Source organism: Arthrobacter sp. NPDC058130, assembly GCF_042884475.1.
In the GTDB taxonomy this organism is placed as follows: Bacteria; Actinomycetota; Actinomycetes; order Actinomycetales; family Micrococcaceae; genus Arthrobacter.
In genome coordinates this window covers 65934-177593 of record NZ_JBHVTV010000002.1, presented here as the reverse complement: position 1 = coordinate 177593, position 111660 = coordinate 65934, and the positions used below count along the sequence as shown (strand labels likewise).

The window sequence follows — 111660 nt, the reverse complement described above, 5'->3', positions numbered from 1 at the left end:
TCGGCCGGACACCTTTTCGATGAGTTCGATCGACCGGTCCAGGATGGCTGTCTCCTGCTCGCGGGTCATGGCGATGGGGTTTTCATGCGAGTACCCGTGCACGCCGATTTCGTGCCCGGCGTCCACGATCATCCGCGTCAGGTCGGGGAAGGTCTCGATCGAGTGGCCGGGCACGAACCAGGTAGCCGGAAGGCCGTACTTCTCGAAGAGCCGGATGATGCGCGGGCCGCCGACCTCGCCGCTGAACAGGCCGCGGGAGATATCACAGGGCGAGTCCTCGCCCCCGTAGGAGCCGAGCATTCCGGCAACTGCGTCCACGTCGACGCCGAACGCGACTTGGATGTCCTTAGTCATGAGATCAACCTTTCACTGCGCTTTTTTGTTGAGATTTTGGTTTGTTGGTCAGGTTTGGATTTGGGGCGGGACTAATCAGGGAGCGTGCCCCGGACGGCGAACGCTTCCGCAATTCGGGCCGTGGGAGTGTCCAGCCTGAGCAGAAGACTCAGCAGGACCAGCGACTGGGATGGCTTGAGCAGCCCGGAGCCGATGGCACCGGCAGCGCGCAGATCCTCGCCGCCGCCGTCGCCGTACAGGGGCACTACGGCACCGGCTTCCACGCGGGTGCTCGTCACCACGACGACGCCGGCCGCGGTGGCGTCGGCGACTTCCTGGCACAACACGCGGTTGGCGTTGCCCGTTCCCGTCCCCTGGAGCACGATCCCTGCCGCCCCGGCCTGGAGAGCGGCCCGCAGGAGGGTGGAGTCTGCTCCGGGGTAGGCAGCAACGAGGTCCACGCGCGGCGAACCGTCGTCCGCGCCCGGCAGCGGCAACGGGGAAGGGCCGCGCCGTACGGCCCGGATCTCGACCTCGCCGGAGTCGGACACTGATCCCACGGTTCCGAAGTCCGGGTTGGCAAAGGCGTCGAGGCCGGTTGTGTGGCGCTTGCGGACACCGGCCGCAGGAAAAATGGTCCCGGCAAACGCCAGCAGCACGCCGGTTCCCCGCGCCCGCGGAGAACCGGCGACGGCGATGGCGCGGAACAGATTGCCAGGACCGTCCGGAGAGTCGGCGTCGGCGGCCTGCTGCGCTCCGGTGAACACGACGGGGCGGAGATCATCGTGGGTGAGGTCAACGAGATACGCCGTTTCCTCCATCGTGTCCGTTCCGTGGGTGACCACGACACCCAGAACCTGAGGGTCGGTCAAAACCTGCCGGATCGTGGCGCAAATGGCGATCATGTCATCGACTGTCAGCAGGTACGAGCCTTTCCGGAAAACGTCGACCACGCGGACCGGATGGGCCGCCGGCACCCCCATGCTGGCGAACACCTGCTCCCCCGTGTCGGACGCCACGGCGGCTCCCCCGACCTCCGACGCGCGGGAGGAGATGGTTCCACCCGTGGCCAGCAGCACCACGTGGGGACCAACCAAACCTGTGACTGTCATTTCCACTCCGTTTGTTCCGCATCCGTTGCCGGATGCTTACCCAATCGATTGGGTTGTTGGCTAAAAGTTATCCATGCCATGTTTCCCGCAGGTGCTCCCGGAAGTTTCAAGGGGGTAAATACTTCGCCGCCGAATCCCGGGATTCCGTCTACCCAATCGATTGGGTACGCCGTTTGATTGACTATAGAATGTGATGTGCGACACGTCAAGGGTGCTTGGGCCAGGGATCCAGGCATCATCAGGCACTCTTGGTGATGACGACCTTTTGAACTGAGGCAGGGGAATGAATGGAAGAGAGCACGGCAGGCGGCCGCACTGTGACGCTGAAGGATCTCGCAAGCGAGCTCGGCATCCACCCCTCGACTGTGTCCAGGATCCTGCATTCGGGCTCCGACGTGGCACGAGGGGCCGCTTCCGTGGCGACGGCCGAGCGCGTGCGCGAGCTGGCGCGTAAGCGCGGCTACTCCCCCGATCCGCAGGCGGCCGGGCTGCGGACGCGGCGCACCCACCTCATGGGCGTGATCGTTCCCCGGCTTTCGGACCTCGTTCTGGCGATCATGTACGAGGGCATTGACGAGGCGGCGGCGGAACTCGGCTACTCCACTTTTGTCATGAACTCCCGCGACGACCCGGAGGAACAGCGCCGCAAGACGGACTCCATGCTGGCCCGACGGGTGGACGGGCTGATCATCGGCGACGCACACCTGGACAGTGGACTGCTGCGGGAGCTGGCCGCCCGGAAGGTGCCGTTTGTGCTCATGAACCGCCGCGTCCCGGGCTTCCCGTCGGCGACATGCGACGACGTCCTTGGCGGCGAGCTTGTGGCAGAGCACCTGTGGGGCAAGGGCCACCGGAACGTCGCCGTGATCGCCGGCGAGCCCTATGCCAGCACGGCCGTCGACCGGACGGCCGGCTTCGTGGACCGCTGGCGTGCCCTGGGCGGGAAGATTCCACGGAACGCCGTGGTGTGGTCCCGTTTTGATACCGCCGGTGGACGGGAAGCGGCCGAGAGTATTCTGGCTCACCGCAGCCCCCACCCGACTGCACTGTTCGCCGTTAACGACTTCGCGGCCATCGGCGCCATGGGAACCCTGCGGTCCCATGGACTCGGCGTCGGCCGCGACGTAGCGGTGGTTGGGTTCAATGACACTTCGCTGGCCGCGGAACTTCCCATCCCGCTCTCTTCGGTCCGCTCGCCCATGCTGGATATCGGGCGCAGTGCGGTGCAGCTCCTCAAGGGCGTCCTGGACGGCCGGAACGTTGAATCGGTCAGGCTGAAGCCGGTCCTGTGCGTGCGGGAAAGCAGCGCCTTCGGCAACGCGGTGTGACACGGCAAGGGGGTCCTCTAGTCAGTCGAATGAGTCAAACCGGAGGCCATTCGGGTCCGTCCGGTCCGTCAATCAATGACACGACCAGGCAGGCTCTAAGCCCCATGAGTTGAGATTAGTGATCCGGCTCACAGCGTCATATCGGAAGTTCGCCCAAAGTTGAGGCTACTTTTCGTGCAAACTGCACAGTCCCCCTAACGGGAGGCCGCAACGATGCCAAGGGCAAGCATGCACGTGGCGCGGACTTCGCCATCGGACAGGTCGAGTTTCAGCAGCTCCTCGATTTTCCGCAGCCGGTAGCTGAGCGTATTCCGATGGATGAAGAGCTCATCGCAGATCTTCGCGGAGTTCCCGCTGTGGCGCAGGTACGCGTCGAAGGTCTCCCCCAGCGAGCTGCCACCGTCGGTGGCCAGGGGAGCCAGCAGCCGCTGGCACATTGCCACCAGACCTGGGCTGGGCAGTCCCTGCACAATGCCGGCGAGATCGGCCAGCGGCGCCTGGTGCACCCCGGGCCGTCCCAGATGACGGCGGGCAAGCTGAAGTGCCAGCGGCAGTTCGCTGAGCCCCGCGGATTCCGAGACGATGACGGAGAGTTCCGGGGCGTCCGTAAAGAACCCCCGGGTGGCATCCAGCAAGTCGGCCGCCGAGTGCCGGTGCTGCAGCAGGAGAGTCGTGAGTCCGGCCTCTTCCATGAACCGCACCGTGCCGAACCCGGCCTGCAGACCCACCCGGGCGCGCCATGCGATAGCGCGCAGCTTTGCGGGGACCACCTCTTGTGAGCTGCCGATGAGCACGGCACCCCAGTCGCCGTCAGGATCGAACCCGCATTCGAGGGCGTAGCGGCGCAGCGGCGCGGACGGCTCGCCGCGGTCCTGATAGAGGGCCTCCATGAAGCGTGCGGCTTCCCGGGAATGGAGGGGAGAATGCGACCCGAGCGTATAGCTCAGTTGCATGGCGATGACGGCAGCCACGGGGCCCAGAATGGGCTGCAGCACAATGTTGCTCCCGATCCCCTCGATGGCGAGCCTGAACTGCTCGGACTCGCCGCTGGGCAGGCGCAGCGCGGTCCGCGCCGTCCCGCGGTGGGCCGCGCCCGCCGAAACAAGCTCGAAGGCGTTCTGGTCGATCACGGCAACCCTTGCATCGATGGCATCCGCCACCCTCTCCAACACCTCCGCCAGGGAATGCCCGTCGGCCGCCAACCGGGTGCATTGGTCCGCCAGTTCCCAACCCTTCCGCAACTCCTCATAACGCTCGGCGGCGATGACCCGCTCCACGTGCCTCATGACCAGCACAAAGGGCACCTGCGGCGCGAGCTCCAACAGCGGCAGGCCGTGCACCTCGCAGGCACGGAGCAGGCCGGCCGGCAGCTCGCTGTGCGCCGCGCCCAAGCCGAACGCCAGCCCGGAGACGGGGACGGCAACCAGCCGTTCCACGTACGCATCCCAAGTCCTGAAGTCCTTGACGTTCAGACCCATGCCGTTGGTCAGCACCAGGGCGTTTACGCTGAGGAAGGGCGTGGGGTCCATGTGTTCGGTGGGAGCGCACCAGGTGATAGGTCGGGCCAGTCGGCCCTCACCGCCCGCAACCCGGAGCCGGATGTTGAGATCGGCATCGCCTGCTAAATCTGAAATGCGCACGGGACCCTCCCACTACGGCGGAACTCCCCGCCGGACAGTGCAATAACCATAATTGATGCCCGCAGATTCAGCGACCTGCACAATATCGGGCGCGTGAATTGCTGAGTAGCGTTGCACCCATGCAAACCAATGTGACCCCCGACACCTCTGCTGACACCTCTCCCTACCCTCCCGGGCGGGTGCTCTTGAACTCCGATATGGGTGAAGGCCTCGGCCTCCACGAGTTCGGCAACGACGAAGAACTTATGCGCATCATCGACGTCGCCAACGTGGCCTGTGGGTACCACGCCGGCGATCCCGACGTCATGGAACGGACCGTGGCCATGGCCGCAGAGCACGGCGTGGCCGTCGGAGCGCACCCCGGACTGCCGGACTTTGTGGGGTTCGGACGCCGCCGAATGGTGCTCACCCCGGCCGAGGTCGAGTCGATCATCCTGTATCAGACCGGAGCCCTGACGGCGTTCCTCGCAAAGCACGGGCTGGAACTGAACCACATCAAGCCGCACGGTGCCCTCTACGGCATGCTGGCCGGCGACGAGGAACTGATGCAGGCCGCCGCCGGCACAGCCTTGCAGTTCGGCGTTCCGTTTTTCGGGCTCGCGGGGACAGCCCACGAAAGCGTGTGCCGGGCCATGGGAGTGGACTTCGTGCCCGAACTCTATGTTGACCTCAACTACGGCCCGGCCGGTGAGCTGCTGATCCAGCGCCGCCCGGCGCCCACCGATCCCGACGCCGCCGCCGAGAGAGTCAGCAGGGCGCTGGCCGGCAAGCCCGTCCTCGCTGTTGACGGCACAGAGCTGGACATCCAGTTCCAAAGCATCTGCGTCCACTCAGACGCACCCAATTCTGTCGCAGTGGCCACCGCAGTGCGTGCGGTCCTGGGCTGAACCGATCTATCCAACCATCTGAAAGCGAGCATCCCGTGGCAACCATCGTGTCCCCGCTCCCCGGCGTCTTCTACCGCAAGCCCGGCCCTGGCAAGCCGCCTTTCGCCAACGAAGGCGACGCCATCGAGGTCGGACAGACCCTCGGCATCATCGAAATCATGAAGCAGTTCACCGAAATCCAGTCCGATGTGGCCGGCACCCTGGAGTCGTTTGAGGTCAACGAGGGCGACATGGTCAACCCAGGCGACGCAATCGTCATCGTCCGGGAAGGGTAGCCATGAAGAAACTGCTCATCGCCAACCGCGGCGAGATCGCCGTTCGCATTGCCCGGACCGCCCGTGAAATGGGCATCGAGACATTAGTGGTGGCCAGCGAAGCCGACGTCGAGTCCTTGGCTGCCCGGTCCGCTGACCACGTCGTCGTGGTGGGTCCGGCGCCTGCCACCGCCAGCTACCTGAACCAGGACGCCATCGTCGCCGCGGCCGTGGACAACGGCTGCGATGCCGTCCATCCTGGCTACGGGTTCCTCTCCGAGAATGCGGACTTCGCCCGGAAGGTCGCTGATGCGGGCCTGATCTGGGTGGGGCCGCGTGCGGACGCCATCGCGATGATGGGCAACAAGTCCTTGGCGAGGGAATCGGCCCGGAAGGCTGGCGTCCCCGTGCTCCGCGGCTCGGACGGCCCCCTCGATCCGGCGGCCGACGCCGTAGAAGTCGCCCGCGGCATCGGCTACCCGCTCGTGATCAAAGCCTCCGCCGGTGGCGGCGGCCGGGGCATCCGCTTTGTGCACAGCGAAGACAAGCTTCTGGAATCCATCGAGCAGACGCGCGGCGAAGCGGCCGCCGTCTTCGGTGATCCCACCGTTTACCTGGAACGCTTTGTGCAGCATGCCCGTCATGTGGAAGTACAGGTCCTCGGCGACGGAACAAACTTTATCCATCTCGGCGACCGCGACTGCTCCATGCAGCGGCGCTCCCAGAAGGTCATTGAAGAAGCACCGGCGCCGGACCTTCCGGACCACGTCCGCCAGAGGATCTGGGAATCCTCCGTGGAACTCGCCCGCGAGTGCGGCTACAGCGGCGCCGGAACGGTCGAATTCCTCTATGACCCGGTCAACCATGAAGCGGCGTTCATCGAAATGAACACCCGTATCCAGGTCGAGCACCCGATCACCGAGGAAATCACGGGCGTCGATCTGATCCGCGAACAGCTGCAGATCGCGTTCACCGGGGCAATGTCCCTCCGCCAGGACGACATCGCATTCAACGGCCACGCCATTGAATGCCGTATCAATGCCGAGGACCCCGAACACCGCTTTTTCCCCAGCCCGGGCCTGATCACGGCCATGGACTGGCCCGCCGGCGCCGGCATCAGGGTGGACACCGGGGTGGAGGCCGGTTCCACGGTCACTCCGTACTACGACTCCCTGCTGGCAAAGCTGATTGTGCATGCGGACACGCGCGAAGAGGCCACTGAGGCGATGCTGACGGCCCTGGATGAGACCCACATCGAAGGGGTCAAGACCACCATCCCGGTGCACAAGAAGCTGCTGCGCCGGCCCGAATTTGCGGCCGTCACCCACCACTCGAAATTCCTTGAAACCGTCCCCGAACTGATGGAGGCACAATGAGCAGCAGCCCGGAACCAGCCGTGTTGGAGGCCCGCTACACCTGGGGTGGGGACGAATTCCTGTTCGTTGAGGTCGCCGAGTCCATGAGCTTGGCGGCGAACTTCAGGGTAATGTCCATCGCCGCGAAGCTTTCGGCCATGCAGCTGCCCGGTATCGTGGACGTCTGTCCCGCCAACGCCTCGCTGCTGGTGAGGTTCGATCCCGACGTCCTGCCGCCGTCGACCCTTGAAGAGACCGTCCGGACCATTGAAGGGGATCTGACGCACCATCACGACCATTCGCTGGAAACCCGAATCATCGAGGTCCCGGTCTGGTACGAGGACCCGTTCACGGCGGAAGTGGCCGAACGATTCCGCGAAGGATTCCATCAGGAGCCTGGCGGCACGGACATTGACTACGCAGCCAAGGTCAACAACCTCAAGGATGCCGCCGAATTCATCCAGCGCCACCAAGAGCAACCCTGGCTTGTCTCCATGGTTGGCTTCGTCGCCGGCCTGCCGTTCCTCTTCCAGCTGGTGGAGCAGGAAAAACAACTCGAAGTACCCAAGTATCTGAGTCCACGCACCGATACCCCCAAACTGACCGTGGGCCACGGCGGCTGCTTCGGCTGCATCTATTCCGTGCGGGGTGCCGGCGGCTATCAGATGTTCGGGGTCGCTGCCGCGCCGATCTTCGATCCTGCCCAATCCCTGGCCGATTTCAAGGACTTCATGGTGTTCTTCAAGCCGGGCGACATCGTGAAGTTCAAGCCGGTTACCGAGGCCGAATACAACAACATCCAGGCTGAGATCTCCGCCGGGACGTTCCGATACCGGCAGGTACCCGTGACATTTGATCTGTCCAAGGCGCTGGCGGATCCCGAAGGCTACAACCAGGAACTCATGGAGGCCCTCAATGGCGTTTGACATCAAGAACCCCGGCCTGGCCACCACGGTCCAGGACCAGGGACGCACAGGCCACTACAACGTGGGCATCCCGCAGAGCGGTTCCATGGACCAGTACTCGGCCGAACTCGGCAATGCCCTGGTGGGCAACACTGCCAAGGAAGCCGTCCTCGAATGCACCTATCTGGGGCCGGTGCTGACCACCGACCAGGATGCCGTCGTCGCCGTCACCGGGGCACCGGTTGAGGTCAAGGTCAACGGCGAAGTACGGCCCCAGTGGACCCGGGTGCAGCTGAAGGCCGGCGACGAACTCAGCTTCGGGGTCATCCGGGGCGGCACGCGCTACTACATCGCCGTCCAGGGCGGCATCGATGTTCCCGAGGTGCTCGGCAGCCGGTCCACCTACAGCCTGGGCGCGATCGGCGGGTTCCAGGGCCGCAAGCTGGAGGCCGGTGACCAGGTTCCGGTGGGTGCCCCGCTCAACGGCGGAGCGCTGCCCGACGCCGATACAGTTCCGGAGGAATTCCGTCCCCTGTTCGCCAAGGAACAGGCCGTCCGTATTGTCCTGGGCCTGTACGACCATCGGCTCACTGACGAGGGACTGGACAACCTCCTCCACAGCGAGTGGAAGGTAACCCCAGTGGCTGACCGGATGGGGCTGAGGTACTCAGGACCCGGGGTGCAGTGGAAGGAACGGGAGCAGCCATTCGGCGCCGGCTCCGATCCGTCCAACATCGTGGATGCCGGCTATGCCGTCGGGTCCATCCAGATTCCCGGCGGCACCCAGCCGATCATCCTGCACCGCGATGCCGTCTCCGGCGGCGGTTACGCCATGGTGGGCACGGTCATCAGCGCCGACATGGATCTGGTGGCCCGCGCCGCCCCCGGCACATCCACCAAGTTCGTGGCAGTCAGCCTGGACGAGGCCCTGGTGGCCCGCAAAGAACTCGCCGAGCTCAAGAAGAACGCCCGGGCGGCCATCGGCTCAGGCAGCTGAACAGCGGAGCGGCGGACAGGCAGACTACGGACGATGGCCCCGAAACAAGGAGCCTTGTGCTTCTGCGCCGACGGGTCCTTACTGGTGTGAGGAGACGTGGCCGCCCGCCACCAGGACGCGATATCCCAAGGATCCAGCTCCCGGTTCAACGGCTTGGGCGGCAGGTGCTCCAACCGTCGGACCCGGACCTAGGAGGACAGTCATGTTCGCTCGCGTCAGCACCTACCAGCCCGGCCCGGACAGCTCCGGGGCACCCTCAGATGACACCGTCAACCGGGTGCTCGCGCTGCCGGGATGCCTAGGCATCTATTACTTGCTTGGGAAGGACAACAAGTCACTGTCCATCACGCTGTGGGAGGACGCGGACGCCCTTGCCGGCAGCGAGCAGGCTGCCGGCAAGATCCGCACCGAGACCAGCGCGGAACAGCACATGCAGGTCCTGAGCGTCGAGGAATTCGAAGTGCTGACCCGGCACCTCAAGGGCTGAACGTCAGGAATCTTCCCTCGCCAGGGACGATCGGCGGAAGTCGGTGCGCCAGACGTCCAGGTCGACTCCGTCCCGGTCGGTGAGCACGTATTCAGGCCAGCGGTCGAAGGCGGAGCAGGGATGGGACAGCCCGAAATCCACCGTATCGGTGACCTCCAGGCCGGTCGTTCCGGTAAGGACTGCGTGGTGGTCGTAGAGATTGCGCACCGCCGCGGCGGCGCCGTTCTTTGTGGCGCCGTCCGCCGTCCGCGCCGACAGGACCGTTGGCAGTCCGGCGTCGTAGGGAAGATCCCGTTTGCCGGCCCCGACGACGGCCATCCCCGGTTCAGGGGTGGACAGGACGACGGCGCGAACGGAAATCGCCGGAATGAGTTCCGGAACGGGGCTGACGGCGGCGTAGGTTCCGTGATCGTGCGTGACGTAGCACCCGGACCGGAGAATAATCCTCGTTCCGGGCACCTGGCCGGCGTCGGGAAGGAATTCAACCACCCGGTCCGGGAACGCGGACCCGCCCATTGAATAGATGGGAGTGTTGGTCTCGAAGAACGCCGCCGCGGCCAAATAGATGTCCCGCACCAGCCGGCAATGCCGGTCCACCGCCGCGACCGTCTCCTCAGACCTGCTGTTAGGCACGACGCCTTCGTAGCCAGCGACCCCCACCAGCCTTAGGCCCGGCGTGGCGCGGACCAGCTCAGCCAGCCGCACCCCCTCATCCAGGCTGCGTACTCCCGTGCGGCCGCCGGGGGTGCCGACGTCGATCAGCACCTCAAGGGCGACGGTCCCGCCGTCGAAGACTTCCCCGGCCGCCCTGATCCCGGCTGCAGAATCAACGAAACAACGAATCTCCCGTCCAGGATCTTCCTCTAGCCACGTACGGACACGCGTCAGTCCGAACCTGTCGACGATCTCATTGGCCACGAGAACGCGGCCATGTCCCCAAGCCAGTGCCGAGGCGACTTGATCCACGGTGGCGACGGTTACACCCACAGCGCCAGCAGCCAGCTGCCGCTCGATGATCGGTGCCGACATCGTTGTCTTGACATGCGGGGCGAGTTCCACGCCCCGCTCCCGGCACCACACGGACATGACCCGGATATTGTTGTCAAGGGCATCGCCGTCGAGCCGCAGCTGCGGATACCCCGGACCCTTGACGATCTTTGGCGCGAAGTCTCCATCGGCTCTGCCCTGGCTCTCGATCAGCTGGCTCACGCCACTCCCCTGTTCCTCGGTCCCGACATGCCTGTTTTCGACACTCGGCCCAATCTACTGGAGAGCCGTGGGCCAGGCCGAATGGCGAGCTGCCGGAGAAGGTGTCACACTCGGGCCATGAGTCCGTGGTTTCAGGGGACACTGCACGAGTGACATGAGCTCCGCACCAGCAGATTTGCTTCACTTCAGCGAGCGCGGCTCGGGCAAGCCCTTGCTGCTCGTGCACGGGTTGATGGTCACCGGCGAGATGTTCGACCCCGTGGTCGAGGCTCTCGCCGCCCGTCATCGGGTGATCATTCCGGACCTACGCGGCCACGGGCGGAGCCGGGGACTTCCGCCGCCGTACACGGCCCCGCAACTGGCAGCGGACCTGGCGCGCCTGCTGGACTATCTCGCGATCGACTCCACGGCCGTGCTTGGCTACTCGCACGGGGGTGCGGTCGCCCAACAACTGGTCCTGGACTATCCCAGGCGTTGCGAGCGCCTCGTGCTCGTTTGCAGCTACGCCTACAACATGGCCACCCGGCGCGAGTGGGTCGAGGGCCACGTGATGCCGCCGGCGCTCCACGTCCTGGGGATGCGGCGGCTGGCAAAGCTAGTAGTCGGCCGGGCGGCTCCGCAGCTGGGCAGCGAACGTACCGACTGGCTCGCCGTGCTCATGGCGGACCAGGACGCCCAGACGATGGCATCCGCCTGGAAAGCTGCGATGGCGTTCGACAGCAAGCCCCGGCTGGCCGAGATCGCCTGCCCGACGCTCATCATCGCCGCCGCCAACGACCAGGCGGTGCCGTTCCATCACGCCAAAATGCTCCACGACGGCATCCCCGGTTCGCGCCTAGTGGTGATCGACTCGGCTGACCACGCGCTCATCTGGACGCATCCGGACGTGCTCGGGCGGCTGGTCGGGGAATTCCTCGGCGCGTGAGAGGTCCGGGCCCTGGCGCGGGTCCCTAGTCCCCTTGCTCCCTCATGTGCCAGGGGGAACCATACCCTTCGGGCTCGGGGGCGGCCATCAAATCCAGGAATGGTTTGGACGGGAAGGCTTCGGGTCCGAGGACGCCTGTTCCTGTCCAGATCCCCGCGGAAAGCAGCTCGAGGGCAATGATGGGATTGATGGCCGTTTGCCACACAACGCATTGGCTGGCGTAGTTTTCCATCGTCCACGCGTTGTCAGCCACGTGGTAAAGGTAGGTAGTCCTTGGGTTGCCTTCCTTGTCTATGCCCCGCACCAGGACCCCCGCACATGTTTTGCCCGTGATTTTGGGGCCGAGCGTGGCCGGGTCCGGGAGGCACGCTGCCACAACGTCCCTCGGACTGACCAAGGATCCCTTGACGTTCACCGGTTTGGTGGAGTCGAGACCGAGTTTGTGAAGAACCCGGAGAACGTCGATGAATTCATTGCCAAGGCCGTACTTGAAATTCACGGTTTTGGCATCGATCCAGCGCGGCATGAGAAGCACTTCTTCGTGCTCCACATTGACGCATTCGACGGGCCCAATGCCTTCAGGGAAATCGAAGACTTCGGGCTCGCTGAATGGCTCCGTGGTCCTCCAGCCACGTTCGGATGAGTAGACGACCGGCGGGTTCAGGCACTCCTCGATCGTGGTCCAAATCGAGAATGAAGGGGCAAAGTCATATCCTTCAACCACCAGGTTGGCCCCGTCCCGGACGGCCAATTCGTCGATCTGGGAGAACAGGAATTCCTGGGCATAGGCGGCAAACACATCCGACAGGCCGGGTTCAACGCCCATTCCGACCAAAGCGAGGCGGCCGGCGGCTTCCCATTCGCCCGACTGTTCAAATTGCAGGTCACCCAGCTTCAGGCCGGGGAGCTGGTAGGGCACCTCGGGATGCGGAGTCGAGAGCGACATGGCCATGTCCAGGTACGTTGCCCCGGCCTCCGCCGCCCCTTCAAAGATCGGCATCACAAAGCGGGGATCAACGGCATTGAAGACGTGCGTGATGCCGTGCCGGCGTACGGCTTCCGCAACGGCCCCCCTACTCGATGCGTCCAGGGCCACCGCCTCAAAGCGCTGCCTTAGGTCTGAAGGAATGGATTGCACGACAGATTGGGCACGCGCCACATCGTAGTCCGCGACAATAAATGCTTCGAAGAAGCTCCGGCGCGCCGCAGCTTCGAAGAAGCTCCGGCGCGCCGCGATGCCGGCGGCTGCTCCGCCCACGCCGCCGGCGCCTATGCAGAGGATTCTCATCGGTGCCCTTCAGGTGCGATCAACGGCGTCGGCGGTGAAATCATTGGCGGCGGGCCTCATTCTCGTCCACACTTCGGGGCAGTGTGTGACCGCGGAAGAATTCCGGATTCCGGATCCACCAGATACCCATCAGCACGGCCCCGATCAGCAGTCCGCCGACGCCCACCACTGCCTCGGCACCGATGCCGAAGATCGTCACGTTGTTGCCCTCTGCGTCTTGCAACCAATCGGGCTGGGCGAAGTTGGCCAGGCCGTAGACGAATACGGCTGCCAGCATGAGGCTCCCGGCCAAGGGGAACAGTCCGCGCATGACGAGGTTCCGGAACGACGACGTGAGTGTCTTGCGATAGAACCAGGCGCAGGCGAGGCCGGTCAGTCCGTAGTAGAACGCGATCATCAGCCCGATCGACCCGATCAGGGCGAGAAGCAGGGCCGGGCTGATGAGCGTGAAAACGAGGTAGAAGAACGCGGAGGCGAGGCCCATGCCGATGGTGGACCAGGTGGGCGTGAGGAACTTCGGGTGAATTCGGGCGAACTTGTCCGGGATCGCCTTGTAGACCGCCATCGAGAGCGTAGTGCGTGCTGTCGGAAGGATGGTGGTTTGCGTCGAGGCCGACGCCGACGTCAGGATGGAGAATCCGAGCAGCGTCATGAGGATCGATCCAACCGGGCCCTCGCCGAACAGTGTGGGTCCGATGGCGGAGAATACGTCGGCGGAGTTTTCCGGGTTTGCCAGTCCGATTCCCGATTCGCCGACGCCGGCAAAGGCCACCGCGGCGACGGTCACGATCGCGTAGGTGGCCAGCAGGAGAACCGTGCTGATGATGGCCGCCCGCCCTGGGGTCTTGTCAGGGTTCTTCGTCTCCTCATTCACCGAGACGGCGGTGTCCCAGCCCCAGTAAATGAAGATCGCAGTCAGCATTGCCGGGGCAATTGTCTCGCCAAAGTCGAGTGTGAACGGATTGAACCAGTCCAACTGCGGGATGAGGGAGTACGGCTCGGCGGTTCCCGAATACACCTTGACGAGTGCGAACCCCGCAAAGAAAATCAGGATTGCGATTTCAAACGAGAGCAAAACGTACTGCACGTGAGCTGTGAGCTCGATGCCCCGGTAGCAGATCCAGGTCATTATCGCGATCCACGCCAGGCCGGCAATCGTTGTCGCGACGACGTTGCCCGCCAGCGCCGCGACTTCGGGGAGCCCGAATCCGCCGACAAAAATGAACGAATACGCGCCAGCGATCTGGGCCAGGTTGGCCATGACGACAATGTCGGCGATGACAATCCCCCAGCCACCCATCCACCCGGTGACCGGACCAAACGCTCGGGACGCCCACGTAAACGTTGTTCCGCAGTCAGGCTCCGCCTTGTTCAGCTCCTGGTAGGCGACGGCGATGAGGTACATCGGGATGAAGGCGAGAAGGACGATTCCGGGTGCCTTGACACCTGCGAAGATGGTGCCGCCGACGACGATGAATCCCAAGCTCGCCGCAAGGCTGTAGGCCGGGGCCGTCGATGCGACACCCACGACGACACTCGATACGAGACCGAGCGCACTGCCTTTCAGTCCCTTGCTTCCGACATCTTTGGTTCCGGAATGAACAGTGCTTGCCATCTTGTCTCCCAACCGAGGAACCGGCAGCGCCGGTAAAGCGGTATCCCTTTGCCCAACGAAAAGCGGGAGACCCGATGGGTAACTAATGCAAATAATCCAGCGTCTGCAGATTTACCGCAAGGGCGTGGATTGATCGGTTTAGGAGAGTGTGGTCGGGCGGAGCCCTATGCTTCTTTTTCCTTGGCGGTCACTGTCTTTTCTTCAGTGGTCTCGTCCTTGGTGGTCTCCGTGAAGAGGGCTCCCTGCGCCGCGCCGGAACCCGACCTTCCGCCGCCCGCGCCGCGCAAGACAAAGGCGATACCGACGGCGACCACTGCGCCGGTGAGTGGACCGGCCACATACACCCAGTAGTCGCTGAAGTTGCCGCCAGCCAGATCAGGCCCGAACGTCCGGGCGGGATTCATCGACGTACCGGAGATGGGGCTGCCCCACAGGCCCGCCAGGGCAATGTACGCGCCTACCCCGAACGCCCCGAACAGCCCGACATTCTGGGCTCCGGAGGCGGTGCCCAGGATCACGCTGACCAGCACCAGTGTCAGCAACGCCTCCATCAGGTACGCGGCGCCGGCCGAATAGTCCGCCGCCGGATAGTTTGAACCGTAGGTGGCGGAAACACCGATCACTGCTTGCAGCAACAGGCAGGCAAGCGTCGCCCCGGTGAGCTGGACAACGATGTAGCCCGGCACCCGGCGCCACGGGAAGTCGCCACGGAGGGCGAACGCGATGCTGACCGCAGGGTTCAGATGGGCGCCCGAGATCTTGCCCATGAACAGGATGATCCCCATCACCATGAGGCCCGGGGCCACCACGGCCGCCGTGCGGCTGATAACCCCCGGGAAGGCCTGGCTCATCATCCCGCCGCCGGCCGCGACAATGACGAGCAGAAATGTGCCGTACAACTCCGAGAACAGCCGCCGCCATTCCTGGCGGGGATCATCAAAATCCTGGATCCGCTGCAGGATGTTCTGCTCGAGGACCCCCAGTTCGCTGGCGAGATTGTGGTCTTGCGCCCGGTTCTCACGCGCACCCACGCGTCCGATTCCGTCTTGTCCCTGATTTTCCGCCATGGCTCGTCACCTCCGCCGACGCTGGCATCGTGATCGTGCCGCGCCCAGAGCAGGCCGGCACCTGAGATCCTCAATGTACCGCTGCCAGAGATGGTTGTCAGCGCTGGGCGGATGGCGCAGGCGGTGGCGCCGATGAAGATTCGTGGGGACATCCGCAGGGCAAAGTCCTAGCATTCAGCCATGAGGCAAGAAACCTGGCAAAAGTACTCCGAGTGGCCCCTCGTCGCTGCGGCTTTTATCTTTCTGGCCGCCTATTCCGTCCTGGTCATTGCCGAACCACCGGAACCCTATGCCGCCGCTCTGGCATTCGTCATGGGGTCGACGTGGATTGCCTTCGGCATCGACTACATCGTGAAGTTGCTCCTGGCTCCCCATCGGGGCCGATGGTTCGTCCGCCATCCTTTGGATCTGCTCATGGTGGTGCTCCCGGTGGCGCGGCCGCTGCGGCTCCTTCGCCCATTCACCTTGCGTCGGGTCATGGAACGGGCCCCGGGCACTGCCATCCGGACCCGCGTCATGGCCTACGTCATGGTCTCCGCCATCCTGCTGATCTACACAGTGGCCGTGAGCGTCCTCCATTTCGAAAAGAGCGCTCCTAACGCGAATATCACCACCATGGGCGACTCATTGTGGTGGGCGATCGTCACCATCACGACGATCGGTTATGGCGACTACTACCCCGTTACCGCTCCTGGCCGGTGGGCTGCGGCCGCGCTGATGATCAGCGGGTTTGCAGTGCTGAGCATGGTCACGGCGGCCGTGTCCTCCTGGCTTGTTGAAAGCGTGACCGCCGCAACCCTTGCCCGGAAGAAGCCCGACGATCAGATCGGCAGCGAGGAACTTGCCCGCCTCACGGCCCAGATCAACAGGCTCCATGAGCAGCTGGCACGAGGCCTGGGTGAATCCGACCGTGGCCCTGCCGAAGAAGAACGCAAGGAGCCACGATAGATGGCCGCTTCCCGCGGGAACGGGTACAACTGAGTCATGGCCACCTCTCCCTTGGTGCTCGGCCCCATGGTGCGGTACGTGGATGAATCATCGGCCAGTGTCTGGGTGGAGACCCGATCCGCTGCCCGGGTTTCTATCCGTGCCGGCGCCAGGGACTGGGCCGCCCGCACCTTCGCAGTCCACGGTCACCACTACGCACTGGTGGAATTGGACGGGCTGGAGGCTGGAACGGTCACGCCTTACGCCGTCGATATCGACGGATCACAGGTCTGGCCAGACCCTTCGTCCGGGTTCCCTCCGTCCATGATCGCCACTCTGGCCACCGGCAAGCCGCTACGGATGGCATATGGCTCCTGCAGGACCAGCGTCCCGCACGACGCGTCCGGTAACCGGACCCACGGCGTCGACTCCCTGCGTGCCTACGCATTGAGGATGGCTGCCGGCGGTGACGTGCGGTGGCCGGATCTGGTGGCGTTCGTCGGGGACCAGGTGTACGCAGACTTGACCAGCGAGCAGATGCAGGAGTTCATCCGCGCCCGACGCGACATCGAGGAACCCCCCGGCGAGGAGCTCAAGGACTACGAGGAGTACGCCCAGCTTTACTATCTGGCCTGGTCAGACCCCGCGAACAGATGGCTGCTGTCCACCCTGCCCAGCGCCATGATCTTCGATGACCATGACATCCGCGATGACTGGAACACCTCGCTGAGCTGGAAGAAGAAGATGGAAGCAACCACGTGGTGGCATGAGCGGATTGTCGCGGGGCTGGCCTCCTACTGGGTCTACCAGCATCTGGGAAACCTGTCGCCGCGGGAACGGGCGGAGGATGCTGTGTGGCAGCGGATCGTCCGCCATGAAGGCGGGGATGAGATCGACGTCGGCACGGAGCTTGACAGCTTCGCGGAGCGGGCTGATCAGGACCCGAAATCCTACCGGTGGAGCTACTGCCGGGATTTCGGGGACACCCGGCTGATCGTGGTGGACTCCCGTGCAGCCCGGGACCTGGCGCCGGAGCGCCGGGCCTTGGTTGACGCGGACGAAATGGCCTGGCTTGATGGCCAAATGCGCGGCGGGTTCCGCCACCTGCTGGTGGCGACGTCGCTGCCTTTCCTGCTGCCGATGGGCCTGCACTATGTCGAATCGTGGGATGAGGCGGTCTCCGAAGGTGCGTGGGGAAAGCGTGCCGCCCGGGCCGGCGAGAAGCTGCGCCAGATGCTGGATCTTGAACACTGGGGCGCATTCCAGGCCAGCTTCCGGGAAATGGCGGCCATGGCAAGCGAGGTCGCCGACGGCAAACGCGGCCCGGCGCCGGAAACAATCACTTTCCTCTCCGGCGACGTCCACTACTCCTACGTTGCGGAAGTGGAGCGCGCCACGGGCAGCCGGATCGTGCAGGCGGTCTGCTCCCCCGTCCGCAACCCGCTGCCCCGGTTCATGCGGTCCTTCGCCGCCATCATGTCCTACGGGCTGGCCGCGCCGGTAGGGGCCTTGGTGGCCCGCTCGGCAAAGGTCCAGGACCCGCCGTTTCACTGGTCCGGCGTCAAAGGGCCGTGGTTCCAGAACAACCTGGCCTGCCTGGAAGTGGTGCCGGACGGGCTGAATCTATGGTGGCAGACCGGCGTCGTGAATGGCGGCGACCACCTGCATCCCCGGCTGGAACTGGTCGCTTCCCTGACGCTGGCTCCGCGGGGTACCGAGGACCCCAGCCAAGGGCATCGCAGACCCAAATGACAGCGGCCTCTACTTCTGGCCGGTCAGCAGTGTGCCCTGGACCAGGGTGCCTTGGATAGCCGTCAACGGCACTGCTCCGAAGTCCCTGGAATCTATTGACACGCCGCGGTTGTCCCCCAGGACGAAGACGCTGCCGGCCGGCACCGTCTCGGGCCCGAAGTAGGTCCCGTCTATCCGGCTGTGGTCGATGAATGGCTCGGCGACGGCAACGTCGTCGACGAACAGCTCCGAGTCCCGGATGGCCACCCTTTGACCGGCTCCCGCAATGACGCGCTTGATCGCCGTCCGGCCATCGGCCGGGCTGGCGAACGCGACCACGACGCCATTGCGGATCCACCCGGCAGCTACTGCCGGCTTGAACAGGAACACGACGGCGCCGGGGGGAATCGTTGGAGCCATGCTGTCCGAGGAAACGGTCACAGGTTCAACGAGCAAGGTGCGGATGGCGAGCACCGCCACGACCGGGATTAAGGCCGCGACAAGGAGCCGGCGCCGCGACCGGCCGACACGGCCGGCCTGGTCCACCACGTTCATGACGGATCATCGTCCCAGGCAGCCTTGGCCGCCGTCATGGGGTCATCCGCGTCCCAGTCGGTTTCCTTCAGGCCCACCCGGAACTGCGCCATCATGTCGTGGTCCTCGTGCGGCAGGTTGTGGCAGTGCATCATGTACAGGCCCGTGTTCGGGGTGAACTTCATGAGTAGCCGGACGGTCTCGCCCTCGCCGACGTACACAACGTCCTTGGGGCCGCGCTCGTGAGCCAGGGGCGGCGCCCCGTTGCGGCTGAGGATCTGGAAGTCCACAAGGTGGATGTGGAGGGGATGGAACCAGCCGCTGGACTTGTTCTCGATCTCCCAGATTTCCACGGAGTTGAGGTCGGGGTCGGCGATGACTTTCTTGTATCCGCTGGCGATCACGTCCTGCCAGCTGTCGTCATTGATGGTCCACATGTTGGTGGAATCGTTCCGTTTGACCCGGAATTTGCGCGTCTTCACGGATTGCCCCGGCAGCAGCGACATGGCCTCGCTGTTGGCGAGCGTGGTGGGGATCCGGTTCCAGGTGGGGTCCGAGGTGTCCACCGGCTCGTCCGTGACGTCGAAGGCCATGATCTTGTTGGTGAAGTCGTAGTCCACGTTGTTCTTATTGGACAGGTTGCGCAGTTCAATCCGTTGGCCGGCCTTGTATTTCCGGAAGTCGACGAGGACCTCGTATCGCTCGGCTCCACCATGGCGCCAGCTGACCACGGACTGCGTCACAGGGACCAGGCCGCCGTCGGTACCCACCACCACCACTGGGTCACCGGTACTGAGCGTGGGCCGCAAGGAACGGGAGATGGAACAGTTCAGGATCCGGAAACGGTAGACACGTTTCTGCACCTTCATGACCGGCCAGGGCCTCCCGTTGACCAGGATCACGTCCCCCCACAATCCGGAGTGGCTGTTGTCGTCATAGCCCAGGGACCCGTCCGCGGCGAACATGGCATCACTGATCGTCAAGGCCACGTCGAAGTTGCCCTGCGGGAGGAGCTGCCGTTCCACGGGATCGTGCAGGTGGTACTGGGCGGCGAGCCCTGAATAGGCGTTCAGGGCCGTGAAGTGGACGCCGTGGTCGTGGTACCAGAGCGTGCGGGCCGGCTGGAAATTGGGGTAGTGGTAGTCCTTGTAGAACCCCGGATGCGTGATGTCGCTGGCGTACCCATCGAATTGCGGTTTCGAAGCAGAACCGTGCAGGTGGGTGGACGTGGACAGGGCGTGACCGTCCAGCGCATGCTCAGGCGGGAGCTGGTTTCGAATCCTCAATACGGCTTTCGTGCCCTGCTCCAGGCTGATGGTCGGTCCGGGGAACAAGCCGTTGTATCCCAGGATGGGAGTGCCCAGCCGGGGAAGGATGTTGGCCATGGCGGCCCTCTCTGTCAGCTTGTAATAATTCACGGGCCGGCCGTCCGCGGCGTCGGTTCCGGTGGCGTAGGGCTGAAGAACCGGCGCCTGGACAAAGGCCGCCTGGAAGGGCTTCGGCATCTCGTTGGAACTGATGCGGCTGGCCGACTTGGCTTCGACCGAACCCGTGGGCAGCATGGCGCCCCCGGCTCCGAGAACACCCAGGCCCCCGATCAACAAAACCTGACGTCGTGACATGGACATAGCCGGTCTCCTTTTTGTTCGGATACCAGACCTTGCCGGACCGGGCTTGGAGATAGCCTGCGGCAGATTCCCAAACCTTGGGAGAAGCCTGAGCTACCGCCTGCGACTCAGCGGGCCGCCGCAAGACGCGATTGCAACCGCGCCGTCACTGTGGTGCCCGCGCCCGGGACGCTGAGAATTTCCAATGCGCCGCCCGCCTCACGGATGGTGTCCTGGAGTATCCGAAGGCCAAGATGGCCGTCGGCGGCCCCTAGGGATTTGTCGAAGCCCTGACCGTTGTCCGAGATGCTTATTTCCGAACCGTGTTGATCTGTCCGCAGTGAGAGCACCACCGCGGTGGCACCGGAGTGCTTTGCACAGTTTGAGAGTGCTTCCCGGGCCACGCGGTACAACAGCGCGGACGAACCCCGGCCGAGCGGGACATCGTGAGGGATCAGCAGGTGCACAGTGATGCCGCGTTCCTGGTGCGGCTCGGCGAGGCGTTCCAGGGACGTCCTGAGCCCCAGTTGTTCAAGATCGGGCGGATACAGCTCTTGCGTCATGGCCCGCAGGGCGCGGACGCTCTGCTGCAGTATGGTCCGGGCCCCGCCCAGCACCGGCCGCTGCTCCGGTGGTCCGTGGAGCTCTTCTGATTCAAGGGCATAGCCCAGCCCCGAGAGGTCCTGGATCACCTCATCGTGCAGGTCCCGGGCGATCCTGCGCCGCTCCAGGTCGGAGGCCTCAACAGCGCGCCTCAGCAGACGGTTCCGGCTCACCTGATGGTCCTGGATTCCGCGGGCCAGCCGGATGGCGGGAGGCAGCTGCGCGAGCTGCAGTGCCGCCAGGGCGAGCAGAAGAGGCGGGATCATGCTGTACAGGACTTCCTGCTGCTCGGCCCGGACCGGGTCGTCGTCGTAATAGGCCTCAAAGATCAGTGGCGTACCGTCGGTGGCCGCGGAGCTGACGTAGACCTCCACAAGTTCCCCCGCGGCCAGCTCGTACTCGTTCTCCAGTTCCTGCTGGCTTTCCAGGGAAGCAGTCCCCGGCCCCCCGGCCAAGAGATCGCGGCCCCAGTCCGGCAAGTCGAAGTGTTGTCCAACCAGCGAGCGAACGTCCGAATAGACCACGCGGCCACTGCTGTCCCACACTTTGATGCGCAGCACCGCGGCGTCCTTGCGCCATGGCTCCAGGGCCTTGTCCAGTGCGTCCAGCGCTGCCGCGTCCCCGGCGAGCAACGCCTCGTTCACCAGTGGTTTGATGGCCAGGTCCGCCACGCGTTGAGTGAGGAGGAGGGCGTTGTCCAGGGCGTGCCGCTCTGCCTCGGCCCGGATCCAGAACGCCACGGGGGTCGCCACGATCAGCAGGGCGAGAAATCCCATCAGGAGGAATTTCGCGACGGCGGTCCGGACAGGGAACCGTTCAGCCCCGCCCGGAAAGTCCTCCGGCGGTGGGCCATCCTCAGCCTCAGAAGGCCTGGACATCGGACTTCTCGCGCAGGATGCCCCGGACTTCGGCCTCGGCCATGGCTTCGCTTTGGGAGTGCGAGCCCAGCTTGGAAAAGATGGTTTTGACGTAGCCGCGGCAGGTGTGGATCGAGATGCCCAGGTTGGTGGCGACCACACGCACCTCATGGCCCTCAGACATCAGCCGCAGCACGTCCAGCTCGCGGGGGCTTAGGGGTGGCCCAGGGGGGACCGCGGCGGCAGCGGAGTGAGTGGCCCCGATCCGCGCCACCAACGAGGGGTGGACCACCATGTTTCCGGCCCGGGCGTGGCGGAGAGTGTCGAGCATGGTGGCCAGCGAGCCGTCCTTGGGGAGGAACCCGCAGATTCCTATCGCCGCCGCCCGTCGCAGGACGTCCTGGGACGGGTCGCCTGTCAGCATGATGATCCGGGCGTCCGGGTTGTGTTCCAGAATTCTGGCCGCCGCGGAAAGCCCGTCGCCGTCGGGCAAGTGGTAGTCCATGACAACGACGTCGGGTTCCAGGTCGCGACACAACTGCACGCCGCTATCGACCGAAGCCGCCGAGCCAATACTGCAAAGGTCCGGCTCCCGGTCCAGGGCGCCCGTCAGCAGTTCGGCGAAAGTCCGGTGGTCATCGATGGTCAGGACCCGCAGGGTGGCCGCGGCGCCTGCTTCGCCGACTGGGATGCTGTCCGGGACGACGGAAGCGGGGGCCCGGCCCGCAGAAGCTGCGGGCGCGGGTGAGGCGGCGTCAATTTTCGGGGTTACGGCTCCGCCGGTCAGCCGTAAGAGACGGGCGTGGGCGGCACGCAGGGCATCGCCCGGGGCGCACCCCATTTCCCGGTGCAGGGTGCGCCTGCATTGCTCGAAGGCCCGCAGCGCTTCGAGCGGTTGCCCTGATTCCTCCAGTCCCAGGACGAGGGACTGCCATGCACTCTCGTTGAGCGGATCGCCGGCCAGGGCCTCCCTGGCCCAGTGGACCGCGCGCTTGGGCTGGTGCAGCGACAGCGCCAATTCGGCGGCCTGCGCCCGGGCCCTACCGACCCGGTGCTCATGGTTGTCCCGCTCTTCCTCGGCCCAGGATGCCTTCAGCTCGTCCCCGAGCAAGGGCGCGGCTGCCAGGTCCAACGCTTCCTGCAAATGCTCCAAGGCCTCGACGGGCTCGCACCTCGATGCCCGGTGCAGCAAGTCATCAAAGCGGCGCACGTCGAGATCCACGAGGGCCGAATCCATCACATACCCGCCCGTGACGGTCCGCAACGGACCGGATTTGCCCTGGCCGGGCTGCAGGTGGCGCCGCAGGACGCTGATGTAGCTTTCCAGCGTCGGCAATGCCTCTGCCGGTGGCTGCCCGGCCCACAGCACGTCGATGAGGCGGTCCTTTGATACGGCGGTGCCGAGATTGAGCAAGAGAATCTCAAGGATTTGGCGCGGTTTGGGACCGCCAAGCTCACCGGCTTCGATGACTTCGCCACCGCGCCGGATCAACAGTGGACCGAGTATTCGGACATCGAGGACAGGCTGGGGCAGCAAGTCCCCCGTCGCTGCTGATGGACCGGCACTCTCATACATCGGGGTGGGGAGCATCTGAGACCTGCATTTCAAACGGAAGTAGTGCTCCCAAGTTTTTCCATGGAGGGCGAGTCGAACACGAGTATCCGCTACTCGTTTTCCGGGGCGTGCCGCGGGTCTTCGACAGGTAGTCAGCTGCGCCCCTGGTGGTGCGCCGCCCCCAGCGACAGGCCCGGGCCGCCCGGCAACTCCAGCGTCAGGTCGACGGCCCGGTCCGGAAGCTCGAACACGAGGGTGGCGTTGATGCTTTGCCCTCGCGGGACGTCCGTGGGACCGGGAGAAAACCACAGCGCCCGCCACGTCCCTGTTCCGAGGCCTGACACGGTGTATTCAGCGGGATCATATGCTAGACCGCCCTTTTCCAGCGCCGTCAGCTCGACGAGCAGGCGCACCCGGTGAAGCCCGTCTGCGGGCGGACTGGCGAGCGCGGCAGCGGCGGCGGCCGGCATCCCGCCGTCGTTCTCTACCGGCACGACGCCGTTAATGCGCGCCACTCCCCCGGTAATGCCGGCTGAGGCGCCCAACGGGGCGGGAGGTTTTCGCGGTGCAGCCATGACGACGCTGGCGACGAGGGCCGCAACGAGACCCAGCAGGAGTGCCGGAACGAGGATTTTCGCGCGCCGAAGCGTAGCTGACCTTGACATGTGGGCCAGCTTTCCCGGAACGCCCTAGGGAAACCCTTGGAAATCCTCGCGTGCTGGCACGGCCCCGCGGTTGCAGGTCCGCCTGATCACAGGCTTGTTACAAGTCCCCGTCCATACCGTGACGCTCACAAGTGCGCCTCCCGGCGCACCGTGTTCCTCCCGCCACGGTGGAGGGGCGAGAAAAACACAGGATGGATATCGTGATGAAACGAATACTTGGTTTCCTGCTCACAGTTTTCGCGGTGGTCTCGCTGGCCGGCCTAGCCTCGGCCGCCGTCGGCCCTCCGGGAGTCAACGGTCCCGGACTCGCGGAAGTCGGCCCGGTCGATCCGACGGACGGCTACCCGGTCTGGTACCGCGACCACACCGGGCTCAGGCTGGAGAAGTGCATCGCGCAGGCCGATCCGATGTGTCCGGCCCGCGGGCCGCTGCCCGATGAAGCCGCACCCGTTTCGTTCCCCGACAACTACCCGGATGAGGGCTTCTACTCCCTGACCAGCACAACGATGAACACGGCCGGCGGTGGAAAGGCGCTCGCTGCGATCGCCCTGGAGCAGGCGTTCGGCAGCGGACCGGTTGCCGACGGCGATCAGGTCACTTTTGCCCGTCTTCGCCTGAAAATCACGAATGTCAGGGACGGCGTGGACTACAAATTCACCACGCCGGCAGGCACCAAGACCCTCCGGACGTCGAAGCCGGGCCTCGTCTTTGACACGGAAGACATCGGCATCGGCGGAAAGGGAGACTTCTCGGGCGCCTTGGGAGGAAGGGTGGGGCCGTTCCTGACCTGGGATACCTACCCCACCGATCCCGCCCTCAAGCCCGACGCCAGCGGCAAGAACACGTACGTCGGCGATGGCACCACCCCCCACAAGATCACCGGCAGCCCGTACGGGACCAATATCTTCCGCATCGAGGGTCCGGGCATCAATCCGGGCGCCACGGATGCATGCCCTTCCGTTCCGGGACCGGTGGCGGACTGCGTGGAAACCGATCTCTTCACGGTGCAGGGCAAACTGGCGACCAACAGCGGTGTTGCCGCAGAGCGGGCGACGTATTCCAGGTCATCGCTCAGCTCCGGGACGGTGGACGTCTTCGCGTCGAGCGAATCCGGTCCTCAATCAATTCAGATCTCCGACTCTTCTGCCGGCAGCGCGGCCTTCAGCACCACGGCGTTGGATGGATCCGGCGGCAGGTACTTCGCCAGGATCGCTTTTGACGGACCCCAGCCGCCGGCCACGGTCACTGTCACGAACTCGAGCGACGTACCGGCGTCGGCCAAGAAGATCGACGTCGTTGACAGGGTCAGCGGCAAGGCCACCTTCAACACCGACAGCGGTGTCCTGTCGATCGAAGCGGTGTCCAGTGACACCGCAGGTGCGCGGATCCTGACTGCCGTCGGTTTCGGCCAGCTGGCCACGGGCTCCCTGACGTCCGGCCCCCTCGCGGCTCCTCCTGCTTCCGTCACCGTAAAGTCAGACGCCAAGGGCGAAGTGGTGTTGCCGGTTGAGGTGACTGGCAGCGCCCGCGCTCCGATTCCGGTGACGGCCCAGGCCGGAGCGGACCAAACGGTCCACGAAGGCCAGAAGGTGGACCTGGACGGGTCCGCCTCCAGCGGTCCGGTGTCCACCTACTCGTGGAGCAGCCCTGCCGGAGTTGTCCTCAGCGATCCCAACGCGGCCCGGCCAAGCTTCACCGCACCCGCGCCGGGAGACTACGTCTTCTCCCTCACGGTCAACGGACCGGGCGGCCCAAGCACCGCCACTGTCACTGTCACGGTCCTGGCCTCCGCTCAGGCGGCCGCAAACGCCGGACCAAACCAACTCGGCGTGCAGCGCGGAGCCAAGGTCACTTTGGATGGCAGCGGTTCGGCCGGCGCGGCCACCTATTCGTGGACGCAGATTGTGGGCGCGGGTGATCCCATAGTCACCCTCACCGGCGCCAGTTCCGCCCGTCCCGCGTTTACGTTCCCGCTTTACAAGTACCCTGCGGGTTCAGGTGCGCTGACGTTCAAGCTCACGGTGGGGAGCGCTGACGGGTCCTCAAGCGAGGCCCAGGTGACGGTCACACCGCGGGCGGACACCGTGGCGGTTACCTCCGCCCGGTACACGGCCAGCAAGCGCGAATGGCGGGTGGACGGCACCAGCTCCATCCCGGCCGGCCAGGCGGTAACAGTGCACCTCGGTGGTTTGGATGGAACCGTCCTGGGTACGGCCGTAGTGGACGCCACGGGGGCGTTTGCCATCCGGGTTACATCGACTGTTGTGGGCCGGGCGGGCCAGAGCGTGAGCGTTGAGTCACCTCTAGGCGGCACCACAACCGGATTTGCCGTCCGTGTCCAGTAACCATCCGGCAGCCGGAGCTCGGGGGGCGGCCGTCAGGCCGGCCGCTTCCCGGGCCCTCGGCCAGCAATCCGCTCACGCTCACGGACAACGTGTGGCGCCGCAGGCACCGTGCCCCAACACCGCAGCCGACGCCGCGGCCGACACCGCGTCGGATCCTGCCTCCGACGAATATGCCGGCACGTCCCTGCGGCTGCAGGTCCTCGAAATCATCGACGGCCTCCTCAACAGCACGGGACCGGAACTGGAAGAGCACCGGGCCCGCCTGCGGGGTCACGTCACTGAGCATCCCTGGGATCCGGAAACCGCCCTGCTGCAGTACCTTTGGGATCGCGAAGAGCACGTTGCGGCGCCGCCAGAGCTGCCCGGGCCCGGCAAGTGACGGCCCAGTCGAATCAGACCTTCAACCGAAGGCATGCGTCAGGGGGCGGCCACGTTCTCGATGGAGACCGTTTCGATGATTCGGGTCGACGGCTCGCCGACCAGCGCCGGCGCCGTCACACCCGTTTTCCACGTATCGTTCTGCAGCCGTCCCAGGAAGTCCACGGCAGCCGCCTGCGTATCGAAATCCATCTCCAGCATCACATAGTCCTGCTGGTCAAGCGGACGGGAGATCCGGTATGACCGGACTCCCGACGCCGCGCGGTTCAGCGGATCACTGTCAAAGGCCCTCCGCCACATGGCGAAGTCCCGGACCTGGTGTTCGATCTGCAGGGTAATCACTGAGGCGCTCCTGTCGACGGTCTACACGCCCAACTGTAGGCCCGGAAGGCCCCGACAAGTAAGGCACGTGGCAGAAGTGTTATCCGGTTGGCGCCTTACGCCGGCTGGGACCCGGTGTTGGTCGTGCTGGTCGGGGCGTTGGCCTGATCGGCAGGGTGCCGTTGCCGGCGGCTCGCCAGCAGGAACGGCACCGCGATCAGCTCGATCACGCCGCCGATCGCCAGCGACGCCGCGTAGCCGTAGATATCGGCTGCCCGGCCCAGCAGCGGCTGCACCACCACGCCACCGCTGGAGCCCATGAGCGAATCGAAGCTGAGCACCGTTGCCCGTTGCTTCGAGGCGATCATGTCGTTCAAGTACGCCTGCCGCACAGGGATGCCCGCCGAGGCAACAAGGGCCCAGAGCGCCAGCAGCACCAGTGCCACCCAGAACACTTGGATGAACCCGAGCACCACCAGGATCACTGTGCCCACAATGCTTGCCAGAATCATCACGGTGGTGCGCTTGCGGAAGAGGTTCCGGACGCGGGGCGCCAGCCAGCCGCCGAGCACCTGCGCTCCGGCCACGATCGCCGCCGCGAGGCCCGCAACGGAATATGCGTGGGGGTCCCCAAACAGCTCGAGCAGGTACGGTTGCAGGGCGTAAAACACATAGATCCCGACGCCGGCGCTGAACGGCGCTGCCAGCATCACGTAACGCACAGGTGGATTTTTCAAGCCGTTCTCGATCGAGGCGGACAGTACGGCACGGGTCGCCTGCAGAGGATGAGTCGAGCGTTGGGGCGTGAATCCGACGTCGCGCATGAGCCCAAAAGCCACGGCGAACATGCCCAACAGCACGCCCACGCGCATCAGAAACGGCACACCCAGAGTCGTGGCCTGGGCGATCACGCCGCCGGCCACCGAGCCGGCCAGCATCGCGACGCCGGAGACCATCTGGCCGCGGCCGAGGACCGTCTCCATCCCGCCTTCATACCCGGAGAACCGCAACGCGTCCACCAGCCAGGCCTCCACCGCGCCAGAGAAAAACGTGAATCCCAGTCCAAGCAGGACCGACACTACCGCCCACATCCAGAACGGGGCGGAAAACTGCCAGAGCAGGTAGTAAAGGTAAGTCGCTCCGGCCAGGGTCAGGGTGCCAAGCAGGAACGAGACTCGGCGGCCCCAAGAGTCGGCAACCACTCCTGTGGGCACCTCGAAGAGCACCATACCGGCTGTGAAGAAGGCGTTCGCGGCAAACGCCTCGAGGTTGCTGAGGCCGGCATCGAGCAGGAAGAGGGTGTTGATCCCCCAGATGAACGAGGCCGCAAGGGTATTGCCCAGCGTCAACGTGAGATAGATGCGCTGGATCTTCCGGGCGGCGGCGTTCATCACGTCGCCGCCCCCGCCAAGGCGAGGGGGAACCACGAGCCCATTCTCGTCTCCGGCGCCGGCGCGCGCCAGTACGCGCCAGTACGCGCCACTACGCGCCAGGCAAACGTCAGGCTTTATGCCTCATGCGAAGAACCACGCCACACGACCTCGGCGGCTCAGCTGTCCCGGTCCGTGTAGAACCCCCGCCGGCGCGCATACTCGTGGATCTGATCCAGGGTGGCGAGCTGTTCGCGGGCCTTCGTGGCCAGTGTGTCGAACCTGGATTTGTCCAGTCCCAGATCGCCGGCGAGGTCTTGCAGCGTCTGCCACAGGCCCAGTTTTCCAATGATCGCCGAGCGCATGAACTCTGTTTCCAGGACCAGGGTCATGGGCGAACGGCTCACCACCCGTCGATTGAGTTTGAGCCGTCCGGCCCGCTCCGCGAGCCATGCCGCGGCCCGTCGCGGGGTTCGCCGCGGTACGCCCAAGTCCTGCACGAGTGCGCGCACGTAGTCCCGCTCTTCCCGGATCTGGGTGGCAAGTGCGCCAAGTTCAGCGTGGAAGGGAGTGTCCGTGAAGGCGCCTGCCATGCGCTCGATGCGGCCTTGCCCTGCCGTGGCTCCCGCGAGATGATCCGAGAGGTAAAGTCCGAACAATTTCTTGTCGACTACGCCGGCCGGTGGCTGCAGCGGCGCCGCATCGGGATTCATGGCCACCAGCCCCGTGTCGCCCACCGGCTCCGTCTGCTCCTTCTCGACTGCAGGCTTGCGCCAGGACGCCACCACGCTCACCCCGCCGCCGTCGTCGTGATCAATTACGACGTCGATCTCCGCGGCGGCCGCCCCCATATGCGACAGCTTCTCGCGATACGACACGACCAGCGCCCCCAGGCTTTCCTCGGTCCACTCCCCTGGCCGCATCCTCGTTGAGATTTCGACCGGTTCAGGCTGATACAACGTCATGGAAGTCCTTCCTTCGGGGCGCGACCGGGGCGGGCACGAGCCCATTCTCGTCGCCTGTGCCGGCTCGCGCTAGAGATGGTGGGGCGCAGCGCAGTTGCTGCCGGGCGTTCCGGAGCGAGCGTCCCGGTGGCAGACTTTGGTCACCGGAGTTAGGACCAAGCAGGAAGAGGATCCCGGTGGCTGACATGGCTGAGGCCGTTTTGCACGACGGCACGGCAATACCAATCCTTGTGAGCGGTAATGGCCGGGCGCTTCTCATCCCTGCGAATTTGACGCCTCACTCCGAGTCGGAAGCCCAGACAATGCGCGACTGGGGCGCGGACCCTGACCTTGGGCCCAACCTGGTGTCGGCCCTCTCCCGGTCCTGTCGGGTGGTCGCCGCCGACTATGAGGGGCACCGGATGGCGCACCCGGCGCCGCATACCCTCACCCCGGAAAACGTCGCCGCCGATTTCCTGGCCATCGCTGACGCGGCACACGCCGAAACGTTTGGGTACTACGGGTATTCCTGGCTCGCCCTGTGCGGTTTACAGCTGGCGATCCGAACCAATCGGCTCTGGGCGCTCATCATGGGTGGATTCCCGCCGCTCGAGGGCCCGTACAAAAGCATGCTGGCGGTGACGCAGGCGGCCCACGCGGCGGCTGCGCAGGCCCGGCATCAGCAGTCCTCGGAAGCGCCGGCGGCGGACCTCCCCGTCGAGCCAGGCGACTGGGATTCCGCCGCAATACGAACCAGCGAAGCGCAGACCCGCCAGTTCGTCACGCTGTACGAAGCGCTCCAGGATTTCGACGATTCAGCTGTTGGTGTGGCCCCGGATCTGCCCCGGCTGGCGTTCGCCGGCTCGGCCGATCACATCGTTTACGGACCCCGCTGGGGAGACGTGACGGTGCGAATCGGCGAGCCGCTGGCTGCCCACGAGCGCGAACTCATCGATGCCGGTTGGGACGTGGAAGTACTCCCGGCGCTCGATCACCTGGGCGCGATGCGCAGCGACGTCGTCGTTCCTCTCCTGACGGCCTGGCTCGGAAAGGTGAGCAGGGAATAAAAGTAAACCGGCGCAATAGGCGACCGCTCCGATACGAAACGGGAGCTACTTGCCCAGTTGGAAGACGTCGGCCTTGATCCCGTGCCGTCCTGCCTTGCGCCTGCCGGCCGGAGTCCCGTACAGGACCAAGGCGGACCGGCCGTCGTCGAGCACGGTGATCCCCTCGGCATGATCGTCACCCTTGCCGAACGGTGCATCAAATTCGCAATGCAGGTGGTCTTTTTCAAGGACGGCCTCCGCTTGCGACGTCAGCGCGCCCCGCCAGCGGAACACGGCCGCACGCCCGTCGAGCTCCATGGTGGGCCCCGCCAGGACGAGCAGGTCGTCCCCGTGCCGGCAGAGGTCCCGCACGCCCAAGCCGTCCAGGCGGAGAAAGTGCTTGCGGTAGCGACGATTCCCGGGACCGATCGGCTGAGGCTCAATGCCCGGCCCGCCACCGACCTGGAGCTCAATGATCACCGCCCACCCGCGCAGCACCGGCCCGCGCAGACCGACAAAAACGCGGCCGCCGGCAACGGCGAGGCCTTCGCAGTCAATACCGTTTTCCTTGCCCGGGATCGGGTGCGAGCCGGCCGCCGAGGCCTGTATGAAACCGCCAAGGTGAGGGTCATTGGCGAGGAGGTCCACGAGGTCCTCGGTTCGGCCGAGGCCGAGTACACCGGCGCGCTGCCGCTGGCCCGGCGGGCTGCCGCCCGGGTCGAGGGTCCCACCGGCATCGACCAGGGTCATGGTCGAGAGCCGGGCCAACACCCGCCGGCGCTGGCTGACCTCTACAGTGGCCAGGGATTTCTGCGCCTCGGCGGGGGCGGCTTTGCCCTTGACCTGCTTCCGGGCCGAGCTGTGCGATCCCACCAGCCACAGCGTGTTGTTCTCGACGTCCAGGCCCTCGATGTCGATCTCGCCCCTGGGCCCTGGCAGCTCCAGGAGTTGGGTGAGGTCGAAGCTGCGATGCGCGCGCGCCTGGTTGCCGTTCTCAAGCGTGAGCCGCTCGACACTGGTGGTCTCGTCATTGGCGACCCAGAGGTGGTTGCCCTCGCGGGCGATCGCGGACAATCCATCGCGGAGTTCGGCCTTCTTGCCGAGCGTGCTGCGCTGATCGAGTACCAGGGTGATTTCGCCGGAAGGCTCGTCCGGCCGCGGCCATCCATTCACCGCCGATCACCCCCGCGCTCTGCGTTCGCGCAGCCACGGGATGAGGCCACCTGCCAGGAGCATTTCCACCTGACGGCCGGAGAGGCTGTGCCGCACAGGGTAGACCTCGTCGCGGGTCTCGTTCTGCACCAGGATCTCCTTGCCTGAGACGAGGGCGTCGTGTGTTCCGGTCAGCAGGAGCACATCGCCTTGTTCGATCCGGTCGTGATCGGCCGCATCCGTGAACTCGAGGGCGAGGACGCCGAAATTGGCCAGGTTCTGCCAATGGATCCGCGCGAACGAGACGGCCACCACTGCGCGCAGCCCCAGGAAGCGCGGGGTGATAGCCGCGTGCTCCCGCGAGGATCCCTGCCCGTAGTTGGTGCCGCCGACCAGGATGTGGCCCGTCGAGTCGCGGGTGCGTGCGGCACGGGCGGGGTAGGTGGGATCCACCTGGTCGAAGGTGAATTCGGCCAGTTTGGGGATGTTGCTGCGGTAGGGCAGGACGCGCGCACCGGCTGGCAGGATCTCATCCGTCGAGACATCATTCCCCACGACCAGCGCGACTGGTGCCTCGATGCGGTCCGCGAGGGGACCGAATTCCGGGAGCGAGGAGATGTTTTCACCCTTGACCAGTGCCACGTTGCCAGCTTCCTCCGGCGCCAGCGGCTCCTCCAGCATGGCCAGGTTCACGCTCGACACCGCGGGAAGTTCGATCTCGGGGTACTCCAGGCCCAACAGCTCTGTCAGGTCCCGAGGATCGGTGATCGTTCCGGTGAGTGCTGCAGCGGCGGCCGTCTCCGGTGAGCACAGGTAGACCGAGTCCTCCTTCGTCCCCGACCGGCCGGGAAAGTTGCGGGGCATCGTGCGCAGGCTGTTGCTTCCGTTCGCGGGGGCCTGGCCCATCCCGATGCAGCCCATGCATCCGGTCTGATGCAGCCGGGCTCCGGCGCTGATCAGATCAAGCGTGGCCCCCATCTTGGTGAGGTCCTGGAGGATTTGTCGGGAACTCGGATTGACGTCGAAAGACAGGCCCGGGTGGCACTGCCGCCCCTTCGTGATGGCGGCGACAATTGCGAAGTCGCGCAGGCCCGGGTTCGCTGAGGACCCAATCACCACCTGCGCCACCGTCCTGCCGGCAACCTCGCGCACCGGGACGACGTTGCCGGGCGAGCTGGGCAAGGCGATGAGCGGCTCGATCGTGGCGAGATCGATCTCGTCGGTCACGTCGTAGGTGGCGTCGGGATCGGCGAGGAGTTCGGCGAAGTCGCCCTCGCGCTGTTCGGAACGCAGAAAGGCCCGGACCTGGTCGTCGGCCGGGAAAACCGTGCTCGTCGCACCAAGTTCGGCGCCCATGTTGGCAATCACGTGCCGGTCCATCGCGCTCAGGGTGGCGAGGCCGGGACCGTAGTACTCGATGATCCGGTCGCGGCCGCCCTTCACGCCGTGCCGGCGCAGCATTTCGAGGATGACGTCCTTGGCGCTGGTCCACGGCGGCAGCTTGCCGGTAAGCCTGACGCCCCAGATCTCCGGCATTTTCAGATAGAGCGGCTCGCCCGCGATCGCCAGGGCTACCTCCGTGCCGCCAACCCCGATTGCCAGCATCCCCAGTGAACCCGCGGCCGGGGTATGGCTGTCAGAGCCGACCATGGTTTTGCCGGGAATGCCAAACCGCTGCATGTGCGTCGGATGGGACACCCCGTTTCCGGCCTTCGAGAACCACAGGCCAAACCGGCGGCAGGCCGAGCGGAGGAAATCATGGTCCTCCGCGTTCCTGCTGTCAGCCTGCAGAAGGTTGTGGTCCACGTACTGCACGGATACCTCAGTCTGTGCCCGGTCGAGCCCGAGGGCCTCCAGTTCGAGCATGACCAGTGTCCCGGTCGCGTCCTGGGTGAGTGTCTGATCGATATGCAAAGCAATCTCGCGACCGGGAATCATCTCTCCGGCGACCAGATGGGATGCTATGAGCTTCTGGGCCACGTTGTAGGCCATGGCGGGCTTCCTTACTCGATGGCGAGGCCGGACGCCTCCGTCGGTAACGAACCCCGCCGGGCACTCCCCTTATCCCCCAAAATAGCCCTCTCCCGGCGTCGGGAACAGTGGAGATCAGATGCCAGGACCTCCCGGCACTCAGACGTTCCTGGTGTTCCACGAGCTGAGGAAGGCCAGGGCCGCAGCAACTCCGGCACTGAGCACAACGGCTCCCAGCCACATCGACACGGGCCATTCGATCCCTGACGCCAGGCCGATGCCGGTCAGCTGGCCCGTCCAGACAAGTGCCGCGAGGACTGCGGTGATTGCCGGCAGCCGGCGCCGCAGCCACGGCTCCGCCCGTCGGGCGAGCAGCACATCCGCGACGACGGCGGCTGCCGTGGCTCCTATGGCCCCGGCCACCGCTGCCGGGCGCAGCCCCGACATGGCCAGCGGCAGCCACGCCACCACGGCGACCAGGACGGTGGCGATCCCATAAGGCGGCCGTCGTGCCCCGGATAGCGTATAGAGGAAGGGGCCGATGATCAGCGCCGTGGTCACCAGGTAGCTGGCCAGGCCGAGCGCCGGCGGCAGCTCCGCCTGGGCGTGCCCGGGGCTCCCGATCGGCGCCGGAAGATAGGGGACAGCCGGCGGGACGCGGACGAAGGCCGAGCAGTAGATGAGGAAGAAGGCGCCCAGGCCGGCCAACAGGGCGAGAGACAGTACGGCTGGCGGCGTCCATTGGAAGGCCTCTGAGCCGCTGGCGGCCCGGGCACGGCGGACGCCGGTGCCGAGGATAAGGAAGAGGCTGAACCCGAGGAGCAAGTGTGTGGGGCTCACCAGCGCATCGAGGGAGACTTCGATGCCCAGGATCTCATGCCAGGCCAGATCCAGTACGCCCGCGACGGCGAACAGGGTGAGTCCGATGACCGTGCCCTGGTAGCCGGCTGGTATCGCCCGGGTCAGCGGCTGCCCTGGCTGGCGGTTGGTCCAGATCACGTAGGCCGTCCACGCGGCAGTGGCCACGAGGCCCGAATAGAGGGCCGCGTGCCAGGGAGTGAAGAAGGTTTCGAGTCCGGGAACGTGCAGATGGGCCCAGCCGTCAAGGAAGACCGCCAGGAGGAGCCAGATGCCCAACAGCTGCGTTACAAGGTCCTTCCGCTCCCCTGCCCGAAGAGTCCGTGCTGCTGTGTCAACCATGGTCGCTCTCCTCGCACTCGACATGCCACCCCCGCCGGCCGGAGCCGCCCGCATCTGGCCCCGCGCCGAATGGTTAAAGCTTGGACCTCGCGGTGCCCAACCGCCAGTGGCGGGTATGCTCGACGCCCTTGATGGGCATGAGTGGCAACTGGACCGGCGGCTAGGATGTACCCGTGCACCTCCGAGCCAATATCCGAGCCAATAAAAAGCACTCCTCGCCCATCGTTTCCGAGCAGGCTCCCGGCGTCTTTTTCGTTGAGGGACCAGCCTCTAACTGGATCGTGGTCCGCGACGAAACCGGCTTCATGCTCATTGACAGCGGTTATCCTGGCGACCGCGCCCTCGTCCTTGAGTCCATCCGCCAGATGGGCTTGCATCCAGCCGACGCCCAGGCCGTGCTCATCACCCACGGCCACGTCGACCACACCGGCTCTGCGGCCTACTTCTCCTCGACATATGGAACGCCGATCCTGTGCTCCCCGGAAGAACTGGCCCATGTCCAGGGGAGGGAAAAGCACCAAGTCACGTTCGGCCAGGTCATCGTCAGGGTGTGGCGCCCCCGCGTCTTCCGGTGGATGATCCACGCCATCAAGGCAGGATCCCTGGCGGCGAAGCCTGCGACGCGGGCCGAGGCTTGGGACACCGAGAGGCTCCGGAGCCTGCCCGGCTGTCCGGAGGTGATCCTGCTTCCGGGTCACACCCCCGGCAACGTCTCGATCTTCCTTCCCGACGCAGGGGCGATCGCTGTGGGTGACTCGTTTGTCAGCGGCCATCCGCTGAGCCCTAGGACCGGACCCCAGATGCTCCACCGGGTGTACCACACAGACCCCGCCGCGGCACTGGCGGCAACTCACCGGCTGGACGGGATCAAGGCCTCAGTCATACTTCCCGGCCATGGCCCGGCGTTGCACATGCCCCTGGCCAAAGCCCTGGCGGCGTTGCGAAGCCAGGCTGCCCCGTAGGCGGCATGGTCGCTCCGGGGTGAGCACTGGCCTCATGGAGGCGCACCCTTACCCTGCGCCGGGGAGGGACACCTCAACCAGACCGTTCTCAATGCGTGTGCTGAATCTCGGCTGGCCCGCTGTCGCCGGTCCGCCCAGGACTTCTCCGCTACTCAGCGAGAAAACGCTCCCATGCCACGGACAGACAACGCAGGGCTCCCCGCGTTCTTCGACCTTGCCTTCATGGAGTGGCCCGGACAAGTGGCTGCAGAGATCGGACAACACGTGGACGCCGTCGCCTCGGCGGAAAACAAGCAGCGGCATCCCGGCCACCATCTTTCGCTCCAGCTTGCCATCAACGAGCTCATCCAGCGGGGCCAGGGCGTGCCAACCGACAGGGAAACGGTGCGGAACATCCTCGCTGTGGTTCACACCGGCGGCCTGGCGATACGCGAGGTGGCCACCGAGGAAGCCTGCGGCCGAAAGCACGGCAAATCCGAGATACCCGAGCAGCTTGCCTTGCGGCTGCCGCCCACGGGACCGCTCCACCAGTGACGCGGCGTACAGGCCAGTGGCCGCGAGGTTGCCAGCGGCGTGGACCAGGCCCACGCGCAGTTGCTGCTCGTGAAGTTCCGACCAGTCGGTGAAGCCGGCGATCGCGGAAGGAACCGCGCTGATCACCCCCACGCCAATCAATATGCCAGCCGCCCGGTCGCTACCCGGCACGGCATCCAGGATGGCGGCCGAAGTCCACGCCCCCATCGGTATCTGGACTCCGACGGGGTGAACCGGATGTCCCAAGGGCACGCCGTGGAGCGCATCACGGAGCCACGGGAACCGGACGATCGTGTTCACGGTTCCTTTAACCCCCGCGACCAAAGGATCAAGCCAGCGACTGTCTTCCAGACGGGAAACGACATTGAGCAGCGGCAACGGTTTCATCGGCTTCCTCCATCATCGTGTCGTTCAGCTGAGCCTAATTTCTCGGCCCTTATCTGCACAGCCCTCGGGACTGGAATCCGTCGGAGACCGACGGATAGCTTTAATCGGCGACGCCGTCCGAATGGCGCCCATGCTGGCAATCACTACGAGGGCAACCGCCAGCGCGTCGATCAGCCCGAAGTTCTGCCCGAGCACGATGAATCCGGCCAGTGCCGCGACGGCCGGCGCCGTGCAGGTCAGCACCGAGAACGTCGCGGCCGGGATGCGGCGCAGGGCCATGAGCTCTAAGGAATACGGGACAGCGGTGGAGAGCAGCGCGACGCCGACGCCAAGGCCAAGTACCGTCGGCTCCAACAGTGCGGACCCGGCCGTCAGAATCGCGCCAGGCAGCGAAAAGAGCGCTCCGACGGCCATTCCGATTGCCAGACCGCCGAGCCTCGGGAACGCCGCACCGGTCCGGGCATTGCACAGGATAAACAAGGCCCAGCACGCCGCCGCACCTAGGGCGAAGAACACACCCGTGACGTCGAGCTCGGCCAGTCCTTCCTGTCCCAGTCCCAACAGGGCTACTCCCGAGAAGGCCAGCCCAGCCCACAGCAGAGCACTGACGCGCCGGCCGGCCACGACGGACAGGACCAAGGGGCCCAGCACTTCTATGGTGACTGCCGTGCCCAGCGGCAGCCGGGCAATGGCCTCATAGAACAGTGAGTTCATCGCCGCCATCGTCACGCCGAGACCGATGGCGGCGCGCCATGCCCCTGCACGGTGTCCGTGCAGCCCCGGCCGGGCAACAGCGAAAAGGATAATGGCGGAAAACGCCAGGCGCAGCGTCACGACGCCCAACGGCCCGGCTGCGGGAAAGACCAGGACGGCCACCGCCGCACCGAGCTGCTGGCAGAGCACCGCGGCCATCACCAGCACGGTTGCCCGGGCGTGGGCGGGGGCGGCGGAGGGGGCCCGGGAAGTCGTCATGTGCATGGTTCCTACGTTAGGAAAGTCAGCAGGCCGCGGGAAATGCCATTTGAGTTGCTGTTATAACCTAGACGCATGAGCGTTGACGCGCGACATTTGCGGGCATTCCTGGCCATCGCCGAGGAGGGCGGGTTCAGTTCTGCCGCGGCCGTGTTGCGGGTCAGCCAACCGGCGCCGTCCAGGACACTGCGGCAACTGGAGACGCACCTTGGCGCCACACTGTTTGACCGCTCGACCCACCATGTGGCCATTACTGCGGCCGGGGAGGCACTGCGTCCGCGCGCCGCCGCCGCAATCGCCGCCCTCGACGCCGCCCTGGACCCCGCAGAGACACCGGTCCGGCCGCTGTTGCTGGGGTATCCGTGGTCCGCGCTCGGCCGCCGGACCGGACCACTGCTCCGCCGCTGGCGCGAACTGCACCCGGACACACCGGTGGAATTGCGCCGCATGGATGACCGGTTCGGCGGTCTCACCTCCGGTCGCGCCGACGTCGCCCTGGTCCGCGGGGATCCGCCGGTGACCGGCGGGCCGGCCCGCATGCGGCAACGCGAACTTGCCGAGGAGCCGCGCTTCGCGGTCCTGCCGGCCGACCACGTGCTGGCCGGCCGCGGCGAGGTGCGGCTGGCTGACCTCTCCCCCGAGGTCGTCGTCGTCAACGTCCTCACCGGGCTCACAAGGCTGGACTTGTGGCCGGCGAGGATACGCCCGACGCACACCGTGGCCACGGACAACACCGACGACTGGCTGCTCGCCATATCCTCCGGGCGCGGCATTGGCGTCAGCGGCATCTCGACTGCGGAGACCTACCAGCACCCCGGAGTGGTGTACCGGCCACTTGTGGACGCACCGCCCGTCACGGTTTCCCTGGCCTGGCTGGAGCCGGTGTCCCACGCGGCGTTACCGGAGTTCGTGAAGTTCATGGTGGATCAGGTGCCGCGGGACCTCGGGTCGGAGTAGGGCACGGCGACGCCCCCTGCCCCACCGCCGTCGATTCCTTGAAGCGCCTGCCGATGAAGCACCGGGCACCGGCCTGTTCCCGGGATGGCCTCAGGCCTATACTCATGGCACAGGAATTGCAGCAAGGCAACAGACGGTTTGGAAGGTCGCGGTTACCGTGATCAAGCATCCATTCAAGAACCCGTGGCACCGACACGACGACAAGTCGATGACAGGTGACTCCCGTCCGACTTCCTGGATCAAGCGGGAGGACGCTGCGATCAGCCATGGCAGGAGCAGCCTGTTTTTCATCGCCCACGACAACCCGTCGCCGCCCTCGGTGACCTGCCTTCAGGGCCATGACATCCTGCCCGGGGAAACAACCTGCAGCCAGGGGCACCCGATCGGCTAAAGGGCCGGTGCTGCCGGCCGCCCGGTGTCCGCCCGGTCGCCGTCGTGTACGGGCATGGCAGAGCAATACCGGATGATCCGGAGGTGACGCAGTGAACGCAGCATCGAACAGTGGACGGCCCGAAGGTAACCCCGTCTCCCTCTGGGTCGCCACCGCCGCCACCACCGGCTACCCCGCCCCTCACGGGGATGTCGAGGTCGACGTCGCGGTTATCGGGGCCGGCATCGCCGGACTGACCGCCGCGTTGGCGCTCAAGCGCACTGGCCGTACAGTCGCGGTTATCGAGACCGCCCGTGTGGGAACCGGCGTCACCGGCCACACCACCGGGAAGGTCACCTCCCTGCACCGCCTCGCCTACACCGAACTCGCCCGCAGGCACGGCACCAGCACCGTCCGCACCTATGGGGAGGCCAACCAGGCCGCGATCGAACACGTCGCGGCGGTTGTGGCCGGGGAGGGCATCGACTGCGGCTTCCGCCGCGTCGCCAACTACACCTACGCCGAAACGGACGACGCCGTTGCCCGCGTCCGGGAGGAAGCGGCCCTCGCCGCCCGGCTCGGCCTCCCGGCCACGTTCACCACCGATGTGCCGCTGCCTTTCCCCGTCAAGGGAGCGGTCCGGTTCGACGGGCAGGCGCAAATTCATTCCGTGAAGTACCTGCAGGGTCTCGCGGCGGCGGTCAATGGTGAGGGCAGTTTTGTCTTCGAGGGGACGCCTGCGCAAAGAGTCCACGACGGTTCCCCGGCCGTGGTGGTCACCGAGGGAGGCGCCATCCGGGCCAACGACATCATCGTCGCCACGAATGTGCCGTTCGGCGGCCAGGGCCTGTTCTACCTTCGGTGCCATCCGCACCGCTCGTACCTCATCGCCGGACGGGTGGACACCCCACCGCTGGACGCCACGTTCATCAGCGCCGAGGAACCCCTGCGTTCTATCCTGACCGCCAGCGTCGGCGGCTCGAGTTATGTGCTCATCGGCGGCGAAGGCCATCGCGTGTCCGAGGCCGGGGACACGGCCGGGCGGTATCGCAGACTGGCCGCCTTTGCCCACGACCGCCTTGGCGTCGGCGAGATCGCCTACCGCTGGTCAACGCAGGACGGCGTCCCGCTCGACGGGCTCCCCTACGTCGGCCGCATGTCCCCCACGGCCAAACACGTCTACGTCATCGCCGGCCTGCGTAAATGGGGCCTGACCAATGGAACCGCGGCCGCCCTCATTCTCACCGACGCCCTCAGCGGCAGGGAGAACGGCTGGGCATCGGTGTTCAACAGCAACCGGATCACCCCGGCGGCCAGCGCGGGTCGGTTCATGAAGGAAAACGCCAAGACCATGGCGACCGTCCTGAGAGGCAAGCTCGGCGGCCACCCAGGCCACGCGGCCTTGGCCCCTGGCGAGGGAGCAGTCATCAAGGTCAACCGCGAGAGCACCGCCGTCTACAAAGACCCCGACGGGCAGGTCCGAGCCGTATCCGCTATCTGCACCCACTTGGGTTGCACCGTGGCCTTCAACTCCGCCGACACCACCTGGGACTGCCCCTGCCACGGCTCCCGATTCGGCACCGACGGCTCCGTCATCCAGGGCCCCGCAGCCAAGGATCTGCCGAGCCGGCCGGCGCCGTAACCGCGGGCCTCTGCCGACTGGTCATCGACCGTGGCGAGCTCCGTCGTCACCGCTGCAGGAAGGATGGTCCAAAAGGACCTGCTCATGCAGTGACCGCGACTCGCCGACGCCGCAGCGTTAGGACTCCTATCCCTCGCACTCGATGCAGTACGAGTGGCCGTCCTTTACGCGCGCGAGCTGGGAACGGTGCCGAACCAGGAAACAGGAGTAGCAGGTGAACTCGTCCTCGGCCTGGGGAATGACCTGAACGATCAGTTCCTCGGCGACGAACTCCCCGCCGGGGGTCATCGCGTCATCCAGTGCGTCGGATTCGTCCAGTTCCCGGACCACGCTGCGGGCATCCGGAGCGTTGGCGGACTGCAGCGCCTCCAGGGAACGGTCCTGCGATTCCTTGACGTCGGAACGTACTTCGTCGTAATCGGTTGCCACTGGGTTCATTCTCTTTTCTGGCGTTATTTGCTGACGGGGTTTCAACGTATGCAGGGGGCTCGTTGTTCCCGGTTGCCCGCAGATGCCCTCAGAGTGCGGTCTGCCCGCACGCGACCACTGCGGTGGGGCTGCCGGTGCAGATGATGGACCCGCCGCGGCCCTGGAGTGCCCGCACGGCATGCTTGAGGGTCAGGAATGCCCCGCGCTGGTTGATGGCGACGGTCTTTTCCCAGACTTCCAGGGACAGTTCGCCTACTTTCGCGTCCTGGCCGAAGAGCTGGACGCCGGGCACTGGGAGTCGCAACCTTCAAGATGCTCCACCATCAGATCCTCACAGGAGAACCCGCTCAGCACTACGTCGTGGAGCCCGAACTCGTGGTTCGCGAGTCGACGTCGCCCATCGCACGGCCCTGAATATTGATCGTCGTGAGCTCACCCACGACGCAGCCCGTTGACCGCCTGGCCTCGACCCGGTCAAGGAAACGCTCGAAAGCTACCAGGACTGCGACGCGGACCATTGAAGGTAGGTATACTGGTCTAACTACCTGCACTCCATGGCTGCGAGGAATGATGAACGACAAGCAGAAGGCACCGGGTAATACCCTTTCGAGGAGGCGTGCCTACGACGCACTACTTGAAGCCGCCTCCCGCCGCTTCTATGCCGACGGTCTGGCCGGAACGGGAATCGACGCCCTTACAGCCGAGGCAGGGGTCGCCAAGAAGAGCCTCTACAACAACTTCGCGTCCAAGGCTGACCTGGTGATGGTGTACCTGAATGCCCGGCACGAGGAATGGATAGCGCTGTATCGGGCCAGGCTGGAGGGGGCGGCCGGCCCCCGCGAGCGAGTCCTTGCGGTCTTCGATGCCTACGCAGACCACGCGGACCTGGCATACGAGAAGGGGTTCCGGGGCTGCGGCCTGCTGAATGCCGCCGCGGAACTGCCCGCCGGGGATCCCGGAAGGCTTGCGGTGCGGAAACATAAGGAGGAGGTCGAGTCGTTGTTATCCGAGCATGTGTCCGACCTTTTCCCCTCATCACCTGAGCAGGCACATCTAGTTGCCCGGCATCTGGCCTTCCTCCTTGAAGGATCGATGGCCCGGGCAGGCTTGGAAGGCAATGACCGTTGCATCCAGGAAGCCCGCCAGATCGCGGCCACCCTGCTCGGCAGCCTGTGAACGGCGCAGGGTCCGCGGCGGCGCCGTGGGGTGTATGGCTGGTGCTGGCCGCCTCTGTCCTGTGGGGCACAACGGGAACAGCGGCCACATTCGCCCCCGGAGTGAGCCCCCTGGCAATTGGGGCGATAGCAATGGGCCTGGGTGGCCTGCTCCAGGCCGCGATTGCGGCCCGCACGATCATCGCGTCGGCGGGTTTCCTGCGCAGCCGGTGGCCCACGGTGGCGTTGGGGTCAGTGGCCGTCGCGGCGTACCCGCTCGCCTTCTATTCCTCAATGCACCTGGCTGGCGTGGCGGTTGGAACAGTTGTGTCGATTGGTTCGGCTCCACTCGCCTCGGCCGTCATTGAACGGGTCGTGGACAAGAGGCGTTTTACGCTCCGCTGGGCTACAGGCGCCGTGCTCGGTGTGACCGGCGCGGTGCTGCTGTGTTTCGCGGAGGCCGGGACGGCTGATCCTGCGTCGGCAACCGACGCGGCTTGGTCCGCGCCCGCCGGCATCGGCCTGGGGCTGGTTGCCGGGATCACTTATGCGCTCTACTCCTGGGCCGCGCACCGCCTGATCAGCACCGGCGCCCCCTCATCAGCTGTCATGGGTGCCGTCTTTGGCATCGGCGGGCTACTGCTCATGCCCGTGCTCGCAGCCACCGGCGCCCCTCTCGTCGCATCCTGGCAGAACCTGTCCGTCGGTTTGTACATGGCGCTTGTTCCGATGTTTGCAGGCTACGTCCTGTTCGGACTGGGCCTGGCCCGTATCCGCGCCAGCACGGCCACCACGATATCCCTCGCCGAGACAGTCGTGGCCGCCATCCTGGCAGTCGTAGTAGTGGGCGAACGGCTCCCAGCGATGGCCTGGGCCGGGGCGGCACTGGTGGCTGGAAGCCTTTTTGTGCTGACCCTGCCAACCCCCAGAAAACGCGAAGTCCCGGCCGAAGAAACCCAGGCCAGCAGCAGCCAGCCCGTCCCCGCCGCCAGGCCGGGCAGCACGGCCTGAAATTCATGGTCCGTGCTGCCCGTCGGGGGTCCTGCCAGTTCTTGCCTCGGCGCCGTGCCGTCAGTTCACTGCAGTCGCGGCGGCGGCGCCGACCCGTGCCTGGACTGCCGGGCCGGCGAGCCGGAGCCAGGTGTCCACCACGGTGTCGGGGTTCAAGGAGACCGAATCGATGCCTTCCTCGACCAGCCACTCGGCGAAGTCCGTGTGGTCGCTGGGACCCTGGCCGCAGATGCCCACATATTTCCCGCGCGCCTTGCAGGCCTTGATGGCCATGCTCAGGAGCTTCTTGACGGCGGGGTCGCGTTCGTCGAAGCTGCCGGAGACAATCGCGGAGTCCCGGTCAAGGCCCAGGCTCAGCTGGGTCATGTCGTTGGAGCCGATGGAGAAACCGTCGAAGTAGTCCAGGAACTCGTCGGCGAGCAGGGCGTTGGACGGGATCTCGCACATCATGATCACCTCGAGGCCGTTCTCGCCGCGGGTGAGGCCGTTCTCCGCCAGCAGGTCAATGACGCCGCGGGCCTCGTCCAGGGTCCGCACGAACGGGATCATCAGCTTGACGTTGGTCAGCCCCATTTCGTTGCGGACGAAGGACAGGGCCTCGCATTCAAGGTCGAAGCAGTCCCGGAACGACGGCTCCAGGTACCGTGAGGCGCCGCGGAAGCCGATCATCGGGTTCTCTTCGTGCGGCTCGTAGGCGGGTCCGCCGATCAGGTTGGCGTACTCATTGGACTTGAAGTCGGACATACGCACAATCACCGGTTCCGGCGCGAAGGCCGCCGCGATGGTGGCCACGCCTTCGGCCAGACGCTTGATGTAGTAGTCGCGCGGACCGTCATACGCGGCGATCCGCTCACGGATGTCCGCGGCGACTTCCGCCGGCTGCTCGTCCAGGTTCAGCAGTGCCTTGGGGTGGATGCCGATCTGGCGGTTGATGATGAATTCGAGCCGGGCCAGGCCCACTCCGTGATTGGGCAGCTGCGCGAAGGTGAAGGCCTGCTCCGGGGTGCCGACATTCATCATGACCTTAACGGGGGCCTCGGGCAGCTGGGTGATCTCGGTTTCCTCGACGCTGAAGTCCAGGAGCCCTTCGTAGATCACGCCGGTCTCGCCGTCGGCGCAGGAGACGGTCACGTCGAGGCCGTCGGAGAGGGCGTCCGTGGCGTCCCCGGTGCCGACGACGGCGGGAATCCCCAGTTCCCGGGCAATGATGGCCGCGTGGCAGGTGCGTCCGCCGCGGTTGGTCACGATGGCGGAGGCACGCTTCATGATCGGTTCCCAGTCCGGGTCGGTCATGTCCGCGACCAGGACATCGCCGGTCTTGAAGGCGGCCATCTGGTCGATCGCGGTGAGGATGCGGACGCTGCCGGCGCCGATGCGCTGGCCGATGGCGCGGCCCTCGACCAGCACGCGGCCGGTCCCGTTGAGGCGGAAACGGCTCAGGCTGCCGGAAGCGCGGCGGGACTGCACGGTCTCCGGGCGGGCCTGCAGGATGTACAGGCCACCATCGATCCCGTCCTTGCCCCATTCGATGTCCATGGGGCGCCCGTAGTGGTTCTCGATGGCGACGGCGTGCCGGGCGAGCTGCTCGACGTCGTCGTCGCTGAGGCTGAAGCGGTTCCGCAACGAGGCCTCCACCGGGACGAAGTCAATGGTGCGGCCGATTTCCTGGCTGGTCGTGTAGGTCATCTGGAGGGCCTTCTCGCCCAGTCCGCGCTTGAGGATGGCGGGCCGGCCGGCCTGCAGCGCCGGCTTGTAGACGTAGAACTCGTCCGGGTTGACGGCGCCTTGGACCACGGCCTCGCCGAGGCCGTAGGAGGACGTGACGAACACGGCATCCTGGAACCCGGACTCGGTGTCCATGGTGAACATGACGCCGGAGGCCCCGACGTCGGAGCGCACCATCCGCTGGATGCCGGCCGAGAGCGCCACCTCGGCGTGTTCAAATTTGTGGTGCACGCGGTAGGCGATGGCCCGGTCGTTGTAGAGGGACGCGAACACATCCTTGATGGCGAGCAGGATGTTCTCGATGCCGCGGACATTCAGGAAGGTTTCCTGCTGCCCGGCGAAGGAGGCATCCGGAAGGTCTTCCGCGGTGGCGCTGGAACGGACGGCCCAGGAGAGGTCCCCGGTACCGCCGTGCTTGTCCACCAACTGCTGGTAGGCGTTCCGGATCTGCGCTTCAAAGTCAGGCAGGAAGGGCGTCTCGCGCATGAGGGCCCGGATTTCCTGGCCTGCCGAGGCAAGGGCGGTCACATCATCGGTGTCCAGGCCCACCAGCCGGTCGGCGATCTTCTGGTCCAGGCCGGAATCTGCCAGGAAGCTGCGGTAGGCATCCGCGGTGGTGGCGAACCCGTCCGGGACCTGGACGCCGGCAGAGGTCAGGTTCTGCACCATTTCGCCGAGCGAGGCGTTCTTTCCGCCCACCCGGTTCAGGTCCTTGAGTCCGAGTTCTGAGAACCACAGGATGTCTGTCGTCATAGTTACTGCTCCTTTGCAGATGATGGCATGCAGATGTGCCGCCCCGCTCGCGGCGATAGCCGGTTGGTGGGCGCGAATCCTGTCCACAGTGACAGGTCTCCGGCGACGTTTCCATATGACATGCGCCACACCGGGATTGTGAAATTTTTCCCTAATGCTTGAGATTCATGCGCTGCAGGATGGTGGCGGCCATTTCCTCCACGGACACGGTGGCTGAATTCAGGTACGGAATCCGGTGGGAGACGTACAACTGCTCGGCGCTCCGCAACTCGAAGCCGCACTGCCGCAACGACGCGTAGGACGAGCCGCGGCGCCGTTCGGTGCGGATCTGGCTCAGGCGCAGCGGGTTGGATGAGAGGCCGAAACATTTCTCAACGAAAGGCCTCAGCGGCCTGGGGAGCCCCTCCCGCTGGAAGTCCTCGTCGACCAGCGGGAAATTCGCGGCGAAGATGCCGTGTTGAAGCGCCAAATACATGGTGGTGGGCGTTTTGCCGCAGCGGGACGGTGCCACTAGGATGACCTGGGCCTTTTCCAGCGCGCGCAGGCTCTGGCCGTCGTCGTGCTCCATGGCGTACTCGACGGCGGCCATCCGCGACTGATACCGCTCGGCATTGCCCAGGCCATGGGCCCTCCCGGGTTCCCCGCTGGCCGGTGAGCCGAGGGCCTGCTCCAGCTGCCCGACATGCGTGCCGATGAGGTCCACGACGATCCCCTGACACGTCGCCAGGACTTGGCGGATATCGCTGCTGACGGCCGTGGAAAAGACGATCGGCCGCGGGCCGGAGGCGACCAGCCTGTCGATGGTGCCGACCACGGTCCTGGCCTGCTCGGCGGTCGTAATGAACGGGACCGTGATGCGGTCAAAATGGTTCGCGGGGAACTGCGTCAACAAGGTGTTGCCGAGCGTTTCCGCGGTGATGCCGGTGCTGTCCGAAAGGAAATAGACAGGCCGAAGAGCGTCATTGGTCATGAACGCATTCTGCACCAAAGGCGGCACCGGCCCGGCATCGGGGAGCCGGCGGGTCCCTACCCGGGCTCCGGACACGGACGTAGACTGCTCGCGTACAGCGCCACCAACACCACCAAACTGTCGCAGGAGATGGAAATGAGCTATGAGGGCACCGGTAACGAGAAGGCCGTCGCGGCAAGCGACCTTAACCGCACCCATGTCGGGCTGACCGTCAGCTTCCAGCCGGACGAATTTACTGTGGTCTTCGGCAAGATCGGCGCCATTGCGCGCAAGGAGGACGGCGTGACCATCGCGCTGGCAGGGGTGGACGGCACCGGTGGCCTTCCTTCCCACTTCAGCCTGCCTCCCGCCCAACAGGTGTACGTCCAGCCGGACATGCTCACTAACACGGAGTCGACCATCAAGGATTTGTTCGGCAAGGTGCAGGAGAACCTGCGCAGCCACAAGGGCGATCAGCGGCCGGACGCCGTCTAGGGAAAGCCTCCCGCTCCGCCGTCGACCGCGTTCGCGCCCGTCAGTACACTGGGAGGCATGACCGAGCAGGAACCGGGCCCGCCCGGAGCCGCTACGGCTCCCCACGGCAGCGCGGGCCTCACCGAGGACGTGGCCATCCCGGCTATTCCGGCCGAGGACGGCCGTGCGCTGCGCCTGGCCGATCCCGACGCCATCAACACGACACTGCGCACTCCGGCACAGCGGTCCCGCACGTTCGCCGGGATCCTGGTGAACACCGCGCTCGCCAACATCACCACCAGCTACCTGTGGTTCGCCCTGACGTTCTGGGTCTACCTGCAGACCCGCAACGTGATCGCCACCGGGGTGATCGGCGGCGCGTACATGCTGTTGATCGCCCTTTCCAGCATCAGCTTCGGCACCTTCGTGGACCGCTACCGCAAGCTGGCCGTGATGCGCTTCGCCGCAGGCTTCACGCTGGCGATGTTCGTGCTCTCCGGGATCATGTTCCTGCTGACCCCCACGGCCTGGCTGCTGGACCTGGCACAGCCCTGGTTTTGGGTCTTCACCCTGATCATCCTGGCCGGTGCGGTGGTGGAAAACATGCGCAACATTGCCCTCTCCACCACGGTCACCATCCTCATCGAACCGGACCGGAGGGCCAACGCCAACGGGCTGGTGGGCATGGTGCAGGGGCTGATGTTCATCATCACCTCGGTGCTCTCCGGGCTGTCGGTCGGGCTGCTGGGCATGGGCTGGACAATCGTCGTCGCCCTGGCGCTCACGGCGCTGGCATTCGCGCACCTGCTCACGCTGCGCATGCCCGAGGAGGTGCGCGCGGCTGCATCGGACGCGCACGGCGGATTCGACCTGCGCGGCTCCCTCGCCGCGGTGCTGGCCATTTCCGGATTGTTCGCGCTTATCGTGTTCTCCACATTCAACAACTTCATCGGCGGCGTCTACATGGCATTGATGGACCCCTACGGCCTGGAGATGTTCCCCGTGGAGCTGTGGGGCACCTACTTCGCGCTGGGCGCCACCGGGTTCATCGTGGGCGGCGCGCTGATCGGCAAGTTCGGACTCGGGTCAAACCCCTTGCGCACCATGCTCATCGCGGTGATCGTGATGGGGGTCCTCGGTGCGGTGTTCACGCTGCGGGAGTGGGCATGGCTGTACATCGCCGGCATCTGGCTATACCTGGTCCTGGTGCCTTTTGTGGAGGCCGCCGAGCAGACGGTCATCCAGAAGGTGGTGCCTCTGCCGCGGCAGGGCCGCGTGTTCGGATTCGCCATGGCGTTCGAATCAGCGGCAGCACCGATCACGGCGTTCCTCATCGCGCCGATCGCACAGGTCTGGATCATCCCGTACGCGCGCTCCGCGGAGGGCGCCGCCCAACTGGCCCCGCTGCTGGGAGAAGGCACCTCCCGCGGCATCGCCCTGGTGTTCCTGATAGCCGGGATCATCATGATCGCGGCCGCGCTGCTGGCCTTCCTGACCCCGGTCTACCGACGGGTCTCGGCGTCGTATGTCCGGACTGGCGCGGAGGCCCCGGAGACGGCGGACACCGACTCCCCGTCTGGAGGATGAATAGGTCCTGGGGATGACCAAGACCGTGTTGGGAGATCCCCCGCGATCCGACGAACGCCCGGCGGGACACACCGGCTCTGGCTGGGGCATCCGATCATTGCTAGCGTGGCGGAATGAACCCGTCGAAGACCCCCGCCGAGATCCTCGACATTGCCGGTAACGAGGTTCGCATCTCGAGTCCGGACAAGGTGGTGTTCCCCGAGCCCGGGCTGACCAAGCTCGACCTGGTGCGCTACTACCTCGCCGTCGCCGATGGTGCGCTGCGGGGCGCCGGCGGACGGCCCATGGTGCTCAAGCGCTTCCCCAAGGGGATCGGCGCTGAGCCGTTCTTTCAGAAGCGCGTGCCTGAAAACCACCCCGATTTCATCGGCACCACGACGCTGCACTACGCGTCGGGGACATCAGCCGAGGAGGCCGTCATCCGGGATGCCGCCGGCCTGGCCTGGGTAGTGAATCTTGGCTGCCTGGACCTCAACCCGCACCCCGTGCGCGCCGAGGACCTCGAGCACCCCGACGAGCTCCGCGTCGACCTCGACCCGATGCCGGGCGTCGACTGGTCGCAGATCGTTGACGTCGCCTACGTCGCGCGCGAGGTGCTCGACGACGTGGGCCTGGTGGGGTGGCCGAAGACCAGCGGTTCGCGGGGACTCCACATCCTCGTGCGGATCGGGCCCCAGTGGTCGTACCGCGACGTGCGGCTCGCCGCGGAGACCCTCGCCCGTGAGGTCGAGAACCGCGCTCCGGGCCTCGCCACCGCGCGGTGGTGGAAGGAGGAGCGCGGCGAGAGTGTGTTCGTCGACTTCAACCAGAACGCCAAGGACCGCACCGTAGCCTCGGCATACTCGATCCGGCCCCTACCCGATGCCAGGGTCTCGACTCCGCTCACTTGGGACGAAGTTACCTCCGCCCGGCCGGAACAATTCACAGTACTGACGGTGCCCGAGCGGTTCGCCGACGTCGGAGATCCTCACGCCGGCATCGACGACGCCGTCGGCTCACTCGCCGGACTACTCGCCCTGGCTGCCGAGCTTGGCCCGGCCGAAAAGCCGCCGCGGGGCGGCGACGGCTCGGGCCGCCGGCAGTCGGTCATGCCGCTGATCGAGGTGGCACGTACCAGGTCCAAGCCCGAAGCACTCGCGGCGCTCGACGTATGGAAGACCCGGCATGCGGACCTCGTGCCGGCCCTGCATCCCGCCGACGTACTCGTCGACGGAATGCGCGGATCCAGTTCGCTCTGGTACCGGGTGCGGGTGAACCTGCAGCATGTCCCGGAAAATGAGCGTCCCCCACAGGAGGAGCTCATCGCTGACTACGACCCATGGGCGGGCAAGGAGTGGCCGGGGCGCCCCGGGCCCTGACGCCCCGGCCCGTTACAAATTACGAGGCGGTTTCGCATGTGTGGCGGATGAACACCAGCATGCTGCAACCCGCTTCGCTCGATACAGTCCGTGTTTCATGCCGGGCGGACGGCACGCATACATCCCGTCGGTGAAGGTTTGCCCACGTCCCAGGTCGGTCAATTCTCCGGAAAGTAGCGGGACCTCTTCCCAGTACTCATGGGTGATCGTTTCCGGAGCAGTGGCGGCCCCCGCCTCATAGCGCTGAAGTCGCGGTACCGGGCCTTTATCTAGCAGGGCCGGCCGAGGCTGCCGCCGCCCCGGGCGGAGGACATTGAAACGGTATGGATCGCCATCGTCGATGGCAAACCGGCCGCCACGGCCACCCAGATGCCCTACCGCCGGTTCGGCTTCGTCCGGCGGCCGGAAAGGGAAAAGCCGCGACCCTCCCCACAGGTGCAGCTCGTGGTCTACACCCTCAACCTGCCTTAACTGACGTGTGACAGCGCAGAACCCAGTCCGGAGTCCCGTACTGTCATCGCCATCGAGTGGCAGACTGGACTTCATGCGTGAGTTCGTCGTCCTCGGCACCGCTTCGCAGGTCCCGACCCGCACCCGCAACCACAACGGGTACCTGTTGCGCTGGGATGGCGAGGACTTTCTCTTCGATCCCGGAGAGGGCACACAGCGGCAGATGATCCACGCCGGGGTCACTGTCTCCCAGATCACGCGCATCTGCCTCACGCACGTGCATGGCGACCACTGCTATGGCCTGCCCGGTGTCCTTTCCCGCATGGCCCTTGACAAGGTCAGCCACCCCGTCCACCTGCACTATCCAGCCGCCGGGGAGGACACGGTCCGGGCCCTTGTGTCTGTCGCCTCCCGGGGCATAGATCTCCGGCTGCATCCGCACGGGGGTCTTGCCTACGGGGGCAACGAGCCGATCGCCCCGGGCCTGGAGGTCCGGGCACTAAATCACCGCATCGAGGCCTATGGCTACCGGTTCGTGGAGCCCGACGCGCGCACGCTCCTTCCTGGCCGGCTCGCGGCTGCCGGGATTGCCGGCTCCGATGTCGGCCGCCTGGTGCGCGAGGGAAGCCTGGGCGGCGTGAGCCTGAAGGACGTCAGCGATCCGCGGCCCGGTCAACGCTTCGCGTTCGTCATGGATACCGCGCCCTGCCAGGGCGCAGAGGAACTGGCGGAGGGCGCCGACCTGCTGGTCACCGAGTGCACGTTCAGCGACGACGACGCCGAGCTCGCCTCGCAGTTCCGCCATCTCACAGCGGGGCAGGCGGGCGAGCTGGCCGCATCAGCGGGGGCCGGGACCCTCGTCCTCACGCACTTTTCTTCGCGCTACGGGGACGTTGCCACGCTCGCCGGGCAGGCCCGGGTCCGTGCCGGTGCAGCAAGGGTGGTTGCCGCGAACGACCTTGACCGCTTCGCCTTTCCGCAACGTCGGGCGTTCTAACGACGTCGCCCTCGGCGCCCTGCGTTGGGTCCTTGCCAGGGGTTACCCTCCCCGCATGCTCGATGCCCGGGCTGTCCTGGCCCGGGCATCGAGTCGCCTAGTCTCGGCGGTTCACTCCTGGCCGAGGCCGGCGGAGGAGATCTTCTTGCCCTCCACCTCGTTCAAGGCGCGGAGGTCGAAGATGCCGTTGATGTCGGCGGTCTTGGTGGTGCCGGCATCGACGCCGTCCTGCAGCAGCTTCTTGTAGGTTCCGGCGAGCGGATCCGTGGTGAAGGTGATGTTCTGCAGTGCGCGGTCGATCACGTTGGCGGGGAGCGGCTTGCCGGCCGTGTCCTTGAGGACAGCGTTGATGGTGCTGGCCTTCTCTTCAGCCGATGCCGAGTTCAGCCAGTTCACGGATTCCACGTGGCCCTTGAGCAGGGCCTTGACGGTTTCCGGGTGTTCGGCGGCGAACTTCTTGTTCACGATCAGGATCGTGGTGGTGAATTCGCCCTTGTCCCAGAGATCTTTCTCGTCCACCAAAACCTTTGCTCCGGCTTCGAGGACCAAACGCGAGGCCCAGGGCTCAGGCAGCCACGCGCCGTCGAGCTTTCCGTCCTGGAAGAGCTTCAGGGTCTGGGCGTTTTCGGTCGGGTTGATGGTGACATCACCGCTGCCATCCGGGTTGGTCTTGTAACCCTGGTGGCCGAGCCAGGCGCGGAGGGCCACGTCCTGGGTGCCGCCGAGTTGCGGCGAGGCGAGGACCTTGCCCTTGAGGTCGGCTGCGGAGCTGATGCCGGGCTTGACCACCAACTGGGCGCCGCCTGCCGCTGCGCCGGCGATGACTCTGATGGATTCGCCGTTGCTCTTGATGTAGGAGTTGATGGCCGGGTTGGGGCCGATGTAGGTGGCGTCGATGGCGCCGGCGTTCAGGGCTTCGATTGCGGCGGGGCCTGCGTTGAAGACCTGCGTGCTGAGCTTGGTGCCGCCAAGTTCCTTGGCGATGAAGCCCTTGCTGGTGCCGACCAGGGCAGGGCCGTGGGTCACGTTGCTGAAGTAGCCCAGCTTGAGCTCAGCGGCGGGCGACGTGGCGGCAGCCGGCGCGGCTTCGTTGCTGCGGGAGACGGCGGAGGCTACCGCGGCGCCTGCACCGATGAGCAGGACGAGGCCGACGGCCAGGCCGATTCCAAGGGTGCGACGACGTTTGGGCTTGGGAGTCTCGCCCGCGACAATGCGCGTGGTCGAGTCGTCATGAGGGGATGACACAGACGTATTCCTTTGGGGAGAGGGGACGGCCTGCATGGTGCAACAGGTCTACGAACGGAGAATTGCTGAGGATGATCCGCCGGCGACCAGTGGACGTCGGCGACTCAGACCTGGGCGTCCGGTGCGGCGGACTACTGCTCAGGCTTCAGCATGGATTGAGATTACGGACGCCGCCGCATGGGTTCAACGAGAGATGACACCAGCGGTAATTGGGCGACGCGCAAGTTAATGTGCCGACGTGCAGCTTAATGCCAGGACCAAAACCTTCATCCGGTGGTCTGCTGACCGGCTGTTGTCCCCGTCCGGCTTTGGTCTGGGCAAGGCTGTAGAACCCGCGACCTGCCTCAGCGGCTTAGGTTCCGCAGAAGGTCCGGTATGGGCCGAAGCTTTCCGGGGCGGCAGCGGCGTAGTGTTCGAGGCCGGGCCGCTCGTCGAAGGGTGAGGCTACTGCGTCCATCAACCGCTCCAGCGGACTGATGTCCCCGCCGGTGGCGGCCGTCAAGGCCTCCTCCACCAGGTGGTTCCGCGGGATGTAGATGGGGTTGACCCGGTCCATGGCGTCAGCATCCGGCGCCAAGGCGCGCCAGCGCCTTACCCACGCGTCGAAGCCTGCCGGGTCCAGGACCTGGCCCCGGGCAGGTCCCGCCTGGCCGCGGGCGGCGTCGCCGAGGTGCCGGAAAAGCGATGTGTAGTCCGCCCGTGACTCCTGGATCAGAGCAACAAGTTCGTCCACAAGAGGCGAGGTCACCTCGTCGTCGAGCCCCTCACGGAACCCCAGCTTGGCCTTCATGCCTGCCGACCAGGCTTCGCTGTACTGTGAGCGGAACCCGCTGAGTGCTTCCACCGCGAGGTCCACCGCCTGCTCCTGGTCATCGTGGAGCAGAGGCAGGAGGGACTCCGCGAGCCGGGCAAGGTTCCACTCCGCCACCACCGGCTGATTGCGGTACGCGTAGCGCCCGGTCTCGTCGATCGAGCTGAAGACGGCGGCGGGGTCGAAACCTTCCATGAAGGCACACGGCCCGTAGTCGATGGTTTCGCCCGAGATTGTCATGTTGTCGGTGTTCATGACGCCGTGAACGAACCCGACGAGCATCCACTGGGCCACCAGCAAAGCCTGGGCCGATATGACCGCCTGGAACAGGGCGAGATAACGGTTCTGGGCCTCCGCGGCGGCGCGGTGGTGACGGGTCAGTGCGTAATCGGCGAGGCGTCGAAGGAGGCCGATGTCCCCCGTGGACCGCGCGTACTGGAAGCTGCCCACACGCAGGTGGCTGCTGGCAACCCGGGTGAGAACGGCACCGGGCAGGAGCGTCTCGCGCTGCACCGGACGCCCTGTCGCGACGACGGCGAGGGACCGTGTGGTGGGGATGTTCAGCGCATGCATCGACTCACTCACGATGTATTCGCGCAGCATAGGACCGACCACTGCCTGGCCGTCGCCGTTTCGCGCAAACGGCGTGCGTCCTGATCCCTTGAGGTGAATGTCCCGGAGCTGCCCGTCCGCGTGCCCGACCTCGCCGAGCAGGAGTGCGCGGCCGTCGCCGAGGCGGGGCGCGTACCAGCCAAACTGGTGGCCGGCGTAGGCCTGCGCCACCGGGCTGGCCTCCGCCGGGACGGAGTTGCCGATCAGCAGTCGCAGACCTTCCGGGCTCCGGAGAAAGACCGGATCGAGCCCCAGCTCGGTGGCGAGATGCTCGTTGAGCACCAGGAGGTGCGGGTCGGGCGCCTCCTCCGCGCGCCAAGGAATGGCCATCTCCTTGAACTCGCGGGCGAAGCGGTCGTCAAATGTGACGGTTGACTGCGCAATGTCACTCATCTATTAAGGATACGGGCCACACTGTCCGCGATTTCGACACGGTCACAGGGCTACGTGTTGAGCTCCCAGTGGACGCGAATTGCCTCGGCAACCGGCCCAGCCTTGACATCGACCCTGAGGGCAACAGGCGCAGTTCCGGTCTCTTCGATGACCACGTCATGGTAGACGCGGCCGCATGAGGGACACAGCGTGTAGAGGTCCTCGTCCGCAGGCCATGTGGCCAGCCCCGCAGGCACGGGCGTTGTTCCGCCGATATGAACCGGGATGCCTTGAGAGTTGGCTTGAATCAATCCCTCGTTGCTGACGGTATTCCCGCATACGCAGGTGATGGTGGTGACGTCATGATCAATGACATCAGCGAATTCTGTCTCCATGATGAGCTCCCCGACGTTGGAAGAAAGCCTTCAGTCGTAGATTAAGCCCGCGGACGAGCAGATGGGGCCGGGCGAACCAACTATCGTCAGCCGTGCCGCAGGCTTCGCTACCGCCGCGCCAGGGTCCGCAGGAGTTTCAGGGCCACGGAGATCGAGGCGAGGTCTACCTGCCCAGGTTTGGTAACCTCCACGAAGCTGTCCTTGCACCGACGCCGTCCAGTGCCGGCCCCGTGTCCTGGGATGCCGGCCGCCACCCCAACTGATAGGGCAAGGATCTCTCTTCCTAGGACACTTTCGCGTGCCATAGTCTGGGCACATGCTGATCTGCGCAACCTGCGCCGTCGAACGCGACGAACCTCCCCCGGGGGTCTGCCCGATCTGCGCCGACGAGCGGCAGTACGTGCCCGAGGACGGACAAACGTGGCTCACACTGGACGGGCTGGCGCAGGAGGGGCAGCAGACCGTGTTGAAGGAAAACGAGCCGGGACTTGTCGGGATCACCACAGAGCCAAAGGTCGGGATCGGCCAGACCGCCCAGCTCGTGGCGACATCCGAGGGTTCGCTGCTGTGGGACCCGGTTGGATATGTCGATGACAGCGCAGTGAAGGCAGTACTCGCGCGGGGCCCGGTCCTGGCCATCGCCGCCAGCCATCCACACATGTTTGGTGTGCAGGTCGAATGGTCACACCGGCTCGGCGGCGTCCCTGTACTTGTGGCGGACGCAGACCGGCAGTGGCTGGGGCGCAACGATCCCACCATCGAATACTGGTCCGGCAGTAAAACTATCGCCGAAGGGCTGACACTGCACCAGACCGGCGGGCACTTCCCGGGCAGCGCGGTGGCGCACTGGGCTGCAGGAGCGGGCGGCAGAGGAGTTCTGTTGACTGGTGACAGCGTGTTTCCGAATCCGGACCGCAGGACCATCTCCTTCATGCGGAGCTACCCGAATCGTTTGCCGCTCTCCGGTGCCGTGGCGTTGCGAATAGCCGCGCAGCTGGGAGGGCTCACGTTCGACCGGATCTACGGCAATTTCAACAATGTCATCGGGTCCGGAGCCAAGGCCGTTCTGCAAGATTCCGCCCGACGGCACGCCGGGTGGGCGCGAGGGGACTTCGACCATTTGACCTGAAGGCACCGGCAGCCGGTGTCCCTTCAACGGCCCGGCCAACGCTCAGCCTGTAGCCTTAACTCGTCGAACGTCCGACTCTGCCATCCGGAGGGAGAATGCCATGGCCGCAGCGTTGATGGACCATGCCGCAGCCGCCCTTCGCCGCGGATTCCTGCTGATGGGCGTTCTCGCCATCGTGGCCGGATTCCTCGGGATGCACGTCATCACCGGAATGCATGGCGCCCATGCCATGGCCGCGGTGACATCCTCCACGCAACCCCCGGGGCCGTCCTTCCCTACGGCCAACAGCATCGCATCACAGGCTGCCGCCCATGCCCCGCACGCCGGCACAGCTGCACATGACTCCCTTGGTCCATCCCCGGCGGCCCGATCCGGTCCGGAGCTGACGGGCGACAGCAGCGCTGCCGCATTTTCGGCGTCGTGCGCGTGCCCGTCCAATTGCACCGACCTTACGTCGATGCACTCGGCCTGTGTGCCATCGGCCGCCGTGACCTCTTTGGCCGCGCCCCCACCGGGCATGGCCCCCTCGTCAATCCACATCCCGGACAACCTCGGCGACGCCGCTAACCGGGCCTACTCCTTCCTGCCCGCAAGTCCTTCGCCGGGCGATCTGTCGATCAGCCGGACGTAAGACGGGACCGCGCCGTGTTGTCTCCGGTCCTCCCTCCTTACCCGACACGCTTCAACCCGTTCCTCCTTCGGCGCGGGCGCGTGTCATCCGCAGGCGTGCAACAACGCCGATTTGATGATTGAAGGACTTAACCCCATGAAGAAGACCCTGACCTTTTCCGCCCTCGGCATCGCCGCCGCCATCGCTCTCGCGGGCTGCGCAGGCAACACCGGAAGCGCAGCCACCAACACCATGCCGGGCATGGGCAGCGGCGGCATGGGCATGTCATCGTCTGCAGCCCCCGCCGCTGCGGACCACAACGCCGCAGACATCATGTTCGTTCAGGGGATGATCCCGCACCACGCCCAGGCCGTGGAAATGAGCGACATCATGCTCAAGAAGGAGGGATTGGACGTGCGGATCACAGCTCTCGCCACGAAGATCAAGGCCGCGCAGGCGCCCGAAATCGAACAGATGACGCAGTGGCTCAATAGCTGGAACGAACCCGCCCAGATGGCAGGCGGCCACGGCATGGGCGACGGGATGATGGATGATGACGATCTGAAGAAGCTCGACGCCGCCCAGGGCACCGACGCGGCCAAGCTGTTTCTGACCGGGATGATCGCCCACCACGGGGGTGCGGTGATGATGGCCAAGGCTGAGATCAGCCAGGGCAAGAACCCCGACGCCATCAGCCTCAGCAAGGCAATCGTGACGTCCCAGGAAGCCGAAATCCAGGAAATGAAGACCTTGCTGGCAAGCCTCTAACTTGCAAGAACCAGGGCATCAACCGGGCCCCGGTCCGCCTTCGGACCGGGGCCCTCCCCGTATTTACCCACCACCCTCCAAAGTAATGCCGTTCTTCGCCAGCCAGAGGACGTTGAACGTTTTGCTGAGGTAGTTCGTCCCCGCATCCGGCGCGATGGCGACGATGGTGGATCCGGCGGGCGCGGACCGGGCCGTTTGAAGGGCCGCAGCCACGGCCAAACCGGAAGAAGGGCCCAGGAGGAGGCCTTCGTCCGTGGCAAGGCGGTGGACCATTGAGTAGACCCCGTCATTGGGTATGCGCACGAATTGGTCTACAACCTCCGGATTGAAAGTCTTCGGCCAGTCCGCCCGGTCCCAGGTGTTGCCAACACCGTCCACGAGGATCTCCCCCGGTTCGCCTCCGCTGTAGACGGACCCAAAGGGGTCCGCCCCAATGACCTTCACCGCTCCACGGCTTCGGTCCTTCAGGAACGCGCCCGTCCCGCTGATGGTCCCTCCGGTGCCAATACTGGCCACGAGGTGGGTGACTGAGCCCGATGTTTGTCGCCAGATTTCCGGCCCCGTTGAGGCGTAATGTGCTCTGGGATTTCCGGGGTTGTCGAATTGTTGCGGGCGCCAGGAACCTGGAATATCTGCTGCCAGGCGGGCTGCAATGTTTCGGGCGTTTTCGGGAGATTCCGCGGGAGCGGTCCAGTCTGTCAGCACCACTTCTGCGTTGAAGCTCCGGAGTACGGCAAGTTTTTCCTGGGATGTGGTGTCTGCGGCGACCACGATGACCGGATGTCCGGTCAATGCCCCGATGAGTGCCAACCCGATGCCGGTATTGCCGGAGGAGCTTTCGACGATCGTGGCGCCCGGTTGGAGTACCCCTATCCGTTCGGCCTCACGCACCATGCTCAAGGCCGTCCGGTCCTTTACCGATCCTCCGGGGTTCGCCGATTCCAGTTTCACGTAGATTTCGGATCGCAGCCCTGTGCCCAGTGATTCCAATCGAACCAGTGGTGTGTTGCCGATCAGACCTATGGTGGACGTGGCGCGGGCTTCAATAACTGGTGCCGCAGGACTGAGCGTGGCCAATTTGGTTCTCTCTTCTCTTTGCTGGGCAATTCTTTACTGGGCAATTCTTTGCGGGGCATTGGTGCTTATCTGGGATTGCTGTACTCAACAGCCCGCTCGGGAGCGATCCAGAGTGCATCCGACCCTAGATCACGTCGTTTCCGGAGAAAATGCTTGGATTCATGCGGAGTAACCGGCATACACACCGGGTAACTTCGGGCCAGCGAAGGTTCATAAGTCCGGTGAGTAGGGAGCAAGATTTACGCAATAAGAAGCTGCGTAACGTCCGATGAAATCGGGCCGCTGTGAGCGGATCGGAGCCGGGTACAGTCGAGCCCATGCTTCATTTCGGGTGGTTTGTGGGACACGGTTTCGGCGTTCAGGGCTGGGGCACGCCCGGCTACAGTCCTGGCTTCGACTGGAAGAAGCCGGTCCTGTACCAGGAGGCGGTGCGGGCCTTTGAGCGTTCGGGCCTGGACCTGTTCATCGTCGAGGACTCCCTGACTGTGCCGGACACCTACGGCGGCACCGCGCAGGTATCGCTGGCCCATGCCTCGTTCGCTCCCAAGCACGACCCCTTGGCCTTGGTCCCGTATCTGCTCTCCGCCACCGAACATTTGGGCATCGTGCCTACCGTCAGCGCCTCGTTCTATCCGCCGTTCACCGCGGCCCGCCTGCTCGCCACCTTGCAGCACTTCTCGAATGGCCAGCTCGGCTGGAACGTGGTGACCTCGGGAAGCGACCTCGCGGCCCAGAACTACGGCCTGGACCAGCAGATCGAGCACGATCTCCGGTACGAGAAAGCGGAGGAATTCGTCGACGTCGTGAGGCGGCTCTGGCGCAGTTGGGAACCGGATGCGATTCGCGAGGATGCAGTGGCCGGCGTGTTTGCCGACCACACAAAGGTCCGCCCCATCAACCACGACGGCGAGTTCTTCAAGGTCCGCGGCCCGCTCAACACCGCACCCCTGCCGGAGGAGCCCGTGCTGGTCCAGGCCGGCGCCTCTCCGCGCGGCAAGGCATTCGCCGGAGGCAACGCCGACGTCGCGATCGCCCTTGCCCGCGGCGCGGACGGCATGAAGGCTTACCGCGATTCGATCCGTGCCGAGGCCAGCGGGGCCGGCCGCAACCCCGACGACGTCAAGGTGCTGTTCGTCCTCAAGCCCACCGTGGTGGGGTCCAAGGCCGAGGCCGCAGAATTGCGTGCCCGGCGCCGCGAACTCACGCAGCGGGACATCGACAGCCAATTGAACTCAATTTCCTACCTCTCCGTGATCGACTTCAAGCAGTTCGACCTTGACGCACCCCTGCCGGAACTGAGCACCAACAGCAACCAGGGCACCCTCGAACACTTCGCCAAGGCGGCCCCGCCAGGGTCCACGCTCCGCGAAATCCTGCAGGTCCGCAGCGGCGGTGCCGGCGACAGCATCATCGGCACCACCGAGGAGATCGCTGACTACCTCGAAGAAACCGGCGAGGCCGTGGGTGGGGACGGTTTCCTCTTCTCCGGCTTCGTCGACCCCGTCACGGTGCACGGTGTGCTGGACAAGCTCACGCCCGAGCTCCGGCGCCGCGGCCTGTTGAGGAGCAGTTACGGCAACGGGGGTTTCCGGCCAAACCTCCTGGACTTCTGACCATGACCCCGGGGCCGCACACGCTGCTGGTCGGCAGGGCGGATGTCCACGTCCGGCAGGTGGCCCAGGCTGCCGTCGATCGCTCCGTCAGGGTGGTGCTGAGTGGGGAATCGCTGGAACTGATCGGCCGCTCACGGGACGTATTGGAACGCGCTGCAGCTTCAGGGGAACGGGTCTACGGGCTAAACACCTTATTGGGTTCCGGCCGCGACACGGCTGTGGAGGAAGAGTCGATCCTCGCCTTCCAGGTCCAGGTGGTCCGCTATCACCACAGCGGCGTGGGCGAGTTCCTCGACCGTGCCAATGTCCGGGCGCTTATCCTCGCCCGGCTCATCGGCTTCAGCCGCGGCGGCTCCGGGGTCCGCCAGGAAACGGCGCGCTTTTACGCCGAACTGCTCAACCGGGATGTTGTCCCGGCCGTCCCGCGCGAAGGCTCGGTGGGGTCATCGGACCTGACCCAGCTTGCCGCCGTCGCCGCCGTTGCCATCGGTGAGGGGCAGGCGCTCGGCGCGAACGGCGCCCTGATCCCCGGCGCGCAGGCACTCGCCGACGCCGGGCTGGAACCGTTGCAGCTTGGGCCAGGAGAAGCCCTCGCGCTGGTCAGCGCCAACGCATACTCGATCGGCACCGGTACGTTGACGCTCGGGCGTCTGCACCGGTTCGCCGATCTGGCTGACGTCGCGCTCTCCTTGTCGCTCGAAGCGACCGCGAGGTACGACGGCGGCGGGAACCTGAGCCCCTTCTCTCCCGTCATTCAGGCGGCCAAGGCGGTCGACGGCCAGCGTGCATCGGCAGCTGCGGTGCGACGGCTGGTCAGCGGCGGGTGGCTGGAGGACGTCCGGCCCGAGGTGTCAGTGCAGGATCCCTTGTCCTTCCGGGCTGCGCCACAGACGCATGGAGCGTTCCGGGCCGTCGCGGAACAGCTGGAGGCAGCGCTGGACGTAGAGCTCAACGGCTGCGGCGACAACCCGCTGAGCGACGTGGAGTCCGGGCGGATGCTGTCGGGCGGGAACTTCCAGCCCATGCAGCTCGCCCTCGCTTTCGAGGCCGCCCGGCTTGCCTTGGCTCACGTGGGCATCTCGAGCGAGCGGCGCATCGCCAAGCTCTACCCGCCCCAGCGCGCCATACGGGCGCGGCACCTCGAACAGGCGCGCACCAAGCAAACGCGCGACAGCGGCCGGACCGGCGGCGCGGAAGCGCTGGCGTCCGAGGAGCTACCGGGCCTCCTGTGGTACTCCGCTGCGAGCCTTTTGGCCGAGCTGAAGATCATGGCCGCCCCGGCGACTCTCGGGGCACCCACGTTGTCGGCCGACGTCGAGGACCACTCGACCCTCGCGCCACTGGCACTGCAGCAGTTGGAGCGCTCCGTGGACGCCGCCGAAAAACTGCTGGCCATCGAGTCGCTGACTGCCACGTACCTGCTCCAGGAGGCTGCGCCGGAGGACGAAGCCCTGGGGAGGCGGCTCGGAAAGGGAACTGGCGCCGTCGTCGGGCATCTTGGGACACTGCTGGCGGAACGCCCCACGGCCCCAGCACTCGTGGAAGACGCACGGCGCGTGCTGAATACGGCAATCGAGGGCCTGGGAGGGGAAGCGTGAGCACAGTGGCCAGAAGGCACGTCCGCACCCCAGGGGAAAAGGTGCCTTAAGGCCCTGCCGGTGTGCGCCAGTCGGGGAAAGTGTTGGAGCTACGCGACGACCGGTGTGCGTACCGCCCCGGTCTGGGCGGGACGGGCCGCCCGCCGTCGAGTTCGGTTGTGTCCAGCACCCTCCGGACCGACGGCGTCGAGTACAAAAGTCGAGTACGGAAGCGGAGCGGCCGCTACGCCGGCCGGAACCGAGTGGAGGGCACACCATGTCAGAGCACAACTACACCTTGTTCGTGTCGTCGTACGCCGACGCGGGCTCGGCGGCAGAGGATTTCAAGGCGATCAAGAGCCTGGACGACGCCGCCGTGGCGGCCGCGGTCATCCTCTCGCGTGACGCCTCGGGCCAGACCGAAGTCAAGGAGCACGGGGGCGGGCTGGTCGCCGGCGGCACCACGGCCGGCGCCATAGGCGGGCTGGTGGTCGGGCTGTTCGCTCCGCCGCTCCTGCTCTCCGGCGTGATCGGTGCCGGGATCGGCGCAGGTGCCGGCGCCATCGCGAAGCGTCACGAGGAGAAGTCCATCGGCGTCAACGCAGAGGAGTGGCTGCCGCCGGGCTCGTCGGCGCTCGTCGCCGTCGTCGACGACCTCTACCTCGACCGCGTCGACAAGGCGATCGAGAAGGCCACCAAGAAGGTCAGCAAGGCCGTCGAAAGTGGCGACTACGACGCCGTGGTCAAGGCCGTGAACGAGGGCGACGAGAAGATCATCGAAGCCGCTTCGTCCTGATCGTGGTCCTTCATTGGGCCGGCGGCACCCGCGCGTTCAGGGCCTCATTGACGGGGGCGAAGGCGACCCGATCCAGGACAAGTTCGATCTCGCCAATTTTCTCTGCCTTGATGGTGAGCAGCTCGATGCACCTGACGGCGCCCGCAGCCGTATCAGTGATGAAGTCATAGACGACGCAGGCACGGTCCTGCGCGGTAAAGACTTCCCGGATCTCGTTGCGGACCAGCGCCGGGAGAAGTCGCTTGAGTGCCGTGGTCCACCCGGCCTTGTCGAAGGCATTGCCGGCGAAGGTGGCTACGAGATCCTCGCTGAGAAGGCTGTCAACGGCGTTTATGTCGTGGGAACCAACGGCCTGGATGTAGGAGCGTGCGATCCCTTCGACGCTGGAGTCCGGCATGAGCGATCCTTTCTTTGAGCAGCGGAGGGGCCGGCCAAGGGACCTTGAGCAAGCCAGGAATCCGCGGGTGGCCGCCGCTCGTCTGCCAGGAGCCTAGCGGCTTTGCCCCCGTAGCTGCCAACGATCGGGCAGGCCCGAGGCAGTGCGCGGGCTGTCTCCTCGTCGAAACCGCCGTAGTTCACGCTGGCCACTGCGAAGTCATGATCCGGGGCGAGCATGATGGCGAAGCCTCCGCCCATGCCAGAAGCCGATCACCCCGACGCGGCCCGTGCAGTCGTTGCGTGCGGCCAGCCAGTCGGCCTGTTCGCGGGTATCCGGACTCAAGCCAAGCGCGTCGTGGATGACCACGACGCCGGGCCAGGGCCCCTCACCGGCCGGTGTCGCGGAGTAGGCAGGCATTTATCCGCGTTCAGTGCTAATGCTCACCTTGACCATGTGGGCTCCTGGGCGCCTGGATTAGTGGCTACCTATTTTGTGGGTTTACCAGCGTCGCATCGGCCACGGGAGAGTCGTTGGCCTCTGCCCGTGGAGCAAGCTGGCCGATGCTGGCCTGCCTCGGCTACCGTGGCTGGTCCGAAGCCGGAGACGGCGTCTGCTAGCGCCCGATGCAGACGGCGAGATCCAGATGGATGTCGTTATCAGCGACAAAGCTATCCTGAAGGTGGCGGGCAAGGCTCGCGTCCGTAGCGGTATGAACGCTTTGCGCGATCGCTCCGCGCAGCACCGCCTCGGTATCGGTGGACTTGACGACGTCCAACGGGGCCCACCCACGATGACTGCCGGTAAGACGTTCTAGATCTGTGCGGAAGGTACGCTTGTGTTCTTCGCGGACGGTGGCGCGCATGGTGAATGAGATGTAGGGAGTGGGCAAGGCGGCCCTTTCACGAGGCGGCCGATCGTCGACGCCCCAATAAGTACAAGACCTTTGCAGCCGCGGCTATTCCGCCAAAGCAGCCAAGGAGTCCAGAATCACCCCGCAGGAAATGGTCGCTCCGCCACCCTGAACGCGACACCGGTGGGCCACCAGGCTGAAGAACCCGTCGCTTGTTTCCGATCGCCCCCCATACCGGCCGGGCCTGTTCCTCCCCGGCCCCTCGCATTCCCTGATCGACATCGGCGGCATCACCGCCCGTCAGTAGCGAGAGTTCCTGGGGGAAGGGCCCAAAGCCCCTGACCCCGTTCCGAGGCTCAGCCTATTCTGGCGCTACATTCTGCGATGGTTTTCCATCCTCGTCGTCGTTGCGCCCTGGTGATCTGGGGCCTGCAGTTCACGCTCAGCCACCTGACAGGAACAATTCCCGCCTGACATACCCGCGCCGGAACGGAGAGGAACAGATCCATGGCCACGTATGAGTACCGTTGCTCCGATGGTTCGCTATTCGAAGCATCCCACCCGATCGGGGACGCACCAGACACCCTTCCGTGCCCCTCCTGCGGTGCACCATCCCGCCGGGTATTCAGTGCACCGCACCTTTCCAGGGCGGGCTCCCCCGCCTTCCGGCTCATTGACTCCACCAAACGCAGTGCAGCCGAACCCGAGGTCGTGAACTCCCGGATTCCGGGCAGCCCCAGGCGGGTGCAGCAGTATTCATCCAATCCGTTACATCGGACACTGCCGCGCCCCTAACCGGCAGAAACGCGGCGCCCAGTCAAAGGAGATGAAATGCCAGCAAAGATATTTTCCCTGGACTCCAGCAGAAAATTCGAGGATCAGGAAAAAATCGGGCACAACCGGTGGCACCCCGACATTCCACCCGTCGCAACGGTCAGGCCGCGGGATTCCTTCCGGGTCGACTGCCGGGAGTGGTTTGACGGCGCGATCGTTAACGACGACTCCGCCGATGACGTCCTCAGCGCCCCGCTGCTGACCGTCCACAAACTCAGCGGTCCCTTCGCCGTCGAAGGCGCCAGGCCCGGCGACCTTCTGGTGGTCGACATCCTGGACGTCGGTCCCATCCCACAGGAGGATTCCGGCCCGCTTGCCGGACAGGGCTGGGGCTACACCGGCATCTTCGCCACCAGCAACGGCGGCGGTTTCCTCACCGAGCAGTTTCCCGACGCCTACAAAGCCATCTGGGACTTCACCGGACAGATCGCAACATCCCGGCACGTGCCGGGTGTTTCCTTCGCCGGGCTGATCCACCCCGGGCTGATGGGGACGGCCCCGTCAGCCCAGCTGCTGGCGAAATGGAACAAGCGCGAAGGCGCCCTGATCGCCACCAACCCCAACAGGGTCCCGCCCTTGGCGTTGCCACCCGAGGCCGAGCACGCGGTTCTGGGGCACCTGGCGCCGTCGGAATTCGACAGGGTGGCCGCGGAAGCGGCCAGGACCGCACCGCCACGGGAAAACGGCGGGAACCAGGACATTAAGAACATGTCCAAGGGCACCCGTATTTTCTACCCCGTGTTCGTGGACGGAGCCAACCTGTCCATGGGTGATCTCCACTTCTCGCAAGGCGACGGGGAGATCACGTTCTGCGGTGCCATCGAGATGGGTGGTTTCCTGGACCTCAGGGTGGAGCTCATCAAGGGCGGCATGGAGACTTACGGGGTGAGCGAAAACGCCATCTTCATGCCCGGCAACGTCGACCCGCAGTTCAGTCAATGGCTGGCGTTCTCCGGCACCTCGGTGACCCTGGACGGTGAACAGCGCTACCTCGACTCGCACCTGTCCTACCAGCGGGCCTGCCTTCACGCCATCGACTACCTGACCAAATTCGGTTACAGCCGCGAGCAGGCATACCTGCTCCTAGGCGCGGTGCCGATCGAAGGGCGCCTCTCCGGTGTAGTGGACATCCCGAATTCCTGTTCCACGGTCTACATCCCGACAGCCATCTTCGACTTCGACGTACGCCCTTCAGCCGCCGGCCCCCACAGAATCGACCCAGGCATCGGGGCGCCGAAGGCCAGCAACAAATAAACCACCGCAAACCCCGGATCAAGGACAGGCAAACCATTCAGGGGTCGTCCGGACGGCATGGTGCTGGCCCGGGCGACCCCTCCTTGTGACCTTCTGTGCGACCCGGTTTGGGTGGGCGGGGGCGGGTCGTGAAAACATACGGATCGTGACCCAGAAAATTGCGTACCAAGGTGAGCCCGGCGCCAACTCCCATATCGCGTGCAAGCAGATGTTCCCCGACCTGGAAAGCGTCCCCTGCGCCAGCTTCGAGGACGTCTTTGAATTGGTCTCCAGCGGTGAGGCTGATCTGGCCATGATTCCGATCGAGAATTCGATTGCCGGCCGGGTGGCGGATATCCACATCCTGCTCCCCCAGTCCCATCTACAGATCGTCGGCGAATTTTTCCTGCCCATCCACTTCGACTTGCTCGGCATCCCCGGCAGCACCATCGAGGCTGCCACCGAGGTCCACAGCCACATTCACGCCCTGGGCCAGTGCCGGCGCCTGATCCGTGAAGCACAGTTGCGCCCCGTCATCGCCGGCGACACGGCCGGGTCGGCCCGCGAAGTGCGGGAATGGAACGATCCCGCCAAACTCTCCCTCGCTCCCCCACTCGCGGCCCAGATCTACGGCCTGGAAGTGCTCGCCTCCCGGGTCGAGGACGATCCGTCCAACACCACCCGCTTTGTGGTCCTGGCACGGGAGGCGGAACTGCCGACCCGGGACGAGTTGCCCGGACCGGCAGTGACAAGTTTCGTGTTCCGCGTCCGGAACGTCCCGTCCGCGCTCTACAAAGCACTTGGCGGCTTTGCCACCAACGGCGTGAACATGACCCGGCTGGAGAGCTACATGGTGGGCGACGAGTTTGCCGCCACTATGTTCATGGCCGACGTCGAGGGCCACCCCGCCGACCTGCCGCTGCAGCTGGCCTTGGAGGAACTGGACTTCTTCACCGCCGAGGTCCGGATCCTGGGTGTATATGCCGCCGCAGAGTTCAGGACCCTGCCAGCAGCCGGCAGCTGACCTCCCTGCCGAATCAGAGCATTCCGATAAATCGCCCGGCCATGACCCGGGGGTTCGTGAGGATCTTCTTCCCTTCCTCGGCCTAGAGGTAGTCCCCGCTATGTTCGCGGGCGATTTCCAAGACGGTGGCGTGGAAAGCGACTTCTGCCGGGGCGTAGACCTTGTCCTGGCGCTGGGCCAGCAATACCCGCCTCATGGGCGCGGCAGCACCGAGACTGACTACCCTGACGTCGGGGTGTTGGAGGGCAACTGCAGTTTTGGGCACCATTGCCACGCCCATGCCGACGCTGACCATGGCCTGGGCCTCTTGGTAATCGTTGGCCAGGAAGCCTATGGTCGGCTCGAACCCGGCATCGTGGGCGGAGCGTTGCAGGACCTCGACCACCGGGTGGGCCTCCGCCCGAACGATCCACGACTCCTTGCGCAGATCCTCCATCCTCACCTCATCCCGGTCGGCGAGTGGGTGACCGCGGGCTACCAGGATGACAGTGCTTTCCTGGAAGACTTCTGTTATCCGGATGGAATCGTCGTGGAACCGATTCCAGGGATAGTCCCAGAGCAGGCACAATCCGGTGACTCCCGACTCGAGGTCCGACACAAGTTCGTCAAAGCGTGCGCTGCGCACCGAGAGACCAATTGCCGGGTACCGCTTCTTAAAGGCTCGGATAACAAGGGGCAGGAATGATCCGGCGAGGGTGGGGAAAGTCCCTACGGTCAAGGAGCCTCGTCTGAGGCCGGCGATCTGGTCCAGATCGGACTGGGCTGCCCGCATCTGTCCAATGATCTTGCGGGCGTGCCCGGCCAACACTTGGCCAGCCTCTGTGGGCGCAACCCCGCGGGACCGGCGGTTGAGCAGGGGTTGCCCGACTTCCTGCTCGAGCTTCCGCAGCTGCTGGGAAACCGCTGACGGCGTGTACATCATCAACTCCGCCGCTGCTGTGATCGATCCCTGCTCGACGACCTCCACCAGCAGGGCCAACCGACGGATGTCGAATAAATCTTGGCTCTCATCGTTAAGCAATGGTTCACCTCTCTGCCCGTTTGGTTCATACTATGCAATCCCGCGTATATATGCGGAATTATGGACACGCATCTCGCCTATTGGAGGCGCCGACGAATGGAGTTGAGGGACTACAGTTCCAATAACTTAAGTATCACTACATCCCCCTACAAATATTGAACATTGTCTTCATTTGTGATCCGGCTCATTCTTTTATCGGGCCCTTCAACATATGCGCGGCACTAGGAGATGCAGGGAACACGATGAAGATAGAAGCTGAATGGATGCGCGGAGGCACCAGCAAGTGCTGGGTCTTCGAGACGGAGCACCTGGATGAAGCCCATACCGGCCTGGACGAGCTGCTGCCCCGGCTGTTCGGAAGTCCGGACCCCAGGCAAATTGACGGTGTCGGCGGAGCGACTTCGACAACCAGCAAGGCCATCATCCTTCGCCGGCCTGCCGACGACGATGTTGATGTCGAGTTCACCTTCGCCCAAATCGGCATCGAAGAGGCGGCAGTGGACTGGGGCAGCAACTGCGGGAACTGCTCCGCGGTGGTCGGCCTTTACGCGATCGAGAAGGGCTGGGTGGTCCCCAGCGGCGAGAACACCCGCATCGTCACCCGCAACACCAACACCGGCCAGATCATCATCCAGCGGGTCTCCACTCCCGCAGGCGCCCTGCCCATCGTTCCGGATGCGCAGATGCCCGGGGTTGCGTTTCCCGGCTACCGGGTAGGGCTCGGCTTCCAGGATCCAGCCGGCAAGACAACTGGAAAACTGCTGCCCACCGGCGAAGCCACCGACACGATAACCGCTGGTGGAACGCGCTGGACAGTATCGATGGTCGATGCCGGAGCGCCGGTAGTTATCGTCCGCGCTGAAGAGCTGGGCCTGAACCTGGCCCGGTACGACAGCTGGGTCGCAGGGGTGGAACTGCAGCTGGAAACTCTGGATCACATCCGCCGACAGGCCGCCGTCCGGATGGGGCTGGCACCAACTATCGCCGACGCAGCCCGGGCCATCCCCAAGCTGGCCATTGTCGGATCCCCCACACAATCAGACCCCGACTGCGACGTCAACGTCATGATGCTCTCGATGGGAAAGCCCCACCCCGCGTTGGCCATTACGGGCAGCATCGCCCTGACACTCGCCGCCCGGACGCCCGGCACCGTACTCAACAAGATTACGGGCGACACACCGCGGACCACGCTGAGACTGCGCACTCCCGCGGGCGTGATCGAAACCTGGAGCGAGGAGCGCGAGGGGTCCCTGCTGGTCGGCGTCGACCGAACGGCGCGCACCATCGCCACCACCGTCATCCACCTTCCGGAAGCTCTCGGCAGCGCCGTCGAGGCCTCACTAGCATCAGCCACTCAATGAGGAGCCAAGATCATGACTAAGACTGTTTACCAACCCGCTCCCAAAGCAGCGGGCGAAATCCGCGAAGACCGTCCCAAGGGCACCACGCGTCGGCGCCGTATCCTTCTGGTATCGGTAGCCGCGATCGCGATCCTGGGTCTGGTCGCCCTCGTGTTCGGGGGTGCCATCTTCAACCCGGCGGCCACCTCGGAATCGGAGCCGCCCATGACCGCCACACAGATCATCCCGCTGGTGATACTTGTCGTGATGTTCGTCGTCGCCACGAAATGGCCCCTGAATATCGGGGTAATGGGCCTGGTGGCATCGTTCGGCGTCGGCTACTTCATGCTCGGCATGACCGACAAGGAAATACTCGCGGATTTCCCGGCCAGTATCGTTCTGACCATCATCGGGGTCACCTACTTCTTCAGCATGGCCCAGAGGAACGGGACCATCGACATCATCGTGCAGACCTGCGTGCGCCTCGTCAGGGGCAAGACAATGTTGCTCCCCTGGGTCTTCTTCCTCATCGCTGCCGCCCTGACTTCGCTGGGCACCTTCTCTCCCGCCGCCGTCGCACTTCTGGCACCCGCTGCCATCGGCTTCGCCTATGAATCGCGCATCCACCCCGTACTCATGGGTGCGTTCATTATCAACGGAGCCCACGCCGGCGGATTCTCTCCGCTGTCCGTCGCCGGCGTCCTGGTGCACGACATCGCGCTGGAAAACGGCTTCCCCGTCTCCCAAGGCGCACTCTTTGCCGCCAGCTTCGCCCTCAACCTCATCCTCTCGGTACTGACCATCGTTCTCTTCGCCCTCCTGGGCAAGCTGCACGACAAGCACGCCAACGAGTACGCCGATCTCGACGCAACCCGCGCCGGCCGCCCGCACGGCCAGCAAATCCTTACCCTCGGTCTGATCGTTGCAATGCTGATCTGCACACTGGGCTTCCACATGCCGATCGGCTTCGTCGCCCTCTCCGCCGGCCTCCTCCTGGCGCTGATCAATATCAAAGAACACCGGACCTTCATCGGCGGCATCTCCTGGTCCACCGTCCTGCTGGTAGCAGGCATGATCACCTACGTTTCGCTGCTCCAGCACGTCGGCGTCATCGATACCCTCGCCCAACAGGCCCTGGCATTGGGCGCACCGCTACTGATCGCACTGGTCCTCTGTTACGTGATCGGTGTGGGCTCAGCCTTTGCCTCCTCCACGGCATTGCTGACCGCTTTCATCCCCCTTGCCGGTCCCCTCTTGGCGTCCAGTTCGCTGAGCGCTTCGGGAACTGTCGCTGCACTCGCCATCGCCGCGACAGTGGTGGATGTCTCCCCCTTCTCCACCGACGGTGCCCTCGTTGTAGCCAACGCCCGGGAAAGCGACCGCCAACGCGTCTACAAGCAGCTGATGATGTACGCCGGCGGAGTGGTTCTGGTGGCCCCTGCGCTGGCCTGGGTCCTGCTGGTACCCACGGGCATCATGTAACCGGAGCCCGCACCTCGGGCAACGGCCTCTCAGCAACAACTGACAATCCGTTGCCCGTCCCGGCGAACCACCAAAGCGTCCACGGCCACCGCACTTCCATGTCGGACAGCTCCGAGGACACGCAACATACTGCCGGACTCAACGTCCGGCACGCGTGCTGCCGTTCCCGCACTCCATCGCAGCAGGTAGCCCGAAAGACGGGCGCGAGAACTGTGCAGCATGCAAAGGAGGCAGGGTGACCACGATGTCACCCTGCCTCCTGCCGACAGACCATAACGTCTGGACGCATCGACATGCGCAAACCGCAACAACTAGAGGTGCCATGACGCGGCTCGGAGCAGGTGGGAGGATGGGCGCATGGAACTGCACATCACTGGCGACCCCGCCGCCGACCAACTGCTCAGCAACGACGCATTCGCACTCCTGGTCGGCATGCTGCTTGACCAGCAGGTGACCATGGAGTCTGCGTTTGCCGGACCCGAAAAGATCCGGACGCGCCTGGGATCTATGGCCCCGGCCGCAATCGCCGAACACGACCCGGCAGGCTTCGTTGAGATCTTCAGGGAACGTCCGTCCGTCCACCGCTTCCCGAGCTCCATGGCCAGCCGCGTCCAGGACCTCGCCGCGACCGTACAGCGAGACTGGAATGGGGACGCAACTGCCATCTGGAACCAGGACAACCCGGACGGCCAGGAAGTGCTGCGCAGGCTGAAAGAATTGCCCGGCTTCGGAGAACAAAAAGCAAAGATCTTCCTCGCCCTGCTCGGCAAACAGTGCGGACTCCAGGCACATGGCTGGCGTGAGGCCGCCGGAGCCTATGGCCAGGAGAGTGCATTTCTTTCTGTCGCCGACATCGTGGATCCCGAGTCCCTGAAGAAGGTGCGCGCCAACAAGCAGGCTGCCAAGGCCGCCGTCAAAGCCGCGAAGGCATCCGAGCGCTGACAAGCCGCTGGAATGCGGCACCGCTCGTCGACACGAGGGCCGCCGCGGCTGGGCGTCCGACATACTGGTTCCATGCAGGCAACTTCCATGCAGGCGACGACGGTGTTGGTCGAGGGCGAGAGTGACCGGCTGGCGGTCGAGGCGCTGGCCTTTCGCCGTGGCCTTGACCTGGCGGCCATGCGGGTGTCGGTCGTACCGATGGGAGGCGCGACCAGCATCGTCCACTTCCTGGACCGCTACGGCCCGAATGGCGCAGGCCACCGGCTGTTGGGACTGTGTGATGCAGGGGAATCCCGCGGCATCGCCCGCGCGCTCGGACGGGCAGGAATCGGGTCCGGTTCGCTGGCTGAGCTTGGGTTCTACGTCTGTCACACCGATCTTGAGGACGAACTCATCCGCTGCCTTGGGATCGATGCCGTGCTCAATGTCATCGCGGCTCAAGGGGAGCTCGCGTCGTTCCGGCTCCTCCAACGCCAGCCGTCACTGCGGGATCGGCCAATAACGGCGCAGTTGCACCGGTTCTTCGGAGGGCGCAGCGGTAACAAGGTCCGATACGCGCCACTGCTGGTCGACGCCTTGCGGGCCGGAGACGCACCGCCGCCGCTCGCCAGCCTCGTGGCATCATTCTCGCTGTGATCCCACTGCCCAAAAACGGTCGAATGCCTTCATGGCGTCCAACCATGTCGTGTTACCCGGCCAGCTTGGTCCGGAGCCCGCCGATGACGACATCCAGGCCAAAGTCGAAGGCATGGCCGCCCCTCTCCTCCGCCGGCCCGGCATTTCCAAGGGCACGCTTAAGGGTGGGATAGCCCTCCGCCGGCGGGTCCCAGACAACTTCCGGGGCGGCCAGGTCCAGGGCCGCGCCCAAGGCAAAGCTGTCGATCGTGGAGATGGCCGCCACCACGTCACGTCCCCGGAACCCCGCACCCTCGAGGGCCAGCGCGAGGTCCTCATAGAGGCCGATGACCTCCGGATCGGTGATGGACTGCAGCACCAGCAGCGGCGCCAGCCGCGGATGGCGGGCAAACGCGTCCCGGTAGGCGCGGATCAGGACCCGCAGGGCCGCTTCCCAGTCGCCGTGGTCCACCGGCGGATACGGCACTTCGGTGATGATCCGGTGGCGCAAAAGTTCCAGGATCTGGTCCCTGCCGCTGACGTGGTTGTAGATGGAGGACTGGCTTACGCCAATCCTTTTCGCCAGTTTCGGGAAGCTGAAATCGCCGCTCTCATCAACCAGCTCCAGTGCGGCCGTGGTGAGGGCCTCCACGGATATCAGCGGGAGGAGCGGGCGCCCCATAGGTTCTCCTGACTGCAGCTCTTGAAGGTCAACCCCAGCCTAGTCGGCGCGGCGCCGCGACGCCGTTTTCGGAAAACTATTGTGCTCTGCGCCACACGCCCCCATAATAAACGAAAGCCTTTCGTTTATTGAGGCTCCCAAGAAAGGACGGACTTGTGCCGGATACCCAAACCAGACCACCCAAGTCGTCCGCGGACGGCGCCCTCAAACGCAATGCCCTGGGTACGGGCGGCATTGCCTTCCTCGTCATCTCGGCGGCAGCACCGCTCACCGTCATGGCAGGCGTGGCGCCGGTAGCCATCGGCGTGGGCGGGATCGGTGCCCCGGCCGGCTACCTGCTGGCGGGCATCGTGCTCACCCTCTTCGCCATCGGCTTCATGGCCATGACCCGCCACGTCAAGGCATCCGGCGGTTTCTACACGTACATTTCGCTGGCCATGGGCAAGACCGTGGGGCTGGCCTCCGCCATCCTGGCGATCGTCTCCTACAACTGCCTCCAGATCGGCGTCTATGGCCTTTTCGCCGTCCAGACCCACGACATGCTCAAGGTGCTCTTCGGGCTTGAGGTGCCCTGGCCCGCCATTGCGCTGGCGGCTGTGGCAGCCGTGTGGTTCCTCGGCTACCGGGGCATCGACGTCGGGGCGAAGGTACTCGGGGTACTCCTGGTGGCCGAGACGGGCATCCTCGCCGTGATGGGAGTGGGCATCCTCAGCAGCGGCGGAGCCCACGGGATCAGCGTGGGCTCCTTCAGTCCGGACCAGGCGTTTGGACCCGGCGTCCTGGCCATCCTTGGCATCTGCTTCGCCGCCTTCATGGGCTTCGAGTCCACCGTGCTGTACCGCTCCGAAGCGCGCAACCCGGACAAGTCCGTGCCGCGGGCCATGTACATCGCCGTCGGCTTCATGTCAGTCTTCTACGCCTTCATCGTGTGGACCGTGATCCAGGCCTACGGCGAAGACCGCGCCGTGGAAGCCGCCGGTGAACTGGCCGGCGGGATGTTCTTCCAGACCATCAACCACTACGTGGGCCCGTGGGCCGAAGTGGTGATGTACCTCCTGATCGTCACCAGCGTCTATGCGTCGCAGCTGGCCTTCCACAACGCGATCAACCGCTACGTGTACATGCTGGCCCGCGATGGCGTGCTGCCGGCCTTCCTGGGCCGGACCCACCGCCGGTTCCAGTCCCCGCACCGGGCCGGCCAGCTGCAGACAGTCCTGGCCGCGGTGGTGATCACCATCTGCGCCCTGCTCAACGCCGACCCCTACCAGCAACTGCTGATCTGGGTGAACACGCCGGGAATTTTTGGCATCGTGGGGCTCCAGGGCCTGGTGTCGGTCGCGGCCTTCCGTTACCTGCGCCGGAATCCCGCGGCGGCGACGCACAAGCTGATGGTGCCGCTCAGCCTGGCCTCGGCCATCCTGCTCTTCGGCGTGGTGCTGCTGATCGGCCTGAACATCGAGCTGCTTACCTTCGCTGACGTGCTGACCAACACCATCCTCATCCTGGTGACGCCTCTCGTCTTCATCGCCGGGCTCCTGGCCGCCCGCTGGGTGCGCCGCCACCGTCCCGGGACCTTCGCCCAGATTGGAAGCTTCGAAACCCATGAATCCTGATTTGATCATCCTCGCCGAGACCGTCCACACGATGGATGGCAGGCCGTCCGAAAGTCCCGCGCCGCAGGCGGTGGCGGTCCAGGACGGCGTGATTGCCGCCGTCGGAAGCCGTTCCGATGCCGAAAGCTGGCCGGCCGCGGAAGTCGTCGATTTCGGCGCAGCCGTGCTGACCCCTGGCCTGGTGGACTGCCACATGCACCCCGTGTTGGGACTGGAACTGACGCGGGGCCGCGACTTGTCCGGCGCCAAGGACCTTGCCGAGGTGCGCGCTCTGTTGCGCGCCGAAGCCGCAGCAACCCGCTCAGGGGACTGGGTGCGGGGATGGGGCCTGGACCCCAACGTGTTCGGAACCGCCGCTCCCACGCGCGAGCTGATTGACGACGGCGCCGACGGCAGGCCATGCCTGCTCCGGCTCTTCGACGGGCATTCCGCGCTGGCCAGTTCCCGTGCCCTCGAAATCGCCGGGGTCACCGGACCGCGCGCCTTCGAGCAGGCGTCTGAGGTGGTGTGCGACAGAAGCGGCAGGCCCACGGGGCTTCTGCTGGAGGCGGCCGCCGTCGAACTCGTTGCCCAGGTGATGCCGGCGGAGTCCTTCGACGAGCGGAAGGCGAGGCTCGCGGACCTTTTCAGACAGTTCGCGCGGTCCGGGCTGACGGGGGCCCACGTGATGGACTGCGGGGAGGGCTCGCTGGAGCTTTTCCGCGCCCTCGAGGATGACCTGGACGGCGGGCTCCCGCTGCGCCTGCGGATCTCGCCGTGGTGCATGCCCGGCAGCGGCGAGGAAGACTGGCACCGGCTTGCGGAACAGATCGGACTGGGCGGGAAGCGCTGGGAGGTGGCCGGCATCAAGCTGTTCGTTGACGGGACGGTGGACAACGGCACGGCGTGGCTGTTTGAGCCCGACGCCTATGGGGAGTCGGTGGTCCCGTTCTGGCCGCGCCCCGAGGAGTATGCGGCGGCGGTGCGGTACTTTGCCGGCCGGGGCATTCCCACCGCTACCCACGCGATCGGGGACGCCGGCGTGGCCGCAGTTCTGGACGCTTTCGAGTCCCTGCCTCCCGCGGTGCGGTCGGTTGGGCCTGAGGCCGTGCACCGGATCGAACACCTCGAAACCGTCCCGGACGCACTCATCGGGAGGTTCTCACGTTCGGGTCTGGTGGCCAGCATGCAGCCCACACACTGTACCCATTACTCCCGCGCCGACCACACGGACAACTGGTCCACCCGGCTCGGAACGGAGAGGGCGAACAACGCCTGGCGGTGCGCGGACCTCCGCGCGGCGGGAACCACGCTGGGGCTCGGCTCCGACTGGCCGATCGCCCCGTTCGAGCCGCTGCCCATTCTGGCGGACGCGCAATTACGACGGCGGGCCGGCCGCCGGGGCGAACAGCCGATCGTTCCGGGCCAGGCCCTCACGGCACGGCAGGCGCTCGAAGGCTACACCTCGCACGCTGCCAGGGCTGCCGGGGACTGGGCTGCCTCCGGGTCCGTCACTGCAGGCAAGCGCGCGGATTTCACGGTGTTCGACGTCGATCCGCTGTCCGTTGCCCCGGATGACCTGGCTGCCGCGCAGGCACTGGCCACGTTTGTGGACGGCCGGGTCCAGCACCTGGCGGTGGGGTCGTTCCGGTAGGGACCCGCGGGGCCCGCGGCCAAGGGGCTGAACGGCCCTTAGCCGCGGGCCTAGTCTGTACGTATGGACAGCGTGGCCCCGGCCCCGAAAGAAGGATTCAGTGGACATGATGCTGATAGGTGGTTCTTAAGCCGGGCTGAGCGGGGGAACCTGGCCACCGACGTGCAAGCGGGCGACGCCGGGTCGCCGCCGTGGTCGGAGGGCAACCTGGTACGCCCCCTAATTCATGGAGCGACCTACTTCGCCCGGCTGCATGAGGAGCTGACGGCTCTGAAGGCGGGAGACCGGGTGTGGTTTACCGACTGGCGTGGCGACGCCGATGAGCGGCTGCTGGCGGACGGACCGTCGATCGGCGATCTGCTCGCGGGTTTGGCCCGCGCGGGCGTCGAAGTGCGGGGCCTTGTCTGGAGATCCCACGGAGAGCGCGTATCGGCCCCGATCAGCGGCCGATCCAACCAGCTCCTGGGCCGCGAAATCAACGAGGCCGGCGGAGAGGTGCTGCTGGATCAGCGGGTACGTCTGTTCGGTTCGCATCACCAAAAGATCTTCGTCATCCGCCGTCGTGACAATCCGTCGCGGGACGTCGCGTTCGTCGGCGGGCTCGACCTTTCCCACAGCCGTCGGGACGACGCCGACCACGCGGGAGACCCGCAAGCGGTCACCATGGATTCCCGGTACGGGAAGCGGCCACCATGGCACGACGCCGCCCTCGAACTGCGTGGCCCCGTGGTGGGAGACTTGCTGGCAGTATTCGCTGAGCGGTGGAACGACCCCCATCCCCTGGACCGGCGCACTCCCTACCGGATCCTGCTGCAGCGCCTGGCCCGAATGCCCCGGCACCCCAAACCGCTCCCGGCTACCGCGCCGCCGCCACCGCCGGCGGGCCCGCACGCCGTGCAGCTGCTGCGCACCTACGGCGTTAGACGTCCGCCGTTTCCGTTCGCACCCCGCGGAGAGCGCAGCGTCGCCCTCGCCTACGCGAAGGCCTTCGCCCGCGCCCGCTCCCTGATCTACATCGAGGACCAGTACCTGTGGTCCACGGAGGTCGCAACAGGAATCGCGGAGGCCCTCGAGCGGAACCCCGAATTGAACGTGATCGCCGTCGTGCCCCGCTACCCCGACTCCGACGGCCCCCTCGCAGGGCCGTCGAGCCGGATCGGACAACTGCGGGCCATCGGAATGCTCCGCCGGGTCGCGCCCGACAGGGTCGGCGTGTTCGACCTGGAGAACAGCAGCGGAACTCCGATCTACGTCCACGCCAAAATCTGCATCATCGACGACACCTGGTTTACCTGCGGCTCGGACAACTTCAACCGCAGGTCCTGGACCACCGACAGCGAGCTCACCTGCGCGGTACTTGACACCACTGCCGGCAACCGGGAACCGTCCGGTGCAGACACCGGCCACGACGCTTCCCGGCCGTTGGCCCAAGGGCTCCGGCTTCAACTCTGGGCCGAACACCTGGGCCTGGACCAGGACGATCCCCGGCTCCACGACCCGGCGGCCGGGCTCAAACTCTGGAACACCACCGCCGATGCTCTGGACCACTGGCACGAGACTGACGGCCGCCTGCCCCGCCCCACAGGACACGTGCGACACCACATTCCAGAACCCGTGCCGCCCCTCCAGCGTCTCTGGGCGGATCCGATCAGCCGCCTCATCGTGGACCCCGACGGCCGCCCCCGCCGGCTGCGCGGCACTGCCCGGTTCTAGGCGATCAATTCTCGTGCAGGGAGGGCCGCTCCTTCCCGCCCTGCGCTCCTGCCGAAGCGCCGGGGCTGGGGCTGGGGCCGCAGCGTGCTCTTGACGCGGCCGGGGCACAAGGGTAGACAAGGGCCATCCCGGTGCCGTCGCGGGGAGTCTCAACCGCAGAACAAACGCGGGCAGCGCGGGGACCGTCATGATGAACCGCGGCGGAGCAGCGGAGTGAGGTGTGAGCGATGACCGGATTAGTTGCCCTCCGCTTCGTGGCCCTCGGCTGGGCAGGCTTCATCGCCGCGGAGGCAGGGATTGAGGACGAATGGGCATACTACTTCGGCGTCTTCGTGATTGTGCTGGCCCAGTGCGCCGGGGTACCACTTCCCGCCGTGGCCGTGCTGCTTGGGGCCTACGCCTCGGCGCGCCACGGAGATCTGAACCTTGCTGCCGTTATCGCGGTCGGCAGCCTGGGCGCCATGCTCGGGAGCACGATTGGCTACGTACTTGGCCGGGTGGGCGGCCGTCCGTTGATGATGCGGCTTGCACACCGATTCCACGCCGACGAGAATCGCATCGTCCAGCTGGAGTCGTTCTTCGAACGGCACGGCGGCACAGCCTTGTTCTTCGGCCGCTGGGTCATTGTCGTCCGGCTCTGGGGCGCCATTGCCGCGGGGGCTGCCAAAATGCCGTGGCCCAAGTTCCTGCTGTGGACCATCACAGGGTCCATCGCCTGGGTCGCGAGCCTCAGCGTTCTCGCCTATCTGGCCGGGGCGCTGGCCCATGCCATCGGTGACGCCCTCGACATCGGCGGCTGGGTGCTGGTCCCCATCGTCGTGCTTGGCCTGGTGATCGTCTGGCGCCGTCGCAGGCGCCGGAAGCTCAAGTCGGCGCAAGAGGCAGGGGACGGCATACCCGACGCCGAATGATGCCGGCAACCGTCTCGCCCGGGATCAACCCCTGCCCCGGCCCGTGCCTGCCATGGGGAGTAGGAACTCGGACTTAGTCCCCCGCTCTGAGGCTTCCTGCCGTGATTGTGGCGAGGTCGCCACGGAACATTTCGGGTAAACCAGCCGGGCCGCACGATCGTATAGGGGTTGCCGCTGGCACGGACAAGCCGCTCGCTTCGCAGCTTCCACTGGGCGTAGGCGACGCCGGGCCGGGTGGTGCCGATGGCGGTCATGAGCGCGACACGTGTCCGGCGGCCGCCCAGTGCGCGGAGGACGTTGGTGACGCCGGTGTAGTCGTTGTCCCGCACGTCCCGTTCCCTGGTAGCACCGACGATCAGAACAGTGGAGGGACGCTGGCTCATTTATTCTCCTTGACTGCGTCCGCTGGGGTTTCGCGCTGGGTAGCGGCCCAGCTGGCCAGGACTTTCAGCGCATCTTCCGACGGCGACCCGGGGTCGGCCGTGTACACGTTGATGCGCAGTCCCGGGTCTGCAGGGAGTTCCAGGGCCTCGAAGCTCAAGTCCAGGTCCCCGACGATCGGGTGGTGGAGCCGCTTCCGGCCGGTCCGGTGGTACTTCACATCGTGCCGGGCCCACCGGGTGCGGAACTCCTCGCTGCGGGTTGAGAGTTCACCGATCAGGTCCGTGAGGTCTCTGTCGTAGGGGTTTTTTCCGGCGGTGGACCGCAGGACGGCGACGATGTCGTCCGCGCTGCGTTCCCAGTCGGCGAAGAACTCCCGCGCTCTCGGATTCAGGAAGGTGAACCGTGCGCTGTTCGGCGGGGTGGTTTGTTCTGCCATCAGGTCCAGGTAGAGGGCCCGGCCGAGTTCGTTGGAGGCCAGGACATCGCCGCGGTCGTTACGGACCCAGGCCGGGGCCGCGGTGATCGCGTCGATAACGCGCTGCACGCTTGGCCGCACCGTCTGCGGGCTGCGCTTGCGCCGCACGCGAGGGGACGCGGTGGCGGCACGGGCGAGGTCGAAAAGGTGGGCCGTTTCGGCGTCGTCGAGCTTCAGGGCCCGGGCGAGCGCCTCGATGACGCTGTCTGAGGCACCGGAGAGGTTTCCTCGCTCCAGCCGGACATAGTAGTCAACGCTCATCCCCGCGAGCATCGCGACTTCTTCACGGCGCAGGCCGGTGACCCGGCGGTTGCCGCCATAGAGGGGCAGTCCCGCCTCCTCAGGCGTGATTCTGGCTCGGCGGGAGGTCAGGAACTTCCGCACGTCGTCGCTGTGTGTCATGGCATCCACGCTACGCGGCGGCTGATGCTCGAGGGAGGGACCGGCAGTACCCGGAACGACAGTGACTCCCGGCCGCCAAGTAATCACGGTTGCATTGAAAGCATGAAACCTGCACCCGCAACGGCTGCCCATCCGGCAGCGATCCTGGCGATCATCCTCGCCAGCTACTTCATGATCCTGCTGGACAACTCGGTCATTTTCACCGCGCTGCCGAGCGTGCAGGCAGATCTGCAGCTGAGCACCGGTGAGCTGTCCTGGGTTCAGGATGCCTACACGCTGGTTTTCGGCGGCCTGCTCCTCCTCGGCGCCCGGGCGGGTGACCTGCTGGGCCGGCGCCGCGTGTTCGTGTTCGGTCTGGTGGTGTTCTCGCTCTCGTCCCTGCTGATCGGACTGGCCCCGGCGGGTTGGTGGGCGATTTCCGGCAGGGCGGTCCAGGGTATCGGAGCCGCGATCGTCGCACCCGCCTCGCTGTCCCTGCTCACCGCGAGCTTCCCGGAAGGCAGCGAACGCACCCGCGCCGTCGCCTTGTATGGCGCGACCGCAGGCATCGGCGCCAGCCTCGGTCTGGTCATCGGCGGGGCGCTGGCCCGCTGGATCTCCTGGCGGGCCGGATTCTTCGTCAACGTGCCCATCGGTGCGGCGATGATCGCCCTCGCACCCCGGTTCCTGCCCGAAACGGGACGCGCCCGCGGACGCTTCGACGTATTCGGGGCCCTTAGCGCCACCCTCGGCGTCGGTGCCCTCTTGTTCGGGATCATCAACACCGCCGACGCCGGCTGGAACTCGCCGGTCACGCTCACAGCCGTCAGCGCCGGCGCCGTGCTCCTGATCGTGATCGTGCTGATCGAACGCAGGGCCGCCCAGCCCATCATGCCGCTGCGCCTGTTCAGGAGCCGCCGCCGCACCGGCGCCTACGTGGCGCGCTTCCTCTACCTGGGCGCTATGATCGGGTTCTTTTTCTTCACCACCCAGTTCATGCAGGAAGTGCTCGGCTTCGACCCGCTGCAGGCCGGGCTCGGGTTCCTGCCCATGACCGCCGTGAACTTCGCCGTCGCGATGAGCATCCCGAGACTCATCAGGCAGATGCCCGGCTCGGTAGCCCTCTTGACCGGGATCCTGATGACCCTCGCCGGGATGTTCTGGCTGAGCCGCGTCGGGGTCGATTCCGGGTACTGGACGGGCGTCGCACTGCCGATGGTCCTCATCGGCGCCGGCCAGGGGTTCGCCTTCGCGCCCCTGACCTCGTTCGGCATCAGCGGCGCCCCCGCTGCCGACGCCGGCGCCGCGTCGGGCCTGGTCAACACCTTCCACCAGGTGGGCACCTGCCTGGGGCTCGGCATAGCGGTCGCCGCCGCAGCTGCCGTCCCCTCCGGGCCGGCCACGGCGCACCTGGCCGCGCAGGTCAGCGCCGCGCTCACGACCGGCAGCATCCTCCTGCTCCTGGCCCTGGCGGTCGCCGCGGCACTCATCCTGCCCGCGGAAATGGCCGAGCGCCGCACCAGGACTTTACCCGCGGCGCGGCCCGTGGCCCTGGCCGGGACCACCCGCTGAAGCACCCACCCCGCACTCCATGGGGGTACTGACATGCACTCCCTAGAGGTCCGTGACCGGTGTTGACTGAAAAACACCAGACAAAGTAGTTAGGAATCCCAACATGCGAGCAACACTGATGTACGGCGCCGGCGACGTCCGCGTCGAAACCGTCCCCCACCCCACCATCCAGGAGCCCACCGACGCAATAGTCCGCATCGTCGCCGGCTGCATCTGCGGCAGCGACCTGTGGCCCTACGCCTCCAGGCCGGAGTCCGCTGAAGGATCCCGCATGGGCCACGAATTCGTCGGCATCGTCGAAGAACTCGGTCCCGAGGTGACCGGCCTGGCGATCGGTGACTTCGTCATCGCACCATTTGTCGCCTCCGACGGCACCTGCGACTTCTGCCAGGAAGGCCTGCAGACCTCCTGCCGCCACGGTGCGCGCTGGGGCGGCCACGGCGACGGCGGCCAGGGCGAATTCGCCCGGGTCCCCCAGGCAGCGGGCACCCTCGTCGTCGTCCCCGCCGGCTTCGATGAGAAGCTGATCCCGTCGCTGCTGAGCCTGTCCGATGTCATGTCGACCGGATACCACGCGGCCAAGAAGGCAGACATCAAACCCGGCCAGAGCGTCACCGTGATCGGCGACGGTGCAGTCGGCCTCTCCGCCGTTCTCTCCGCCAAACTCATGGGCGCCTCGCGCATCATCCTCATGGGCCGGCACCGGGCCCGCACCGAACTCGGCCGCGAATTCGGTGCCACCGACGTCGTCGCCGAACGCGGAGAAGAGGGCATCGCCAGGGTCAAGGAACTCACCAACGGCGACGGAACCCACGCCGTCCTCGAAGCCGTCGGGCTCAAGCCGGCAATCGAGATGGCCATCGGCGTAGTCCGCGACGGCGGCGTCATCAGCCGCGTCGGCGCGCCGCAGTTCGCCGACGTTCCGCTCGGATTCCCCGAATTCATGCGCAACATCACCCTCACCGGAGGCGTCGCACCCGCTCGCGCGTACATCGAGGAACTGCTGCCACTCGTGCTCAACGGAACCATCGAGCCGGGCAAGGTCTTCGACCGCACCATCGGCATGGACGACGTTCCTGCCGGCTACCGGGCCATGGCCGACCGCGAAGCGCTCAAAGTACTCATCCACCCGTAACGACAGGATCAGGATCGCATGGACATCACACTCAACAACGGCGTCATCATGCCCGCCCTCGGGATCGGCGTCTTCCAAAGCCCCCCGGAGCAGACGACGGCGGCCGTCGAGGCCGCACTGGCCACCGGTTACCGGCACATCGACACCGCCGCCGCGTACGGCAACGAGCGGGAGGTCGGCGAAGGCGTCCGCCGTTCCGGCGTCGATCGTTCGGAGGTGTTCATCGAGACCAAGGTCTGGGTGAGCGACTACGGCCACGACGAGACGCTGCACGCCTGGGAGAAGGCGGTCGCCAAACTCGGCGTCGATCATCTCGACCTGCTTATCCTGCACCAGCCTGCACCCGACAGGTTCGAGAAAACCATCGCCGCTTATCAGGCGCTGGAGACCCTGCTTGCCGACGGGCGGGTGCGGGCGATCGGTGTCAGCAACTTCATGCCGCACCACCTGAAGCAGCTGCTGGCCTCGACCGACGTCGTCCCAGCCGTGAACCAGATCGAATTACACCCCTACTTCACCCAGCCGGACGTCCAGGCTGCCGACGCCGGACACGGGATCCTCACGCAGGCATGGTCACCGATCGGCGGCATCACCTTCTACCCCGGTTGGGGCGAGGACCGCAGGAACGTCATGGATGACCCGACAATCGCCGCCATCGCGCACGCCCACGGCAAGAGCCCCGCCCAGGTCATGCTCCGGTGGCACCTGCAGCAGGGACGCTCAGCCATCCCGAAATCAACCAATCCGGCACGCATCGCCGAAAACTTCGATGTCTTCGACTTCGAACTCAGCGCCGACCAACTCGCCGGCATCGACGCGCTCGACACCGGCGTGCGCAACGGACCCGACCCCGACGAGGCCCGGCCGGAGCGCTTCTCGATGGTCATCCCCGAAGCCTAAGACTAGAGAAAGGAATCAGCATGGAATACCGTTCCCTTGGCCGCACCGGCGTCAAGGTCAGTCCCTTATGCCTGGGTGCGATGATGTTCGGCCCCTGGGGCAACGAGGACCGCGCCGACGCTCACCGCATCATCCACCGGGCCCTCGACGCCGGCATCAACTTCATCGACACCGCCGACGTCTACTCAGGCGGGGCCTCCGAGGAGATCGTCGGGCAGGCGCTGCAGGGCCGGCGCGACGACGTCTTCCTCGCCACGAAGTTCTTCATGCCCATGAGTGACGACCCGAACCAGCGCGGTGGATCCCGCCGCTGGATCATCCGCGCGGTCGAGAACTCCCTGCGCCGCTTGAACACCGACTACATCGACCTCTATCAGGTCCACCGGCCCGACCCCGACACCGACGTGGAGGAGACCCTCGGCGCCCTGGACCGCATCGACCAGCTCGTCGCCCCCGGGGTGACGGTCAACCCCGACGACAACAGCTACGGCGCGCACGAACTGACGCCAACGGCACGACGACGGTGACAGACGCGAGCGCCACGGCCCGGCAGGAGCTTCACACCGCGAACAACCGACCACTTCCAAGTCCAAACCGAAAGAAGGAACATCATGACTGACCAACCCAAGCAGCTCGGAGGCGGCCGAAAGATGTTCGGCGACTTCGCCCCGAAGCTGGCCGAGCTCACCGACGACATGCTCTTCGAGGACGTCTGGAACCGGCCCGAACTCTCCGCCAGGGACCGCAGCCTTATCACCGTGGCAGTGCTCACCGCTGGCGGCAATACCGAGCAGCTGGGTTCCCATCTCGGCCGCGCCCTCGAAAATGGGCTCACCCAAGAGGAGCTCAAAGAAGCCATCACCCATGTCACGCTCTACGCCGGCTGGCCCAAGGGCATGTCCGCGATGGGCGTCGCCAAGCAGCTCTTCACAGACAACAAGTAAGGAAGACCATGAATATCGAACCCACTGTGCCGACCGCCAAGAACCCGTCGGCCCAATTCGTCGGCGACGTGTGGCTGGATCCGATCGCTCTTCCCCACGAGAGCGACCAGACGATGGTTGTAGCCACAGTCCGCTTCGCGCCCGGGGCACGTACCGCTTGGCACTCCCACCAGCACGGCCAGTACCTGCGCGTCACCCAAGGTGTAGGCCGTTTCGGTACCCGGGACGGAAAAATCATCGAAGTCCACCCAGGCCAGACGCTCTACACCCCGCCCGGTGAGGAACACTGGCACGCCGCCGCCCCCGGCTGCTTCATGGAACACATCGCCATGCTCCAAAACGGTGAAGACCCCTCCAAGACCACCACGTGGAACGAACACATCACAGACGACGAGTACGACGGCCGCTAACCAGTCGGGTTCAACGCTTCCTGCCCCCAACGCCCGGCACGGACGCGACTTGTTTCATCCACGCCGCGATCTGGCGTTCGTCGATGTCGTCCAGGGACTCGAGCTCCACACCCCGCGTCGACTTGCCCATCCCCACTGGTGTCACCGGCGGTACAGGCTCGAGCGCCGCCCCATTGATAAACATGAGCTTGACATGCCCAGCAAAGCCGCCGCAGCTGAAGCACCACCCGTCGCCGACGCCGTAGTACGACATGCCCCACTTCACGGAGCGCCGGAGATCGGGCAGCGTCTTTGCCGCCAGCGCATCGACCGTTTCGGCAATGCCGCGCTGCGGCTGCGGCAGGCTGGCGATATATGCGAAGACCGGCTTGTCCCCGATCGCCGCTTTCGCGGGGCTGGCCCTGCCGGTCATGGCTTCCGGCAGCGTAGTGGCGGCGTCGGCATGTGCCGCTGCGCGCGTGGCCGGCTTTTCGGCTTCCCTCTTACCGATCTCCCCACTGGTCATGGAGAGCATTATTCCTCACGCAGCGCGAGAAGCAGCTAGCTAGTTTCTCCGATCCAAATTGCCACCAAACCTCGATGTCCAGGCATGTCATGACCTAGAAGTTGGGGGCTCCGGGCTCTGCGAGTGGGTGCTCGCGCTGGATTTGGGCGACCTTCGGATCGTTCTCGTCGGCGCCGTAGTCAGAGCTGCGGGTGATGTCCTTCCCATCGGAGAGCTTCATGGCGTGGAAGAGCAAGGAGAGTCCTGCGGCGACGATGAGGTTTATCGCAAATGCAACGACAGCGATGTAGAGCTGTATGTCCGTGCCTGGGATGGCTGCGATGGAGCCGCCAAAGTTTGCTTTCGTAACGGGATTGACCACGTTGTAAGCGGCGATGGTGCCGTAGATGATGCCGGCTGCCCACCCGCCAAAGAGGGCCCACCGGTGGAACCAGCGGGTGTAGAGCCCGGCCACGATGGCCGGGAAGGTCTGCAAGATCCAGATACCGCCGAGGAGCTGCATGTTGATTGCTGCCGACTGGTCCATGGCAATGACGAATACCAGTGCACCGAATTTCACCACGAGCGATGCGATCTTGGAGACGTGGGCTTCCTGCCGGGGCGTGGCGTCGGGCTTGATGCCCGGGATGTGCCGGCGGCCTGTGGACCGTGTGTCGCACCGGTCTTTGCCAACAGGATAGACACTGCATTTATTGTCCGACAGGGCAAAGGCGCGCCCGCCTCTGACCGGGCGCACGCACGCCCGCGCACCACAGGGGTGCACCGAGTCGTCCTACTCGCTGGGGGAAGTGTCTGTTGTCAGGCCCCGGGTATCCGGCAATTCGCTGTCTCGGTCCTCGGCCGGGCCGGGCGCTCTGGCCACATCGTCTGTGCCGCCGGGCGGCTTGCCATGGCCCGCTTCCCGGGCTTCGCCCTGCTCTCCGGGACCGGGGCGTTCAGTAGCCGTTGTTCCCTCATCGTCCCTCGGGTCCCGCGGGATGTGACGGGTTCCGTCCCGTTCGCCGTCACGCACGCCTTCGCCCGGCCCGTTCGGTTCGTTGCTCATAGCATTTTCCAGCTCCTTTGGCAGGCAACCTCTCTCTCACGCTAACAACTGATCGCAGGGAAGGTAAGGGGACGGCGCCACGACGCGGCCGCCCGGGCTGAGTCAGTGCCCGCCGCCGGGTGGGCGTCAAGCACGAAGGTCGGCGCCTCCCGGGGTGGAAGCAGGAACGGCTTCCACCTTGGTCTGACAGGCCACTGCGGGCGCGTGATGAGGGCGCACACAGGCCGTCGCCCAAGAGGTATTGCGCGCTAGTAAGCATGCTGATTAGATCGTGTTTACGGCCGCATTCCACGACCGGAATACCGAAAGGACTGACAGACATGGGAATTCTTGGATTTCTCCTTCTCGGACTCATCGCGGGAGCCATTGCCAAGGCGATCCTGCCCGGCCGGCAGGGAGGCGGCTGGATTATCACCCTCGTTTTGGGCGTCGTGGGGGCAATCCTCGGCGGCTGGATCGGCTCCCTGATCTTCGGTGGAGGCCTTGGCGACTTCTTCGATCTGCGAACCTGGCTTCTCTCGATCCTCGGCGCCGTCATAGTGCTGCTGATCTTCGGCGCGGTAGCCGGCCGCAGAAGCCGGGTATAGCGGCCATCAGGCCAAAGTCTGCCCGAAGCGGCATTATAGGAAATTGCTAGAGTCCTGCGGGCAGAATCAGAATTTGGCACGGCATGGTGCCCGCGGCCGCACCCGGCGAATCCCGACACCAAAGGAGCCTGGCGAGTGCACCGTGAAATTGCCCTGGCATTGCAGTCAACGGTGCATTCTCAGGCGGCCAGTCCCCCCAGTCAGATCGTCTCGGCGCGGGCGTCTCCTACGCCCGGCCAGCTCAGGGCGTTCTGCCAGGTATACGGGTGCTCCATCAAGGCGTTCCCGACCAGACGCACCAATCAAACCTATGAGATTCAAGGAAACGTCATGCTCACCACCGAACAAATTGATCGTCTGCTCAGCCAAGGCGCAAATGTTCTTTCAGGGGACGGAGAAAAGATCGGCTCCATCGGCCAGGTTTTCGTGGACAACGAAGACGGACAGCCGAGCTGGGTAACCGTCAGGACGGGAATTTTCGGAATGTCCGAATCATTCGTGCCCCTTGAAGGTGCCCGAGAAGAGGGAAATGACATCGTGGTCCCCTATAGCAAGAACCAGGTCAAGGATGCGCCGCGGATCGATGCAGATCGGGCCCTAGAGCCTGCCGAGGAAGACCGGCTCTACCAGCACTATCAACTCGGCACCGGAGGCGCCGACACCGAGGCGACTGGAGATATTGCAGATTCCACCCCCGTTCCCGGAACGGAACGCACCGGAGCCCCCGCCACCACCGGGTACGCCGGCACCGCCGACGAATCCCTTGCCCCCGCCTCTCAAGGCACCACCGCAACAGACCGCGGCGCGCCTCCTGCCGCCACCGATGACGCCCCGGCCCCAGACGCACAAGGCACCACCGCGCGCGCCGCAGAGGACACCACCGGAACTGGCCGCAGCGCCCCAGCTCCCGCCACCGGCACTCCCGGATACGACACCACCGCCCCCGCCGCCCAGGACGCCACCGGAACTGGCCGCAGCGCCCCAGCTCCCGCCACCGGCATCCCCGGATACGACACCCCCACCCCCGCCGCCGGCACCGGCAGCGGCACCGGCACCGGCACTGGATCCGACACCACTGCCCCTTCCACCGACGACGCCCTGGAACAGTCCCAGCCGCGCACGGACGGGGGCGCCGAGCAGCCGCGCACGGACGGGGGCGCCGAGCAGCCGGGCACCGGCCGAGCGCGCCTGCGCAAATACGTCACCACGGAATACGTAACCAGGACGGTTCCGGTGCAGCGCGAGGAAGTACGCATCGAGCGGGAACCGATTGCGGAGGAAAACCGAGGCGAGGTAGCGGATCGTGCGGACGATGAGAACGAAGTCATCCTCCACGAGGAACGAATCATCGTCACCAAGGAGACCGTTCCGGTCGAACGGGTCCACATCGGCACGGAAACGGTCACCGAAGACGTGACCATCAAGGAGAAAGTCCGCAAAGAACACATCGATACCGAAGGATCCGAGGAGAGCCGCGGCTAAACCTTAGAACCAGAAAATGCCCCGGCAGCGCCGGTCGCCCGCCCGGGGAGCACCCGGTGGGCCGTCGGCAGCTGGGCCCGAAACAGATCGCGCGCAGAGGCGGACCCCCTCGCGTGCTCTGAGGAATCGGGCTAGCCTGACGCGCATGGCACAGTCAGCCTCGCCCGCACGCGCGTGGATCGGGACGATCGCCTTCCTCTTCCTCGCGCCCGGCGTCGTCGCGGGCCTCATCCCGTGGCTCATTTCCGACTGGCGGTGGTTCGATTGGGGCGGCGCGGCCTGGGTCGTCGTGCCGATCGCCTGGATCGCGATCGCTGTCGGGGTGGCTTTCCTCCTGCACGCCTTCGCGCTGTTCGCCCTGCACCGCGGAACGCCCGCTCCGGTCGCCCCGACCGAGACGCTGGTCGTGACGGGGGTCTACCATTTCGTGCGCAATCCGATGTACCTTGCGGTGCTCACGATCATCCTCGGCCAGGCGCTGCTGTTCGGCAGCTGGTGGCTCGTGCTCTACGCCGCGACCGTCCTCGCCGCGGTCGTCGCATTCGTGAAGGGCTACGAGGAGCCGACCCTCATTAGCACCTACGGCGAGCAGTATCTCGACTACCGGCGCAACGTTCCGGGGTGGTGGCCGCGGCTCAGGCCGCCAGCGCCCAAATCAGAACATGGGTAGCTCGTCCCCGGGACTCCGCTCCCGGAGTGCCCACCGGACGCTACGTCCGGAACGGCGGGAAGGCGAAGATCCCTGCGGGGTCTGCCGCCGATCGAATAGCGGAGAGACGGGCCGCGTGGTCGCCAAAATACGCGGGGCCGGGGTCAGCGATGCTGGAATCGAAATAGTTGAAATACGCCCTGGTATCCCAAAACGGTTTCATTGCGTCCCGCGAGTCCCTAACGAAAGTATCGAACGGGGCCGGGTCCACGCCGTCGTCGAAAGTGGCAGTGTACTGGACGGTGGCGAACGCCTTCCGGTGGCCGAATCCGGTCGAGGCGTCCTCGACGTCAGTGACGGCTCCGCCCAGGGCGTCCAGGGACACCGCTGTTTCGCGGGCACCCTCCAACTGCTGGCCCAGGACACATCGGTCGACCAGCCTGAAGGCGCCGGTCACGTCCAACAGGTCGTAGGGCACATGTGACGTCGCACTGAAGGCTTCACGCTGCAAGGACCCGCCTGGGCCGGTGGTGCATTGCCCGACGGGGAGACCACTGCACCCCGCGTAGCCGAACATAACGCTGAGGTAGCTTCGGTCGGGCTGCACACTTTTGACCACGGGCAGCACTCCCGCTGTGTTATGAAGGCCGGCAAGCTGCCCGTCGAATTCCGATGAGGGTCCGGTCCACGTCGCCGTCAATTGGATAGTGGGACTCTTGTGGCGGGTTCCGCTGAGCAGTTTAAGGGTGGACCACAGCCGCGGATCGGCGTTCGGAGCCCACTTCTGCCAGGCCAGGATTACCGGTACAGCGTCACTGAATGACCATTGAAGGTAGGCCGTGCAGATGGTGGGAGCAGGCACCGTTTGGAAAGTCAGGGACGTCACCACCCCGACCTGTCCCCCACCTCCGCGACATGCCCAGAGCAGGTCGGCGTTCTCTCGGGCATTGGCGGCCACAACTTCGCCCTTGGCGGTGACGATTTCGGCAGACTGAAGAGCATCCGAGGTCAAGCCATAAGCCCTCGTCAGAACGCCCACGCCCCCGCCCAGCGTCAGGCCGGTAATGCCAACCGTCGGGCAGGACCCGCCGGCGAGGGCCCTGCCCGTCCGGCCCACCGCTTCGTAGACTCGAATGAGGGAGGCCCCCGGCCCCACCGTGACAGTACCGTCAGCGTTTACCGTGATGCCCGACAGATTCCGAACATCGATGACCAATGAGGGCGCGAGCCCCGCCGCTGGAGCATCCCCGGACGAGTAGCCGGAGTAGCTGTGGCCCCCAGAGCGAACCGCAACAGGCACGCCTGCCTCGGCAGCAAAGCGGACTGCAACGGAAACGTCTTGGGACGAGGCAGCCGAGAGAACCGCCAAAGGCTGCGAGGCGTCGAAGCGCGGGTTCTCCACCAACTTCACCTGGTTATAGGCACCCCCTCCAGGAAGCGCCAGCTGGCCCGTTATGCGTGACGCCAGCCCCTTCCAGTCCGGCGCCGCTGATGTAGGCCCCGCTGTTGCCGGCGCCGCCTCCGTACTGGCCGATTCGCCGGGCACCGGCGCTTGGGACCGTGAGCAGGCAGCCATTCCTGCGGCCGCGACGCTGACAGCTGCAGCTGCGAGCAAGCCCCTGCGGTCAATCTGGGTCATCTCCGGAGCCTACGCTCTCGAGTGAGTTTGTGACCGTGTTGATTCTCAGGGCGCGTCGGCTCGAGGCGGCCTTCCCGTGTCCTGAAGCAATTCGATGTGCCTCTGCGCGTGCTTAATGAACTCCCGGGTTGCCGGAGACAGCGAGCCATTGACCCGGGTGATAAAGGCGAAATGCTCGTGGAACGCCGGTTCAAGCGGCAGGTGTTCTCGCCGCTGCACGAACATCTGCTCGGCGGTCGCGCAGCGGATGAGATCGTTCCTGATCAGTGGCCTGATCCCAGAAACCGCCGCCTTCATAGGGCGGTGGCCCCAGGAGGGGATCATCGACAGGGCAGCGGCTAGCTCGTCGCAGTTATCTGGCGCCGGGGTTCATCATTATCGCTACTGGACTCCCGAAGTCGGGACACCAGCTGGCCTACTTGGGTCACTGCTGACCTGATTTTCGTTGGGTTGCTGATCGTGAGGAATTGGAGCATGAGGCCGTCAAGTGCGGCGAAAATGGCCAAGGAAGCCTCACCGCTGGTGTCGAGCCCTCGTTTGCTCAAGGCTTCTTCAACAGTGCCTACATAGCTCTCGTAGAGACGCTCCACCATGGACCGGATCTGCGGATTGCGCCTCGACTCGAGGATCATCTCGAACTGGAACAACTGCAGTTCGGGTTCAGCTGAGACCGTTGCAATGAGTGAGTCGGCAAAGTCTTCGTCAAGGTCCGCGATCCCGGCCAGACCGGTTTCCTGAATTGACCTCTGCACCGCCCACTCCATGGTGGCGGCCAGCAGCCCTTCCAAAGACCCGAAGTGGTGCGTCACCAAGGCGTGATTGACACCCGCGCGCGCTGCCACGGACCGATACGTCACTCCCCTGAGGCCCTTTTCTGCGACCACGTCGATCACTGCTGATAGCAGCGCATCGCGACCATCTCCGTACGGCAGCTTGCGGGATTCCTGGCTCATACAGCGAGTCTAGCCGCGTGAGCATCGCAAAGATCACCCATTGACAGCTGAAACTATACAAACGTATAGTTTCAGCTGTGGCCCAGATCACCCAATGATCCGGCCCTCCCACGAACAGCTTCCGCCCTCGCTGCTGCGCACCGGCGCGCGACAGCAGGCTTCCCACCCTCCGCATCGGCGTCGACTTTGCACTCGTGAAGGATCCACCAATGAATCAAGAATCCAGTCAGACCACCGCACGTCCTGAAGTAGAAGATCCCATCCCGACGGCGACTTCGGCACGGTTGAGAGCGAACAAGCTCGGTGTTGTCGCCGTTGCCTTTTTTGCCATCGCGGCGGCCGCACCGATGGCCGCGGTCGTGGGCGCAAGCCCCGTCCTCTTTTCCGCCAGCGGCCCCGGAACGCCGGTGATCTACGTCATCGCCGCTCTGTTGATTGCGCTCTTTTCGGTCGGCTACCTGCGGATGAGTCAGCACATCACCAACGCCGGCGGCTTCGTGGCCTACATCGCCAAAGGCTTGGGCAACAAGTGGGCCACGGGCGGCGCGGGAATCGCGATATTGACCTATCTCAGCTTGCAGATCGGCCTATGGGCACAGTTCGGCGTGTTTGCCCAGCAGCTGGTTGAAAGCCTCACCGGCATCGGACTTCCTGTCTACGTCTGGATCCTGGCCATTCTGGCGGTAACTACCGGGCTGACGATGCGGGGCGTCGACGCGAGCCTGAAAGTGCTGGGAGTTCTCATCCTCGGCGAAACGCTGGTCATAGCGGCGTTGGTGGTATCTCTCGTAGCCCAGAAGGGCCTGGGAATCTTCACATTCGAGGGATTCACCAGCTCAAACATCTTCGGCCCCGGCCTGGGGATTTCCCTGCTTTTTGCCTTCGCGTGCTTCACCAGTTTCGAAGCAACCGTTGTTTTTGCCGAGGAGGCGAAAAATCCTCGACGCACGATTCCGCGCGCAGCCTACCTCGTCATCGCGTTCATCGGCGTTTTCTACGCAGTTTCCACGTGGGCCATCAGCGGCGCCATCGGAATCGACAATATCCAGGCGGCCGCTGCGGAAAACCCCTCGGGAATGATTTTCGATTTGGCGGAAGCCAGTGCCGGGTCATGGCTCAGCGTCGCCATGCAAGTACTCGTGGTCACAAGCTTCATCGCGATGCTCCTCGGCCTGTCCAACATGTTCTCGCGCTACCTGTTTGCGCTCGGACGGGCCGGCGCACTCCCCGCCAAACTCTCCTCAGTCTCCAAGACCGGCGCCCCGGCTACTGCAGGCCTTGTGAACGGGCTCGTCGTCCTAGTCATCATCAGCGCCTTCCTCCTGGCCGGCGCGGACCCCATTACCACCGTGTTCGCGTGGTTCGTAGCTTTGGGCACGGCCGGATTCATCGCAATTCTGTTGGTGACCTCCGCCGCGATCCTCGTTTATTTCGCCAGAACGGGCAACCGCGACAACCTCTGGGTGACCGTAATCGCTCCCGCGCTGTCCTTGATTGCCTTCATCATGGTCGGTTACCTGACGCTGGATAACTACGACGTCCTGCTTGGCGGCGCCGGCGGCGTCGCTCGCTGGCTGCTCATCGGCATCCCTCTTTTCTTCGCGGCCGGGCTGGTACGGGGCAATCAAAAGCCCGCCATCAACTACGCAGCAGAAATCCTGTGATCCACTTCCGATTCGCCATACCGAAGGCACCCCTGTGCCCGATGAAAGGAACCAACTCATGACGTCCACAGAGATCCAGGACTACATTCCTGAAGACGAATGGCCCCCCGTCTCAGCCATGCTGGACGGATTCGGAGACCAGACCCTGCCTGCCTCTTCTGCCTTGTCCAACACAGCCCTGAACATTACGGCACCCGAGGGCTCCATCACCGAATACGCCTTCAAGGACGCGTCCTCCCTTGTCTGGTCCGGCCCCTCAGGAAGTGGAACAGCAATCTACAAGGCAATCGAAGCCCGTCCTGGCGTCTTCATCATCGACTTCGCCCGCGGCGAGGGCAGCGACGCCGAAAACGTCACCATCATTTTCGACCGCAACACCGGCGCAGTCACCAGCGGACTCTCCTCCTTCGTCACCTTGGACGGCAGGGTCCGGAGCACCACGGCATTCACACGCTCAAACGCCGACGGTTCGACAACCGTGCACGAGAGGTCCTCCGGCCTGGTCGGGAAGCGGATTTTTTACCGCTACAGCGATGTTGAGAGTTACGAGCACATCTACCTGAACCCGGGTACGTTCACGTGGAACTGCGTCCGCGGCGGCGAGGCCGGACTCGCAGATACGGACCGCTGCATGACCTGGGCCGTAGCCGAAGACCTTTACATCTTCTTCTGGACCGAGAAAGTCATGACCGTTGAAGCCGTGCTGCTCGTGGATCTCCGAGAACAGCGTTCGATCGGGCGGATGTTCGGCTGGGACGACCCCGCGGCCGTGCCTGTCATCCTGCCGTTCAACTCACGGCTCAGCGTACTGAACACCACCGAATACCCGCAGGACACCCACAAACACTAACCGCCTACGGTTGACCGCCGAGCCGGTCCCAACACCAAACTCAAGGAGCAACCCCATGTCCCAGATCTTCCACGCCCAGCACACCGACGCAGCCTTCGAACCCTTCGAGCTCGGGAGAGTGCAATGGCTTCGCCGCCCGGGCGACAACGGTAACGACGCGCTGAGCTCCGGTATCTGGAAAGTCACTCCCGAGCAGTCGCCCGAACCTTTCGACCTGCCCATCGACCACGACGAAACCATCTACATCGTCTCCGGACACCTGCGCATCGAAGTCAAGGGCGCCGACACCTTCGACCTCACAGCCGGGTCCATGGCCTCCCTCTCCAAGGGAGCGATGACCCGCTGGACCGTCCTGGAACCCACCGTCGAATTCTTCGTCTACAGCTAAGGGAGAATCGCCTTGGAAACCTCCGATGTCATCATCGTCGGCGCCGGGTTCGCCGGCCTCACCGCCGCCCGTGAACTCTCCCGTCGCGGCCACTCCACCACCCTGCTCGAGGCCCGGGACCGCATCGCGGGGCGCACCCACCTCGACGAACGGCTGGGCCGCAACCTCGAACTTGGCGGCACCTGGGTGCATTGGACCCAGCCTTACGTCTGGGCGGAAATGGGACGCTACGGGATCAGCCCCGTCCCCGGTCCGGAATTCACCAAGGCCTTCTGGACCGCCAACGGCCAGCTCCACGAAGGCAGCGCGGACAGTCTGCTGGAACTGCTCGATGCCCCGAACCAGGCCCTCCTGGCAGACTCGCGCCACTTTTTCCCGCTTCCTTTCTCTCCGCTGTCCAGCCCCGAAGTCGCGGAGATCGACGGCATTACGCTTTCCGAGGCCATCGACCGGCTCGACCTGCCCGACGAGCAGCGCCAGCTCCTCCGCTCCTTCTGGACACTGAACTTCAACGGCAGGCTCGACCAGGCCGCCTACACGCAGGCCCTGCGCTGGTGCGCCGTCGCCACCGGTTCGTGGCAGATCATGTTCGAAGCCTGCGCCAGCTTCAAGATCGACGGCGGCACCCGCCGCCTCGCTGAGGCCATCCTTGCCGACTCCACGGCCGAGCTGCGGCTGAACCAGCACGTAGTCTCCATCGCCCAGGACAGCACAGGTGTCCTCGTCCAGACCGCCGACGGCCACCAGTACGCGGCCCGGCAAATCATCCTCGCCCTGCCCCTGAGTGTGCTGAACGGCTTGGACATCCAGCCCGCTCTTTCCCCCGCCAAACTGGCAGCGGCAGCCAGGGGCCAGGCCGGGCGCGGAGCCAAACTCTGGATCAAGGTCAAAGGCCGCCAGGAGCGGTTCGTTGCCCTCGGCCCTGAAAACGGGGCGCTGAACTTTGTACAGGCCGAATACATTGACCACGACAGCACCACCCTCGTCTGCTTTGGACCCGACGCGGGCGCCATCGACGTCGACGACCCCGTAGCTGCCCAACGTCACCTCGACTCGCTCGTACCCGGACTGGAGGTCCTCGAAATCGCCGGTCACAACTGGATCGACGACGAACACTCCAGATCCACCTGGCCGATGCACTACACGGGCTACCTCACGGGTTCCCTTGCCGAGCTCCAGAGACCCGAGGGCCGGATCCGCCTCGCCGGATCCGACTTCGCCAACGGCTGGGGGGGGTTCATCGATGGCGCGATCGAAAGCGGCCTCGACGCAGCCAGAGCCGTAGCGGATCAACTGACCGTAGAGTCCCGCGCCACCATCGGCGCCAACTGAACACGCTATTCACCCCCAGTCCCGCCCACCTCAGCAGGATTCCCTTGACCACTAGTGGAGAAGAAACCATGGAAACCTACGACGCCCTTCTCGCCTCGATCACCCCGACGTCCGGCCCGACCCGGACCATCCTGGACCCGGCCACCGGCACCGCGGTCGGCGAGGCGCCGGTCCACACCGTCGCGGACCTCGAGAACGCCATCGCCGCCGCCACTGCCGCGCAGCCGGCCTGGGCCGCGCTGGGCCACGACGCCCGGTCCGCGGCGCTGCTCAGGGCCGCCGACGCCGTCGAACGCTCCGCCGAGGAACTCGCCCGGCTGCTCTCCCGCGAGCAGGGCAAGCCGCTCAACGGCCCCAACGCCCGCTTCGAGGTCGGCGCCTGCGCCGCCTGGCTCCGCACGGCCGCCGCCACGCCCCTGGACCCGGAAACCCTGGTGGACGACGGCGAGACCCGCGCCGAACTGCACTACCGGCCCATCGGCGTCGTCGGCGCGATCGGCCCCTGGAACTGGCCCATGATGATCACCGTCTGGCAGCTCGCCCCCGCCCTGCGGATGGGCAACGCCGTGGTGGTCAAACCCTCCGAATACACCCCGCTCTCCGTCCTGGCCCTCGTCGAAATCCTCAACCAGGAACTCCCCGACGGCCTCCTGACCGCCGTCTCCGGCGGCCGCGAGGTCGGCGCCCGGCTGGCCGAACACCCCGGCATCGGCAAGGTCATGTTCACCGGCTCCACCGCCACCGGCAAGGCCATCATCAAATCCTCCGCCGACACCGTCAAGCGCCTCACCCTGGAGCTCGGCGGCAACGACGCCGGCATCGTCCTGCCCGACGCCGACCCCAAGACGATCGCCGAGGGCCTGTTCTGGGGCGCGTTCATCAACACCGGCCAGACCTGCGCGGCCCTCAAACGCCTCTACGTCCACGAGGACATCTACGACGCCGTCTGCGAAGAACTCACCACAGTCGCCGCCGCGATGCCGATGGGCAACGGCCTGGACGAGGCCAACGTCCTCGGCCCGCTGCAGAACCGGGCCCAGTACGACATCGTCGCAGGGCTCGTGGACGCCGCCCGGGACTCCGGCGCCCGGATCCTGACCGGCGGCAACCCGGAGCAGGACCGGCCAGGCCACTTCTACCCCACCACCCTCGTCGCCGACATCGCCAACGACAACCCGCTCGTCGCCGAGGAACAGTTCGGCCCCGCCCTGCCCATCATCCGCTACACCACCGTGGACGAGGCCGTCGCCCTGGCCAACGGGCTCGACGTCGGGCTCGGCGCCTCCGTCTGGTCCTCCGACCCCGCAGCAGCCCGCAAGGTCGCCGCCCGGCTCGAGGCCGGGACCGTCTGGATCAACAAACACGGCGCCGTGGACCCGCGCATCCCCTTCGGCGGAGCCAAGCAGTCCGGCTACGGCCTGGAATTCGGCACCGAAGGCCTCAAAGCCCTCGGCATCCCCCAGGTCATCAACGGCTGACGCTCCCCCGGGGGCCGGTTCTGAGGTGAGCGCTTTGTAAACCCGGTTGGGGCCGGATGGTGTGAGTAGATATGATCCCGAATCATGAGCGCAACGCCGAGCACCACTGGAACTGTCCGGGCTATCTTCCTTGACGTGGACGGCACCTACGCGGACTACGGCGTAGTCCCCGAGGGGCACGCGCGCGCCGTACGGGCGGCGCGGACGGCCGGACACCGGGTCTTTCTGTGCACCGGGCGTCCTGTGGCCATGTTGCCCGAGAGTATCCTCGCCGCAGGTTTTGATGGCCTCGTGGCCAGCGCCGGCGCCTATGTGAAGGCCGCGGGCACCGTGCTCGTTGACCGGCGCTTCCCGGCAGACCTCGCGGCCAGGGCGGTCAGGGCGCTCGACGCCCACGACGCAGTGTATATCCTGGAGGCGCAGGAGGCTCTGCATGCTCCCCCGGCGGCATTGGAACGTTTGCGGGCCATCCTTGACGCCCACTTCAGTCAATCACCAGAAGGCCCTGTGGGCGCTGCGGACATCTTCGACGCGGTGCGCTCCACATTGGACAGTGCCGCCGTGCAGTTTGCCAAGATTTCCGTGTTTGACTCCCCCGTTTCCATGGAGCACCTGGTCCAGGAGATCGGTGGCGACATTGCCGTGGTCGCCAATTCAGTGGCCGACGAGGGCCGGCACGCGGGGGAACTGTACCAACAGGGGATCAGCAAGGCTGATGGTGTTGCGGCCGTCATCGCCCATCTGGGCATCGCCCGCGAGGACACGATCGCGGTGGGCGACGGAGCCAACGACCTGGAGATGATCGCCTACGCGGGCGTCGGAGTCGCCATCGAAGGGTCCGCCCCCGAGCTTGTGGCGATCGCGGACCGCACCGCTGCGCGCCCGCGGGAGGAAGGCCTCCTCGCCGCTTTCGCCGAGCTCGGCCTCATCTGATTCGGCGGGTAGCAAAAGAGAAATTTTCACATGGCCGCAGTCATGTGGAGCCCTGGCAGCAGCTCCGGGTGGGCCGGGACGAAGAGCGCGAACACGATCAATGAGACGCCGGTGATCCGGCTGAGGGCGGGCCCGTATTTCCACATCTTCTCCAGGAAGATAACTACCGTGAGCACCGCCATCCATGCCAGGTTCATCACGCCAACAGCAATCAGCACCACCATGAGCCCCCAACAGCAGCCCACGCAATACACTCCGTGGTACATGCCGACGCGGACATCCCGCAGGCGGCCCTTGTACCCGGAAACGTGCAACAGGAATGCTACGGGCGACCGGCAGTGCCTGAGACAGAAATCCTTCAGCGGGGTCAGCTGGTAGGCGCCCGCTGCCGCGAGCACTCCAGCTCCCACCCATGGTGCGATATCCGCCCCGTCCTCAGCCAGCAGCGCAGAAAGCGCCGCGGCTGCGTAAGCAACGACTCCGAATCCGATCCACGTCAAAAGGTAACCGCCAACCAGGCCAGTTGTCCGGACGGCCCGGGCTCGGCGGCTGCGGACGGCACGGATGGACCTAAGGTACGTCGAAGTGAGCGGCGCCAGCGCCGGCAACATCATGGCCGCCATCATCAGTGTCCACACGCCCAAGAAACCCCAGAGCCCCAGTCCCATGGTCCCCGGGCCTGTGGACATGTCGGCGAGGCCTGAGAAAGTGAAATACCACGCCAGTGCGGCACACCCGATCAGCGCCGACTCGGCGGCATGGTGGCTGACTGTCAGGCCGCTTCTGCCCGGCACTTAAGCGGACCAGGCGAAGGGGGCCGAGAAAGAGTTCTTCCCTGCGTTATCCCAGGTCATCCCGAACACATCGACGCGGGCGGTACTGGATGTGCCGGCCGCCAGGGTGTCGGCCGGGAATCCGACCCCGCTGACTTTCACTCCCAGTCCTGTGGCATCAAAGGGAGACACGAAGTCCTCGACCACCATCTCGACTGCACTGCCAATACGGACCTGGTGGACACGCCCGTCGTCGGCGTAGACCATGTCCAGGGAATCCATTCCCGCCATTTCACCGATCAAGGGCGCGAGGCCCTCCATCGGTCCGCCGAGCTGGCCACCGAAGACGGCACCGAGCGCTTCGGCCTGCTCAGCCGAGGCGGCGGCGTCCATCAGAACGCCGACTTTCCAGCCCCCGTCGCTCATCAGGGCCGGTGTATCGGCTACGACGCAGACTGTCAGACCGCCGACGTCGACACCGTTTACTTCGCCGGTTTCGATGTGGAAGGCCAAGGCCACGTTGCAGCGTTCGTTGTCGGCCCGTGCGGTCTGCCCTGAAGTCGTACACGGGCAGATCATGTCGCAATTGCAATTCTCAAAATACGTGCCCTCGACATGCCACGACATTTAGGGCTCCTTTCGAAGAGGCACCCCCAAAAGAAAGTCTCCTCGCGGCCCTGAGCAGAGTCAACGGGGAGCGGCGACACCTTCAGAGGCCACCCCACGCTTCCACCGGAGGGGCGCGAAGAGCGACAACATACCCAGCGGAAAGATGCGCGTCGCGAACTTGAACACGAAGACCTGCCCGGCCGTGATTCCGGTGGTACCGAATTGTAGAGTCTAGTGCGGAACGCAGCAGCGAGCCCAAGGATTCCTCGGGCCCGCTGGTGGATTGGCGCAACGGCTATCGCCCGGTTGCCCCTGGTTTCTGCATCATCAGAGGGCGCGCGAATCGGATTCGGCTTCCTCGGCGATTTCCTTTGCTCGGACCATGGTCGCGGAGGCCGCCGTCACGAGCATGCCCTTCAAGTCGTGGTTGGCCATTTCGCGAACAGCCCGGATGAAAGTCCCTGCCGGGTTAGTAATATACCGAAGCAGGTCGCGGCTAGACCCACCCGATCTTTGCATCACAGCGGCCGCCCCCACGAAGGTCTGCTCGGCGAGCAGCCTTGACTGCTCCGGTGTGAATCCGAGCTCCGCGGCAGCCGCGGTCAGTTGCTCGGCAAAGTAGTAAAAGTAGGCAGGTCCCGTACCGGAGATGCTGCTCACGGCGTCCAATTGGTCGTCACGGACGATGACGACTTTCCCGACAGTGCTCCACACCTCACGGATCACACGGAGTTGTTCCTCACTCACTCCCCCGTGATACCCGATGCCGGTAACTCCGAAACCAACCTGGCCACCCAAGTTGGGCATGACCCGCACCGCTGTGACCGACTCGGGCAACAAGCTCGTCAGCACGTGGAGCGTCACGCCTGCGGCCAGGCTGATGACGATGGCTCCCGTCGGCGAAGGTGGCGATTGCGAAGTGGTCGCATGACAAACAGGCGGGGCTTCGATGACGCACTTCCCACGACGGCGGGTGGCGAGATCTCCGAAACGCCCACAGCCAGCGTTGCGTTCAATGACGAAGCGCCTGTTCATGCCGTCGCGGACGTTTCGGCCCGTGGGGCAGCATCTAGCCACTAGACAATCCTCCTTCGCAAATCCACCCCTGCGTGTCCGCTCAAGGATCGGCTTGCGGGCAATGGTCTATCTTCAACAACTATTCCAGTGCACCTGAACAGTAATCTGGCATAGCCGAGGTGCTCGATCGATTGCGTGCCGCACAGCAACTCTTAATGGCTCCCCGATCTTGTTCCAGTCGGTTCCCGGCCCGGCACTGGAGCTACCAGGTCCGCCTTGGTAGCGTCGACGCATGGCCATCAAACTTGAAAACGTCGGTATCGCCGTCCGCGACCTCGAAGCAACAATCGCCTTTTTCACCGACCTCGGGCTCACCGTCGTCGGCCGTGACACGGTCAGCGGCGAATGGACAGACACCGCCGTCGGACTTGATGGCAACCACGCAAAAATTGCGATGCTCGAGACCCCAGACGGTCATGGTCAACTTGAGCTGTTCGAATACATCCACCCGAAAGCAATCGAGACGAACCCAACCCGTCCCAACGACATCGGCATGCACCGTGTGGCCTTCTCGGTCGACGACATCGACAAAGCCCTTGAGATAGCCGCGAAGCACGGATGCCATCCGCTGCGCGGCGTGGCGACCTACGGCGACCTCTACAAACTCACCTACCTCCGCGGCCCCAGCGGAATCCTCGTGATGCTCGCCGAGAAACTGACGAAAGACTGACACCCGGATCGGCCCGGTTTGCCTGTGATGCTAGGCCTCGGGCCGCAGGGCCCCGGGCGGGGCTACCGGGCCAAGGGTGCGGTCAGCCCAGCGGTCGAGCTCCGTGGGGTCAGCCCAGCGGTCGAGCTCCGTGGGGTCAGCCTGCTTGCGGCGGAAACTGGGAAAGGGAAACCCAGGGATGCAAGGCGGCCCCGGACCCGGTTCTGCGCCTGGCAGTCCCCCACACAATCGGTAGGCGAGTTGGCGGCCTCGGTGGCGTCCTCACCGGTCACCATTCCCATCCGGCCGCCGCTGGCCACATCCCAGATGGACATCCCGCCGCAATGGTCGCGGGTCTCGGCCAGGCCCAGGGCGTTCGTGAAATCCGGGCCACACTCGGCCTGCCGGACGCGCGTGGCAACCTGGGCGCTGTCCCGCACGACGAACTTGGAGGAGACCGCGTTGCCGATGTTGACCCGCGGCGCCACCCGGACGCAGAACTGGCTTGGCGGTCCGGTCTGGACGCTGGTGCACGCGGAGCCGACGAACTGCCCTAGCTTGGCGTGGAAGCGGGCGTTGTCAAAATAGAAGGCACCGGCTGCCAGCCGGTGCACAATGCGCGTTCTGGTGCCGTCGCCGCGCTCGGGCTCCATCTGGAAGAGACCGCCGGAGGCGCAGTCCTTGGCCTGGATTGTCATCGACAAACCGCCGGTCCCGGTACGGGACAACACCACGTCAGTGTCCTTGACCTCCAGTGATACGGCACTGGTGAGCCGCAGGCCGCGGTGGTCCGGGATCTTGCTCGCATAGACCGGCGTCGCCCGGCCTCCCGTGAGGTCCAATTCGTTGGCCGCGCCGGTGAAGGCGTAGTTGTAAATGGCGAAGTTCGCGGGATCGACGTCGAACTGGACGTACTTGCCTTGGACCCGGAACCGGCTCCCCGGCGCCGCCGCGGTGCCATCGAACCCGTCGGCTTTCCCGAGGACCCGGAACCCCCCGCCCACGCAGCCCTTCGACGATGCGGCCTGCGCGGGGACCGACGTGGCCACGAAACCGATGCCAGATGCCGCCAGGGCGACCGCCACAGCTGCTGACCGTAATCTCCAGTTGGGTTGATACCTCGGAATGCTCATCAGGTCCTCCTTGCTGGCCGGCATCGCGAAACCAAAAGGAGTTCCCATCCCGTCGACCGGAGTCAGACTATGGCGTCCCGACCTGCGCAAAGAAGCCAAATGACCACTACTGGCTGAACCTTGGACAGTTTCTGGATTCCGAAGCAGAACCCGGGATATGCCCTGTCCCTGCCAAACACTCATTCAGCCGGCAGCGAGGCCCGCAGCAATCCGCTGCACAGACTCTTCCTTGGACGCGCCCAGCATCTCGGCGATGATCCCGACCAGCACCTCGCATACTTTGCCGAGCCCGGCAACAGCCTCAGAATCACCTCCTGGAAGGTCTCTGGTCATCGCGGTGTATCCCTGCGGGTCATCGTGGACGAAGGTCGTGAGAAGTGCCAGACCCAGATCCAAAACGTCGCGTGGCATTTCCTTTTCCATCGCCAATACTCCTTGAGGCCAGACGAGAGCCGAATCTCGGTTATTCAAGAAACATATTCCAGAGACATTGGGAATAGCTTGCGAAAACCTCCACTTGACGGTTTCGTCGAGCTGCCCGGGGCGGTTGGCACCGACGATGGCCACGGAGACGTTGGGGTTAGACAGCACCAAGGCCACGGCCAGGGTGGCCAGCGGCACCCCGAGGTCAGCGGCGATCCAAGGACGTATTCGGGATGAACGTCTATCTTGTGCCGGTGCGATTCCGGGCGCGGATCCGACTCCTTCTGCGGGTTTTCTGCTGCAGCCTGGAAGGCAAAGTTGACCGTCCGGGAGGCGGTTCCGTCGCCACTGTGGAACTGCTTGCCAGCGACTGAGTCGTTGACACGGCGGAAAGGGCGCTGTTTAGATTGCTGTTTGAAGATAATCGCCGCCGAAAGGAATGGTGCGGCGTGAACTCTGCATGGCAGACGGGACGTGAAATGAACCCGCTCACCGAGTCCGATGCCGAGGTGTATGTCGCCTCGGTGTGCTTTAAGACTGGGCCGCCCGGTTCTGTCGGAGTAGAGGTCGAGCGATTGGTCCACGATGTCGCGAACCACAGGCTCCCGGTGCCCGTTGCACGGGTCAGCGAGGCCGTGGCGGCGTCGGAGAAGCCGTTGCCTGGCGGAGGGGTCATTACCTTTGAGCCGGGCGGTCAGCTGGAAATCAGCTCCGCCTGCGCAGCTGATCTTGCGTCGGTAGTCGCAGCGACACGCGCAGACCTTGCCGCGGTTGAGGCCCTGCTGGCGGACGGCGGCCTTTGCTTCGGCGCAGTGGCGCTGGACCCAAATCGGCCGCCCGTACGGTCGCTGGATCATCCACGGTATGCCGCCATGGAGCACCATTTCGACCGCCGCGGCACTGCCGGGCGAACGATGATGTGTTCCACAGCTGCCCTGCAAATTTCCCTGGACGCCGGACTCGACAGCCCCGGCACTGCCGGCGCCAAACAACGGTGGGCTCGCCTGCACAATCTCCTGCCGGTCCTGGTTGCCATGTTTGCCAATTCCCCGTTCCTTCGCGGTGTCCCCAGCGGCTGGCACAGCAACCGTCAGCGCATGTGGCTGGCCACGGACCCGACCCGGACGGCCGCGGTCCCTAGCGCCGCTGATCCCCGCCTCGCCTGGGCACGCTACGCACTCGATGCCTTCGTGCTCTGCATTCCCTCGGAGACGGCTTCCTGGAAAGCTCCGTCCGGGCTGACGATGCGAAACTGGCTGCGCGGGGAGGGCCCGAGGCCCGCCACGCTGGATGACCTGACGTACCACCTGACAACCCTGTTCCCACCTGTCCGGCCGCGGGGGTTCCTGGAGATCAGGGTGATCGATGCACAGGCAGGCAGCGATTGGGAGACGGTCACGGCCATGGTGACTGCGCTCATGGACGATGAACGCGCCGCCGACCTCGCCGAAGAGGCCTGCGCCCCGCTTGCTTCCCTTTCCGATCCGATCAGGACGGCGGCCCGTGACGCGCTGGCGGCTCCTGTGCTCGCCTCGGCTGCCCTCGGCTGCGCCGAGGCCGCGGTGTTGGCATTGCCCCGCTTGGGAGCCGATGCCGCCACGAGAAACCGGGCGGAAGATTTCGTTGACCGCTATACGGCGCGGGGCCGGAGCCCTGCGGACGAACGACTGGACCTGTGGCGAAGAACCGGCAGCTGTTTTAGTCCGTCGGAGTACGAGAAGGGTTCCGAATATGCCAGATAACCTTCCCGGATCCGATATCGATCCGGAAACTCTCAAGGCTCTCATCGCGGACGGGCTGGAGAGGGCCCGGAAACGCACTCATGCGCTGACGGAGTGCGACGAGGAAGATCTGTTGAAGCAGCACTCACCGCTGATGTCACCGCTGGTCTGGGACCTGGCGCATGTCGGCAGCCAGGAGGAAATCTGGCTGGTGCGCGACGTCGGCAAAATGGAGCCGGTGCGGTGCGACATCGACCAGATGTACGACGCCTTCGAGCATCCCCGCAGTGCCCGGCCTTCGCTGCCGCTGCTCTCGCCGGAGGAGTCCCGAAAGTACCTTGCCCAGGTGCGCGCCAAAACACTCGACATCCTGGACCGGACCCCTTTGGAAGGCCCGCCGCTGGTGGATCGGGGCTTCGCGTTCGGCATGATCATCCAGCACGAGCAGCAGCACGACGAGACGATGCTGGCTACGCACCAGCTCCGCGTCGGCGCGCCGGTCCTGCAGGCCCGGCGATTGCCGGCCGACGTCCTGCCCCCGCACCGGCCCTCTCCGGCGAAGGAGGTGCTGGTCCCTGCCGGGCCGTTCATAATGGGGACTTCGGTGGAGCCGTGGGCATTGGACAACGAACGGCCAGCCCATGAGATTCATCTACAGGACTACTGGATCGACACCATGCCCGTAACCAACGGCGCCTACCGGTCTTTCATCGACGGCGGCGGCTACCGAGACCCTCGCTGGTGGACGGCCCAGGGATGGGACCACGTCAGGGAAGCCGGGCTGGTGGCACCCAAGTACTGGGAACGCCACGGTCACGAGTGGTTCAGGACCAGGTTCGGCGTCGTTGAACCGGTGCCCGAGGACGAGCCGGTGCAGCACGTGTGCTGGTTTGAAGCGGATGCCTACGCCCGCTGGGCCGGGCGTCGGCTGCCGACGGAGGCTGAGTGGGAAAAAGCCGCGCGGTACGACCCCCGGTCGGGGCGTTCGCGCCGCTATCCCTGGGGCGACGAAGATCCTTCACCCCATCACGCGAACCTTGGCGGGTCAGCTCTCCGGCCGTCGCCCGCCGGCTCCTACCCGGGCGGAACATCACCGCTGGGAGTGCGCCAGCTCATAGGTGATGTCTGGGAATGGGTCTCCAGTGACTTCCGCCCGTACCCCGGATTCAACGCCTTCCCCTATCCGGAATACAGCGAAGTGTTCTTCGGGTCTGACTACAAGGTGCTGCGCGGAGGGTCCTGGGCGGCGGACCCGGCCGCGTGCCGGGGGACATTCCGGAACTGGGACTACCCGATCCGCCGGCAAATCTTTGCCGGGTTCCGCACAGTGCGCGACGCCGCCCCGGACGAGGTGCGTTAGCCCATGTGTCGCCACCTCGCCTACATCGGATCCCCGATGCCGCTCGCCGAACTGCTGCTCACGCCCGACCATGGGCTGCTAACCCAGTCGTGGGCGCCCAGGCGTCAGAGTAATGGGACCGTGAACGCTGATGGTTTCGGCGTCGGATGGTACGCCCCGGGCGATCCTCGGCCTGCCCGCTACCGCCGGGCCATGCCGATCTGGGCGGACAGATCATTCGCCGACGTCGCCAGAGTTACCTCCAGCCGGGCCGTTCTCGCGGCCGTCCGGTCCGCGACATCAGGGATGACCCAGGAGGAGTCAGCCGCCGCCCCGTACACGAACGGCCCCTGGCTCTTCAGCCACAACGGACGCGTCGAGGGCTGGCCAGACGCATTGGAAGGTCTGGCCGCGGCGCTTCCGACTGCCCGCTTGCTGGCACTTGAAGCCCAGGTCGACTCCGCCCTGCTCTGGGCACTCGTCCAGGAACAGCTCGCCGCCGGGGACACCGCCGGCGATGCGTTGACGCATGTAGTCCGCAACGTCACCGCCGCCACCGGCGCCCGGCTGAACTTTCTGCTTACCGACGGCAGGCACATCGCGGCCACAGCTGCCGGGGATACCCTATTTTGGCGAACCGGCCCCGGGAGCGTTGTGGTGGCCAGCGAACCATCCGACGACGGCCCCGGCTGGCACGAGGTGCCGGACAACTGCCTCCTGACCGCCACGGCAGACCACGTCGACATACGTCCAATTCCCAACCTCACGAAGGAACAGGTGGCCCCATGAGCCTCTCCGCCGAACGCTCCGGAATCATTCACCACCTGCCTCCGGACCACCTGGGGCGCAGCCTGCGTGCCGATGTGCGCGCCGGGCTCACCGCTTCGCCGAAAACGCTGCCGCCCAAGTGGTTCTATGACAAGCTCGGCAGCGAACTGTTTGAGCGGATCACCGAGCTTCCGGAGTACTACCCGACACGGGCTGAACGTGAAGTGCTGGAGCTCTACTCAGCGGAGATGGCGGCGGCGAGCCCTGCGGAGACGCTGATCGAGCTCGGGTCAGGATCTTCCCGGAAGACCCCGCTGCTGCTCAACGCCCTCAGGATGACCGGATCCCTCCGCCGTTACGTTGCCGTGGATGTCAGCGACACCGCACTGCTGGATGCCCAAAACGAATTGGCTCCCGCCTTTCCAGACCTGAAACTACAGGCCGTGGCGGCGGATTTCGAGACCCAGCTGCACCTGTTGCCACGGGCGGGACGCCGCATGATCGCGTTCCTGGGCGGTACCATCGGCAATTTTGAGCCTGACGCCAGGGCCCGTTTCCTCGCCGACGTCCGGGCGTTGCTCGGCGACGACGGCGGCTCGCTGCTGCTGGGCACGGATCTGGTGAAATCACCACACATATTGGTTCCGGCGTACGCCGACGCGGAAGGAGTCACCGCCGAGTTTAACCGGAATGTGCTGCGCGTCCTCAATACCGAGCTGGGCGCCGATTTCGACGTGACGGCCTTTGAGCACGTGGCGGTATGGAGGCCCCAGGAGGAGTGGATCGAGATGCGGCTGCGGGCCAGCAGACCAATGCTGGTCCGTCTCCCGGGAGTGGACATGGACGTCCGCTTCCACGAGGGTGAGGAACTGCGAACGGAGATTTCGGCCAAGTTCCGCCCCGAGGGCGTCGTCGAAGAGGTCGAATCAGCGGGGTTCTCCGCCGTCGGGCAATGGACCGACCGGCAGAACCGCTTCGCCATGACCCTGGCTGAAGCAGTCTAGGCTCCGGGTGAAGAGCACAGTCAGGTACTCCCAAGACGTTCACCGAAGGAAGTCGACCAGCCGCTGCAGCTCGGCCTCGGTGTTGTAGTAGTGCACCGAGGCCCGCACCACCATGTCCTCCCCCGGACTCAAGCCTGCGGGAAGTGAGTCGACCAGGACAGATGGGGGTGCCACGGAGACATTGATCCGTTGGTCAGCCAGTCGGGTCCTGACCTTCCGGGCGTCGCTTCCCTTTACCGAAAAGGTGACGATGCCAGACCGGGTGATCCCGCGGTCGTGGACAGTGACCGCGGGAACCGCCGCCAGTTCGGCCCTCAGCTGCTCCGCGAGCCCTACAACACGCTCCTGAACAGCGTCCAGACCCAGGGCCAAGGCGTAATCTGCTGCCCGCCCCAGGCCCAGCCGTCCGGCGGCACTGGTCTCCCAGCTCTCGAAACGCCGGGCATCGCCGCGAACTTCAAAGCCCGCGGCGCCGGTCAGAACGGCGGAATGCCAGTCCAGCATGGCCGGCTCAAGGCGTTCCAGGACTCCAGCACGCACATAGAGGAACGCGGTGCCGCGGGGTCCGCGCAAGAATTTCCGCCCCGTGCCCGCCAGCACGTCACAGCCCAATGACTCCACGTCCAACGGCATCTGGCCCACCGACTGGCATGCGTCGAGCACAAACATCACCCCGGCAGCGCGGCAGCGTCTGCCGACCTCCGCCGCCGGATTTACCAGCCCATTGGCCATGGGCACATGCGTCAGGGCGACCATGGCCACGTTTCCCCGCTCAAGCTCCCGCTGCAGGTGCTCCACGTCAACCTGCCCGTGGGAATCGTCGTCGAGCACTGCAATCTGCAGACCATTACGACGCGCAAGCTGCCGCAGCGCAATGACGTTACCGGCATACTCGGTGCGTCCGATCAGCACCCGTGTCCCGGAGACGAAGGGGAAACTGTACACCGCCGCCGCCCAGGCCCGGCTGCCGTTTTCGGCCAGAGCTATCTCGTTCGGCCCGGCCCCGATCAACCGCGCCACCGAGGAGTACACGTCCTCCAGCCGATCAGCAGCCTCCTCCGCCGCCTCATAGCCGCCGATCTCTTCTTCACGGCGTAGATGGGCCACTACAGTTTCCACTACAGGACTGGGGACCAGCGAACTTCCAGCATTGTTCAGATGGGACACACTCAGGACACCACGGGTCTGCCGGCGCACCGCTTCGACATCAATTGCCATAACCCACATCCTGCCGCACCTGGGCCAGGATGTGATCCTGGCCCGGCCCGCAAGGACGCCCAGGGCCAGAAGCATCGAGTCTGCGCCCTGGGCAGTCCGGACCGCCCGGCCCGCTCAGTGACTCAGAGCGTGAACACCCCCCACTATGTGTGGCTCCAGCTCCACGGCGTTCAGCGGGACGGCCATTGTGAGGGCGCGGGGTGGGGCATACGCTGAGAGAGGTACAGGCGGTTGGCACTACCACCGCTTGGAGAGGGCGACGCATGGACGCCAATTCCATCACCGACACATTCCACCGGCCCCTGCGGGACCTGCGGATTTCCGTCACGGACCGATGCAATTTCCGTTGCGTCTACTGCATGCCCAGGGAGATTTTCGGCAGGGATTTCGTTTTCATGCCCCGGGACCAGCTGCTGACGTTTGAGGAAATCACCCGGCTGGCGTCAATCGCCGTCGCGCATGGGGTGCGAAAGATCCGTTTGACCGGCGGCGAACCCCTGCTGCGGAAGGACATTGAGGTATTGGTCCGGATGCTTGCCCGGTTGCGCACTCCTGACGGGCTGGCGCCGGATCTGGCCATGACGACGAACGGCTCGGTTCTGGCGCAGAAGGCGCAAATCCTCAAGGATGCCGGGCTGAACCGCGTGACGGTGTCCCTTGACTCCCTCCGGGAGGAGACCTTCCAGGCCATGAACGACGTCGGCTATCCCGTGGCCAAGGTCTTGCACGCGGCTGAGGTCGCCCAAGCCGCCGGCCTGGGGCCGGTGAAAATCAACATGGTGGTCAAGCGCGGGACGAATGACCAGGACATCCTTGACATGGCGTGCCACTTCCAGGGATCCGGGTTTATCCTGCGGTTCATTGAGTACATGGACGTCGGTGCGTCCAACGGCTGGAAAATGGATGAGGTGGTGCCCTCCGCCGAGGTCCTGGCCCGCATCAACGCGGTGTTCCCGCTGGAGGCGGTGGCGCCCAATTACCCCGGTGAGACGTCGGACCGCTGGCGCTACGCAGATGGCAGTGGTGAAATCGGGGTCATTTCCAGCGTGACGCAGGCCTTTTGCCGCGGCTGCACGCGGGCCCGGCTCTCCGCGGACGGCAAGCTATTCACCTGTTTGTTTGCCACAGCCGGCACGGACCTGAGGGCGTTGCTGAGAGGCGGCGCGTCCGACGTCGAGCTTTCCACTGCGTTGTCCTCCCTCTGGGGCGGCCGCACGGACCGCTACTCGCAATTGCGCGGCGCCCACACACCCCAAGCCACCACGCCCGAGGCCCCCACCGCGGCACGCAAGATCGAGATGTCTTACATCGGCGGATAGCCGGACCGAACGCGCCCCTCTAAATCCGGCCCCCTAGTATCGCCAGCACCACCGCCCGGACCCTACGATCAATGACCCTATGCTGGTGCCATGACGCATGCGTCGATCAGCTCCGCCGCAGCGCTGGCCGAAATGCTGGCCGCTACCGGCTACCTCGACGATGAGGGACCCGGGCACCGGCAAGATCTCCCGGCCGAGGCCCTCGCCGAAGGGTTTGGTCTGCCGCTGATCCGTTTGCAGTGCCATGAGGGAATCGACGCCTCGCAAGCGCTGTACGACTGGGACTTCACCGCCCAAGCCGTAGAGCGGAGGCCGCGGCGCCCGCGGCCTGACCGGCTTCAGCACCAGCGCCAGCCGCAACGCCTTTCGGGCATGGTCGGTGCCAGCCCGTCGTGGCGCACAACTCGTCCAGAACCTGTTTCTTCGCCGCCCGGTCCGAGCGGGCATAGCGGGTGGCAATCGCCTGGGTGACAGCCCTGCGTTCACTCATCGAAAGCTCCACGGCTCACACTGCCGAAGCGGCGGACACCACCCCGGCGGACACGCCGCTACGCGGGCATTCTCAAATGATTCCTCGAATACCGCCACGCGGGCATCTTTGATGAGTCAACGCGACATCTAGACTGGGCGACGGCACAGGGCGTAGTCTGGTGATCCGTCGCCTCTGGGGGGATTTTCGGATGGAAAGCAACCTGCGGGATCGTTGCGGTTCGGCCGCTCGCCCACTCATGCTTGCCGCGTTCCTTGCCTTGATTTGCCTCATGTGGGGTGCCGGAACTGCCGACGCGGCGCCGTCCGGGCCGGCCACGGGGCCCACGGCCGTGGCTCTAACCGATCTTGGCTTTCCCCCGCACGATCCCGCATCTCTCCGGGACAAAGCCTTGGCCGCAGCCCCACCGGTGACGCACCCCCTTCAGACCGTCTCGGCACGGGCGCTGCCTACTGTCAGCGGACTGCCGGGCACGTCCAGCATCGGCCCGATCAAGAATGTGCCGCTTCCTGTCGCCCCTCCGGCTGGGGTGATAGCGGCTCCCGCCGTCTCTGCAGATCCGGTTGTGAACCAGGCACCACATGCTGTTGCAACCGTGGCCGCGAGCGTCGCCCCGGTCCTTAAGCAGACTGCGCCGGTTCTCACACGTGCCGCGCCGGTCATCCATCAGGCCACAGAGGTCATCGACTCGGCCTCCGGGGCCGTTCCGGTCCAGCTCCCCGTCCCCGGAGTGCTGCCGGTTCCGGTCCAGCTCCCCGTCCCCGGAGTGCTGCCGGTTCCGGTCCAGCTCCCCGTCCCCGGAGTGCTGCCGGTTCCGGTCCAGCTCCCCGTCCCG

Annotated in this window: 109 protein-coding genes and 2 pseudogenes (1 of these 111 cut by a window edge); 63 read left to right on the top strand and 48 right to left on the bottom strand. The window is 65.4% G+C overall.

What is annotated here, in order from left to right; translation table 11 throughout:
• Positions 1 to 354, bottom strand: the beginning of a protein-coding gene (locus ACFVTM_RS04950) for a polysaccharide deacetylase (protein ID WP_390202277.1). It extends 534 nt beyond the left edge of the window; only the first 354 of its 888 coding nucleotides appear in the window; the start codon lies at positions 352 to 354; its stop codon lies beyond the left edge, outside the window.
• A gap of 71 nt (positions 355 to 425) precedes the next feature.
• Positions 426 to 1445 carry an asparaginase gene (locus ACFVTM_RS04945; RefSeq protein ID WP_390202276.1) on the bottom strand — a complete coding sequence of 340 codons (1020 nt, stop codon included), beginning with the start codon at positions 1443 to 1445 and terminating at the stop codon, positions 426 to 428.
• Between the two features lie 287 nt (positions 1446 to 1732).
• On the opposite strand from ACFVTM_RS04945, the gene ACFVTM_RS04940 reads away from it, so the two are divergent.
• Positions 1733 to 2773, top strand: a complete 1041-nt coding sequence (locus ACFVTM_RS04940) for a LacI family DNA-binding transcriptional regulator (RefSeq protein WP_390202275.1) — start codon at positions 1733 to 1735, stop codon at positions 2771 to 2773.
• 194 nt (positions 2774 to 2967) lie between these two features.
• Here the strand turns inward: ACFVTM_RS04940 and ACFVTM_RS04935 are convergent, their stop codons facing one another.
• Positions 2968 to 4413, bottom strand: coding sequence for a PucR family transcriptional regulator (locus tag ACFVTM_RS04935; protein WP_390202274.1), 1446 nt, complete (start codon positions 4411 to 4413; stop codon positions 2968 to 2970).
• 119 nt (positions 4414 to 4532) lie between these two features.
• Between ACFVTM_RS04935 and pxpA the strand changes: the two genes are divergently transcribed.
• The 6 genes from pxpA (at position 4533) to ACFVTM_RS04905 (ending at position 9298) form a co-directional block, all read left to right on the top strand.
• Entirely contained in the window at positions 4533 to 5300 is a 768-nt protein-coding gene (gene pxpA / locus ACFVTM_RS04930) for a 5-oxoprolinase subunit PxpA (protein ID WP_390202273.1), read from the top strand.
• A gap of 35 nt (positions 5301 to 5335) precedes the next feature.
• Positions 5336 to 5575 (top strand): acetyl-CoA carboxylase, encoded by a 240-nt coding sequence (locus tag ACFVTM_RS04925; RefSeq protein WP_091561899.1) that lies wholly within the window; start codon positions 5336 to 5338, stop codon positions 5573 to 5575.
• Between the two features lie 2 nt (positions 5576 to 5577).
• Positions 5578 to 6930 carry an acetyl/propionyl/methylcrotonyl-CoA carboxylase subunit alpha gene (locus ACFVTM_RS04920; RefSeq protein WP_390202272.1) on the top strand — a complete coding sequence of 451 codons (1353 nt, stop codon included), beginning with the start codon at positions 5578 to 5580 and terminating at the stop codon, positions 6928 to 6930.
• Positions 6927 to 7835, top strand: coding sequence for an allophanate hydrolase subunit 1 (locus ACFVTM_RS04915; RefSeq protein ID WP_390202271.1), 909 nt, complete (start codon positions 6927 to 6929; stop codon positions 7833 to 7835). The genes ACFVTM_RS04920 and ACFVTM_RS04915 overlap by 4 nt, the downstream gene beginning before the upstream one ends.
• A complete protein-coding gene (locus ACFVTM_RS04910) occupies positions 7825 to 8811 on the top strand; it encodes a biotin-dependent carboxyltransferase family protein (protein WP_390202270.1) in 987 nt (328 codons plus the stop codon). The genes ACFVTM_RS04915 and ACFVTM_RS04910 overlap by 11 nt, the downstream gene beginning before the upstream one ends.
• A 202-nt stretch (positions 8812 to 9013) precedes the next feature.
• A complete protein-coding gene (locus tag ACFVTM_RS04905) occupies positions 9014 to 9298 on the top strand; it encodes a hypothetical protein (protein ID WP_390202269.1) in 285 nt (94 codons plus the stop codon).
• A 3-nt stretch (positions 9299 to 9301) separates the two neighbouring features.
• Here the strand turns inward: ACFVTM_RS04905 and ACFVTM_RS04900 are convergent, their stop codons facing one another.
• The gene (locus ACFVTM_RS04900; RefSeq protein WP_390202268.1) at positions 9302 to 10507 is read right to left on the bottom strand and encodes an alanine racemase; all 1206 of its coding nucleotides are present in this window, start codon (positions 10505 to 10507) and stop codon (positions 9302 to 9304) included.
• Between the two features lie 154 nt (positions 10508 to 10661).
• Between ACFVTM_RS04900 and ACFVTM_RS04895 the strand changes: the two genes are divergently transcribed.
• Positions 10662 to 11432 (top strand): alpha/beta fold hydrolase, encoded by a 771-nt coding sequence (locus ACFVTM_RS04895; RefSeq protein WP_390202267.1) that lies wholly within the window; start codon positions 10662 to 10664, stop codon positions 11430 to 11432.
• Between the two features lie 25 nt (positions 11433 to 11457).
• On the opposite strand, the gene ACFVTM_RS04890 is transcribed toward ACFVTM_RS04895, so the two are convergent.
• The 3 genes from ACFVTM_RS04890 to ACFVTM_RS04880 form a co-directional block, all read right to left on the bottom strand.
• Complete coding sequence (locus ACFVTM_RS04890) at positions 11458 to 12720, bottom strand: saccharopine dehydrogenase family protein (RefSeq protein WP_390202266.1); 1263 nt, start codon at positions 12718 to 12720, stop codon at positions 11458 to 11460.
• Between the two features lie 40 nt (positions 12721 to 12760).
• The gene (locus ACFVTM_RS04885) at positions 12761 to 14335 is read right to left on the bottom strand and encodes an APC family permease (RefSeq protein WP_390202265.1); all 1575 of its coding nucleotides are present in this window, start codon (positions 14333 to 14335) and stop codon (positions 12761 to 12763) included.
• 164 nt (positions 14336 to 14499) lie between these two features.
• Entirely contained in the window at positions 14500 to 15402 is a 903-nt protein-coding gene (locus ACFVTM_RS04880; RefSeq protein ID WP_390202264.1) for an MIP/aquaporin family protein, read from the bottom strand.
• A 180-nt stretch (positions 15403 to 15582) separates the two neighbouring features.
• On the opposite strand from ACFVTM_RS04880, the gene ACFVTM_RS04875 reads away from it, so the two are divergent.
• A complete protein-coding gene (locus tag ACFVTM_RS04875; RefSeq protein WP_390202263.1) occupies positions 15583 to 16350 on the top strand; it encodes a potassium channel family protein in 768 nt (255 codons plus the stop codon).
• A 36-nt stretch (positions 16351 to 16386) separates the two neighbouring features.
• A complete protein-coding gene (locus tag ACFVTM_RS04870; RefSeq protein WP_390202262.1) occupies positions 16387 to 18081 on the top strand; it encodes an alkaline phosphatase D family protein in 1695 nt (564 codons plus the stop codon).
• 9 nt (positions 18082 to 18090) lie between these two features.
• Here ACFVTM_RS04870 and lepB read toward each other — a convergent pair whose 3' ends face one another.
• From lepB to ACFVTM_RS04845, 5 genes are all read right to left on the bottom strand, one after another.
• The gene (gene lepB / locus ACFVTM_RS04865) at positions 18091 to 18615 is read right to left on the bottom strand and encodes a signal peptidase I (RefSeq protein WP_390202261.1); all 525 of its coding nucleotides are present in this window, start codon (positions 18613 to 18615) and stop codon (positions 18091 to 18093) included.
• Positions 18612 to 20222: a multicopper oxidase family protein gene (locus ACFVTM_RS04860; protein WP_390202260.1), complete on the bottom strand. Its 1611-nt coding sequence runs from the start codon at positions 20220 to 20222 to the stop codon at positions 18612 to 18614. The genes lepB and ACFVTM_RS04860 overlap by 4 nt, the downstream gene beginning before the upstream one ends.
• Positions 20223 to 20329: 107 nt before the next feature.
• Complete coding sequence (locus tag ACFVTM_RS04855; protein WP_390202259.1) at positions 20330 to 21580, bottom strand: sensor histidine kinase; 1251 nt, start codon at positions 21578 to 21580, stop codon at positions 20330 to 20332.
• 85 nt (positions 21581 to 21665) lie between these two features.
• Positions 21666 to 23252: a response regulator gene (locus tag ACFVTM_RS04850; protein WP_390202258.1), complete on the bottom strand. Its 1587-nt coding sequence runs from the start codon at positions 23250 to 23252 to the stop codon at positions 21666 to 21668.
• 116 nt (positions 23253 to 23368) lie between these two features.
• Entirely contained in the window at positions 23369 to 23881 is a 513-nt protein-coding gene (locus ACFVTM_RS04845; protein WP_390202257.1) for a hypothetical protein, read from the bottom strand.
• 203 nt (positions 23882 to 24084) lie between these two features.
• On the opposite strand from ACFVTM_RS04845, the gene ACFVTM_RS04840 reads away from it, so the two are divergent.
• Both ACFVTM_RS04840 and ACFVTM_RS04835 read left to right on the top strand, forming a co-directional pair.
• Positions 24085 to 26226 carry a PKD domain-containing protein gene (locus tag ACFVTM_RS04840; protein ID WP_390202801.1) on the top strand — a complete coding sequence of 714 codons (2142 nt, stop codon included), beginning with the start codon at positions 24085 to 24087 and terminating at the stop codon, positions 26224 to 26226.
• A 91-nt stretch (positions 26227 to 26317) separates the two neighbouring features.
• A complete protein-coding gene (locus ACFVTM_RS04835; protein WP_390202256.1) occupies positions 26318 to 26605 on the top strand; it encodes a hypothetical protein in 288 nt (95 codons plus the stop codon).
• A 38-nt stretch (positions 26606 to 26643) separates the two neighbouring features.
• On the opposite strand, the gene ACFVTM_RS04830 is transcribed toward ACFVTM_RS04835, so the two are convergent.
• From ACFVTM_RS04830 to ACFVTM_RS04820, 3 genes are all read right to left on the bottom strand, one after another.
• Complete coding sequence (locus tag ACFVTM_RS04830) at positions 26644 to 26946, bottom strand: hypothetical protein (RefSeq protein WP_390202255.1); 303 nt, start codon at positions 26944 to 26946, stop codon at positions 26644 to 26646.
• Positions 26947 to 27041: 95 nt separating this feature from the next.
• Positions 27042 to 28316 carry an MFS transporter gene (locus ACFVTM_RS04825; RefSeq protein WP_390202800.1) on the bottom strand — a complete coding sequence of 425 codons (1275 nt, stop codon included), beginning with the start codon at positions 28314 to 28316 and terminating at the stop codon, positions 27042 to 27044.
• A gap of 158 nt (positions 28317 to 28474) precedes the next feature.
• Positions 28475 to 29260, bottom strand: a complete 786-nt coding sequence (locus ACFVTM_RS04820; RefSeq protein WP_390202254.1) for a hypothetical protein — start codon at positions 29258 to 29260, stop codon at positions 28475 to 28477.
• Positions 29261 to 29562: 302 nt separating this feature from the next.
• On the opposite strand from ACFVTM_RS04820, the gene ACFVTM_RS04815 reads away from it, so the two are divergent.
• Positions 29563 to 30306 carry an alpha/beta fold hydrolase gene (locus ACFVTM_RS04815; RefSeq protein WP_390202253.1) on the top strand — a complete coding sequence of 248 codons (744 nt, stop codon included), beginning with the start codon at positions 29563 to 29565 and terminating at the stop codon, positions 30304 to 30306.
• A 45-nt stretch (positions 30307 to 30351) separates the two neighbouring features.
• Here ACFVTM_RS04815 and ACFVTM_RS04810 read toward each other — a convergent pair whose 3' ends face one another.
• The 3 genes from ACFVTM_RS04810 to ACFVTM_RS04800 all read right to left on the bottom strand — a co-directional run bounded on the left by ACFVTM_RS04810 (position 30352) and on the right by ACFVTM_RS04800 (position 34608).
• On the bottom strand, positions 30352 to 31458 hold the full coding sequence (locus tag ACFVTM_RS04810) for a DUF3616 domain-containing protein (RefSeq protein WP_390202252.1): 1107 nt from the start codon (positions 31456 to 31458) through the stop codon (positions 30352 to 30354).
• Between the two features lie 6 nt (positions 31459 to 31464).
• On the bottom strand, positions 31465 to 33429 hold the full coding sequence (locus ACFVTM_RS04805) for an aconitate hydratase (RefSeq protein WP_390202251.1): 1965 nt from the start codon (positions 33427 to 33429) through the stop codon (positions 31465 to 31467).
• A gap of 138 nt (positions 33430 to 33567) precedes the next feature.
• Complete coding sequence (locus ACFVTM_RS04800; RefSeq protein ID WP_390202250.1) at positions 33568 to 34608, bottom strand: hypothetical protein; 1041 nt, start codon at positions 34606 to 34608, stop codon at positions 33568 to 33570.
• Positions 34609 to 34781: 173 nt separating this feature from the next.
• Here ACFVTM_RS04800 and ACFVTM_RS04795 point away from each other — a divergent pair, with 173 nt between their 5' ends.
• The gene (locus tag ACFVTM_RS04795) at positions 34782 to 35570 is read left to right on the top strand and encodes an MBL fold metallo-hydrolase (RefSeq protein ID WP_390202249.1); all 789 of its coding nucleotides are present in this window, start codon (positions 34782 to 34784) and stop codon (positions 35568 to 35570) included.
• 48 nt (positions 35571 to 35618) lie between these two features.
• Here ACFVTM_RS04795 and ACFVTM_RS04790 read toward each other — a convergent pair whose 3' ends face one another.
• Both ACFVTM_RS04790 and ACFVTM_RS04785 read right to left on the bottom strand, forming a co-directional pair.
• On the bottom strand, positions 35619 to 36491 hold the full coding sequence (locus ACFVTM_RS04790; RefSeq protein WP_390202248.1) for a Rieske 2Fe-2S domain-containing protein: 873 nt from the start codon (positions 36489 to 36491) through the stop codon (positions 35619 to 35621).
• Between the two features lie 24 nt (positions 36492 to 36515).
• Positions 36516 to 37463, bottom strand: a complete 948-nt coding sequence (locus ACFVTM_RS04785; RefSeq protein ID WP_390202247.1) for a DMT family transporter — start codon at positions 37461 to 37463, stop codon at positions 36516 to 36518.
• Between the two features lie 75 nt (positions 37464 to 37538).
• Here ACFVTM_RS04785 and ACFVTM_RS04780 point away from each other — a divergent pair, with 75 nt between their 5' ends.
• The 3 genes from ACFVTM_RS04780 (at position 37539) to ACFVTM_RS04770 (ending at position 40432) form a co-directional block, all read left to right on the top strand.
• Positions 37539 to 38420: a LysR family transcriptional regulator gene (locus ACFVTM_RS04780; protein WP_390202246.1), complete on the top strand. Its 882-nt coding sequence runs from the start codon at positions 37539 to 37541 to the stop codon at positions 38418 to 38420.
• Between the two features lie 157 nt (positions 38421 to 38577).
• Positions 38578 to 38811, top strand: a complete 234-nt coding sequence (locus ACFVTM_RS04775) for a hypothetical protein (protein ID WP_390202245.1) — start codon at positions 38578 to 38580, stop codon at positions 38809 to 38811.
• 91 nt (positions 38812 to 38902) lie between these two features.
• On the top strand, positions 38903 to 40432 hold the full coding sequence (locus tag ACFVTM_RS04770) for an FAD-dependent oxidoreductase (protein ID WP_390202244.1): 1530 nt from the start codon (positions 38903 to 38905) through the stop codon (positions 40430 to 40432).
• A gap of 126 nt (positions 40433 to 40558) precedes the next feature.
• On the opposite strand, the gene ACFVTM_RS04765 is transcribed toward ACFVTM_RS04770, so the two are convergent.
• The 3 genes from ACFVTM_RS04765 to ACFVTM_RS04755 form a co-directional block, all read right to left on the bottom strand.
• On the bottom strand, positions 40559 to 40861 hold the full coding sequence (locus ACFVTM_RS04765) for a DUF4193 domain-containing protein (protein WP_390202243.1): 303 nt from the start codon (positions 40859 to 40861) through the stop codon (positions 40559 to 40561).
• An 88-nt stretch (positions 40862 to 40949) separates the two neighbouring features.
• Positions 40950 to 41165 (bottom strand): SDR family NAD(P)-dependent oxidoreductase, encoded by a 216-nt coding sequence (locus ACFVTM_RS04760; protein WP_390202242.1) that lies wholly within the window; start codon positions 41163 to 41165, stop codon positions 40950 to 40952.
• Positions 41166 to 41214: 49 nt separating this feature from the next.
• Positions 41215 to 41379: a hypothetical protein gene (locus tag ACFVTM_RS04755; RefSeq protein ID WP_390202241.1), complete on the bottom strand. Its 165-nt coding sequence runs from the start codon at positions 41377 to 41379 to the stop codon at positions 41215 to 41217.
• Positions 41380 to 41431: 52 nt separating this feature from the next.
• Here ACFVTM_RS04755 and ACFVTM_RS04750 point away from each other — a divergent pair, with 52 nt between their 5' ends.
• Both ACFVTM_RS04750 and ACFVTM_RS04745 read left to right on the top strand, forming a co-directional pair.
• Entirely contained in the window at positions 41432 to 42037 is a 606-nt protein-coding gene (locus ACFVTM_RS04750; RefSeq protein WP_390202799.1) for a TetR/AcrR family transcriptional regulator, read from the top strand.
• Entirely contained in the window at positions 42034 to 43026 is a 993-nt protein-coding gene (locus ACFVTM_RS04745; RefSeq protein ID WP_390202240.1) for a DMT family transporter, read from the top strand. The genes ACFVTM_RS04750 and ACFVTM_RS04745 overlap by 4 nt, the downstream gene beginning before the upstream one ends.
• Positions 43027 to 43086: 60 nt before the next feature.
• Here the strand turns inward: ACFVTM_RS04745 and ppsA are convergent, their stop codons facing one another.
• Positions 43087 to 45504, bottom strand: coding sequence for a phosphoenolpyruvate synthase (ppsA, locus tag ACFVTM_RS04740; protein ID WP_390202239.1), 2418 nt, complete (start codon positions 45502 to 45504; stop codon positions 43087 to 43089).
• Between the two features lie 151 nt (positions 45505 to 45655).
• On the bottom strand, positions 45656 to 46474 hold the full coding sequence (locus ACFVTM_RS04735) for a pyruvate, water dikinase regulatory protein (RefSeq protein WP_390202238.1): 819 nt from the start codon (positions 46472 to 46474) through the stop codon (positions 45656 to 45658).
• A gap of 135 nt (positions 46475 to 46609) precedes the next feature.
• On the opposite strand from ACFVTM_RS04735, the gene ACFVTM_RS04730 reads away from it, so the two are divergent.
• The 4 genes from ACFVTM_RS04730 to ACFVTM_RS04715 all read left to right on the top strand — a co-directional run bounded on the left by ACFVTM_RS04730 (position 46610) and on the right by ACFVTM_RS04715 (position 51319).
• Positions 46610 to 46948: a hypothetical protein gene (locus ACFVTM_RS04730; protein WP_390202237.1), complete on the top strand. Its 339-nt coding sequence runs from the start codon at positions 46610 to 46612 to the stop codon at positions 46946 to 46948.
• Between the two features lie 57 nt (positions 46949 to 47005).
• On the top strand, positions 47006 to 48514 hold the full coding sequence (locus tag ACFVTM_RS04725; protein ID WP_390202236.1) for an MFS transporter: 1509 nt from the start codon (positions 47006 to 47008) through the stop codon (positions 48512 to 48514).
• A 113-nt stretch (positions 48515 to 48627) separates the two neighbouring features.
• Positions 48628 to 49872, top strand: coding sequence for a non-homologous end-joining DNA ligase (gene ligD, locus ACFVTM_RS04720; RefSeq protein WP_390202235.1), 1245 nt, complete (start codon positions 48628 to 48630; stop codon positions 49870 to 49872).
• A gap of 544 nt (positions 49873 to 50416) precedes the next feature.
• Positions 50417 to 51319: a ribonuclease Z gene (locus tag ACFVTM_RS04715; RefSeq protein WP_390202234.1), complete on the top strand. Its 903-nt coding sequence runs from the start codon at positions 50417 to 50419 to the stop codon at positions 51317 to 51319.
• A gap of 111 nt (positions 51320 to 51430) precedes the next feature.
• On the opposite strand, the gene ACFVTM_RS04710 is transcribed toward ACFVTM_RS04715, so the two are convergent.
• The 3 genes from ACFVTM_RS04710 to ACFVTM_RS04700 form a co-directional block, all read right to left on the bottom strand.
• Complete coding sequence (locus ACFVTM_RS04710) at positions 51431 to 52600, bottom strand: ABC transporter substrate-binding protein (protein ID WP_390202233.1); 1170 nt, start codon at positions 52598 to 52600, stop codon at positions 51431 to 51433.
• A 316-nt stretch (positions 52601 to 52916) separates the two neighbouring features.
• Positions 52917 to 54380, bottom strand: a complete 1464-nt coding sequence (locus tag ACFVTM_RS04705) for a YdiU family protein (RefSeq protein ID WP_390202232.1) — start codon at positions 54378 to 54380, stop codon at positions 52917 to 52919.
• A 50-nt stretch (positions 54381 to 54430) separates the two neighbouring features.
• A complete protein-coding gene (locus ACFVTM_RS04700; RefSeq protein ID WP_390202231.1) occupies positions 54431 to 54754 on the bottom strand; it encodes a hypothetical protein in 324 nt (107 codons plus the stop codon).
• 316 nt (positions 54755 to 55070) lie between these two features.
• Here ACFVTM_RS04700 and ACFVTM_RS04695 point away from each other — a divergent pair, with 316 nt between their 5' ends.
• The 3 genes from ACFVTM_RS04695 to ACFVTM_RS04685 all read left to right on the top strand — a co-directional run bounded on the left by ACFVTM_RS04695 (position 55071) and on the right by ACFVTM_RS04685 (position 57261).
• Positions 55071 to 55883 carry a hydrolase gene (locus ACFVTM_RS04695; RefSeq protein ID WP_390202230.1) on the top strand — a complete coding sequence of 271 codons (813 nt, stop codon included), beginning with the start codon at positions 55071 to 55073 and terminating at the stop codon, positions 55881 to 55883.
• A 100-nt stretch (positions 55884 to 55983) separates the two neighbouring features.
• Positions 55984 to 56514, top strand: a complete 531-nt coding sequence (locus tag ACFVTM_RS04690; RefSeq protein WP_390202229.1) for a hypothetical protein — start codon at positions 55984 to 55986, stop codon at positions 56512 to 56514.
• A gap of 135 nt (positions 56515 to 56649) precedes the next feature.
• On the top strand, positions 56650 to 57261 hold the full coding sequence (locus ACFVTM_RS04685) for a DUF305 domain-containing protein (protein ID WP_390202228.1): 612 nt from the start codon (positions 56650 to 56652) through the stop codon (positions 57259 to 57261).
• 63 nt (positions 57262 to 57324) lie between these two features.
• Here the strand turns inward: ACFVTM_RS04685 and ACFVTM_RS04680 are convergent, their stop codons facing one another.
• Positions 57325 to 58308, bottom strand: a complete 984-nt coding sequence (locus ACFVTM_RS04680) for a PLP-dependent cysteine synthase family protein (RefSeq protein WP_390202798.1) — start codon at positions 58306 to 58308, stop codon at positions 57325 to 57327.
• A 347-nt stretch (positions 58309 to 58655) separates the two neighbouring features.
• Between ACFVTM_RS04680 and ACFVTM_RS04675 the strand changes: the two genes are divergently transcribed.
• From ACFVTM_RS04675 to ACFVTM_RS04665, 3 genes are all read left to right on the top strand, one after another.
• Entirely contained in the window at positions 58656 to 59951 is a 1296-nt protein-coding gene (locus ACFVTM_RS04675; protein WP_390202227.1) for an NtaA/DmoA family FMN-dependent monooxygenase, read from the top strand.
• A 2-nt stretch (positions 59952 to 59953) separates the two neighbouring features.
• Positions 59954 to 61549 (top strand): aromatic amino acid ammonia-lyase, encoded by a 1596-nt coding sequence (locus ACFVTM_RS04670; protein WP_390202226.1) that lies wholly within the window; start codon positions 59954 to 59956, stop codon positions 61547 to 61549.
• A gap of 256 nt (positions 61550 to 61805) precedes the next feature.
• Entirely contained in the window at positions 61806 to 62324 is a 519-nt protein-coding gene (locus tag ACFVTM_RS04665) for a DUF1269 domain-containing protein (RefSeq protein ID WP_390202225.1), read from the top strand.
• A gap of 10 nt (positions 62325 to 62334) precedes the next feature.
• Here ACFVTM_RS04665 and ACFVTM_RS04660 read toward each other — a convergent pair whose 3' ends face one another.
• The 3 genes from ACFVTM_RS04660 to ACFVTM_RS04650 all read right to left on the bottom strand — a co-directional run bounded on the left by ACFVTM_RS04660 (position 62335) and on the right by ACFVTM_RS04650 (position 63592).
• Complete coding sequence (locus ACFVTM_RS04660) at positions 62335 to 62721, bottom strand: nuclear transport factor 2 family protein (RefSeq protein ID WP_390202224.1); 387 nt, start codon at positions 62719 to 62721, stop codon at positions 62335 to 62337.
• A gap of 198 nt (positions 62722 to 62919) precedes the next feature.
• Entirely contained in the window at positions 62920 to 63120 is a 201-nt protein-coding gene (locus ACFVTM_RS04655) for a dienelactone hydrolase family protein (RefSeq protein WP_390202223.1), read from the bottom strand.
• 196 nt (positions 63121 to 63316) lie between these two features.
• Entirely contained in the window at positions 63317 to 63592 is a 276-nt protein-coding gene (locus ACFVTM_RS04650) for a hypothetical protein (protein WP_390202222.1), read from the bottom strand.
• 468 nt (positions 63593 to 64060) lie between these two features.
• Here ACFVTM_RS04650 and ACFVTM_RS04645 point away from each other — a divergent pair, with 468 nt between their 5' ends.
• From ACFVTM_RS04645 to ACFVTM_RS04635, 3 genes are all read left to right on the top strand, one after another.
• Positions 64061 to 64348, top strand: coding sequence for an FmdB family zinc ribbon protein (locus ACFVTM_RS04645; RefSeq protein WP_390202221.1), 288 nt, complete (start codon positions 64061 to 64063; stop codon positions 64346 to 64348).
• A gap of 36 nt (positions 64349 to 64384) precedes the next feature.
• The gene (gene fmdA, locus ACFVTM_RS04640; RefSeq protein ID WP_390202220.1) at positions 64385 to 65641 is read left to right on the top strand and encodes a formamidase; all 1257 of its coding nucleotides are present in this window, start codon (positions 64385 to 64387) and stop codon (positions 65639 to 65641) included.
• A 145-nt stretch (positions 65642 to 65786) separates the two neighbouring features.
• Positions 65787 to 66644 carry a prephenate dehydratase gene (locus tag ACFVTM_RS04635; protein ID WP_390202219.1) on the top strand — a complete coding sequence of 286 codons (858 nt, stop codon included), beginning with the start codon at positions 65787 to 65789 and terminating at the stop codon, positions 66642 to 66644.
• An 82-nt stretch (positions 66645 to 66726) separates the two neighbouring features.
• Here the strand turns inward: ACFVTM_RS04635 and ACFVTM_RS04630 are convergent, their stop codons facing one another.
• A complete protein-coding gene (locus ACFVTM_RS04630) occupies positions 66727 to 67665 on the bottom strand; it encodes a LysR substrate-binding domain-containing protein (RefSeq protein ID WP_390202218.1) in 939 nt (312 codons plus the stop codon).
• Between the two features lie 242 nt (positions 67666 to 67907).
• On the opposite strand from ACFVTM_RS04630, the gene ACFVTM_RS04625 reads away from it, so the two are divergent.
• The 4 genes from ACFVTM_RS04625 to ACFVTM_RS04610 all read left to right on the top strand — a co-directional run bounded on the left by ACFVTM_RS04625 (position 67908) and on the right by ACFVTM_RS04610 (position 72065).
• Positions 67908 to 69026: a PrpF domain-containing protein gene (locus ACFVTM_RS04625; protein WP_390202217.1), complete on the top strand. Its 1119-nt coding sequence runs from the start codon at positions 67908 to 67910 to the stop codon at positions 69024 to 69026.
• A gap of 12 nt (positions 69027 to 69038) precedes the next feature.
• Positions 69039 to 70487: an SLC13 family permease gene (locus tag ACFVTM_RS04620; RefSeq protein ID WP_390202216.1), complete on the top strand. Its 1449-nt coding sequence runs from the start codon at positions 69039 to 69041 to the stop codon at positions 70485 to 70487.
• A gap of 357 nt (positions 70488 to 70844) precedes the next feature.
• Positions 70845 to 71429 (top strand): HhH-GPD-type base excision DNA repair protein, encoded by a 585-nt coding sequence (locus ACFVTM_RS04615; protein WP_390202215.1) that lies wholly within the window; start codon positions 70845 to 70847, stop codon positions 71427 to 71429.
• 72 nt (positions 71430 to 71501) lie between these two features.
• On the top strand, positions 71502 to 72065 hold the full coding sequence (locus ACFVTM_RS04610; RefSeq protein WP_390202214.1) for a TOPRIM nucleotidyl transferase/hydrolase domain-containing protein: 564 nt from the start codon (positions 71502 to 71504) through the stop codon (positions 72063 to 72065).
• A 52-nt stretch (positions 72066 to 72117) separates the two neighbouring features.
• On the opposite strand, the gene ACFVTM_RS04605 is transcribed toward ACFVTM_RS04610, so the two are convergent.
• Positions 72118 to 72726: a TetR/AcrR family transcriptional regulator gene (locus ACFVTM_RS04605; protein ID WP_390202213.1), complete on the bottom strand. Its 609-nt coding sequence runs from the start codon at positions 72724 to 72726 to the stop codon at positions 72118 to 72120.
• A 155-nt stretch (positions 72727 to 72881) separates the two neighbouring features.
• On the opposite strand from ACFVTM_RS04605, the gene ACFVTM_RS04600 reads away from it, so the two are divergent.
• The 4 genes from ACFVTM_RS04600 (at position 72882) to ACFVTM_RS04585 (ending at position 78596) form a co-directional block, all read left to right on the top strand.
• Positions 72882 to 74339: an APC family permease gene (locus ACFVTM_RS04600; RefSeq protein WP_390202212.1), complete on the top strand. Its 1458-nt coding sequence runs from the start codon at positions 72882 to 72884 to the stop codon at positions 74337 to 74339.
• On the top strand, positions 74329 to 75972 hold the full coding sequence (locus ACFVTM_RS04595) for an amidohydrolase (protein WP_390202211.1): 1644 nt from the start codon (positions 74329 to 74331) through the stop codon (positions 75970 to 75972). The genes ACFVTM_RS04600 and ACFVTM_RS04595 overlap by 11 nt, the downstream gene beginning before the upstream one ends.
• Before the next feature lie 162 nt (positions 75973 to 76134).
• Positions 76135 to 77685, top strand: a complete 1551-nt coding sequence (locus ACFVTM_RS04590; protein WP_390202210.1) for a phospholipase D family protein — start codon at positions 76135 to 76137, stop codon at positions 77683 to 77685.
• A 227-nt stretch (positions 77686 to 77912) separates the two neighbouring features.
• Entirely contained in the window at positions 77913 to 78596 is a 684-nt protein-coding gene (locus ACFVTM_RS04585) for a DedA family protein (protein ID WP_390202209.1), read from the top strand.
• A 140-nt stretch (positions 78597 to 78736) separates the two neighbouring features.
• On the opposite strand, the pseudogene ACFVTM_RS04580 reads toward ACFVTM_RS04585, so the two are convergent.
• Both ACFVTM_RS04580 and ACFVTM_RS04575 read right to left on the bottom strand, forming a co-directional pair.
• A pseudogene (locus ACFVTM_RS04580) lies at positions 78737 to 78979 on the bottom strand (NAD(P)H-binding protein); the annotation flags it as partial.
• Positions 78976 to 79857: a helix-turn-helix transcriptional regulator gene (locus tag ACFVTM_RS04575; RefSeq protein ID WP_390202208.1), complete on the bottom strand. Its 882-nt coding sequence runs from the start codon at positions 79855 to 79857 to the stop codon at positions 78976 to 78978. The pseudogene ACFVTM_RS04580 and the gene ACFVTM_RS04575, both read right to left, overlap by 4 nt.
• Positions 79858 to 79959: 102 nt before the next feature.
• Between ACFVTM_RS04575 and ACFVTM_RS04570 the strand changes: the two genes are divergently transcribed.
• The 6 genes and pseudogenes from ACFVTM_RS04570 (at position 79960) to ACFVTM_RS04545 (ending at position 84797) form a co-directional block, all read left to right on the top strand.
• Complete coding sequence (locus ACFVTM_RS04570) at positions 79960 to 81408, top strand: MFS transporter (protein WP_390202207.1); 1449 nt, start codon at positions 79960 to 79962, stop codon at positions 81406 to 81408.
• Positions 81409 to 81511: 103 nt separating this feature from the next.
• The gene (locus tag ACFVTM_RS04565) at positions 81512 to 82543 is read left to right on the top strand and encodes a zinc-binding dehydrogenase (RefSeq protein WP_390202206.1); all 1032 of its coding nucleotides are present in this window, start codon (positions 81512 to 81514) and stop codon (positions 82541 to 82543) included.
• Positions 82544 to 82561: 18 nt separating this feature from the next.
• Entirely contained in the window at positions 82562 to 83443 is an 882-nt protein-coding gene (locus ACFVTM_RS04560; RefSeq protein ID WP_390202205.1) for an aldo/keto reductase, read from the top strand.
• A 20-nt stretch (positions 83444 to 83463) separates the two neighbouring features.
• Positions 83464 to 83871 (top strand): annotated as a pseudogene (locus ACFVTM_RS04555) (aldo/keto reductase); the annotation flags it as partial.
• A 183-nt stretch (positions 83872 to 84054) separates the two neighbouring features.
• On the top strand, positions 84055 to 84387 hold the full coding sequence (locus tag ACFVTM_RS04550) for a carboxymuconolactone decarboxylase family protein (RefSeq protein WP_390202204.1): 333 nt from the start codon (positions 84055 to 84057) through the stop codon (positions 84385 to 84387).
• Between the two features lie 8 nt (positions 84388 to 84395).
• Entirely contained in the window at positions 84396 to 84797 is a 402-nt protein-coding gene (locus ACFVTM_RS04545; protein ID WP_390202203.1) for a cupin domain-containing protein, read from the top strand.
• Positions 84798 to 84807: 10 nt separating this feature from the next.
• Here ACFVTM_RS04545 and ACFVTM_RS04540 read toward each other — a convergent pair whose 3' ends face one another.
• The 3 genes from ACFVTM_RS04540 to ACFVTM_RS04530 form a co-directional block, all read right to left on the bottom strand.
• The gene (locus ACFVTM_RS04540; RefSeq protein ID WP_390202202.1) at positions 84808 to 85302 is read right to left on the bottom strand and encodes a DUF1801 domain-containing protein; all 495 of its coding nucleotides are present in this window, start codon (positions 85300 to 85302) and stop codon (positions 84808 to 84810) included.
• 94 nt (positions 85303 to 85396) lie between these two features.
• The gene (locus ACFVTM_RS04535; RefSeq protein ID WP_390202201.1) at positions 85397 to 86038 is read right to left on the bottom strand and encodes a hypothetical protein; all 642 of its coding nucleotides are present in this window, start codon (positions 86036 to 86038) and stop codon (positions 85397 to 85399) included.
• A 36-nt stretch (positions 86039 to 86074) separates the two neighbouring features.
• The gene (locus tag ACFVTM_RS04530) at positions 86075 to 86347 is read right to left on the bottom strand and encodes a hypothetical protein (RefSeq protein WP_390202200.1); all 273 of its coding nucleotides are present in this window, start codon (positions 86345 to 86347) and stop codon (positions 86075 to 86077) included.
• A gap of 320 nt (positions 86348 to 86667) precedes the next feature.
• Here ACFVTM_RS04530 and ACFVTM_RS04525 point away from each other — a divergent pair, with 320 nt between their 5' ends.
• The 3 genes from ACFVTM_RS04525 (at position 86668) to ACFVTM_RS04515 (ending at position 89086) form a co-directional block, all read left to right on the top strand.
• Positions 86668 to 86934 carry a GlsB/YeaQ/YmgE family stress response membrane protein gene (locus ACFVTM_RS04525; RefSeq protein ID WP_390202199.1) on the top strand — a complete coding sequence of 89 codons (267 nt, stop codon included), beginning with the start codon at positions 86668 to 86670 and terminating at the stop codon, positions 86932 to 86934.
• 330 nt (positions 86935 to 87264) lie between these two features.
• Positions 87265 to 88416, top strand: coding sequence for a DUF2382 domain-containing protein (locus tag ACFVTM_RS04520; protein ID WP_390202198.1), 1152 nt, complete (start codon positions 87265 to 87267; stop codon positions 88414 to 88416).
• A gap of 145 nt (positions 88417 to 88561) precedes the next feature.
• Positions 88562 to 89086 carry a methyltransferase family protein gene (locus ACFVTM_RS04515; RefSeq protein WP_390202197.1) on the top strand — a complete coding sequence of 175 codons (525 nt, stop codon included), beginning with the start codon at positions 88562 to 88564 and terminating at the stop codon, positions 89084 to 89086.
• Between the two features lie 40 nt (positions 89087 to 89126).
• Here ACFVTM_RS04515 and ACFVTM_RS04510 read toward each other — a convergent pair whose 3' ends face one another.
• Entirely contained in the window at positions 89127 to 90467 is a 1341-nt protein-coding gene (locus tag ACFVTM_RS04510; RefSeq protein WP_390202196.1) for an FAD-binding protein, read from the bottom strand.
• Between the two features lie 52 nt (positions 90468 to 90519).
• Here ACFVTM_RS04510 and ACFVTM_RS04505 point away from each other — a divergent pair, with 52 nt between their 5' ends.
• Positions 90520 to 90729, top strand: a complete 210-nt coding sequence (locus ACFVTM_RS04505) for a hypothetical protein (protein WP_390202195.1) — start codon at positions 90520 to 90522, stop codon at positions 90727 to 90729.
• A 20-nt stretch (positions 90730 to 90749) separates the two neighbouring features.
• On the opposite strand, the gene ACFVTM_RS04500 is transcribed toward ACFVTM_RS04505, so the two are convergent.
• A complete protein-coding gene (locus tag ACFVTM_RS04500; RefSeq protein ID WP_390202194.1) occupies positions 90750 to 91001 on the bottom strand; it encodes a hypothetical protein in 252 nt (83 codons plus the stop codon).
• A gap of 41 nt (positions 91002 to 91042) precedes the next feature.
• Positions 91043 to 91657: a TetR/AcrR family transcriptional regulator gene (locus tag ACFVTM_RS04495; protein ID WP_390202193.1), complete on the bottom strand. Its 615-nt coding sequence runs from the start codon at positions 91655 to 91657 to the stop codon at positions 91043 to 91045.
• A 209-nt stretch (positions 91658 to 91866) separates the two neighbouring features.
• Between ACFVTM_RS04495 and ACFVTM_RS04490 the strand changes: the two genes are divergently transcribed.
• The 6 genes from ACFVTM_RS04490 (at position 91867) to ACFVTM_RS04465 (ending at position 98302) form a co-directional block, all read left to right on the top strand.
• Positions 91867 to 93321, top strand: coding sequence for an APC family permease (locus tag ACFVTM_RS04490; RefSeq protein WP_390202192.1), 1455 nt, complete (start codon positions 91867 to 91869; stop codon positions 93319 to 93321).
• A 58-nt stretch (positions 93322 to 93379) separates the two neighbouring features.
• Positions 93380 to 94171 carry a MoaF C-terminal domain-containing protein gene (locus ACFVTM_RS04485; protein WP_390202191.1) on the top strand — a complete coding sequence of 264 codons (792 nt, stop codon included), beginning with the start codon at positions 93380 to 93382 and terminating at the stop codon, positions 94169 to 94171.
• A 55-nt stretch (positions 94172 to 94226) separates the two neighbouring features.
• Complete coding sequence (locus ACFVTM_RS04480) at positions 94227 to 94559, top strand: cupin domain-containing protein (protein ID WP_390202190.1); 333 nt, start codon at positions 94227 to 94229, stop codon at positions 94557 to 94559.
• Between the two features lie 12 nt (positions 94560 to 94571).
• On the top strand, positions 94572 to 95891 hold the full coding sequence (locus ACFVTM_RS04475) for a flavin monoamine oxidase family protein (RefSeq protein ID WP_390202189.1): 1320 nt from the start codon (positions 94572 to 94574) through the stop codon (positions 95889 to 95891).
• A gap of 68 nt (positions 95892 to 95959) precedes the next feature.
• A complete protein-coding gene (locus tag ACFVTM_RS04470) occupies positions 95960 to 97369 on the top strand; it encodes an aldehyde dehydrogenase family protein (protein WP_390202188.1) in 1410 nt (469 codons plus the stop codon).
• 84 nt (positions 97370 to 97453) lie between these two features.
• Entirely contained in the window at positions 97454 to 98302 is an 849-nt protein-coding gene (locus ACFVTM_RS04465) for an HAD-IIB family hydrolase (protein ID WP_390202187.1), read from the top strand.
• A 26-nt stretch (positions 98303 to 98328) separates the two neighbouring features.
• On the opposite strand, the gene ACFVTM_RS04460 is transcribed toward ACFVTM_RS04465, so the two are convergent.
• The 3 genes from ACFVTM_RS04460 to ACFVTM_RS04450 all read right to left on the bottom strand — a co-directional run bounded on the left by ACFVTM_RS04460 (position 98329) and on the right by ACFVTM_RS04450 (position 100491).
• A complete protein-coding gene (locus ACFVTM_RS04460) occupies positions 98329 to 98991 on the bottom strand; it encodes a DUF2182 domain-containing protein (protein WP_390202186.1) in 663 nt (220 codons plus the stop codon).
• A 105-nt stretch (positions 98992 to 99096) separates the two neighbouring features.
• Positions 99097 to 99702 (bottom strand): DUF1326 domain-containing protein, encoded by a 606-nt coding sequence (locus ACFVTM_RS04455; RefSeq protein ID WP_390202185.1) that lies wholly within the window; start codon positions 99700 to 99702, stop codon positions 99097 to 99099.
• A 309-nt stretch (positions 99703 to 100011) separates the two neighbouring features.
• The gene (locus ACFVTM_RS04450; protein WP_390202184.1) at positions 100012 to 100491 is read right to left on the bottom strand and encodes a pyrroline-5-carboxylate reductase family protein; all 480 of its coding nucleotides are present in this window, start codon (positions 100489 to 100491) and stop codon (positions 100012 to 100014) included.
• Positions 100492 to 100993: 502 nt separating this feature from the next.
• Here ACFVTM_RS04450 and ACFVTM_RS04445 point away from each other — a divergent pair.
• Positions 100994 to 101431 carry a VOC family protein gene (locus ACFVTM_RS04445; RefSeq protein WP_390202183.1) on the top strand — a complete coding sequence of 146 codons (438 nt, stop codon included), beginning with the start codon at positions 100994 to 100996 and terminating at the stop codon, positions 101429 to 101431.
• A 62-nt stretch (positions 101432 to 101493) separates the two neighbouring features.
• Here the strand turns inward: ACFVTM_RS04445 and ACFVTM_RS04440 are convergent, their stop codons facing one another.
• Both ACFVTM_RS04440 and ACFVTM_RS04435 read right to left on the bottom strand, forming a co-directional pair.
• Complete coding sequence (locus ACFVTM_RS04440; protein WP_390202182.1) at positions 101494 to 102543, bottom strand: hypothetical protein; 1050 nt, start codon at positions 102541 to 102543, stop codon at positions 101494 to 101496.
• A gap of 183 nt (positions 102544 to 102726) precedes the next feature.
• Entirely contained in the window at positions 102727 to 103164 is a 438-nt protein-coding gene (locus tag ACFVTM_RS04435) for a hypothetical protein (RefSeq protein ID WP_390202181.1), read from the bottom strand.
• Positions 103165 to 103415: 251 nt separating this feature from the next.
• On the opposite strand from ACFVTM_RS04435, the gene egtA reads away from it, so the two are divergent.
• The 4 genes from egtA to egtD are packed head-to-tail and all read left to right on the top strand — an operon-like array spanning position 103416 to position 107798.
• Complete coding sequence (gene egtA / locus ACFVTM_RS04430) at positions 103416 to 104708, top strand: ergothioneine biosynthesis glutamate--cysteine ligase EgtA (protein ID WP_390202180.1); 1293 nt, start codon at positions 103416 to 103418, stop codon at positions 104706 to 104708.
• The gene (egtB, locus tag ACFVTM_RS04425) at positions 104698 to 106047 is read left to right on the top strand and encodes an ergothioneine biosynthesis protein EgtB (RefSeq protein WP_390202179.1); all 1350 of its coding nucleotides are present in this window, start codon (positions 104698 to 104700) and stop codon (positions 106045 to 106047) included. The genes egtA and egtB overlap by 11 nt, the downstream gene beginning before the upstream one ends.
• A 3-nt stretch (positions 106048 to 106050) precedes the next feature.
• Positions 106051 to 106815 (top strand): ergothioneine biosynthesis protein EgtC, encoded by a 765-nt coding sequence (gene egtC, locus ACFVTM_RS04420; RefSeq protein ID WP_390202178.1) that lies wholly within the window; start codon positions 106051 to 106053, stop codon positions 106813 to 106815.
• On the top strand, positions 106812 to 107798 hold the full coding sequence (gene egtD / locus ACFVTM_RS04415) for an L-histidine N(alpha)-methyltransferase (protein WP_390202177.1): 987 nt from the start codon (positions 106812 to 106814) through the stop codon (positions 107796 to 107798). The genes egtC and egtD overlap by 4 nt, the downstream gene beginning before the upstream one ends.
• A 39-nt stretch (positions 107799 to 107837) precedes the next feature.
• Here the strand turns inward: egtD and ACFVTM_RS04410 are convergent, their stop codons facing one another.
• The gene (locus ACFVTM_RS04410) at positions 107838 to 109016 is read right to left on the bottom strand and encodes an aminotransferase class V-fold PLP-dependent enzyme (RefSeq protein ID WP_390202176.1); all 1179 of its coding nucleotides are present in this window, start codon (positions 109014 to 109016) and stop codon (positions 107838 to 107840) included.
• 263 nt (positions 109017 to 109279) lie between these two features.
• Between ACFVTM_RS04410 and moaA the strand changes: the two genes are divergently transcribed.
• Positions 109280 to 110335 carry a GTP 3',8-cyclase MoaA gene (gene moaA, locus ACFVTM_RS04405; RefSeq protein WP_390202175.1) on the top strand — a complete coding sequence of 352 codons (1056 nt, stop codon included), beginning with the start codon at positions 109280 to 109282 and terminating at the stop codon, positions 110333 to 110335.
• Between the two features lie 1055 nt (positions 110336 to 111390).
• Positions 111391 to 111660 (top strand): hypothetical protein (locus tag ACFVTM_RS04400; RefSeq protein WP_390202174.1); only part of this gene is annotated, 270 nt, incomplete at its 3' end.

Coding starts and splice junctions, on each gene's coding strand:
- ACFVTM_RS04945 (WP_390202276.1), bottom strand. CDS start 1,445: ATGACAGTCACAGGTTTGGTTGGTCCCCACGTGGTGCTGCTGGCCACG.
- ACFVTM_RS04940 (WP_390202275.1), top strand. CDS start 1,733: ATGGAAGAGAGCACGGCAGGCGGCCGCACTGTGACGCTGAAGGATCTC.
- pxpA (WP_390202273.1), top strand. CDS start 4,533: ATGCAAACCAATGTGACCCCCGACACCTCTGCTGACACCTCTCCCTAC.
- ACFVTM_RS04920 (WP_390202272.1), top strand. CDS start 5,578: ATGAAGAAACTGCTCATCGCCAACCGCGGCGAGATCGCCGTTCGCATT.
- ACFVTM_RS04915 (WP_390202271.1), top strand. CDS start 6,927: ATGAGCAGCAGCCCGGAACCAGCCGTGTTGGAGGCCCGCTACACCTGG.
- ACFVTM_RS04910 (WP_390202270.1), top strand. CDS start 7,825: ATGGCGTTTGACATCAAGAACCCCGGCCTGGCCACCACGGTCCAGGAC.
- ACFVTM_RS04905 (WP_390202269.1), top strand. CDS start 9,014: ATGTTCGCTCGCGTCAGCACCTACCAGCCCGGCCCGGACAGCTCCGGG.
- ACFVTM_RS04895 (WP_390202267.1), top strand. CDS start 10,662: ATGAGCTCCGCACCAGCAGATTTGCTTCACTTCAGCGAGCGCGGCTCG.
- ACFVTM_RS04890 (WP_390202266.1), bottom strand. CDS start 12,720: ATGAGAATCCTCTGCATAGGCGCCGGCGGCGTGGGCGGAGCAGCCGCC.
- ACFVTM_RS04885 (WP_390202265.1), bottom strand. CDS start 14,335: ATGGCAAGCACTGTTCATTCCGGAACCAAAGATGTCGGAAGCAAGGGA.
- ACFVTM_RS04880 (WP_390202264.1), bottom strand. CDS start 15,402: ATGGCGGAAAATCAGGGACAAGACGGAATCGGACGCGTGGGTGCGCGT.
- ACFVTM_RS04875 (WP_390202263.1), top strand. CDS start 15,583: ATGAGGCAAGAAACCTGGCAAAAGTACTCCGAGTGGCCCCTCGTCGCT.
- ACFVTM_RS04870 (WP_390202262.1), top strand. CDS start 16,387: ATGGCCACCTCTCCCTTGGTGCTCGGCCCCATGGTGCGGTACGTGGAT.
- lepB (WP_390202261.1), bottom strand. CDS start 18,615: ATGAACGTGGTGGACCAGGCCGGCCGTGTCGGCCGGTCGCGGCGCCGG.
- ACFVTM_RS04860 (WP_390202260.1), bottom strand. CDS start 20,222: ATGTCCATGTCACGACGTCAGGTTTTGTTGATCGGGGGCCTGGGTGTT.
- ACFVTM_RS04855 (WP_390202259.1), bottom strand. CDS start 21,580: ATGGGATTTCTCGCCCTGCTGATCGTGGCGACCCCCGTGGCGTTCTGG.
- ACFVTM_RS04850 (WP_390202258.1), bottom strand. CDS start 23,252: ATGCTCCCCACCCCGATGTATGAGAGTGCCGGTCCATCAGCAGCGACG.
- ACFVTM_RS04845 (WP_390202257.1), bottom strand. CDS start 23,881: ATGTCAAGGTCAGCTACGCTTCGGCGCGCGAAAATCCTCGTTCCGGCA.
- ACFVTM_RS04840 (WP_390202801.1), top strand. CDS start 24,085: ATGAAACGAATACTTGGTTTCCTGCTCACAGTTTTCGCGGTGGTCTCG.
- ACFVTM_RS04825 (WP_390202800.1), bottom strand. CDS start 28,316: ATGAACGCCGCCGCCCGGAAGATCCAGCGCATCTATCTCACGTTGACG.
- ACFVTM_RS04820 (WP_390202254.1), bottom strand. CDS start 29,260: ATGACGTTGTATCAGCCTGAACCGGTCGAAATCTCAACGAGGATGCGG.
- ACFVTM_RS04815 (WP_390202253.1), top strand. CDS start 29,563: ATGCGCGACTGGGGCGCGGACCCTGACCTTGGGCCCAACCTGGTGTCG.
- ACFVTM_RS04805 (WP_390202251.1), bottom strand. CDS start 33,429: ATGGCCTACAACGTGGCCCAGAAGCTCATAGCATCCCATCTGGTCGCC.
- ACFVTM_RS04800 (WP_390202250.1), bottom strand. CDS start 34,608: ATGGTTGACACAGCAGCACGGACTCTTCGGGCAGGGGAGCGGAAGGAC.
- ACFVTM_RS04790 (WP_390202248.1), bottom strand. CDS start 36,491: ATGAAACCGTTGCCGCTGCTCAATGTCGTTTCCCGTCTGGAAGACAGT.
- ACFVTM_RS04785 (WP_390202247.1), bottom strand. CDS start 37,463: ATGACGACTTCCCGGGCCCCCTCCGCCGCCCCCGCCCACGCCCGGGCA.
- ACFVTM_RS04780 (WP_390202246.1), top strand. CDS start 37,539: ATGAGCGTTGACGCGCGACATTTGCGGGCATTCCTGGCCATCGCCGAG.
- ACFVTM_RS04755 (WP_390202241.1), bottom strand. CDS start 41,379: ATGGTCCGCGTCGCAGTCCTGGTAGCTTTCGAGCGTTTCCTTGACCGG.
- ACFVTM_RS04750 (WP_390202799.1), top strand. CDS start 41,432: ATGAACGACAAGCAGAAGGCACCGGGTAATACCCTTTCGAGGAGGCGT.
- ppsA (WP_390202239.1), bottom strand. CDS start 45,504: ATGACGACAGACATCCTGTGGTTCTCAGAACTCGGACTCAAGGACCTG.
- ACFVTM_RS04735 (WP_390202238.1), bottom strand. CDS start 46,474: ATGACCAATGACGCTCTTCGGCCTGTCTATTTCCTTTCGGACAGCACC.
- ACFVTM_RS04730 (WP_390202237.1), top strand. CDS start 46,610: ATGAGCTATGAGGGCACCGGTAACGAGAAGGCCGTCGCGGCAAGCGAC.
- ACFVTM_RS04725 (WP_390202236.1), top strand. CDS start 47,006: ATGACCGAGCAGGAACCGGGCCCGCCCGGAGCCGCTACGGCTCCCCAC.
- ligD (WP_390202235.1), top strand. CDS start 48,628: ATGAACCCGTCGAAGACCCCCGCCGAGATCCTCGACATTGCCGGTAAC.
- ACFVTM_RS04715 (WP_390202234.1), top strand. CDS start 50,417: ATGCGTGAGTTCGTCGTCCTCGGCACCGCTTCGCAGGTCCCGACCCGC.
- ACFVTM_RS04710 (WP_390202233.1), bottom strand. CDS start 52,600: ATGCAGGCCGTCCCCTCTCCCCAAAGGAATACGTCTGTGTCATCCCCT.
- ACFVTM_RS04705 (WP_390202232.1), bottom strand. CDS start 54,380: ATGAGTGACATTGCGCAGTCAACCGTCACATTTGACGACCGCTTCGCC.
- ACFVTM_RS04700 (WP_390202231.1), bottom strand. CDS start 54,754: ATGGAGACAGAATTCGCTGATGTCATTGATCATGACGTCACCACCATC.
- ACFVTM_RS04695 (WP_390202230.1), top strand. CDS start 55,071: ATGCTGATCTGCGCAACCTGCGCCGTCGAACGCGACGAACCTCCCCCG.
- ACFVTM_RS04690 (WP_390202229.1), top strand. CDS start 55,984: ATGGCCGCAGCGTTGATGGACCATGCCGCAGCCGCCCTTCGCCGCGGA.
- ACFVTM_RS04685 (WP_390202228.1), top strand. CDS start 56,650: ATGAAGAAGACCCTGACCTTTTCCGCCCTCGGCATCGCCGCCGCCATC.
- ACFVTM_RS04675 (WP_390202227.1), top strand. CDS start 58,656: ATGCTTCATTTCGGGTGGTTTGTGGGACACGGTTTCGGCGTTCAGGGC.
- ACFVTM_RS04670 (WP_390202226.1), top strand. CDS start 59,954: ATGACCCCGGGGCCGCACACGCTGCTGGTCGGCAGGGCGGATGTCCAC.
- ACFVTM_RS04665 (WP_390202225.1), top strand. CDS start 61,806: ATGTCAGAGCACAACTACACCTTGTTCGTGTCGTCGTACGCCGACGCG.
- ACFVTM_RS04660 (WP_390202224.1), bottom strand. CDS start 62,721: ATGCCGGACTCCAGCGTCGAAGGGATCGCACGCTCCTACATCCAGGCC.
- ACFVTM_RS04655 (WP_390202223.1), bottom strand. CDS start 63,120: ATGCCTGCCTACTCCGCGACACCGGCCGGTGAGGGGCCCTGGCCCGGC.
- ACFVTM_RS04645 (WP_390202221.1), top strand. CDS start 64,061: ATGGCCACGTATGAGTACCGTTGCTCCGATGGTTCGCTATTCGAAGCA.
- fmdA (WP_390202220.1), top strand. CDS start 64,385: ATGCCAGCAAAGATATTTTCCCTGGACTCCAGCAGAAAATTCGAGGAT.
- ACFVTM_RS04625 (WP_390202217.1), top strand. CDS start 67,908: ATGAAGATAGAAGCTGAATGGATGCGCGGAGGCACCAGCAAGTGCTGG.
- ACFVTM_RS04620 (WP_390202216.1), top strand. CDS start 69,039: ATGACTAAGACTGTTTACCAACCCGCTCCCAAAGCAGCGGGCGAAATC.
- ACFVTM_RS04615 (WP_390202215.1), top strand. CDS start 70,845: ATGGAACTGCACATCACTGGCGACCCCGCCGCCGACCAACTGCTCAGC.
- ACFVTM_RS04610 (WP_390202214.1), top strand. CDS start 71,502: ATGCAGGCAACTTCCATGCAGGCGACGACGGTGTTGGTCGAGGGCGAG.
- ACFVTM_RS04605 (WP_390202213.1), bottom strand. CDS start 72,726: ATGGGGCGCCCGCTCCTCCCGCTGATATCCGTGGAGGCCCTCACCACG.
- ACFVTM_RS04595 (WP_390202211.1), top strand. CDS start 74,329: ATGAATCCTGATTTGATCATCCTCGCCGAGACCGTCCACACGATGGAT.
- ACFVTM_RS04585 (WP_390202209.1), top strand. CDS start 77,913: ATGACCGGATTAGTTGCCCTCCGCTTCGTGGCCCTCGGCTGGGCAGGC.
- ACFVTM_RS04575 (WP_390202208.1), bottom strand. CDS start 79,857: ATGACACACAGCGACGACGTGCGGAAGTTCCTGACCTCCCGCCGAGCC.
- ACFVTM_RS04570 (WP_390202207.1), top strand. CDS start 79,960: ATGAAACCTGCACCCGCAACGGCTGCCCATCCGGCAGCGATCCTGGCG.
- ACFVTM_RS04565 (WP_390202206.1), top strand. CDS start 81,512: ATGCGAGCAACACTGATGTACGGCGCCGGCGACGTCCGCGTCGAAACC.
- ACFVTM_RS04560 (WP_390202205.1), top strand. CDS start 82,562: ATGGACATCACACTCAACAACGGCGTCATCATGCCCGCCCTCGGGATC.
- ACFVTM_RS04550 (WP_390202204.1), top strand. CDS start 84,055: ATGACTGACCAACCCAAGCAGCTCGGAGGCGGCCGAAAGATGTTCGGC.
- ACFVTM_RS04545 (WP_390202203.1), top strand. CDS start 84,396: ATGAATATCGAACCCACTGTGCCGACCGCCAAGAACCCGTCGGCCCAA.
- ACFVTM_RS04540 (WP_390202202.1), bottom strand. CDS start 85,302: ATGACCAGTGGGGAGATCGGTAAGAGGGAAGCCGAAAAGCCGGCCACG.
- ACFVTM_RS04530 (WP_390202200.1), bottom strand. CDS start 86,347: ATGAGCAACGAACCGAACGGGCCGGGCGAAGGCGTGCGTGACGGCGAA.
- ACFVTM_RS04525 (WP_390202199.1), top strand. CDS start 86,668: ATGGGAATTCTTGGATTTCTCCTTCTCGGACTCATCGCGGGAGCCATT.
- ACFVTM_RS04520 (WP_390202198.1), top strand. CDS start 87,265: ATGCTCACCACCGAACAAATTGATCGTCTGCTCAGCCAAGGCGCAAAT.
- ACFVTM_RS04515 (WP_390202197.1), top strand. CDS start 88,562: ATGGCACAGTCAGCCTCGCCCGCACGCGCGTGGATCGGGACGATCGCC.
- ACFVTM_RS04505 (WP_390202195.1), top strand. CDS start 90,520: ATGCGTGACGCCAGCCCCTTCCAGTCCGGCGCCGCTGATGTAGGCCCC.
- ACFVTM_RS04500 (WP_390202194.1), bottom strand. CDS start 91,001: ATGAAGGCGGCGGTTTCTGGGATCAGGCCACTGATCAGGAACGATCTC.
- ACFVTM_RS04495 (WP_390202193.1), bottom strand. CDS start 91,657: ATGAGCCAGGAATCCCGCAAGCTGCCGTACGGAGATGGTCGCGATGCG.
- ACFVTM_RS04490 (WP_390202192.1), top strand. CDS start 91,867: ATGAATCAAGAATCCAGTCAGACCACCGCACGTCCTGAAGTAGAAGAT.
- ACFVTM_RS04485 (WP_390202191.1), top strand. CDS start 93,380: ATGACGTCCACAGAGATCCAGGACTACATTCCTGAAGACGAATGGCCC.
- ACFVTM_RS04480 (WP_390202190.1), top strand. CDS start 94,227: ATGTCCCAGATCTTCCACGCCCAGCACACCGACGCAGCCTTCGAACCC.
- ACFVTM_RS04470 (WP_390202188.1), top strand. CDS start 95,960: ATGGAAACCTACGACGCCCTTCTCGCCTCGATCACCCCGACGTCCGGC.
- ACFVTM_RS04465 (WP_390202187.1), top strand. CDS start 97,454: ATGAGCGCAACGCCGAGCACCACTGGAACTGTCCGGGCTATCTTCCTT.
- ACFVTM_RS04460 (WP_390202186.1), bottom strand. CDS start 98,991: ATGTCCACAGGCCCGGGGACCATGGGACTGGGGCTCTGGGGTTTCTTG.
- ACFVTM_RS04455 (WP_390202185.1), bottom strand. CDS start 99,702: ATGTCGTGGCATGTCGAGGGCACGTATTTTGAGAATTGCAATTGCGAC.
- ACFVTM_RS04450 (WP_390202184.1), bottom strand. CDS start 100,491: ATGCCCAACTTGGGTGGCCAGGTTGGTTTCGGAGTTACCGGCATCGGG.
- ACFVTM_RS04445 (WP_390202183.1), top strand. CDS start 100,994: ATGGCCATCAAACTTGAAAACGTCGGTATCGCCGTCCGCGACCTCGAA.
- ACFVTM_RS04440 (WP_390202182.1), bottom strand. CDS start 102,543: ATGAGCATTCCGAGGTATCAACCCAACTGGAGATTACGGTCAGCAGCT.
- egtB (WP_390202179.1), top strand. CDS start 104,698: ATGCCAGATAACCTTCCCGGATCCGATATCGATCCGGAAACTCTCAAG.
- egtC (WP_390202178.1), top strand. CDS start 106,051: ATGTGTCGCCACCTCGCCTACATCGGATCCCCGATGCCGCTCGCCGAA.
- egtD (WP_390202177.1), top strand. CDS start 106,812: ATGAGCCTCTCCGCCGAACGCTCCGGAATCATTCACCACCTGCCTCCG.
- ACFVTM_RS04410 (WP_390202176.1), bottom strand. CDS start 109,016: ATGGCAATTGATGTCGAAGCGGTGCGCCGGCAGACCCGTGGTGTCCTG.
- moaA (WP_390202175.1), top strand. CDS start 109,280: ATGGACGCCAATTCCATCACCGACACATTCCACCGGCCCCTGCGGGAC.